Here is a 111,147-nt window from a genome sequence, read left to right as displayed (position 1 = left end):
CACCGTGCACGTCCTGCTGCCCGGCCGGGACAGCGGCTGTTGGTTCGACACCATCGCCCTGTCCGGCGCGCGCACCGCGCTCGTCGTGGGCGGCGTCGCGGGTGAGGGCCTCCAGTCGGCGATCGCCATGGGCCAGTTGCGTACGGTCATCCAGGCGCTGGCCGGTCTCGACCTGGAGCCGGAGGAGGTCCTCGCCCGGCTCAAGGACACCGCCGACCGCCTCGCCCACGAACGCGCCGCCCTGCCCCCGGCCGACGCCCTCCGGGGCGAACCCCTGAGCGCGGGCTGCGTGTACGGGGTCTACGACCCGTTCACCCGGACCTGCACCGTCGCGCGCGCCGGGCATCCCGCGCCGCTGATCGTCGGCGCCGACGGGCGGGCGGTCGCCCTCGACATGCCGGAGGGGCCCGGCCTCTTCTCCACCGACAGCGCTCTCTTCGCCCCCGCCACCGTCACCCTGGAGGTGGGCAGCCTCCTCGCGTTCTGCACCGCCGACCTGCTCTCCGGGGACCACGCCACCGAACGCATCACGGAGGCCCTCGCCCGGCCGGACCGGAGCCTCCAGCAACTGGGCGACGACATCGTGTACGCGCTGCCGGACGACACCCGCTCCGCCGGTGCGGCCCTGCTCCTGGCCCGTACGGGCACGGTCTCCGACCACCTGGTCGCCACCTGGGACCTGGCCCAGGACCCCACGACGCCCGGCGCCGCCCGGGGGTTCGTACGCGACCGGCTCCAGGGCTGGGGGCTGGACGAGGACACCGTCGAGGCGACGGAGCTGATCGTCAGCGAGCTGGTCACCAACGCCGTCCGCTACGGCACCCCGCCGCTGCGGCTGCGCCTCCTGCTGGACTCCGCGCTGACCTGCGAGGTCCACGACGGCTCCACGGCCGCCCCGCACCTGCGGCACGCCGGGACCGTCGACGAGGGCGGCCGGGGCCTGTTCATCGTCTCCCGGCTCGCCTCCCACTGGGGAGCCCGCCACGGGCCGGACGGCAAGGTGCTGTGGACCGAGCAGGAACTGCCGGATGACGAGCCGGACGACGCGGACGGCGAACCGGGCGAGGTGGGTGACGAGGCGGACGGCGAACCGGGCGACGTGGGTGACGCGCCGGACGACGCGGGCGGCGGGCGGTAGCGGCGAGGGGCGCCTGCGGTTTCGGAGGCCGGGTCCTCGGGTGCCCGGGGCCCTCGGCCGCCCCGGGGCTCTCGGCCCGCCCCCAGCCCTCCGCCTCGCCTACCGGAGGACGATGTTCCGGCCCGGGCCTCCGTCGACGCTGTCCTTGCCGGAGCCGCCGACGATCAGGTCGTCGCCGTCCTGGCCGTGCACCATGTCGTCGCCGGAGCCGCCGAACAGGATGTCGTCGCCCTCACCGCCCATGACGTGGTCGTCGCCCGGGCCCGCGTACACGAGGTCTCTGCCGTCGTACGCCTCGATCATGTCGTCGCCCCGGCCGCCCCACAGCCGCTGGTCGCCGTCGACGGCCATCAGGTGGTCCATGCCGTCGCCGCCGTCCAGGACCGCGCGGCCCATGACCATGTCGTTCCCCGCGTCGCCCCGCACCGTGTGCGCGGTGTGGGCGTGCAGCATGTCGTCGCCGGAGCCGCCGCTGACGGTGGCGACCCCGGGGTCGCTGGTGGCGATCTCGTCGTCGCCGTCCCCGAGGAAGACGTGGATCCGGTCCGGGCGGGGACTGTCGGTGGGCAGCTCGCAGACGACGTAGGTCTCGTCCCCGGGGGTGAGGTAGGCGCAGTGGTCGCCGGGTACGAGCGGGACCGCGTCGCGGAAGCCGATCCGCCGCACTCCGTCGCCCCGGTCCATGGGAACCACGTGGAGGTCGTTCACCTGTCCCGCGCCGGCGGTGAAAGTGATCGACTGCTTCGCCCAGTCGGCGCCGACGCGGGCCTTCGCCCCGGTGCCGGTGGGGGCGGCGAGCGCCGGGGAAGCGGCGAGGCCGGTGGCGAGCAGGGCCACGACGGCCGCGTGGGCGGTGAGTCGGTGTCGGTTCATGGGGGCCTCGTCTCGGTGGGGCGGCCGGTGGGTCGGCCTGCGGGCGGGGGCCTGCCCGGGGTGCCGGCGACCGCGGCGCGAGGGCGGCGTCCTCACGACCGCGACCGGCGCGCTCCGGGACCCCGGACAGGCTCTGTTCGTCCCGGCGGGGCCGGGCGGGTGCGGTACCGCGTCAGCTCACGTTCACGCGGTACCGGCGTCTCACGTTCACGCGGTACCGAGTCGGTTCACGTTCCCGCGATACCGAGTCGGCTCACGTGCACGCGGTACCGCTTCAGCTCACGTTCACGTCCACGCAGGCGTAGAACGCGTTGGCGGTGTCGGCGATGTTCCACACGGCCAGCACCTTCTGCTTGCCGGACAGGCCGCCGAAGCTGACCTGGTGGGTGACGGTCTCGCCGGGCCGTGCGCCGCCGTCGTTGAACTCGGCGATCTTCCGGCCGCCCGCGTAGTACTGCCAGGTGCTGGTGGCGTGCCGTGCCGTCAGCCGCCAGTTGAAGCTGGTCGTCCGGGAGACCGGGGTGACCTTCCAGCCCTTGCTGTCATTGTTGAGCTCGGCGAAGCCGGCGTTCCCTCCGCTGCAGCTCATCAGGCCCTTGGGGCCCTCGACGCTCTGCGGCTCGTACTGGATGGCGCCGCAGGGGATCGTGCGTGCGGCGCACTGGGCCTGCCGGCTGGGGGGTGACGAGATGTAGCCGTGCGCGCTCGCGCTGCTCGCGGGCAGCGTGACGGCCAGGAGCGGGGCGATTCCCGCGCCGATGGCGACGGCTAAGAGCCTCTTGCTTTTCATGACAACTCCTCTGTGGGGGTCCGTGCCCGCCCGCGCGACAGCGGGTCAGGCATGCGCATGTCAAGCAGCTACGCCGTGACGGTGGGGCTGTCGCGGTTAGCGACGGAAGCGTACCGCGCTTGGTCTAGACCAAGCTAGTGTCCGAGGTGACCTCTGTGCCCGGCTGCCGGGCTTCGGCCGCGCCGAACAGGCGCTCCAGGACCACCGCGACCCCGTCCTCCGCGTTCGACAGGGTCACCTCGTCGGCCGCCGCGCGCAGCTCCGGATGTGCGTTGCCCATGGCGACCCGGTGGCCCGAACCGGCGAACATCGGCAGGTCGTTGGGCATGTCCCCGAACGCGACGATCCGCTCCGCCGCGACCCCCAGCAGCTCGGCGGCCACCGCGAGACCCGTGCCCTTGTCCACCCCGCGCGGGGCCAGCTCCACCGTGCCGGGACCCGCCATGGTCACCGTCGCCAGATCTCCCACGGCCGCGCGTGCGGCCGCGGCCAGCGCGTCGTCGCCCAGGTCGGGGTGGCGCACCAGCACCTTGATCACGGGTCGCTCCCACAACGCGGCCCGGGAGCGGACGCGTTGGGCGGGAAGCGTCGGGTTCGGCATCCGGTAGCCGGCCTCGATCAGGGTCACCCCGTCCACGCCGTCCTGGTCCACGGCGGCGAACACGGCCCCGACCTCCGCCTCGATCTTCCCGAGCGCGGTGTCGGCGGCCTCCCGGTCCAGGGCGACGGACCGCACCAGCCGCCCGCCGCCCGCCCCGGCCTCGTAGAGCTGGGTGCCCTGCCCGCAGACGACGAGCCCGGTGTACGCCAGGTCCGCGAGCAACGCCCGAATCCCGGGCGCGGGCCGCCCGGTGACGACCAGGTGCCGGGCCCCGGCGGAGGCGGCGAGGGCGAGCGCGGCCCGGGACCGGGCGCTCACGGTGTCGTCCGGTCGCAGCAGGGTGCCGTCCAGGTCCGTGGCGACGAGGGCGTATGCGGGGGTGATGCCGGGGGCGTATGCGGGTGGCGTGGGCATGGGCCCCAGCCTAGAAGGGCCCGAACGGCCGCTTGCGTGCCAGGGGCGGATCGGGTAAGGCCCCGGCCGGGGACCGAAATGGCCCCGGCCGGGCGGTGAACCGCGGGGGTGTCAGCGGAAGATGCCGCTGTAGGCGTTGAGTGCGGGCTGGCCGCCGAGGTGTGCGTACAGGACGTTGGACCCCTTGGGGATCTCGCCGCCGCGCACCAGATCGATCAGCCCGGCCATGGACTTGCCCTCGTAGACCGGGTCGATGATCACGCCTTCGAGCCGGCCGGTGAGTTTGATGGCCTCCACCGTGGACGCCACGGGTACGCCGTAGAGGTCTCCGGCCCAGCCTTCCAGGACGGTGATTTCGTCATCCTTCAACTCGCGTCCCAGGCCGACGAGTTCTGCGGTGCTGCGGGCGATCTTCGCGACCTGGTCGCGGGTCTCGGTGGGCTTTGCCGACGCGTCGATGCCCAGGACCCGCCGCGGCCGGTCCTGGCCCGCGAATCCGGCGATCATGCCGGCCTGGGTGCTGCCGGTGACGCTGCACACCACGACGGTGTCGAAGAAGACGCCCAACTCCTGCTCCTGTAGCTGCACCTCGCGCGCCCAGTTCGCGAATCCGAGGCCACCCAGCGGATGGTCCGAGCCGCCCGCCGGAATGGCGTACGGTGTGCCGCCCGCCGCCCGTACGTCCTCCAGCGCCTGGCGCAAGCTGTCCTTGACGCCGATGCCGAAGCCCGCCTGCACCAGCCGCACGTCGGCGCCCATGATGCGGGACAGCAGGATGTTGCCGACCTTGTCGTTGACCGAGTCGGGCCAGTCCACCCAGCTCTCCTGGATCAGGACCGCCTTCAGACCGGCGCGTGCGGCGACGGCCGCCACCTGCCGCGTGTGGTTGGACTGCACGCCGCCGATGCTGACGAGGGTGTCCGCGCCCTGTCGGAGGGCGTCGGGGAGCAGGTACTCCAGCTTGCGGGTCTTGTTGCCGCCGTAAGCGAGACCGGCGTTGCAGTCCTCGCGCTTGGCCCAGACGCGCGCACCGCCTAGGTGGTCGCTGAGCCGGTCCAGCGGGTGCACCGGGCTGGGGCCGAACAGCAGGGGGTAACGCTCGAAGTCGTCAAGGGACATCGCGGGCTCCTCGTGGGTGTGGACGGGTCCGGCACGGTGGCGCTGCGGCGGGTCGCGTGGTGGAGGGCGTTCAGGGGGACGGGTCGAGCAACGGCAGCAGCGTCTGCCAGTTCGCCCGGGTGGCGTCCACCGCGCCCTCGACGTCCCCGGCCGCGCACAGTCCGATGATCCGGTCGTGCTGGGCCACCGACCCGCGTCCGCTCAGCGAGGAGAAGCGCAGCCGCTCCAGGCGCCGCAGCACGGGTGTGAACTGATCGAGGACGGTGGTGACGGCGGCGTTGGCACAGGCGGTCACGGCGACGCGGTGGAAGGCGTCGTCGGCCTCCAGCGCCGCCTCGGCGTCGTTGCGCCGCAAGGCGTCGGCGAATCGGGCGTTCGCCTCGCGCATGGCGTCGAGCTCGACCGCGTCCAGCTGCGGAACCGCCTCCCGTACGGCGAGTTCGTGCATGGCGGAGGTGACCGACTGCGCGGCCCGCACGGCGCGGACGTCGAGCGGGCTCACGATGGTGTACCGGCCGGGCTTCGTCTGCACCAGCCCCGCCTGCTCCAGCCTCGCCAGCGCCTCGCGCACCGGCGTACGGCTGACTCCGAGCCAGGCGACCAGGTCACCGTCGTTGAGGCGTTCGCCGGGTGCGAGCGTGCCGTCGACGATGGCGTCGCGGATGGCCCGGTAGGCGCTCTCGCGCAGGAGCGACCGGGAGACGAGACCTCGGTTCTGCGGAACTGGCATGCAATATATTGCATGCTGCGCCAGTGGGGCTGTCAAGACACGTGCTTGCGACGGCTGTTGGTCGTCGCGGCTACGGGCGGGCACGCCGCGTCGAGAAGGGGGTGCACCCCGACGGCGCTCGATGAAGTGGCTGTCGGTCGGACAGGAATGCCGAGTCGAGCGGGCGCGGACTCGCTGATCGGTGCGTTGCCGACGGACGAAAGGCGATTGCCGGCTTTTACAGTCTCCCCGGTGTTCTGTAAAAACTTGCTCCCGCCAACCACCTTGTTGGCACGCGGGCGTTGGGCCACAGTTCATCTCGCGGCGGGCATCGTTCCCACCGCCGGGCGAAAACCCACTCCCGGCGACACGCGCTGACGTATCGCCGAATCAACCCCCCTCGCGAGTTTTCGCCTGCCATCCGGAAGGAATCAGCGTGCGTAATTCCCGTAATTCCCGTAATTCCCGCAGTGCCGGCAGTTCCCGCAGTTCCGGCAAGGTCAGATTCGCTCTCGGCGCCGCCGCGCTCTCGGCCTCCGTGGTCATGGGAACCCAGGTCACCGCTCAGGCCCAGGGCGCCGCCCCCGCCGGAGACTCGTCCGCCCCGCTCTACCAGCCCGAGATGGTGCGGGCGCTCGCCGCGTCGCTCGGCGTGGACGAGAAGGCGGCGACCGACCGGCTGGACCGGCAGGACGCCCAGCAGAAGCGGCTCGCCGAGCTGCGCAAAGGCGGACTGGCCGAGAACGGGGCGTTCTTCGACGCCTCCGGCGACCTGACCGTCAACGCCGAGAAACGTGCTGACGTCGCCCGGTTCGAACAGGCCGGACTCGACGCCCGGCTGCCCGCCCGCGGCGAGAGCACCCTCGACCGGATCAAGGCCCAGCTCGACGCCGCCGCCGCGAAGAGCGCCCCGGCCGGAGTGGTGGCCTGGTCCGTGGACCTCGCTACCGACCAGGTTGTCGTCAAGGTGAACAGCGACCGCTCGGCCCCCGCCAAGGCGTTCCTCGCCGCAGCGGCCAAGCACGGCTCCGCCGTCAAGATCGTGCGCGGCGAGGAGAAGGTCGCACCCCAGGCCGCGATATACCCCGGCAGCAAGATGACGATCAACAACACCACCGGCTGGTGTTCCGTCGGCTACGGTGCCCGCGACCGGTCCGGCAACCAGTACCTGGTCACCGCAGGACACTGCGTCGCCAACCTCCCGACCCTCCGCTACGACGGCACCGCCTTCGCCAAGGGCACCAAGACCCGCTACGCCCTCGGCACCCGCAGCGTCGACATGGGCATCGCGTCCGTCAACTCCGGCCACTCCATCACCACCAGCGTCGGCACCTGGGGCAACACCAACCCGATCGCCGTCCGCGGCAGCAGCCGGGCCTACTCCGGGGCTTCGCTCTGCAAGTCCGGCGCCACCACCGGCTGGACCTGCGGGTCGGTCGGCTCCTACAACGTCTCGGTCACCTACGTCGACCTCAACGGCGGGCCCGACACCGTCGTGACCGGCCTCGCCACCTCCAGCGTCTGCACGGAGGGCGGCGACAGCGGCGGCGCGTACATCTCCGGGAACCAGGCCCAGGGCATGACCTCCGGCGGCCCCACCAACCAGCGCTGCACCGGCGGAGTCAACTCCCGGGGCTCCTCCTACTTCCAGCCGCTCGACGACACCCTCGCCTACTACGGGCTGACCCTCAACACCAACTGACCTGCGGCAGAAGGGCTGACCAGGGGCCGTCCACCGGGCTAAGGTGAGCGGCCCCGCGCCGCCGGTGCCCGCAGACCGTTGAGAGACGCCATGCCGCACATCTTCGATCTCGAAGACCTCGAAGGGACCGACGCGACGTTCGCGGCCGTGTTCCGGCACGCCCTGCGCCGACGCGGACTGCCGTTGGAACGCATCCGCGACCACCTGCGGGCCCAGCAGATATCCGTCAGCCTCGCCACCCTCAGCCACTGGCAGCGTGGTCGCAGCCAGCCCGAGAAGGCCCAGTCGCTGCGCGCCGTCGACGCCCTGGAGTCCCTGCTCGACCTGCCGAACGGCACTCTGCGCTCGCTGCTGGGACCGCACCGCCCCCGGGGCGGGGCCCGGCCGCCAGATCCGGCCGCGGCCCGAGGTGTCTTCGGTGAGGACTCCGACGTCGAGCAGGCCCTTGGCGACGCCTTCGTCCACTTCAACGCGGGTCTGCGCGCGCTGACCGTCCAGGAGACGGTCTGCCTGGACGACCGCCGGGCCATCCGCGAGACCTCGGTGACCACGGTGGTGCAGGCCGTTCACGACGGCGTCGACCACCTCACCGTCGTCCACTTCCTCGACTCCCCGAAAGCCGGGACGGCGGTCCTCACCGTCCCCGGACGCCCCGCACCGCGCATCCGCTTTCTGGAGGAGCTGGGCTGCGTGGCGGCCGACATTCCGCTCGGGCGCCGGCTGGCGCGGACGGAGACGGCGGTGGTCTCCTACACGCTGGCCGCGGAGGGCGAGGCCTCCTGGCAGCACGAGCGCCGCGTCACCGCTCCGCTGCGGGCGTACCTGCTCCACGTGCGCTTCGATCCCGGGGCGGTGCCCACCCACTGCTGGGGATACCGCCGCGAGCGGATCGGCGCCGACCCCAGCCACCGCCACCGCACGGCCCTGGACGACTTCCACACGACCCACCTCATGCCGACGCGGTGCGTACCGGGCGTGTACGGGATCGAGTGGACGTGGCCCGACTGAGCGACGCGAGGCCCACCGCGTGTCCGTACGCGGTGGGCCTCGCGGTATGGCCTTCGGGCCGCTCAGACGGTGCCGAGGTCTCCGGCCCGGACGCCCGCGACGAAGGCGGTGAACGCGCTCGCGGGGATGTCGAGGGCCGGGCCGCTCACGTTCTTGGAGTCGCGGACGGGGACGATGCCGTGCGGGGTGGCGAGGTTGGTGGCGACCTCGACGCACTGGCCGCCGTTTTCGCTGTACGAGGACGTGAACCAACGGGGGGTCTCGGTTGTCACGGGGTGCCCTTTCGCAACTGCCTGAACATGTCTACGGACGCGGCCTGGGAGGGCGCTACCGCCTGCATCTGATGGTAGGCCGTCAGATGCGGGACTACCGAGCCGCTTTCACGCTCCAGATAGCCCTGCTGCGCCGACTCCGCGTACGACATGAGCGAGCGGTCGGGCATCGTCAGAATGGTGATCGGCAGACTGAACGGGCGGTGCTCTCCCATGGTGAACGGCACCACCTGGAGCACCGTGTTGGGCTGCTCGGCGAACTCGATGAGCCGGTCCATCTGTGCCTTCATGACCTCCGGCCTGCCGACCGGCCTGCGGAGGCAGCTCTCGTCCAGCATCGCGAAGACCAGCGGCGGCTTCTCCCGGACCAGCGCCGCCTGACGCTCCGCGACCAGCGCGACCCGCTCCTGCGCCTGGTCGGCGGTGATCCCTTGTCGCCTGACGACACTGTCTGCCAGGACCGTCGCATACTCCGGTGTCTGGAGCAGGCCCGGGATGACGCCGACCTCGTACAGCCGGATCTCCGCCGCCCGGCGCTCGTAACCGAGGAACTCCGGGAAGCCCTCCAGCAGGCTGCCGTGCTTGATCTGGCCCAGTTCGCGCTCGAACGACGCCTCGGTCCCGGTGAGCCCCAGCACCCGGTCGGTACTGCGCGAAAAGCGCAAGGTCGCGAGTTTACGACCAGTTTCCACCGACGAGATGTGCGTGCTGGAGTAGCCGTTGCGGTTCCCCAGCTCCTCCTGTGTCCAGCACCGCTGCTCCCGTAACCCGCGCAGACGTGCACCGTAGGCCGCCTGCGCGGAGCTTTCCGGGTTCAACTCCTTGATGTTCACGGACCCCGTCCCGATCTTCCGTGCCGAATGGGCAAGTTGAATGGCTCTTCACGGTAGGTCACGCTGAATCGCCCCGGTAGTCATATGGCTACAGAGAGGAGCGATAGGTGTACGGCGAGAACGGTTGCCCGAATGCAGAGGAACCTCCCGACCCTCCGGCCCCCGGAACGCTTGTGGTGGACACCGGTCGTGGTGACCGGGTGGGGGAGTTCCGTGGGGTCGCCGGCCCCTACTGGTCGCTGCGACCGGTGGGTGGCGGGGCCGAGTGGGAGGCGGAGCCGCACCGGGTCCGGCCCGCGCTCCTGATAGAGCAGCTTCGGGCCAGGACCGCACGGCTGAATGCCCGCAGCCGGGGCGAGGTGCTGTGAACGCGGCCCGGGCGCAAGGGGGTTGGTACGTCGCCGAGAGCCACGGCGGTGACGCGGTGCGGTCCGTCCGGCTCGGCGGGGTCCTCGCGCCGACGCGACGGCTGGCCCTTCGCTGGCTGCGGCGGCAGGCCCGGCGCTTCGCGGACGCGCTCGACCCGGACCCGTACACCCTCTGGGCCCCGGCCCGTGTGCTGTACCCGGCCCCCGCAGGCGGCCGGCGCGACGCACCGGCCGAACTCCGGTCCTGGGCGGAGAGTTTCCGCGAGCACGACTACGCGCTGGGGCGGCTCGCGGAGGGGCTGCCGTACGAGTTCGTCGCCCGGGACGCGGCGGCCTGGTACGGGCTCGTCATGCGCCCCCTCGCCGCCGCCCGTCCCTCTGTTCCTCCCCCTCCTCACCGGCAAGGATGAGCGCCATGTTGCAGTGCACCGCCTTCAGCGAACTCCCCGAGATGGGTGCGCGCGTCGCGCTCATGGGCCTGGCGGACGGACCCGGCCAGGCGTCGGAAGCGCCCGACCTGGACGACTTCCTGCTCTGCGAACTCGGCGAGCACGACGAGGGGGCCGAGCACGCGGCCCAGCTCTGGTCGGCCTCGGCTCCCGCCGGGCGGGACCTGTGGATGTTCTGGACCGACACCGATGGGCGCCGGAAGTTCCGCTTCACGGAACTGCTGCCGTGCCCGGCCGTCATTCACCGGCTGTCCGTCAAGGAGGGGGACGCCTGCATGCTGTACGACCGGCACCCGGCCGCGCACTCCTGGGACGTGAGAGACCCGCTCGCCGACCTGATGGCGGAGCGGATCCGGGAGGACGTACGACGCGACCGCGACGGGGGCGGCGGGCTGGGAGCCCAGGCCGACAGGCCCTGACGGCGCTAACGGCGCTAACGGCGCTAACGGCGCTAACGGTGCTTGCGCCCGGCGGAGTGGTGTCGACCCCGGGCAGCCTGCTGACGCACGGGCTGGTCCCCGGATGGGGCGAGGTGTGGCCGCGCTGGGTGTGTCGGTCCACCGGCCCCCGCGTCAGCTGAGGCAGAACTCGTTGTCCTCGGGGTCCATCATGACGACCCAGCTCCCGCCCCGCTCGTCGAACGTGCGCACCACCCGCGCGCCCAGCTCCACCAGCCGTGCCTCCTCCCCGTCGCGCTGCCCCGGCGCGGAGTGCACGTCGATGTGGAGGCGGTTCTTCACGGTCTTCGGCTCCGGTACCCCGCTGCAAGAGCAGCCGCCGCCCCTGCCCCGTACCGCTGACCTCGTCGTACGGGTCGTCCGGATGCCGGGCGGCCGCGAGGTCCAGCCAGGCGCGGCGGCCGTGGGCCTGGGTCGTGATGGCCTCCGGTACGGCTCCGGCGGCGAGCAGTTGCTCGACCAGCGGGCTGTTGTCCTCGACGAGATAGCCCAGGGTCGCCGCCCAGAATCCGGCCTGTGCGTGCGGGTCGGCGCAGTCGATGACGAGCTTCCAGGACAGTGTCTGTGTCTGTCTCTGTGCCTGTGTCTGTGTCTGTGTCATGGAAACCGTTTATAGTGGTTACATGAGTGAAAAGGCAACGGACACGCCGGATCGGTCGGAACGGCGGGAGTCTTCCGGGCTGTTGCTGAGGCATCCGGACGGCAGTTCGTTCCGGTTCGATCCGGGCGCGCTGTGCCTGGAGCTCCTGCCGACCGGGGGTCCGGGCCCCTTGGTGTACTTCGAGGTGCTGCACGAGCCGGCCGACCTGGTGCGCTGGGCGCAGGAGAGCCGGCTGCCGGACGGGCTCGGCCCGGGCGGCGGGCCCGGTTACGGCCCGGGTCCCGCGCTCGTGGTGAGCGCGGGGGAGGTGGCGGAGGCGCGTGCTCTGCGCGACGCGCTGTGGCGGCTGGCGGAGGGCCATGTGGCGGGGGCGCCGCCCGGCCCGGACGACCTCGCCACCCTCAACGACGCCGCGGCGCGCCCGCCCCTGACGGCCCGGCTCGCCCCGGGCGGGAACCGGGAATGGGTCCCCGGGGGCACCGGGGCCGGGCTGCTGTCCACCGTCGCCCGCGATGCGGTCGACCTGTTCACCGGGGCGTACGCCCACCGGGTCCGCACGTGCGGCGCGCACGGCTGCCGCCTGCTGTTCGTCGACACCTCCCGCCCCGGCAAGCGTCGCTGGTGCTCGATGGAGCGCTGCGGCAACCGCCACAAGGTCCGGGCCCACCGCGCCCGGCGCACCGCCGACGGGGAGTGAAAGGGGCTCTGCCCCGGCCGGTCATGGCCGGCCGGGCGCCACCCTGTGGTCGATGCCGACTATCTCTGTGCATGGATCACGGAAATCTGTGCTCGTCGGAGTAGACATTGGATGGTGCGGTGGCTATGGTTTCTCTTGTAGCCCAGAGAGACAGAAGGGCCCGGCAGAGACGAACTGCCGGGCAGCAGTACAGAAGAAGTTGCCGTTCGCAGGACGGTGCGGTGGCGGAGTTTCGAAGCCAGGGTTGTTGCAAGACGGCGACGGGACTGGCGGCCGCACTGGGTGGCCCGCAGTGATCAGGGGCCGCCGTCAGCAGTACCGCGGTTCACGCGGAAGCAGTGCAGCAATACAGCAGTACAGAGCATTACCAGCAGTGCAGCACCACCAGCAGTAGGCAAGTGATTGATCCCAGAGGGAAGAACGGAGGAGCGAGGCGCCATCAGGATCGCCCGGGCGGAGCCGTGAGAGCCCGGGTACCGCAGGACATCGATAGTGAGGTGGTCTCCGGTCAAGCAACCGCGATCCCCGCAGCCCCGGCGCATTCCAGGCCGGGTCGGCGGAAACACAGGGCCGGCGCAGTAACAGGGCCGGCAGATGGTGTAGCAGTTCCTTCGGGGCCCGAGTGCCGTACGGCACTCGGGCCCCTCGACGCGTTCCACAGAGAGGTGCAAATGACAGCAGGCGACTCGTTCGGACGTCTCGATGACGACGACTATCCCGCCTACACCATGGGCCGGGCCGCCGAGATGCTCGGTACCACGCAGGGCTTCCTCCGAGCCATCGGAGAGGCCCGCCTGATCACCCCGCTGCGTTCCGAGGGCGGGCATCGCCGCTACTCCCGCTACCAGCTGCGTATGGCCGCACGGGCCCGGGAGCTCGTCGACCAGGGGACCCCCATCGAGGCTGCCTGCCGCATCGTCATCCTCGAAGACCAGCTTGAGGAAGCCCAGCGCATCAACGCCGAATACCGCAAAGCCGCCACGTCGGAGAACCCGACGACCGCAGGCTGAGGCGGCATCGCCCCCTGCCCGGCGGCCCGCTGTCGTGTCGTGCCACTCGTGGCCGAGCACGGCAGCGCCCGCCAGCAGGAAACGGTGCGGCCCGAGCGGCAGGCGCCGGTCGGGCCCTCGCCGCGGGCAGGGTTCCGTCAGAGCGCAGAGGCGTATTTCTAGTGGTCGGAGTAGCTGAAGTCGCCCATGGTCCAGGCGCTGACGTCCTCGATCGCCACGCGGTACATCCCGCCCGTGTCCGGGATCCCCACCGTTCCCTGCAGAATCCGCGCCACGTGGAAGTGGAGATGCGTGGGTGTCTTCTCCACAGGCGTCGGGGCGGTGAAGACGGCGGAGAATTCGCTCAGGCGGGCCGAGTCGGCCAGGACCTCCGACACGCGCTGCCTCCAGACCGCTTCGGGGGCCAGTCGCCCGGTGATGACAGCACCACCGGCGACCACGGTCAGAGTCATCTGATTGCTGTGCCCGGACTCCACCAGAGCAGCGATATCGACAAGCAGTTCGTCAGGCTTCGACATGGGGTCAACTCTATGCAACGCCGCCCGGCCGGTTCGAGGGGTGTGCCGTCACCGGCGTCCACGACGCCGGGTCAGCGCATCTGGGCCTCGCGCGGGCGGAGACCGGCGCAGGCCGGGCAGGTGTGCCGGTCGATCGCGGTCAGCAGACGCGTGGCAGCCGTGCGTACGGTCCGCGCCGGGGAAGGGCCCCCGGCCTCGGGTGTGTCGGGCGGGCTGGTCGCGGCAGGCGTGGCGGGCGCGGCGCCCAGCCGGGCCGCCGTGGCGCGGCCCGCCGCCACCGCGTGGTGCGCGGCGCGGGTCCACGCGGGGTGATCGGGGTTCCCGGCCGCCAGGATCGTGGCGAGCAGGTCCAGGACTCCCGCCCGGTCCCTGACCGTGTCCGTCGCCGCCAGCTCCCAGAGGAACGGCACCGTCGCCGCCGTCGAGTCGAAGACGGGCGGGGTGCCGATCCAGCGCTCCAGATCGCTCAGCGCCTCGTCCGAGGTCGGCGCGTCCCCCCAGGCGATCCGCGACAGCACACCGGGAACCTGGGACGCGGAGCCGTACGCGTGCTGCAGCTCGTGCCACCGCACGTTCCTCATGGCCCCCAGGACAGTCCCCATCCGGGCACTCAATCAGCCTTTACCGCACGGCGTCCACCATGTCGGGTGACCGTTCCGCGGACCGGCCCGTTCCGTGGAGCCGGCGCAGATACTCCCGTACGGAGCGGGCGTCGTCCGCCGGGGCGACGAGGCCCACGTGGTGGTCGGGGCGGACGACCACGACGGTGCCCGTACCGGTACGACCGGAGGCCTCCGTTCCGTACGCGGCGACCGCGTGGCCCGCGTCGTCGACCACCGCTCCCGGCTCCGCCCCTGCCCGGTCCTCGTGCGCCGCGTACACCCGGCAGATCCGCACCCCGGCGTCGCCGTACGCGTCCGCCGTCCCGCGCAGCACCGCCGTGCTCCCGGGGCCAAAACCGAGGACCGTGGTGCGGGGACCCGCGAAGACGCGGTGCAGCCGGGTCCGGGCCCCGGTCACGACATCGGCACAGGGGACGTCCGGGGCACGGTCCCCGGCGCGCGGGCCGGACTTGTCGGCCTCCGGCTCCCGGTCCCCGGCGGCCAGCGAGCTCCAGCGGTAGCCGACGTCCAGGCCGGTGGTGTCGGGGGTGATCGCCGCGTCCAGGCCGCCACCGGGGCGGCGGATCGCCTCCAGGGTGGCCCGCAGCCGCTCCGAGGTGAGGTCCAGGGTCCGGGCCGCCACCGGAAGCCGCTCCTCCTCATAGGTGTCCAGCAGCTGCGCGTCCGCGTGACCGGTGAGCACCAGCCCCAGCTTCCAGCCCAGGTTGAACGCGTCCTGGATGCCGGTGTTCATCCCGAGGCCGCCCGCGATGGCGTGCACGTGCGCCGCGTCGCCCGCGAGGAGGACCCGGCCCGCGCGGAACCGGTCCGCCATCCGTACGTTGACCCGGTACGTCGACAGCAGTTCCGCCCGCGTCAGCGCCGGGCCGGGCAGGGCGGTGTGGCGGGCCAGCAGCCGCCGGAACCCGTCGGCGGTGGGCGCGAGCGGCTGTCCCCGCCCGTCCCGCTCCGGCCCGGCCTGGAACCACCAGCCCGTCCGCGTGCCGGGGATCGGGCAGAGCATCACCGCGCCGTCCTCGTCGAACCACTGGTGCCAGCGGGTGCGGTCCAGGGCGCCCTCGGCCAGGTCGACATCGCCGCAGACCATCACCTGGTCGTCGTCGGTGGTCCCCTCGAACCCGATCCCGAGCAGCTTCCGTACGGAGCTGTGGGCGCCGTCGCAGCCGATGACGTACCGGGCCCGCCCGGCCGGCCCCTCGGCGTACGCGACGTCGACGTGGCCCCCGTTGCCCTCGAAACCCTCGTAACCCTTGCTGCCCTCGCTGCCCCCGACGTCCTTGATGTCCTCGTTGCCTCCGCCGTCGTCGTGACGTGCCTGCGTCAGCCCCACGACCTCGCGGCCCGGCTCGACGTGGACGCCGTAACCGGCCAGCCGGTCGCGGAGGATCCCCTCCAGCCGCCACTGGGCGATCAGCCACCCCCGGTCGTAGGGCACGCCCGGCGACGGCGTGGAGTCCGCCCACGGATCGGCCTCCGCGACCGGGAGGCGGTCGCGGTACTTGAGCATCGGCAGCGGGGCCGAACCGGCGGCGAGCACCTCCTCGACCACTCCCAGATCGTCCAGGATCTCCAGCGACCGGCTGTTGGGGCCCTTGGCACGCGAGGTGCGCGGCGGGGCGGGGGACCGGTCCACGATCCGTACGGTCGCGCCGCGCCGGGCCAGGTCGCAGGCCAGCACCAGCCCGGTGGGTCCCGCTCCCACGATGAGTACGTCGGTCATGCCCATGCTTCTCCCTCGGTCACACTCCCGATCCATCCAGGGACAGGAAAACGTAACTGAGTAAAAAAAGCAACTAGGTAACCTTTTGCTGGGCGGGGCTGCCCTGCGGCGTGGGCGTGGGGTCCGGGGTCATGGCTTCGGGGTCCTCGCTCGTGGCCGCGTGGTCCGGGGTGATGGCTGCCGGGCCCGGGGGCATGGCCGCGGGTGCGGCGGCCGCCGTCGCCAGCAGCTTCAGGGCGAGCGCCCGGTTGCGTCGGGCGGTCCGCAGCGCGTCCCAGGTCAGCAGCGACAGCGCCAGCCAGACCAGGGCGAACCCGGCCCACCGCTCGGGCGGCATCGACTCGTTGAAGTACAGGACGCCCAGCCCGAACTGGAAGACCGGCGCCAGGTACTGGAGCAGCCCCAGCGTGGACAGCGGCACCCGGACCGCCGCCGCGCCGAAGCAGATCAGCGGCACCGCCGTGACGATGCCCGTCGCGGCGAGCAGGAACCCGTGACCCGCGCCCCCGGTCGCGAACGTCGACCCGCCGGTGGCGGCGAGCCAGAGCAGGAAGCCGAGCGCGGGCACGAAGAGCACGGCGGTCTCCGCGGCCAGCGACTCCAGGCCGCCCATGTTGACCTTCTTCTTCACCAGGCCGTACGTGGCGAACGAGAACGCCAGCACCAGCGAGACCCAGGGCGGCTTGCCGTAGCCGATCGCCAGGACGAGGACGGCGACCAGCCCTGTGGCGACCGCGGCCCACTGGACCGGCCGCAGCCGTTCGCCCAGCAGCAGGACCCCCATGGCGATGGTGACCAGCGGATTGATGAAGTAGCCGAGCGAGGCCTCGACGACCTGGCCGTTGTTCACGGCCCAGATGTACAGGCCCCAGTTGACGGTGATGGTCGCCGCCGCGACCGATATCAGGCCCAGCTTGCGCCGGTCGCGGACCAGTGTGCCGATCCAGGCCCAGCGGCCTACGACCAGCAGGGCGACGGCGACGACGCCGAGCGACCAGACCATCCGGTGGGCGAGGATCTCGATCGCCCCGGACGGCTTGAGCAGCGGCCAGAACAGCGGGACCAGGCCCCACATCCCGTACGCGCCGATTCCGTACAGCAGGCCTGCCCGCTGTTCGTTCTTCCCCTCCACGTGCCCTCCCGGCCCGGCCGCGCCGACGGATCCGCCGACGGCACGACGGTAGCGCCCGAAGGGCTTGGTGTCATAGCCGTCTCACGGAAACACTCATGACACTCATGGCGCTCATGACGGGGTCCTGTGGGATGAGGTGGGGCGGGCGGCGCAGGGGGCGGTGGCGAGGCTCAGGCGGTGGGCAGGGCGGCGCGCACGGTCTCGGCGAGGGGTGTCGTCGGCCGGCCGATGAGCCGGGCGAGGTCGCCGCTCGTCCCCGCGAGCCGTCCCCGTCCGATCGCCTCGTCCACGTCCACGAGGATCGCGGCGAAGCCCTCGGGCAGTCCGGCGCCGACCAGGGCCTCCTGATGGGTGGCGGCCGGGACGTTCTTGTACGTGATCTCCTCGCCGGTCAGCTCGGACAGCAGCGCGGCGTACGAGGCGAGCGACCAGGCGGTGTCGCCGCTCAGCTCGTAGGCGGTGTTCAGGTGGCCGTCGCCGGTCAGCACGGCGGCCGCCGCGGCGGCGTAGTCGGCCCGGGAGGCGGAGGCGACACGGCCCTCGCCCGCGTTGGCGAGCACCGCGCGGTGCTCCAGGACGGGGGCCAGGTTGGCGGTGTAGTTCTCGGTGTACCAGCCGTTGCGCAGGAACGTGTACGGCAGCCCGGAGTCGAGGATCAGCTGCTCGGTGGCCTTGTGCTCGTCGGCCAGTGCGAAGTCCGCGTCCGGCCCGCCGAGCACGCCGGTGTACGCGAGCTGGGCGACGCCCGCCGCCTTCGCCGCGTCGACGACCGAGGCGTGCTGCGGCACCCGCTTACCCACCTCGCTGCCGGAGATCAGCAGGACCCGGTCGCCGGACCGGAAGACTCCGGCGAGGGACTCGGGGCGGTCGTAGTCCGCGATGCGCAGCTCCACGCCCCGGGCGGCGAGCGCGGCGGCCTTCTCCTTGTCGCGCACGACCGCGACGACCTCGCCGGCCGGGACCTCGGCCAGCAGGGCGTCGACGACGAGGCGGCCGAGTGCGCCAGTGGCTCCGGTGACAACGATGCTCATGAGGGGTCTCCGATTCGGTGGTTCGATGATGCGGTTTCGGTGGTTCGGTCCGTTTCTGCGCTTCGGTTACGACCCTACGGGCAGCGCTAACTGTAGGAAAGTACCCACTTTGAAGTAAGGTACCGGCATGGCAGAGAGTGCGGAGATTCCCCGTCCGAGTCATCCGAGTCATCCGAGTCATCTGAGTCATCCGGGTCGTCCGAGTGATCCGGATCGCCCGGGTCGTCCGGGTAATCCGAGTGAAGGCAGTGGTGGGGCCTTGTCCTCCCTCCTGGCCTGGGACGTCAACCAGCCCATGTGCCCGTCCCGGCTGATCCTGGAACACGTGACGAGCCGCTGGGGCGTCCTCGTACTGGCGGCACTGCTGGAGCGTTCGTACCGCTTCAGCGAACTGCGCCGCGCGGTGGGCGGGGTCAGCGAGAAGATGCTGGCCCAGACCCTCCGGACGCTGGAGCGCGACGGCTTCGTCCACCGGGACGCGAAGCCGGTGATCCCGCCGCGGGTCGACTACACGCTCACCCCTCTCGGCATCGAGGCCGCCGAGCAGGTCTGGGCGCTCGCCCGCTGGACCGAACGCCAGGTGGGCGCGGTGCAGGCGGCACGCGAGGCATACGACGAGGCCCGGGCCTGACCCCGTGAGGGATCGGGCCCGGGCCCCGGGGCAGTACGCGTACGGTCCTTCCCCGGCCTCAGCCGACGACGGTCCAGGTGTCGTTGCCGGCGAGGAGCGAGCCGAGGTCGCCCTTGCCGTTCTGCTCGACGGCGGCGTCGAGCTGGTCGGACATCAGCGTGTCGTAGACGGGTCGTTCGACGCTGCGCAGCACTCCGATGGGGGTGTGGTGCAGGGTGTCGGCGTCGGCGATCCGGGACAGCGCGAACGCTGTCGTCGGTGATTCCGCGTGGGCGTCGTGGACGAGGACCTGGGAGCGGTTCTCCTCCGTGACGGCCACCACCTTCAGATCGCCGGTGGCCGGATCGCGTACGACGCCCTTGGGCTCCTGGGAGCCGAAGAGGATCGGCTGACCGTGTTCGAGGCGGATGACGGCCTCGGCGGCCTGCTCCTTGTCCTTGAGGACCTCGAAAGCCCCGTCGTTGAAGATGTTGCAGTTCTGGTAGATCTCCACCAGCGCCGTGCCCGAGTGCTCGGCGGCGGCGCGCAGCACGCTGGTGAGGTGCTTGCGGTCGGAGTCGACCGTGCGCGCCACGAACGTCGCCTCCGCGCCGATGGCGAGGGACACCGGATTGAACGGCGCGTCGAGCGACCCCATCGGCGTCGATTTGGTGATCTTGCCCAGCTCGGACGTGGGGCTGTACTGGCCCTTCGTCAGCCCGTAGATCCGGTTGTTGAAGAGCAGGATCTTGAGGTTGACGTTGCGGCGCAGGGCGTGGATGAGGTGGTTGCCGCCGATGGAGAGGGCGTCGCCGTCGCCGGTGACGACCCAGACCGACAGGTCGCGTCGCGAGGTGGCGAGCCCGGTCGCGATGGAGGGGGCGCGGCCGTGGATGGAGTGCATCCCGTAGGTGTTCATGTAGTACGGGAAGCGGGAGGAGCAGCCGATTCCGGAGACGAAGGTGATGTTCTCCTTCGCGAGGCCCAGCTCCGGCATGAACCCCTGGACGGCGGCGAGCACCGCGTAGTCGCCGCAGCCGGGGCACCAGCGGACTTCCTGGTCGGACTTGAAGTCCTTCATGGACTGCTTCGCCTCGGCCTTGGGCACCAGCTGCAGCAGGTCGTTGTGGTGCAGTTCCTCGGTGTCAGGCATCGATGGCCTCCTTGAGGGCCGTGGCGAGCTGCTCGGCCTTGAACGGCATTCCGTTGACCTGGTTGTAGCTGTGGGCGTCCACCAGATACTTCGCCCTGAGCAGCAGGGCGAGCTGGCCGAGGTTCATCTCCGGGACGACGACCTTGTCGTAGCGCTTCAGCACCTCGCCGAGGTTCTTCGGGAAGGGGTTGAGATGGCGGAGGTGGGCCTGGGCGATGGGTTCCCCCGCGGCCCGCAGCCGGCGCACCGCCGCGGTGATCGGCCCGTACGTCGATCCCCAGCCGAGCACCAGAATGCGGGCCCCGGCGGGGTCGTCGACCTGGAGGTCGGGGACCTCGATGCCGTCGATCTTGGCCTGGCGGGTGCGGACCATGAAGTCGTGGTTGGCCGGGTCGTAGGAGATGTTGCCCGTGCCGTCCTGCTTCTCGATCCCGCCGATGCGGTGCTCCAGGCCGGCCGTCCCGGGGACCGCCCACGGGCGGGCCAGGGTCCCCGGGTCGCGCTTGTAGGGCCAGAAAACCTCCGTTCCGTCCGCCAGCGTGTGGTTCGGGCCGGTGGCGAAGGGGGTCTTCAGGTCGGGCAGGGTCGACGTCTCCGGGATCCGCCACGGCTCGGAGCCGTTGGCGAGGTAGCCGTCGGAGAGCAGGAAGACCGGGGTGCGGTAGGTCAGGGCGATCCGGGCCGCTTCGATCGCGGCGTCGAAGCAGTCGGCCGGAGTCCGCGGAGCCACGATCGGAACCGGGGCCTCACCGTTCCTGCCGAACATCGCCTGCAACAGATCGGCCTGCTCGGTCTTGGTCGGCAGCCCCGTCGACGGGCCGCCCCGCTGGATGTCGACGATCAGCAGCGGCAGCTCCAGGGAGACCGCGAGACCGATCGTCTCCGACTTCAGCGCCACCCCCGGGCCGGACGTCGTCGTGATGCCCAGCGCCCCGCCGAAGGCCGCGCCCAGCGCCGCACCGATCCCGGCGATCTCGTCCTCCGCCTGGAACGTCCGCACACCGAAGTTCTTGTGCCGCGACAGCTCATGCAGGATGTCCGACGCCGGAGTGATCGGATACGACCCCAGATACAACGGCAGCTCCGCCAGCTGCCCGGCCGCGATCAGCCCGTAGGACAGGGCGAGATTCCCGGAGATGTTGCGGTAGGTGCCGGTGGGGAAGGCCTGCGTGGCCGGGGCGACCTCGTAGGAGACCGCGAAGTCCTCGGTCGTCTCACCGAAATTCCACCCCGCCCGGAAGGCCGCCACGTTCGCCTCGGCGATCTGCGGCTTTTTCGCGAACTTCTGCCGCAGGAACGTCTCCGTGCCCTCGGTCGGCCGGTGATACATCCACGACAGCAGGCCCAGCGCGAACATGTTCTTGGACCGCTCGGCCTCCTTGCGGGGCAGCCCGAACTCCTTCAACGCCTCCAGCGTCAACGTCGTCAACGGCACCGGATGAACGTTGTAGGCCTCCAGCGAACCGTCCTCCAGCGGACTGGTCGCGTACCCCACCTTCGCCATCGGCCGCTTGGTGAACTCATCGGTGTTCACAATGATCTCCGCGCCGCGCGGAACGTCGTCGATGTTCGCCTTCAACGCGGCGGGGTTCATCGCGACCAGGACGTTGGGGGCGTCGCCCGGGGTCAGAATGTCATGATCGGCAAAGTGCAACTGGAAGGAAGAGACCCCCGGCAGAGTGCCTGCGGGGGCGCGGATCTCGGCCGGGAAGTTCGGCAGCGTGGAGAGATCGTTGCCGAAGGAAGCGGTCTCCGAGGTGAACCGGTCACCCGTGAGCTGCATACCGTCACCCGAGTCGCCCGCGAAACGGATGATCACCCGGTCCAGGCGACGGATCTCCTTCCCGCCGCCGCCCGTGGTTCCCGTCGTACCTGACAGGGGGGCTCGCTGACCCCCGAGGACGGCGTCGTTGGCCTCTTCGGCCTGTTCTGCCGCGCTACTGACCTGGCTCGTCACTGAACTGGACCTCCCTTGGGCGGCGGTTCGGAACCGTCCGGCCAGCCGGCGATCCCAGAGGCCACCCTACGTCCGCGTAGGTGGCCTCCCAGGGACCGATCATATGGTGGACGCTCTTTTGAGACACCCTTTGAGTCAGGTTTGTCACGTTTCGCAAGCCCCCCGATCGCGGGATGGAGGCGGCCGCTCCCTGGGTCTTTCGTCCTAGGCCCCCCTGAATCCCCATCCCCCATCCCCCATGCCCTCGGTCGCCCGGGCCTCCGTCGACCCTTCCTTGATCAGAGGTGCCCGCCCGGCGCCCGCCGGACACCCTCGGGCCCGCACGATGCCCGCAATGCCCCCGGGGCGCTCCCAGGGCGCTCCCGTAATGCTCCTGGGGCGCCCCGGGGCAGCCTCGGGGCATCGGTCGGCACTGGGGTGCGTGCGGCCCGGGCTCGCCCCCCCTCGTCCTCTCGTCATCATCTGACGATGCGTCAGATTGTCAGGGTGTCAGATGCCTAGGAATTCAGGTAGGTCAGCACGGCGAGGACGCGCCGGTGGTCCCCGTCGCTGGGCGAGAGCCCCAGCTTCTGGAAGATGTTGCTGACATGCTTCTCGACCGCCCCGTCGCTCACGACGAGCTGGCGGGCGACCGCGGAGTTCGTCCGGCCCTCGGCCATCAGCCCCAGGACCTCCCGCTCGCGCGGCGTCAGCCCGGCCAGCACGTCCTGCTTGCGGCTGCGGCCCAGCAGCTGCGCCACCACTTCCGGATCCAGCGCCGTCCCGCCCTGCGCCACCCGGACGACGGCGTCCACGAACTCGCGGACCTCGGCCACCCGGTCCTTCAGCAGATACCCCACCCCGCGGCTGCTGCCCGCCAGCAGCTCGGTGGCGTACTGCTCCTCCACGTACTGGGAGAGGACCAGCACCCCGATGTCCGGATAGTCCTTCCGCAGCCGCACCGCCGCGCGCACGCCCTCGTCGGTGTGCGTCGGCGGCATCCGCACATCGGCGACCACCACATCGGGAAGCGCCTGCTGGGCGTCGAGGTCCGCCACGGTCTTGAGGAGCGCCTCCGCGTCCCCGACCCCCGCCACCACGTCGTGCCCGAGATCGGTGAGCAGACGGGTGAGCCCCTCCCGGAGCAGGACCGAATCCTCGGCGATGACCACGCGCACCCTGTTCTCCACGTTCTCCACGACTGCGAGTCCCCCACTGTTCCGAATATGCCGCGTTCCCCGCGACCCCGCACGCACCACGCCCGACCACCGCACACCGCGCCCCGACCGCACAAGCATCCCAGGACCCGGAGACGGATGGGGCGCCCTGTGGATAACCCACGCGGCCCGGCAGCAGTGCCCCGCACGCCCCCGGGCGCGGGCGGCCGTATGCCCCGGGCACAGGCGGCGCGTGCCCGGGCCCGGGGTGGCCACGTGCCCCGGACGATCACGGCTGTGCGCCGCCGGACGAGCACGGTCGCAGCCCTGACGATCACGGCCGTACGCCGTCGCGGTCGCGGTCGTACGCCCCGTCGCCGGACCGGGAGGCCGGGCGAAGGGGCGTACGCGAGCCGGGAAGGACACGACGGGCGGGCGGGGAAGCCGGGAGGCGGGAGAGCAGGGAGGAGCGGCGCGGGGGAGCAGGAAGGAGCAGGTAGGAGCGGCGCGGAGGAGCAGGAAGGAGGGGTGAGAGGGCGCGGGAGACCGGGGGAGAGGTACGAGACGCCGCGCTCGGGGTCAGCCGCGCCAGGGCAGCTCGGCTGTGACCGTCGTCGGGCCGCCGGCCGGGGAGTCGACCACGAGGACCCCGTCCACGGCGTCCAGCCGCTCCGTCAGGCCCGCCAGGCCGCTGCCCGAGGCCGGTGACGCCCCACCCCGGCCGTTGTCGGTGACCTGGAGCATCAGCCGGTCGGCCGCTCGCCACACGTCGACCGTGGCCCGGGTCGCACGGGCGTGCTTGCTGATGTTCTGGAGCAGCTCGGAGACGGTGAAGTACGCGATGCCCTCGATCGCCTGCGCGGGCCGCGAGTCCAGGTCCACCTCGACCGTCACGGGCACGGTGCAGCGGGAGGCTATCGCGGAGAGCGCGGCGTCCAGGCCCCGGTCGGTGAGGACGGCGGGGTGGATGCCGCGGGCCAGGTCGCGCAGCTCCTGGAGGGCGACCTTCACCTCGCCGTGGGCCTCGTCGACCATGCGGGCCGCGGCCTCGGGGTCGTCGGTGAGCTTCTCCTTCGCCAGGCCGAGCCCCATGGCGAGGGCGACCAGGCGGGCCTGGGCGCCGTCGTGCAGGTCGCGCTCGATGCGGCGGAGGTCGGCGGCGGCGGTGTCCACGACCACGCCCCGGTCCGACTCCAGCTCGGACACCCGGGTGGCCAGCCGGGACGGGCCCAGCAGACCGGTGACCATCAACCGGTCCACCGACAGCAGCCCCCGCACGATCCACGGCGCGGCCAGCACGAGCGCCAGGCCCACCGCCCCGGTCACCGCCAGCTCGCCCGGCGAGTCCAGGTACTCCTGGTGGGTGCGGTCCCCGTACAGCTGGAGACCGTCCTGCCCCCCGAACACCGGGAAGAGCCAGAACCACAGCGGGTACGTCAGCGCCGCCAGGCCGTACGTCCAGAACGTGATCGCGACGACGAACGTGAACGTGGCCCACGGGAAGTGGAGCAGGGTGTACAGCAGGTGCCGCCAGGACACCCCGCTCTTGAGGACCGCACCCATCCAGGACAACGGGCCGCCGGTCTTCCCCCGCACCCGCTCCGGATCCGCGACCTCCACCCGCAGCAGCCCGCGCGCCCGGTGCCGCTCCAGCGCACCGAAGCCCCGGCAGACGGCCAGGCCGGCGGCGAGGACCGGTATCCCGATGAAGGTGACCAGCAGGCCCGCGCTCAGCGACGTCATGGTGACCGCGAAGACGAACGCCGCCGTGGCGAGCGGGAAGCTCAGCAGCGCGTAGAGCAGCTCGCGCCAGGCACGGGCCTCCAGCGGCGCACGCAGCGGTGCCGGGAGGAAATGCTGCGCCGGGGTCTTCGCCGGGGTCTTCGCCCCGAAGCCGGGGCCGGAACCCTGATGCTGCCGGTCCCGCGTGTCCGGTCCGTATGCCGTGGCCATGAGTCCCGTCCGTTCCGTCTCTGTCTGAAGTCTCTCAGTGGGCTGTGCGTGGGGCAGTGGGCTGTGCGTGGGGCCTGCGCCGCGATGGCGCCGGTGGCGGCCCGTCACCCCGGACCGTTCTCCCTCAAGGGTCCTGGCCGGCGGCCTTTCCCGCCATGAGGTCCCTCTCCGTATTCGCCCGGGGGTTTTCCCCACCCCGGGCGTCGGGCTGTCAGGCGGCCGGCCGCGCTGCGGCGCGGTCGCGCCAGGGCAGCTCGGCGGTGATGGTCGTCGGCCCGCCCTCCGGCGAGTCCAGGACGAACACCCCGTCGACCGCATCGAGCCGCTCGGCGAGCCCCGCGAGACCCGTACCGCCGCCCATCCGGGCCCCGCCCCCGCCGTCGTCCGTGACCTGGAGCATCAGCCGGTCCGCCGAACGCCACACGTCGACGGTGGCCGACCGTGCGCCGCTGTGCTTGCTGACGTTCTGCAGCAGCTCCGAGACGGTGAAGTACGCGATGCCCTCGATGGCCTCCGCCGGCCGCCCCCGAAGCCCCACCGACACCTTGACCGGAACCGTGCACCGGGAAGCGATGGCGGAGAGTGCGGCGTCCAGGCCCCGGTCGGTGAGGACGGCGGGGTGGATGCCGCGGGCCAGGTCGCGCAGCTCCTGGAGGGCGACCTTGATCTCGCCGTGGGCCTCGTCGACCATGCGGGCCGCGGCCTCGGGGTCGTCGGTGAGCTTCTCCTTCGCCAGGCCGAGCCCCATGGCGAGGGCGACCAGGCGGGCCTGGGCGCCGTCGTGCAGGTCGCGCTCGATGCGGCGGAGGTCGGCGGCGGCGGTGTCCACGACCACGCCCCGGTCCGACTCCAGCTCGGCGATACGCCGCTCCAGCTCGTCCGAGGGCGACAGCAGCCCGCGCGCCATCGCCCGGTCCACCGTCGTCAACCCCCGCGTGATGAAAGGCAGCACCGGCCACAGGACGAACAGGCTCGCCAGCGTCGCCGCGAACGTCAGCACTCCCCACGGCAGTCGGATGAACCCGTACAACAACGCCCGCCAGCCCACCGGATCCTTGAGCCCCGCCCACAGCCGGACGAAGAACCCCTGCCCCTGGTGGCCGCGCGCCAGCGGACTCGGCTCCTCGACCCGTACGCCGAGCATCCGCCGCGCCCGCCACCGCTCCATCCGGCCCAGCAGCCGCGACCCCTGGAGCCCGCCGACCAGCAGCGGCAACCCGACCACGGTGACGGAGAGCCCGGCGCCGACAGCGATCACGACCACCGTGTAGACGAACCCGACGACGGCCAACGGCAGGTTGGCGAGCAGATACGCGACCTCCCGCCAGGTCCACCGGTCAAGGGCGAAGCGGGCGGGCGGCAGCCGGTCGGGATCCGGCACGGAAGGGCTCATGGTCATACACACAGCCTGCCGGGCCGCACCCGCGCACACCATGGGGCTCATGGGTGGAGTGAAGTAGGGATAACCCCACCTGATGCCCGACGCGGCTGCTTACGCTCCGTTTATCAGGCCCTAGACTCCCGTGCGTACAGAACAGAAGCAGGTACCCGGGACAGATGCGGACGACGAGGGAGCGAGGGGCGGACGTGACCGACGTGACCGGCGTGGCGGACGTGACCGGCGTGGCGGACGCGGTGGGCCTGACCGGGGCATCCGGCGCGTCCCTGGTATCCGGAGTTCCGGTGAACGGACCTGCCGGACCTGCCGGACCCACCGGACCCACCGCACTCGCCGCGGAGTACTTCCAGAGCTATTCGGTCATCGGCCTGCTCGCCCTGGTCGGCGTCCTGTTCGTCGCCGTGGCCTTCGGGGCCGGACGACTGCTGCGCCCTGTCGTCCCCACCCCGGAGAAGCTCCTCACCTACGAATGCGGCGTTGACCCCGTCGGCGAGGGCTGGGCGCACACCCAGGTCCGCTACTACGTCTACGCGTTCCTGTACGTGATCTTCGCCGTCGACTCGATCTTCCTGTTCCCGTGGGCCACGGTGTTCGCGGCGCCCGGATACGGCGCGACAACCCTGGTCGAAATGTTCATCTTCCTCGGCTTCCTGGCCGTGGGACTGCTCTACGCATGGAAGAAGGGCGTCCTCGCATGGGCCTGACGAGCCGGCCGACCCCCGCGTCGCAGCAGCCCGCGTCCCCGCCGCCCCCGCCCCCGCCCCCGTCCGATCCGGTCCTCCTTCCCGAGCCGAAGCGCCTCGGCGTGCTCTCCCGGCTCGCACCGGAGCCGATGAAGGTCGTCCTCAACTGGGGCCGCCGCTACAGCCTCTGGGTCTTCAACTTCGGACTCGCCTGCTGCGCCATCGAGTTCATCGCCGCGTCCATGGCGCGCCACGACTTCATCCGGCTCGGCGTGATCCCGTTCGCCCCCGGCCCCCGCCAGGCCGACCTCATGATCGTGTCCGGCACGGTGACGGACAAGATGGCTCCGGCCGTGAAGCGGCTCTACGAGCAGATGCCCGAACCGAAGTACGTCATCTCCTTCGGCGCCTGCTCCAACTGCGGCGGCCCCTACTGGGACTCGTACTCCGTGACCAAGGGCGTCGACCAGATCATCCCCGTCGATGTGTACGTACCCGGCTGCCCGCCCCGGCCCGAGGCGCTGCTCCAGGGCATTCTCAAGCTCCAGGAGAAGATCGCGCGCGAATCCCTCGCCGAGCGGTACGCCACCGGGGCCACAGGGGCCAAGGGCGGGGGCCCGTCCACCGATGCCCTGCGCAGCGGCCTGGTGGCCGCGCCGTCGGCCCCGGCTCCGTCGGCCCCGGCTCCGACACAGGAAGAGGAGCGGCGATGAGCCCCAGCGACCAGCACACGGAATCCGCGGCCGACGCCTACGACCGGCTGCCGGACGCGGTCACCGACCTGTTCGGCGACGAGGCCACGGCGGAGTCCGCGTACGACCTGCTGACCGTCGACGTTCCCGCCGCCGCCTGGCTCACCGCGCTGCGGACGGCCCGCGACGAGCTTGGGTGCAGCTACTTCGACTGGCTCAGCGCCGTGGACGAACCGGGCACGGGCTTCCGTGTCTGCGCCCATGTAGCGGCCCTGGGCACGGGAACGGTGCGGCGGCTGATGGTCCGCACGACCGTGCCCCACGACGCGGCGGTCCTGCCCAGCGCCATCGACGTCTACGCGGGCGCCGCGTGGCACGAGCGCGAGACGCACGAGATGTTCGGCGTCGCGTTCGACGGTCACCCCCATCTCGTACCGCTGCTCCTGCCGGAAGGCTTCGAGGGCCATCCGCTGCGCAAGGACTTCGTCCTGGCCGCGCGCGTCGCCAAGGCCTGGCCCGGGGCGAAGGAACCGGGGGAGCCGGCGGAGGGCCACACCGGTCCCAAGCGCCGCGCGATGCTCCCGCCCGGGGTGCCCGACCCGAACGAATGGGGCCCCCTGAAGGGACAACTCCCCCCGGCCGCCGCCCGTCCGGGCCGAGCCGCCCGCCCCGCGACCGACCGCCCGCCCCGCCGCACCCGCACCGCGGGCGAGGGCTCGGCGGCACAACGCCCTGCGGCGAGCGGCGCGGAGACCCCTGCGGCTACCGGTGTGGAGGCCGCCCCCACGGTGGCCCGTACGGAGGTCCCCACGACGCCGGATGTATCCGCGCCCCCGGAGGTGACCCCGACGGCGACCCGCCCGCGCCGCTCCCGGTCGGCGTCCGAGGGCTCGGCAAGCCAGCAGCCGCCCATGGACGCCCCTGCTGCGCCCCCGCCCGCCCCGGCGCGCCGCTCCCGGTCGGTCTCGGAAGGTTCGGCCAGTCAGCGTCCGGCGTCGGACGCGCCCGGGGATGCCCCGGGGCCGCCGCCCCGGGTGCGCAGCACGGACGCCCCGTGGCACGACGCCCGACCGGCCTTCGACGAACCGGAGGGACCGGAGGCCGATTCTTCTCAGCCTCTCCGGCGTTCGAGGAGCGGGGGTACGGGGGCGGAGCCCCCGGTTCGGGAAGGGGCGGGCAGGGGAGAAGCCCCGCGCAGCGGCCCCACCCCCGGCGAACCCTCCACTCGCGGCGAGGCCGCCGAGGCCGAAGGTGAGCCCGCACCCACGAACGACCCCACGCCCACCCCGGACGAAGCCACCCCCGACAAGCCGGCCCCCGCCCCTGAGCGGCCTGCCCCAGACCAGCCCGCCGGAGGCGATCCCGAGTGAACGACGTTCTCGACGTCGCCCTCCGTCTGGCCATCGTCTTCGTCGTGTTCCTGGTCGCCCCCCTCCTCGTGGGCCAGACGGAACACAAGGTGATGGCCCACATGCAGGGCCGCCTGGGCCCCATGTACGCGGGCGGCTTCCACGGCTGGGCCCAGCTCGTCGCGGACGGTGTGAAGTTCGCGCAGAAGGAGGACGTGGTCCCGGCCGCCGCCGACCGCCGCGTCTTCCAGCTCGCCCCCGCCGTCGCCCTCCTCCCGTACCTCCTCGTCCTCGTGGTCATCCCCGTCGGTCCCGGCGACGGCGCGGTCGGCCAGGCCGTCGACGCGGGCATCTTCTTCGTGCTCGCCGTCATGGGCATCGGCGTCCTCGGCTCGCTCATGGCGGGCTGGGCCTCCGCCAACAAGTTCTCCCTCCTCGGCGGCCTCCGTACCGCCGCCCAGCTCCTCTCCTACGAGCTGCCGATGCTCCTGACCGCCGCCTCCGTGGCCATGGCGGCTGGGACGGTCTCGCTCACCGGCATCCTCGACGCCTTCGAGTGGTGGTGGCTGCCCTGGCAGATCGTCGGCGCGCTGGTCTTCTTCGTGGCCGGTCTCGCCGAACTCCAGCGCCCGCCGTTCGACATGCCGGTGGCCGACTCGGAGATCATCTTCGGCGCGTACACCGAGTACACCGGTCTGCGCTTCGCCTTGTTCCTCCTCGCCGAGTACGCGGGCATCGTCGTCCTGTGCGCGCTGACCACAGTCCTGTTCCTCGGCGGCTGGCACGGCCCGTTCGGCGCCGACGGACTCGGCTGGCTCTGGACCATCCTCAAGACCGCCCTTCTCGCGTTCGTCGTCATCTGGCTGCGCGTGAGCTACCCGCGCCTGCGTGAGGACCAGTTGCAGAAGCTCGCCTGGACCACCCTCGTCCCGCTCGCCCTCGCGCAGATCGCGCTCACCGGCATCGTGAAGGTGGCGATCAACTGATGTCCCCTATCCCCGGATCCGGCCTGGCCAAGGGCCTGGCCGTCACCCTGCGCACGATGACGAGGAAGACCGTCACCGCGCAGTACCCGGACACCCAGCCCGAACTCCCACCCCGCTCCCGCGGCGTCATCGGGCTGTTCGAGGAGAACTGCACGGTCTGCATGCTCTGCGCCCGTGAGTGCCCCGACTGGTGCATCTACATCGACTCCCACAAGGAGACGTCACCGCCCGTCGCCCCCGGCGGCCGTGAGCGCAGCCGGAACGTCCTCGACCGCTTCGCCATCGACTTCTCCCTCTGCATGTACTGCGGTATCTGCATCGAGGTGTGCCCCTTCGACGCACTGTTCTGGTCGCCCGAGTTCGAGTACGCGGAGACGGATATCCACGAACTCACCCACGAGCGCGACAAGCTCCGCGAGTGGATGTGGACCGTGCCGGAGCCGCCCGCCCTCGACCCCGGGGCCGAGGAACCGAAGGAGATCGCCGCAGCACGCAAGGGAGCGGACAAGCTAGCCGCCCAACGCGCCCAGGAGCAGCAGGAGCAGCGGAATCAGCGGGACCAGGCAGACGAGAAGGGAGGAAACCCGTGATGCTGCTCACCGCCACCGCCACCGCTACCGCGACCGTGGGCACCACCGCCTCCGCCGCCGGCGGCCACCCCGGCTTCCTCTCCCCGTCCGGCGTCGAGATCGCGTTCCTCCTCGTCGGCCTCGCCACCCTCGGAGCCGCCGTCGTCACCGTCACGACCAGGCAGCTGGTGCACGCCGCGCTCTGGCTCGTCGTGGCGCTCGGCGGACTGGCCGTCGAGTACCTCCTGCTCACCGCGGAGTTCATCGCCTGGGTCCAGGTACTGATCTACGTCGGTTCCGTCGTCGTCCTCCTCCTCTTCGGCCTGATGCTCACCAGGGCCCCCATCGGCCGCTCCCCGGACGCCGATTCGGGCAATCGGTGGGTCGCCCTCGGAGTGGCCGCCACTGCGGCGGCTGCCCTCGTCTGGGTCGTGGTCGACGCCTTCCGCACCACCTGGATCGACCTCGACGGGCCGGTCCAGGGCTCCACCGAGGTCACCGGCGCCTTCCTGTTCCGTAACTGGGTGCTGCCCTTCGAGGCGCTCTCCGTCCTGCTGCTCGCCGCCCTCGTCGGCTCGATCGTCCTGTCCCGCAAACGCGACACGGACACCACCGTCCGCCCCGGCACCAACGGGACGGCCAAGCCCAGGACCGTGAAGCCGCGCCCGCCCGCGTCGCCTGGCACACCCGGCACACCCGGTCACGAGGAGCAGAGCTGATGCACCTCGCCTATCCCGCCGTGCTCGCCGCCCTCCTCTTCTGCATCGGCCTCTACGGCGTCCTCGCCCGCCGCAACGCGATCCTGGTCCTGATGTCCGTCGAGCTGATGCTCAACGCCGTCAACCTCAACCTCGTCGCCTTCGACGTCTGGCTCCGCGACACCCTCCACTCCGGCCAGGCGCTCACCCTCTTCACCATCGCCATCGCCGCCGCCGAGATCGGCATCGGTCTCGCGATCGTCCTGGCCGTCTACCGCAACCGGGGCACCTCCGACATCGACCGGCTCCGCGACACCGCCGAGACCGACGCCGCCGAGACGCTCCCCGACACCGCCGGGACCGACAGCGCCGAAACCGCCGACACCGACGGCGCCGAGCCGACCTCCGGCCGGGCCGACGGAAGAACAGGGAAGACGAAGAAGGCAGAGGCCACCACGTGACCACCACGACCCTCGCCGCCCTCGTTCCCCTCCTCCCGTTCCTCGGGGCGCTCGCCGGGCTCGCCGTCGGCCGCACCGCCCCCGGATTCGTCCGCCCGCTGGCGATCCTCCCGACCCTCACCGCGGCCGTGCTCGCCGTTCTGGTCGCCGTCCGCCAGGGCGGCGGCCGGGCCATCGACGCCGCGACCCAGCTCACGCCCACCGGCTCGGTCCCGATCGACCTGGCACTGCACCTCGACGGCTTCGCCGTTCTGGTCGCCGTCCTCGTCACCGTCGTCGCCACCTGCGTACAGCTCTACTCCACCGCCTACCTCCGCGACGACGCCCGCTACCCCTCCTACGCGGCCCTCGTCTCCCTCTTCACCTCCGCGATGCTTCTGGTCGTCTACTCGGGCGACCTGATGGTGCTCCTGGTCGGCTGGGAGATCATGGGCATCTGCTCGTACTTCCTCGTCGGCCACTACTGGGAGACCCCCGAGGCCCGGGCCGCCTCCCTCAAGGCCTTCCTGGTCACCAAGCTCGGCGACGTCCCCTTCCTGATCGGTCTGTTCGCGCTAGCCGCCGACACCGGCAGCTTCCGGATCACCAAGATCCTCGCCGCCGTCGGCAACGGCGGACTCGACCACCCCACCGTCATCGCCCTGCTGCTCCTCGCGGGCGTCGCCGGCAAGTCGGCCCAATTCCCCCTGCACACCTGGCTGCCCGACGCGATGGCCGGGCCCACCCCCGTCTCCGCGCTCATCCACGCCGCGACGATGGTCGCCGCCGGCATCTACTTCGTCGCCCGCCTGCTGCCCGTCTTCGCGGCCTCCGGTGCGGCGCTCGTCGTCCTCGCCGTGATGGCAGCCGTCACGATGATCGGGTCCGGGCTCGCCGCCCTCGCCCAGGACGACATCAAACGCGTCCTCGCCTACTCGACCATCGGCCAGCTCGGCTACATGTCGGGCGCCCTGGCCGTCGGCGACCGGGGCGCGGCCGTCTTCCATCTGATCTCGCACGGTGCGTTCAAAGCGGTCCTCTTCCTCGCCGCGGGCGTCGTCATCCACGCCGCGGGCACCAACTCGCTCGCGGCCATGTCCCGGATGGGGGGCCTCGCCCGCCGTATCCCGGATGCCTTCTGGACGATGACCGTCGCGCTCCTCGCGCTGGCCGCCATCCCGCCGTTCGCCGGCTTCTTCTCCAAGGAAGCCGTCCTCGTCGCCGCCGAGCACACCGCCCTCGGGGACCGGAGCGTCGCCCCGGCCGCCGCCGGCTGGACGATCCTGGTCGCCGGACTCCTCGCCGCCGTCCTCACCGCCGCCTACGCCGTACGCCTCTGGCTCCTCGCCTTCCGCGGGCGCGGCGCCGAAGTCCCCGACCACGGCAAGCAGCCCGTCGCCATGACCTCCGTCCTGTGGATCCTGGCCGTCCCCACCATCGCCTTCGGCCTCACCGTCGGCACGATCGGCGACTGGTTCGACGGGCACGGCCTCACGCCGTCCCTCACCACCGCCGTCCTCTCCACCGGCGTCACGCTCGTCGGCGGTCTTGTCACCTACGGCGCGTGGCGGCACACCGCCGCCCTCGCCGCCCGCACCCCCATCGGCGCCGTCACCGCCCACCCCGGCGTCGAACCCGCCCTCGTCGAAGCCGAGGCCATGACGTCCCACACCGCCGTCTACGGCACCATCGCGGCCGCCCCCGACCCGGCCGACCCCGGCAGGCTCCTCCTCGGGCGGCTGCACCGCCACGCGGCCACCGGCTTCCACCTCGACGCCCTGTACACGGTGCTGTTCGTCCGGCCCGTCCAGGGAGCCGCCCGCCTCGTCCGCTTCCTGGACCGCGAGGTCGTCGACACCTACGTCAACGGATCGGGCGCCGTCACCCGCCTCCTCGGCACCGCCGTCCGCCGGACCCAGACCGGCAATGTGCAGACCTACGTCAGCGCCCTGCTCGCCGGGTCCCTCGTCCTGGCGATCGCCGCCGTCGTCTTCGCCAACGTCAACGCGGGGTCGTGACCGTGATCGATATCAGTGCGTCCGTGATGCAGTTCCTTCTGGCGTTCGTCGTCGTCGCCCCACTCCTCGGCGCCGTCGCGGCCCTGCTCCCCGCACCGCCCGGACTCAAGGGGAAGAATCCCGACCAGGCTGTGCTCCGCCACGGCGTGACCATCACCGGCGCCGTCCTCATCGCCGCGATCGTCCTGGCCGTCGGCTTCGACCACGACCACCCCGCCACGATGCAGGCGACCACCGACATCAGCTGGATCCCGGCGCTCGACGTCCGCATCCACCTCGGCATCGACGGCATCTCACTCCCCCTCCTGGTCCTGACCGCGCTGCTGACCTTCCTCTGCGCGCTGTACAGCTACTTCAAGCTGCCCGCGGGCCCCTCGCCGAAGGCCTTCGTCGCCCTCGTCCTCGTCCTGGAGTCCGGCACCCTCGCCACCTTCGCCGTCCTCGACCTGCTGCTCTTCTTCCTCGCCTTCGAGATGGTCCTCATCCCGATGTACTTCCTCATCGCCCGCTGGGGCAGCGGCCAACGGCAGGCGGCCGCCTGGAAGTTCATCCTCTACACGCTGCTCGGCTCGGTCGTCATGCTGCTCGGCATCCTCCTCATCGGGTTGAAGAGCGGCACCTTCGACATGGTGGCACTCGCCACTGACAACGGCCGGGGCCTCACCACATCCGTGCAGGTCATCGCCGTACTCGCGATCGCTCTCGGCCTCGCCGTGAAGACTCCGATGTGGCCCCTGCACAGCTGGCTCCCCGACGCGCACACCGCCGCCCCCACCGTCGGGTCGGTGCTCCTCGCGGGCGTCCTGCTGAAGATGGGAACGTACGGATTCGTCCGGATCCTGCTCCCCATCGCGCCCGACGGCATGCGGACCTTCGCGCCCTACCTCGCGGCGTTCGCCGTCGTCGGCATCGTCTACGGCTCGCTCGCCTGCCTGGCCCTGGCCCGCACCGGCGCCAAGGGCGACCTCAAGCGGCTCATCGCCTACTCGTCCGTCGGCCACATGGGCTTCGTCCTGCTCGGCATCGCCACCATGACCCCCACCGGAGTCAACGGCGCGCTCTTCGCCAACATCGCCCACGGCCTCATCACCGGCCTGCTGTTCTTCCTGGTCGGCGCCATCAAGGACCGCTACGGCACCGCCGACCTCGACACCCTCGCCGGAGCGACCGGGGCCGCCCTCTACGGCAGGGCGCCCCGCCTCGGCGCCCTGCTCGCCTTCGCCGCCGTCGCCTCGCTCGGCCTCCCCGGACTCGCCGGATTCTGGGGCGAGATGCTCACCCTGTTCGGCGCGTACAGCCCCGCCGAAGGCCTCAGCCGCCCCGCGTTCCGCACCTTCATGGCCATCGGCGCGTTCGGCACCCTGCTCACCGCCGCGTACATGCTCATCGTCGTCCGCCGCGTCTGCATGGGCGAGCACCCGCCCCACCCCCGGCTCTCACCCGACGACCGGGCCCCGCACGCGGCGGACGGCCCGCAAGCCACGGATGGCCCCCGCCCGGCCGAGGGCGCCGGCATCCGGCCCGCTGCCTCCACCACCCCGCAGCTCGCCGACATCCAGACGTACGAAGCCGCCACCTGGACCCCGCTCGCCGCGCTCACCGTCCTCGCCGGCCTCTGGCCCGCCGTCCTCCTCGGCCTCACCGACCCGGCCGTGCAGCAGCTCCTCGCAGGAGGCAAGTCGTGACCGCGGACCTCAGCACCGCCCCCGGCCCGACCCCCGGCACCGGCGACGCCGCCGGCATCCTCGTGGCGGCCGACGCCCCCAGCCTCGTCCAGTCCATCGACTGGCTCGCCATCGCACCCCCCACCCTCACGGCGCTGGCCGCCCTGGCCGTCCTGGTCGCCGACCTGTTCCTGCCCGCGCACCGCAAGCGGCTCCTCGGCTACGGCGCCCTCACCGCCCTCGCCGCCGCCCTGGCGCTCCTGATCCCCCTGCGCGCCGGGGACCGGGCCACCTTCTGCGTCACCACCGGCACCCAGGCCTGCAGCTACACCGCCGACCACTTCACCCTCGTCATCCAGGCCCTCGTCCTCGGCGGCGCGTTCCTCACCGTCCTGCTCTCGCTCGACGACACCCGGAAACTGCCGGCGGGGGAGTACTGGTTCCTGCTCCTGGCCTCCGCCGCCGGGGCCGCCCTGCTGCCCGCCTCGCGCGACCTCGCCACGCTCGTCGTCGCCCTCGAAGTCGCCTCGCTGCCCGCGTTCGCGCTCGTCGGCATCGTGCGCGGCGACCGGCGCTCCTCCGAGGCGGCCTGGAAGTTCTTCCTCTCCTCCGTCGTCGCCACCGCCGTCATGCTGCTCGGCGTCAGCTTCGTGTACGCGACCACCGGCACCCTGCACCTCACCGAGATCGCCACCCGCCTCGACGACGTGCCCCCGGTACTCGACACCCTCGCCAAGACCGGCGTCGCCCTCACCCTCGTCGGCTTCGCCTTCAAGACCGCCGCCGCGCCCTTCCACTTCTGGGTCCCCGACACCTACGTCGGCGCGCCCCTCCCGATCGCCGCGTATCTCTCCGTCGTGGGGAAGGCCGTCGGGTTCTCGGGGCTCATTCTGGTCACCGTCGTCGCGTTCCCCTCCTACGCCGACGTCTGGGGGCCCGCACTCGCCGTCCTCGCCGCCCTCACCATGACCGTCGGCAACGTCGCGGCCCTCCGCCAGAACACCGCCCGCGCCCGCAGCGCCGTCCGCCTCCTCGCCTGGTCCTCGGTCGCCCAGGCCGGCTACCTCCTGGTCCCGATCGCCGCCGCCGCGTACTCCAGCGACGACCAGATCGGCTCCACCGTGGCGTACGCCCTCATGTACGCCGTCGTGAACCTGGGCGCGTTCGCGGTCGCCGCCGTCGTCGCCCGTACCCACCCCGGCAACCGGCTCTCCGACTACCGGGGCCTGTACGCCACCCGTCCGCTCGCGGCCCTGGCCCTCGGGTTCTTCCTGCTCTGCCTGGCCGGACTGCCGCCCGGCATCATCGGGCTCTTCGCGAAGGTCACCGTCTTCTCCGCGGCCGTCGACGCGGGCCTCGGCTGGCTCGCCGTCGTCATGGCCGTCAACGTGGTGATCGCTCTCTACTACTACCTTCAGTGGACCGCGATCCTCTTCCGGGCGCCCGAGGACGCCCCGGAAACCACCGGGACCGCCACCGGATCCACGGCCTTCGTTCCACCGCGCCGCCACCGGCCCCCCGCCCCGCTCACCACGGCGATCGTGCTCACCGCCACCGCCGGAATCCTGCTCTCCGGGGCCCCGCAGACCGTCCTGCGCTTCGCCTCCGTCAGCCTTTTCTGAGCCTCCCGACCTCCGAAGATCGGTTTGCCCGGGGCCCCCGCCGCAGGGCATGGTCTTGGCTGCATACGTCACGTAATCGGCGTGGACGTGTCGGGAGCAAGAGGAAAGAGAGAGCAGTGCTGAACGGGTTCAAGGACTTCATCCTGCGCGGGAACGTCATCTCGATGGCGATCGGTCTCGCTGTCGGGGCCGCCTTCACCGCCGTCGTCACGGGCTTCAGCAATGCCTTCATCACGCCGCTGATCGGCCTCGCCACGCGGGGCACGGGAGACTTCAGCAAGGCCTCCTACGAAGTCGACGGTGTCGTGTTCCCGTACGGCCTCTTCATCGCCGCCGCGATCGCCTTCCTCATCACCGCCGCGGTGCTGTACTTCTGCGTCGTGGTCCCCATGGCCAAGGTGCAGAACCGCTTCACCAACGAAGAAGAGGAGGAGGCCGTCAACATCAAGGCAGCCCTCCGCGACTGCCCCCGCTGCTTCAGCGAGATCCCCGCCGTCGCCTCCCGCTGCGGCCACTGCACCAGCGAGGTCGAGCCCGACCCCGAAGCGCTCTCCCTCGCCAAGCTCCCCGCGCAGCAGCACTGACCCCACAGCAGCACGGACCCGCACAGCAGCACGGACCCGCACAGCAGCACGGACCCGCACAGCAGCACGGACCCGCACAGCGGCATCGCGTGCACGGCGGCTCCTGACGCCCAGCGGCACCGACCTCCGCCCAGCAGCACCGACCTCCGGCAGCTACCGACCGCCCAGCGACGCACGAAGACCCGTAGGACCATCGCACCACGAGGGACCCCGCCACCCGTACGGCCCAGCGCCACTCCGTACGGGGCCGGGCGCCCGACCGGCGCGAACACGCGGCACCGCCCTCGCCCGCCGGCCGCACGCACAAGGGAACTAGCTCCTCTCGCCTGGCGTTGACCAGTACAGGAGGCTCCACTGGGGAGTGGAGCACCACCATGCAAAGGGTTCCCCTGCTGCACCACTTGGAGGGCGTACCGTGCACCGCCGGCACAACGGGCTGAAGACCGCCGTACTCCTCGGGGGACTGTCCGCACTCATCATCGTCATCGGCAGTCTCTTCGGACGCACGGGCCTCGTCGTCGCGCTCCTGGTAGCCGTCGGCACCAACGCCTACGCCTACTGGAACAGCGACAAGCTCGCCCTGCGGGCCATGCGCGCCCGACCCGTCAGCGAGTTCGAGGCACCCCAGCTCTACCGCATCGTCCGCGAGCTCTCCACGGCGGCCCGCCAGCCCATGCCGCGCCTCTACATCTCCCCGACGCAGGCGCCCAACGCGTTCGCCACCGGCCGCAACCCGCGCAACGCCGCAGTCTGCTGCACCGAGGGCATCCTCCAGATCCTCGACGAACGCGAGCTGCGCGGCGTCCTCGGCCACGAGCTGAGCCACGTCTACAACCGGGACATCCTCATCTCGTCCGTCGCCGGAGCCCTCGCCTCCGTCGTGATGTTCCTGGTCAACTTCGCCTGGCTCATCCCGGTGGGCCGCTCCAACGACGACGAGGGGCCCGGTCTCCTCGGCATGCTCCTGATCATGATCCTGGGACCGCTCGCCGCCTCCGTCATCCAGCTCGCCGTCAGCCGCTCCCGGGAGTACGAGGCCGACGCCTCCGGGGCCCAGCTCACCGGCGACCCCCTGGCCCTCGCCAGTGCCCTGCGCAAGCTCGACGCGGGGACGAAACAGCTCCCGCTGCCGCCCGAGCCCAGGATCGAGACCGCGAGCCACATGATGATCGCGAACCCGTTCCGTCCCGGCCAGGGAATGGCGAAGATGTTCTCCACCCACCCGCCGATGGCGGAGCGGATCGCCCGACTAGAACAGATGGCAGGTCATCGCCCGTGAAAACCATCCTGAACGTCATCTGGCTGATCCTCTGCGGATTCTGGATGTTCCTCGGCTACCTGCTCGCGGGCCTCCTGCTCTGCATCACCATCATCGGCATCCCCTTCGGGCTCGCCGCCTTCAGGATCGGCGTCTACGCCCTCTGGCCGTTCGGCTACACCGTCGTCGACCGCCGGGACGCGGGCTCGCCCTCCTGCGTGGGCAACGTCCTGTGGCTGATCCTCGCCGGATGGTGGCTCGCCCTCGGCCACATCACCACCGGCATCGCGCTGTGCATCACGATCATCGGCATCCCCCTGGGCATCGCCAACTTCAAGCTGATCCCCGTCTCCCTCATGCCCTTCGGCAAGGAGATCGTCCGCACGGACCAGCCCTTCGCCGCCCGGTAGCCCGACAAGGCCCCCGACCCGGCCCCGGTCGGCCCCGGGGCAACCGAACACCTGCCCGCGACGTCTTGGATTCCAGGACGAGGCAAGGGGTAGGTGCAGCGACATGGGCATCATCAGTTGGATCATTCTCGGGCTGCTCGCCGGAGTCATAGCGAAAATCCTCCTCCCGGGACGTGACCCGGGCGGCATCATCGGCACCACGCTGATCGGCATCGCCGGGGCCTTCGTCGGAGGCTGGCTCTCCAGCAAGTTCCTCGACCGCCCCATCAGCAACGACTTCTACGACACCCCGACCTGGATCGCCGCCGTCGCCGGCTCACTGGTCCTGCTCATCGCCTACCGGCTGCTGTTCGGCAACTCCCGCGAACGGCGCTGACCCGGCGCGCGGACGCGGACGCAGGGAACCGTGAACGGCAGGCGCACCGCGCCCTACCGCACGTTCCGTGACGTCATCCCGGTCTCCCGCAACGTCAGGTTCAACCGGCCGGCCCGCAGCCCCGCGGCCGGGTCGGCCGGTCCCGCGTACACCTTCGGCACCCCGTGGAACGCGAAACGCGACGGCCCGCCGAAGACGAACAGATCCCCGGACGCCAACTCCACATCCGTGTAGGGCTGCCCGCGTCCCTCCGTGTTCCCGAAGCGGAACACACACCTCGCCCCGATGCTCAACGACACCACAGGAGCGCTCGACCGCTCCTCCTTGTCCTGATGCATCCCCATCCGCGCGGCGTCGTCGTAGAAGTTGATCAGCGCGGTATCCGGTGCGAACGCCTCCGCCGCATCCTCGTCCCCATACGCCTCGGCCACCGCCGCCCGCCCCAGGTCGCCGAGCCAGTCCGGGAACGCGGCCACCCGGGCGCCGTTCACGTCGTCAGCCGTACGCGCGTACCGGTACGGCTGCCAGTGCCACCCCAGGCACACCGTCCGCACCGACATCACCCCACCGCCCGGCAGCACTGTGTGCCGCAACGGGACCGGCCCCGACGCCCACTGACGGCACGCTGCGACCAGCTCCGCCCGCCGCTCCACCGGCAGCCACTCCGGGACGTGGACGGCCCCCGGCGCGAGCACCCTCCGCTCCCGCCGGAACAGGCCGTCCGAGGACGGCGGAAGCCCTGGCGCCACGGCTCAGCCCGCCCCGCCCTCGATCCCCAACAGCAGCTTCTTCCGATCCAGCCCGCCCGCGTACCCCCGCAACGCCCCGTCCGCCCCGATCACCCGGTGACACGGCCGCACGACCAGCAACGGATTGCGCCCGATCGCCGTGCCCACCGCCCGCACCCCCGCACCCGAGGCCCCGACCAGCGCCGCGACCTCCCCGTACGACACCGTGCTCCCGTAGGGGATCGACTCCAGCACCGCCCAGACCCGCCGCTGGAACTCCGTGCCCGTTCCCTCCGTCAGCGGCACGTCGAACCGCGTCGAGCGCCCCGCGAAGTACGCCTCCAACTGCCGGACGACCTCCGCGAACGGCTCTGGGGCGTGGAGCCAGCCGTCCTGGACGACCGTGCCGCCCTTCTGACCGGGCATCGACAATGAGCGCAGCCGGACACCGGCCACCCCGGCTGCCCCAGCCGCATCCGGCCCGTCCGCCACCGTCTCGCCGACCAGCAGCAGCTCGCCCAGCGGACTCTCGACCCGCGTGTACACCGTCGTCGTCATGCCTTCTCACTTCCCCGGTCGGTACAGCCAGTCTGCGCCCGCTCACTCCGCCCCCACCGGCGGTATTCGGACATCGCGCCCGCGCCCCGGGCCCCGGCACGCGAAGAGGCACGCCGTCGAGGTCGGCCTCGGCGGTGTGCCCCCGTTGTGCTCAGCTCGGCTCGGCTCGGTTCGGCTCAAGCGATCCGGCAACGCCCGTACGGATCGACGCGGTTGATCACCGGTAGTTCACGAACTGCACCGCGAAGTCGAAGTCCTGCCCCTTCAGCAGCGCCTGCACGGCCTGAAGGTCGTCCCGGCTCTTCGAGCTGACCCGCAGCTCGTCACCCTGGACCTGCGCCTTGACGCCCTTGGGCCCCTCGTCGCGGATGATCTTCGCCACCTTCTTGGCGTTGTCCTGGGAGATGCCTTCCTCGATCGTGGCGAAGATCTTGTACTCCTTGCCGGAGAGCTGCGGCTCACCGGCGTCCAGCGACTTCAGCGAGATACCGCGCTTGATCAGCTTGGACTGGAAGATGTCGAGGATGGCCTTGACGCGCTCCTCGCCGTTCGCCTCCATCAGAATCTTCTCGCTCGACCACGAGATCGAGGCGCCCGTGCCCTTGAAGTCGTAACGCTGGGAGATCTCCTTGGCGGCCTGGTTGAGGGCGTTGTCGACCTCCTGCCGCTCGACCTTCGAGACGATGTCGAAACTGGAGTCGGCCATGACGTGTGGCTCCTTGCGTCGAATGCTGGGGATACAGCGCAAGCCTAGCCACCACCGCCCCCGGGGGCCGCTGATCAATCAGGTGGCGGAGCACCCCTGGCCATCAGGTATCGTTTACGTCGTCGCCAAGGAGCTCACCACGAGATCCAACGCGTCGTTCGAGGCGGTGTGCCCGAGTGGCCAAAGGGAGCAGACTGTAAATCTGCCGGCTCAGCCTACCCAGGTTCGAACCCTGGCGCCGCCACGCGAACGAAGCCCCCGACCGGTTCTTCCGGTCGGGGGCTTCCTCGTGTCCGGACGTGCGGTTCCCGCCAGGAGTCCCGCCGCTGATCAGTTGCCCGCGACGTCCTTCACGGCCACCGTCACCGGCACGTTCCCGGAGATCGCTTCGAGGGTGAGGCCCGCCGTCGCCGGGGTGTCCAGCAGCTCCAGCAGCGTGGCCGCCACGTCGTCGCGGGGGATCGGGCCGCGGCCCGTCGAGGCGGCCAGGACGACCTGCCCGGTGCCCGCGTCGTTGGTCAGCATGCCGGGGCGCAGAATCGTCCAGTCCAGTGCGGTGCGGGAGCGTACGTCGGCGTCGGCGGCGCCCTTGGCCCGCAGATACACGTCGAAGACCTCGTCGCCGGGGTGGTCCGGGTCGGCGCCCATCGAGGAGACGACGAGATAGCGGCGGACGCCCGCCGCCTCGGCCGCGTCGGCGAACAGCACGGCAGCGTCGCGGTCGACGGTGTCCTTCCGGGAGACACCGCTGTTCGGCCCCGCGCCCGCGGCGAAGACGGCCGCGTCCGCGCCGCGCAGCACCTCCGCGGTCTGCTCCACGGTGGCCGATTCGAGGTCCAGCACGGCGGGTTGGGCGCCGGCTTCGGTCAGGTCCTGACTCTGTTGGGGGTTGCGGATGATCCCTACGGCTTCATCCCCGCGTGCGGCGAGCAGCCGCTCCAGCCGCAGTGCGATCTGTCCGTGTCCACCTGCGATGACAATGCGCATACCACCGACCGTACGCCCGGGGGCCGGGTGGCGCTCAGTTCCTCGGCCCCGCGCCGGAGTCGGGCCTGCCCTGGCGCGGGAGCCCGCCGAGGCCCGTGGCGGCGTCTCCGTCGGAGTCGCAGTACTCGCGTACGGCGCTGGTGCGGGCGACGACCCGGCCGCCGTGGATGACGATGCGGCTGTAGGCGAGGGAGAGCACCGCGGAGAGCCGTTCGCCGCGTACGGCGAGGAGTTCGGCGGGGAAGCCCGCCTCGACGCGCACGTCGGGCAGGCCGAGGGCCGCGCGGGCGGTCGTGGAGACCAGGGCGTACGCCTGTTCGGTGCGGAGCCCCGACTGTGAGGCGAGGAGGTAGGCGGCTTCGAGCGGATCGCCGCGACCGACCGGGTTGGCCGTGTCCCGCAGCGCACCGCTGCCCGCCGCGACGCGCACGCCGGCGGAGCGCAGCAGGCGTACGGGGGCGGTCGTACGGCGCTCGGCGCCGGCGCAGCCGCCCTGCGGCAGGCAGACCACGGTGATCCCGGCGGCGGCGAGCTGGTCGGCGGCACGGGAAGCGGCGTCCAGGGGCAGATGGGCCAGGCCGCCGCAGGGTCCGAGGGTGACGCCGGGGCGCAGGCCCGCGGCCATCGCGGCGAGCCGGGCCAGGCGGGCGGGGTCGTCGCCGTCGGTGTGCAGGTCCACGGGGCAGCCGTGCTCCGCCGCGATCTCCAGGACGGCCTCGGTGTAGCCCGTGGGGTCCGGGTCGAGGTCGGGGCAGCCGCCGACGACGGCCGCGCCCATCTTCACCGCGTCCCGGAGCATCGCGAGGCTGTCGGCCCCGGCGACCCCGGTGAGGAGCCGGGGGACCGCGACGGGCATGACGTCGGCGAGGCCGCGCAGGGCGCGCCGGGTCCCCAGGACGGCTTCGAGCGGGGCGAGGCCCTGGACGTCGCCGACGCGGACGTGGGTGCGCAGGGCGGTGGCGCCGTGGCCGAGCTGGAGGAGGGCGGCCTCGGTGGCGCGGCGCTGGATGTCCTCGGCGCGGTGGGAGGCGGGGCCGGGACTGCCGGGGCCCGCGCTGTCGGCGGTGAGGGCGGTGTCGCTGTGGGCGTGGGGTTCGGCCGGGGCGGGGAGCAGGAGGTAGCCGCGGAGGTCGATGCGGGGGCCGCGGGCGGTGAGGCTGCCCGCGGTGCCGACGGCCTCGATCCGGCTGCCGCTCAGGCGTACGTCGACGGCCCGTCCGTCGACGAGGCGGGCGGCGCCGAGGACGAGGGCGGGGCTGTCGGCGGTGGCGGCCGCGTCGGCGCTGTCGGGCGCGTTGTCGTCGGGCCGCCGTGGCTGGCTGTCAGGCATCGCGCTCCTGGGAGGGGTGCAAGGTCACACGGAGTGACCACACCCTAGGGGCGTGCGGGGGCGGCGTCCGGGAGGAGCGGAATAGTCGTACTGGTGCGCCTGCGCCGGCCGCCGACGGGACCCGTTCCCGAGGTGGACGCGGCCTGGATCAAGGCCTGATCAGGGGGTGTGGGCGGCCCCGGACGGAGGGCCGGAGAGAGCGGCACAAACGGATTTGGGCAACCGCGGAGGACCGTGTAATGTCTTCATCGCTCGCCCCAATAGCTCAGTCGGTAGAGCGTCTCCATGGTAAGGAGAAGGTCTGCGGTTCGATTCCGCATTGGGGCTCTGGTGATCGGGAAACCCCGCTTCGGCGGGGGGACCCATCATCAAAGCGGTGTAGCTCAGTCGGTAGAGCAAGCGGCTCATAATCGCTGTGTCACCGGTTCAAGTCCGGTCACCGCTACTAACGGTAGCCGATTGCTGGGTCGGTCCTTCGATCGGCTACCCTTTTATGCGTTCATCCGTCCACCGTCCGTCCAAGGAGCACTCACGTGGCTGCCACCGACGTCCGCCCGAAGATCACGCTGGCCTGCGTGGAGTGCAAGGAGCGGAACTACATCACCAAGAAGAACCGGCGTAACAACCCGGACCGTCTTGAGATGAAGAAGCACTGCCCGCGCTGCAACTCGCACACCGCGCACCGCGAAACGCGCTGAATCAGGCTCGTACACGAGGCCGTCCCCTTTGGGGGCGGCCTCGTGTCGTTGTACGGGGTCGTTCCCGCACAGGGGCGTGCCCTTATCCGTCTTTCACCAGGTTTCTCCGTCTTTCACCAGGTTTCTCAGGAGGTAGCGAGCTCATGGCGCTCGACCAGTCCTTCGTGGGGCGGACCTATCCGCCCACTCCGGCGTACGAGGTCGGCCGGGAGAAGATCCGCGAGTTCGCCGAGGCGGTGGGCGACACCCATCCGGCGTACGTCGACGCGGAGGCCGCCCGTGCGCTGGGTCACGCCGATGTGATCGCGCCGCCCACGTTCGTCTTCTCGATCACCTACCGGGCCGCCGGAGAGGTGGTGCAGGACCCGCAGCTGGGCCTGGACTACAGCCGGGTCGTCCACGGCGACCAGAAGTTCAGTTACGTGCGTCCGGTGCGGGCGGGGGACCGGCTGACGGTCACGTCCACGATCGAGGCCATCAAGTCCCTCGCGGGCAACGACATCCTGGACGTCCGCGGGGATGTGCACGACGAGGCCGGCGAACTGGTGGTCTCGACGTTGATGAAGCTGGTGGCGCGCGCCGCCGAGGAGGCGTGATGACGGCGAAGGTCTCTTACGGTTCGGTCGAGGTCGGTACGGAGCTGCCGGCGCAGTCGTTCCCGGTGACGCGGGCCACGCTCGTGCAGTACGCGGGCGCCTCGGGCGACTTCAACCCGATCCACTGGAACGAGAAGTTCGCGCTCGAGGTCGGACTGCCGGACGTGATCGCGCACGGCATGTTCACGATGGCCGAGGCGATCCGGGTGGTCACGGACTGGGCCGGCGACCCGGGCGCGGTCGTCGACTACGGGGTGCGTTTCACGAAGCCGGTCGTCGTGCCCAACGACGACAAGGGTGCGGTGATCGAGGTCAGCGGCAAGGTCGCGGCGAAGCTGGACGACAACCTCGTCCGGGTGGACCTGGTCGCCCTGTGTGACGGCAAGAAGGTGCTGGGGATGTCCCGGGCCGTGGTCCGGCTCGCCTGAGACGTACCGGCGCGCGGTGGTCGGAGGTGAGGGGCGTTCCTCCTGCGGAGGGGCGCCCCTCACTTGTGCTGGTTCCCCCGAGGCCTTGCCAGGTTGATTATTGAGCAATAACTTACTTTCATGGCAAGGATGAGTGCGGAGGAGCGGCGCGAGAGCGTCGTCCGGGCGGCGATCACCGAGTTCGCCCGCGGTGGCTACAACGGGACGTCCACCGAGGTGATCGCCCGGCGGGTCGGCGTCTCGCAGCCCTATCTCTTCCGGCTCTTCCCCAACAAGCAGGCCATCTTCATCGCCGCCGCCGAACGCTGTCTGGAGGACACCCGCGAGGTCTTGGTGACGGCCTCCGAGGGGCTGGAGGGCCAGGAGGCGCTGCACGCCATGGCCATGGCGTACCAGCGGCTGATCGTCCACGACGGCGAGAAGCTGATGATGCAGATGCAGACGTACGCGGCCGTCGCCGCCGCGGAGGCCGCCGGGAACCACGAGTTCGGCGAAACCCTGCGGGCGGCCTGGGCGCGGATGAGGGACGACATCCACATCGTGGTCGGGGCCGACGAGAACGAGACGGCGACGTTTCTGGCGTTCGGCATGCTCGTCAATACCCTCGCCTCGCTGGGCTTCCCGCCCGGCCATCGTGCCTGGTCGGGAGTGTACGACCCGGCCATGCCCGTCGAGTGAACAAGCGCGCCGGGCCCGGCCCGGCTTTCTGTCCGCAGAAGTTAGTCATCAATAACTAATCAGCAGGGGGAGAAGTGGACGCACAGCACGGCGCGACCGGCCGCGGGGGAGCGGTCTGGGTCCTGGTCATCACGAGCGTCGCCGGATTCATGGCGGCCCTCGACAACCTCGTCGTCACGACGGCCCTCCCCTCCATCCGCGCGAGCCTCGGCGGCGGGCTGGAGGAGCTGGAGTGGACGGTGAACGCGTACACCCTGACCTTCGCCGTGCTGCTGATGCTCGGGGCCGCGCTCGGGGACCGGTTCGGCAGACGGCGGCTGTTCATGGCCGGACTCGCCGTCTTCACGGCCGCCTCCGCCGCGGCCGCGCTCTCCCCGGGCATCGGGGAACTCATCGCCTTCCGGGCGGTCCAGGGCGTGGGGGCGGCGATCATGATGCCGTTGACGCTCACCCTGATCGGCGCCGCCGTCCCGCCCGAGCGGCGGGGAGCGGCGCTGGGCGTCTTCGGGGCGGTGACCGGGGTCGCCGTCGCCAGCGGTCCGCTGATCGGCGGCGCGCTCACCGAGCACATCTCCTGGCAGTGGATCTTCTGGCTGAACGTGCCGATAGGCCTGGCGCTGCTGCCGCTGGCCCGGCTGCGGCTCACCGAGTCCCACGCGCCGAAGGCGCCCCTGGACATCCGCGGCACGGTCCTGGTCAGCGCGGGCCTCTTCGGCATCGTCTACGCCCTGGTCAACACCGCGAGCCACGGATGGACCGACCCCGTCGTCCTGACCGGGCTGATCGCGGGCACGGCGCTGCTCGCCCTGTTCGTCCGCCACGGCATCCGGGGGGAGAACCCCATGCTGCCGATGCGGCTGTTCCGCAGCCGGGCCTTCCTCGGGATCAACGCCGCGAGCCTGCTGATGTTCCTCGGGATGTTCGGATCGATCTTCCTGCTCAGCCAGTTCCTGCAGAACGGCCTCGGACACTCGCCCACCGAGGCCGGGTTGCGGATGCTGCCCTGGACGGGGATGCCGATCCTCGTGGCGCCCTTCGCCGGATATCTCTCCGACCGCTTCGGGGGCCGCCCGGTGGTGGTCACCGGGCTCGCGCTCCAGGCCGTCGGGCTCTCCCTGTTCGCCCTGATCATCGAGCCCGGGGTCAGCTACACCGCCCAGCTCCCCGCCCTGATCCTCGGCGGGGTCGGCATGGCCCTGTACTTCGCGCCCGCCGCCAGCCTCGTGCTCTCCAGCGTCCGGCCCGGGGAACACGGCATCGCCTCCGGAGCCAACAGCGCGCTGCGGGAGGTCGGCGGGGCGCTCGGGGTCGCGGTGCTCGCCGCCGTCTTCGCCGCGCAGGGCGGTTACGGCTCACCGCGGCTGTTCGCGGACGGGACGGCGCCCGCCCTCTGGATCGGGGCGGGCGCGGTGGCCCTGGGCGCACTCGTCGCGCTCATGATCCCGGGCCGCCGCAGCGCCGGCATCACCGGCCGCCCCGCCCCGGAGCCGGTGGACCGGAGCGCCGCGGAGCCGGAGCCGGTGGCCGCCTGACCCGCCGCGACTGTGCCCGGCGGATCCTGACCCGCCCTGGGTGTGCCCGCCGGATCCTGACCCGCCCGCCCCGGGTGTGTCCGGCGGACCCTGACCGGGTCCGCCGGAGACGCCCCGGCCCCCGGGTACGGTCCGTGGCCCCGCACGAACGGCGGGGGCCGGACCGTACTCTTGACCCCGTGCAGGAACTCCACGACGCCCCCCTCGCCCCCCTGACCACCTTCCGGCTCGGCGGCCCCGCCGCCCGGCTGCTGACCGCCACCACCGACGCCGAGGTGATCGCCGCCGTGCGCGAGGCCGACGCGAGCGGCACCCCGCTGCTGGTGATCGGCGGCGGCTCCAACCTGGTCATCGGGGACAAGGGCTTCGACGGCACCGCCCTGCGGATCGCCACGAAGGGCTTCGCGTTCTCGGGGACGTCCCTGGAGCTGGCGGCCGGCGAGGTGTGGACCGACGCCGTCGCCCGGACCGTCGAGGCGGGCCTCGCGGGCATCGAGTGCCTGGCTGGCATCCCCGGATCCGCGGGCGCGACGCCCATCCAGAACGTCGGCGCGTACGGACAGGAGGTGTCCACCACCATCACGGAGGTCGTCGCCTACGACCGGCGCACCGAGGAGACGGTGACGATTCCGAACGCCGAGTGCGCGTTCTCGTACCGCCACAGCCGCTTCAAGGCCGAACCCGACCGCTTCGTGGTGCTGCGTGTCCGATTCGAGCTGGAAGAGGCGGCCGGGCTCTCCGCGCCCCTGAAGTACCCCGAAACGGCCAGGGCCATGGGCGTCGAGCAGGGCGACCGCGTCCCGCTGACGGCCGCCCGCGAGACCGTGCTGCGGCTGCGGGCAGGCAAGGGCATGGTGCTGGACCCGGAGGACCACGACACCTGGTCGGCGGGGTCCTTCTTCACCAACCCGATCCTCGAACCGGCCGCGTTCCAGGACTTCCTCACCCAGGTCGGCGAGCGCCTCGGCCCGGACGTGACACCTCCGGCCTTCCCCGCCGAGGACGGACGCACCAAGACCTCGGCGGCCTGGCTCATCGACCGGGCCGGATTCACCAAGGGCTACGGCAGCGGCCCCGCCCGGATCTCCACCAAGCACACCCTCGCCCTCACCAACCGGGGCGCGGCCACCACCGAGGACCTGCTCGCCCTGGCCCGCGAGGTCGTCGCCGGGGTACACGCGGCCTTCGGCGTCACCCTGGTCAACGAACCGGTGACGGTCGGCGTCAGCCTGTAGGAGACGTCGGCCGTAGGAGAAGGCGTCGGCCCGCAGGGAACGTACGGGGTCAGTACGCGACGCCCACGCCCTGCCTCACGGCCGCCGGGTCCTCGGCCAACGCGAGCATCGCGTGTGCCACATCGGCCCGGGAGATGGACCGGCTGCTGCGCGGCGTACCGCCCACGACCTGCCGGTAGACGCCCGTGAGCGGCCCGTCCGTCAGCTTCGGCGGCCGTACCGCGGTCCAGTCCGTCGCACTGCGGGCCAATGCCGCCTCCATCCGGGCGAGATCGGCGTACAGCTCCGCCAGGACCGCCCCGACCGCCTTGCGCACCAGCCGGTCCACCAGGGGATCGCCCTCCGGCTCCGGCCCGACGGGCACCGCGCTCACCACCAGCAGCCGCCGCACCCGCTCGGCCTCCATCGCCGCCAGGATCTGCCCGGTCAGCCGTTCGGCGACGCCGTTCGCCTTCCGGCCGCGCGAGCCCAGCCCCGACAGGACCGCGTCCCGCCCCGCCAGCGCCGCCCGCACCGCCGCCGGATCGTCCAGCCGGACGACAGCGTGCGGCGCCGCGCGATCCAGCCGCTCCGGGAGCCGGTCCGGGTCGCGGACCACGACCGTCACCTCGTGGCCCGCCGCGCGCGCCTGCCCGACGATCTCCTGACCGACGCCGCCGGTCGCCCCGAACACGGTGATTCTCATAGCGCCCCCTGGTGGGTGAGTGTTCACTAACCTCTAGAGTGGGTGGCTCCCCACCCGGACGTCAAGATCTTCGGGTCACGGCCTGTTGGAGCACACATGGACCAGAAGCCCGCCCGCGTCCGGATCGTCGACGCGGCGCACGAGCTGATGCTCTCCATCGGCCTCGCCCGGACCACCACCAAGGAGATCGCCCGGGCGGCCGGCTGCTCGGAGGCCGCGCTCTACAAGTACTTCTCCGGCAAGGAGGAGCTGTTCGTCACCGTGCTCGCGGAGCGGCTGCCCCGCCTCGGGAACCTCCTCGGAGACCTGCGCGCGGGCGAGGGCAGCGTCGAGGGCAACCTCACCGAGATCGCCCGGGTGGCCGCGCTGTTCTACGAGCAGACCTTCCCCATGGCCGCGTCCCTGTACGCCGAACCTCAGCTCAAGCGCCGTCACGAGGAGGGCGTGGGAGGGCTCGAGGCCGGGCCCCACCTGCCGATCCGGCAGCTCGACGCCTATCTGCGCGCCGAACAGGGCGCGGGCCGGATCCGGGCCGAAGCGGACAGTTACGCCGCCGCCTCGCTGCTGCTGGGCGCCTGTGCCCAGCGGGCCTTCGCCTACGCCGCGCTCCCCGGCGGCACGCCCCCGCAGCCCCTGGACGCATTCGCCGCCTCCCTGGCCCGCACGCTGCTGGGCGGGATCAGCTAGCGAGCCAGTCGTCGACCCCGGAGAGCAGCTTCTCCCGTACGTCCACGGGGGCCGCCGATCCGCGCACCGACTGGCGGGCCAGCTCGGCCAGCTCCTCGTCGGTGAAGCCGTGGTGGCGGCGCACCAGCTCGTACTGGGCAGCCAGCCGGGAACCGAACAGCAGCGGGTCGTCCGCCCCCAGCGCCATCGGCACGCCCGCGTCGAACAGAGTGCGCAGGGGGACGTCGGCGGGCTTCTCGTAGACGCCGAGCGCCACATTGGACGACGGGCAGACCTCGCAGGTGACCCCGCGCTCGGCGAGCTTGCGCAGCAGCCGGGGGTCCTCGGCGGCCCGGACCCCGTGTCCGATGCGCGAGGCGTCCAGGTCGTCGAGGCAGTCGCGCACGCTGGAGGGCCCGGCGAGCTCCCCGCCGTGCGGAGCCGCCAGCAGGCCGCCCTCGCGGGCGATCGCGAAGGCCCGGTCGAAGTCGCGGGCCATTCCGCGCCGCTCGTCGTTGGAGAGCCCGAAGCCGACGACGCCCCGGTCCGCGTATCGGACGGCGAGCCGGGCCAGGGTGCGGGCGTCCAGCGGATGCTTCATCCGGTTGGCGGCGATCACCACGCGCATGCCCAGACCGGTGTCCCGGGCGGCGCTGTCCACGGCGTCGAGGATGATCTCGATGGCCGGGATCAGCCCGCCGAGCAGCGGGGCGTACGAGGTGGGGTCGACCTGGATCTCCAGCCAGCCGGAGCCGTCCGCGACGTCCTCCTGGGCGCTCTCGCGCACCAGGCGGTGAATGTCCTCGGGGGACCGCAGACACGACCGGGCGATGTCGTAGAGCCGCTGGAAACGGAACCAGCCGCGCTCGTCGGTCGCCCGCAGCTTGGGCGGCTCACCGCCGGTCAGGGCGTCGGGGAGATGGACCCCGTACTTGTCGGCGAGTTCGAGCAGGGTGGTTGGCCGCATCGACCCGGTGAAGTGCAGGTGCAGGTGGGCCTTGGGCAACAGACGTACATCACGCTCCATTCGAAGATCCTGCCGCACGGGCGGGCCGGAGCGGTAGCCGCTTTCCCTTTCCGGGGGGCCGCTCGAACAAAAAGCGCCCCCGGCCGGTGGAGGATTCCAGCGGCCCGGGGCGCTTTCCGTTTCGAGCGGTTACGTGACCGGTCAGGCCTTGGCCTCGCCCAGCAGCTTCTGCATCCGCGAGACGCCCTCGATCAGGTCCTCGTCGCCCAGGGCGTAGGACAGGCGCAGGTAGCCCGGGGTGCCGAAGGCCTCGCCGGGCACGACGGCGACCTCGGCCTCGTCCAGGATGAGCGCGGCCAGCTCGACGGTGGTGGCCGGACGCTTGCCGCGGATCTCCTTGCCGAGCAGGTCCTTCACCGCCGGGTAGGCGTAGAAGGCGCCCTCGGGCTCCGGGCAGAACACGCCGTCGATCTCGTTGAGCATCCGCACGACGATCCCCCGGCGGCGGTCGAAGGCGGTCCGCATCTCGGCGACGGCGTCCAGCGGGCCGGAGACGGCCGCGAGCGCGGCGACCTGGGCGACGTTGGAGACGTTGGAGGTGGCGTGCGACTGGAGGTTGGTCGCGGCCTTCACCACGTCCCGCGGGCCGATGATCCAGCCCACCCGCCAGCCGGTCATCGCGTACGTCTTGGCGACGCCGTTGACGACGATGCACTTGTCGCGCAGCTCGGGGACGATCGCCGGCAGCGAGGTGAAGGTGGCGTCGCCGTAGACGAGGTGCTCGTAGATCTCGTCGGTCATGACCCACAGGCCGTGCTCGACGGCCCAGCGGCCGATGGCCTCGGCGTCGGCCTCGCTGTAGACGGCGCCGGTCGGGTTGGACGGCGAGACGAACAGGACGACCTTGGTCTTCTCGGTGCGCGCGGCCTCCAGCTGCTCGACGGAGACCCGGTAGCCCGTGGTCTCGTCGGCCACGACCTCGACCGGGACACCCCCGGCGAGCCGGATCGACTCGGGGTAGGTGGTCCAGTACGGGGCGGGGACGATGACCTCGTCGCCCGGGTCGAGGATCGCGGCGAAGGCCTCGTAGATGGCCTGCTTGCCACCGTTGGTCACCAGGATCTGGCTGGCGTCGACCTCGTAGCCGGAGTCGCGCAGGGTCTTCTCCGCGATGGCGGCCTTGAGCTCGGGGAGCCCGCCGGCCGGGGTGTAGCGGTGGTACTTCGGGTTGCGGCAGGCCTCTACCGCGGCGTCGACGATGTAGTCGGGCGTCGGGAAGTCGGGCTCGCCGGCCCCGAAGCCGATCACCGGACGCCCGGCGGCCTTGAGGGCCTTGGCCTTGGCGTCGACGGCGAGGGTCGCGGACTCGGAGATCGCACCGATGCGGGCCGAAACCCGGCGCTCGGACGGTGAAGTTGCAGCGCTCATGGCCCCATGCTCCCAGACCGCGAAAGCCGTCGGCACAGGGGTTTCAGGGACCGGACAGGACCCGGACAGCATGCGGACAGGCCCGGTCGGTTGTGGTCTGTTCGACGCGGCGGCTCCGAACCCGTACACTCACCTGTCGTTGGCCTTCACCAGCCACACCGTTCCTGCACCCGGTCACCGGGGAAGATGCGGTAGGTTGGTGGAAACCACAAAGGGTCGTAGCTCAATTGGTAGAGCACTGGTCTCCAAAACCAGCGGTTGGGGGTTCAAGTCCCTCCGGCCCTGCTACACACTCCTTCGCCAGGATGTGTGCGCATGTACGTACTTCATTGCACAGCCGTGCGCGGCTCCACCGGGCGCGGCACGGCCACGACCCGGAATCAGGTGAGTAGCGTGACGGACGCCGTGGGCTCCATCGACATGCCTGATGCTGAGGATGAAGCTCCCGAGTCGAAGAAGAAGGCTCGGAAGGGCGGCAAGCGCGGCAAGAAGGGCCCTCTGGGTCGGCTCGCGCTGTTCTACCGCCAGATCGTCGCCGAACTCCGTAAGGTTGTCTGGCCGACCCGCAGCCAGCTCACGACGTACACCTCCGTGGTGATCGTGTTCGTCGTCGTCATGATCGGTCTTGTTACCGTTCTCGACATGGGCTTCGCCCGGGTCATCAAGTACGTCTTCGGCTGATCTCGCGGAAGGCGTCCGACCGGGCGCCCCTTTCGCACGTTCCACCCTTTGTATCCAGGAAGAAGCAGCCATCGTGTCTGACCCGAACCTGAACGACGCCGTCGAGCCCGAGGCTGGCGCCTTCGAGTCCGCCAAGGACGAGCTCGACATCGTTGAGGCTGCTGACTCCGTGGACCCGGACCAGGCCGAGGCCGCCGACGCCGCTGCGGGCGAGCCCGCAGAGCAGGCCGCCGTGAACGTCGATGCCGAGGAGTCCGAGGATTCCGACGAGGACGCCGCCGAAGCAGCCGAGTCCGTCGAGGACGAGGCCGCTGAGGAAGAGGCCGTCGAGGCCGACGACGAGAGCGCCGACGAGGAAGAGGCCGAGCCGGCCGCCCCCGTCGACCCCGTCGCCGCCCTGCGCGAAGAGCTCCGCACGCTCCCCGGCGAGTGGTACGTCATCCACACGTACGCCGGTTACGAGAAGCGCGTGAAGGCCAACCTCGAGCAGCGTGCCGTCTCGCTGAACGTGGAGGAGTTCGTCTATCAGGCCGAGGTGCCCGAAGAGGAAATCGTCCAGATCAAGAACGGCGAGCGCAAGAACGTCCGGCAGAACAAGCTCCCCGGCTACGTGCTGGTGCGCATGGACCTGACGAACGAGTCCTGGGGCGTCGTGCGGAACACGCCGGGCGTCACCGGCTTCGTGGGCAACGCCTACGACCCGTACCCGCTGACCCTGGACGAGATCGTCAAGATGCTCGCCCCGGAGGCCGAGGAGAAGGCCGCCCGCGAGGCCGCCGAGGCCGAGGGCAAGCCGGCTCCGTCCCGCAAGGTCGAAGTCCAGGTGCTGGACTTCGAGGTCGGCGACTCGGTCACCGTCACGGACGGCCCCTTCGCCACCCTGCAGGCCACGATCAACGAGATCAACGCCGACTCGAAGAAGGTCAAGGGCCTCGTCGAGATCTTCGGCCGCGAGACCCCGGTCGAGCTCAGCTTCGATCAGATCCAGAAGAACTAGCTCTTCCCGCCGGTTTCTGGACACATGCCTACCCAGCAGGTCAGAGGGGCTTCGCAGCCGCTCTGACCTGCTGGGTTTTTGGTCGCGCAGCTATACCCGTTATCGTTGTGCGGTATGCCTCCATCCGGATGACCGGAATCGGCGGCGAAACACTCTCATAGGACCCGGAGAGAGCAATGCCTCCCAAGAAGAAGAAGATCACGGGGCTTATCAAGCTTCAGATCAACGCCGGTGCGGCGAACCCGGCCCCGCCGGTCGGCCCCGCGCTCGGTCAGCACGGCGTCAACATCATGGAGTTCTGCAAGGCCTACAACGCCGCGACCGAGTCGCAGCGTGGCATGGTCGTGCCGGTGGAGATCACGGTCTACGACGACCGTTCCTTCACCTTCATCACGAAGACTCCGCCGGCCGCCAAGCTGATCCTCAAGGCCGCGGGTGTGGACAAGGGCTCCGGCGAGCCGCACAAGACCAAGGTCGCCAAGCTGACGGCCGCCCAGGTCCGCGAGATCGCCACGACGAAGCTCCCCGACCTGAACGCCAATGACCTCGACGCCGCGTCGAAGATCATTGCCGGCACCGCCCGTTCCATGGGCATCACGGTCGAAGGCTGATTCAGCCCCGTAACCCCCAGTGGTAGGACCAAGCGCTGGTCCGCACCACGACTCCACACTCTGAAACCACAGGAGTAGAAGTGAAGCGCAGCAAGAACCTCCGCGCTGCGGACGCCAAGATCGACCGGGAGCGCAACTACGCCCCGCTCGAGGCCGTCCGTATCGCCAAGGACACCGCCTCCACGAAGTTCGACAGCACCGTCGAGGTCGCCTTCGCCCTGGGTGTCGACCCGCGCAAGGCCGACCAGATGGTCCGTGGCACCGTGAACCTCCCGCACGGCACCGGCAAGACCGCCCGGGTCCTGGTCTTCGCGACCGGTGACCGTGCTGCGGCCGCGGAAGCCGCTGGAGCCGACATCGTCGGCGCCGACGAGCTCATCGACGAGGTGGCGAAGGGCCGTCTGGACTTCGACGCCGTCGTCGCGACCCCGGACCTCATGGGCAAGGTCGGCCGCCTGGGCCGCGTGCTCGGTCCGCGTGGTCTGATGCCGAACCCGAAGACCGGCACCGTCACCCCCGATGTCGTGAAGGCTGTCAACGACATCAAGGGCGGCAAGATCGAGTTCCGCGTCGACAAGCACTCGAACCTGCACTTCATCATCGGCAAGACCTCGTTCGACGAGACCAAGCTGGTGGAGAACTACGCAGCGGCGCTGGACGAGATCCTCCGTCTGAAGCCGTCCGCCGCCAAGGGCCGCTACATCAAGAAGGCCACGCTGGCCACCACGATGGGCCCCGGCATCCCGCTGGACGCCAACCGCACCCGCAACCTCCTCGTCGAGGAGGACCCGGCCTCCGTCTGAGCCTTTCGTGCTCACCCGGTAGCCGCGTCGTACGCGTGCACTGTGTGAACGGGCCCCGCAACCTTTCGAGGTGCGGGGCCCGTCCTCGTATCCGTAAGAAGACATGTCTGTCAGTGCCCTGTGCCACTGTTGTGCGGGAGACGACGGACGATACGAGGGGTGGACGGTACATGAGGACGAGCACGGCACGGCGCATGGGCACGGCTCTGGCCACCGCGGCGGCACTGACGTCGATAGCGGCCTGCGGTGGATCCGACGGCTCCGACGGCTCCAAGGGCGCCGACGGCTCCAAGGGCGCCGACGGCGCCGGTAAGGACAAGGCGGGCGCCGTCTCCAAGGTGAGCCCCGTGGCCGCGCTGAAGCAGGTGCGACAGAAGACCGGAGGCGCCCAGTCGGCGAAGGTCGAGGGCACCACGGAGATAGGCAGCGTCATGTCCATGAAGCAGTCCGGGGCCATCGGCTGGGCCGACGGGCTCTCGGGCGAGCTGGCCATCACGTACACCGGCGGCACCATGGGCGACGCCCTGAAGCAGACCGGCGGCGACGGAACGGTCCGGGCGCGCTACTTCAAGGACGAGTACTACGCCAACATGGGCGACGCCATGGCGGCCAACACCGGCGGGAAGCACTGGATCCGCTATTCCTACAAGGACCTCGCCGAGCTGGGCGGCGCCTCCGGCGACGTCATGAAGGACCAGATCCAGAACAGCACGCCCGAGCAGGGCGTGAAGGCGCTCCTGGCCTCCGGCGACGTGAAGAAGGTCGGCCAGGAGGACGTCCGCGGGGTCCCCGCGACGCACTACTCCGGCACGGTCGACGTGGCCGGCCTGACCGCGAAGAACAGCGACCTGGACGCGAAGCAGCTGGCCGCGTTCAAGGAGCAGCTCGCCCTGGCCGGGGTGACCACCCAGACCGTCGACATTTGGGTCGACAAGAACGACCTGCTCGTGAAGAAGACGGAACGCGGCGAGATGAAGACCGGTGCGTTCAACTCGACGCTCTTCTACAGCGACTACGGCACCGAGGTCCCCTCCGAGAAGCCGGCGGCCTCGGACACCGTGGACTTCAAGGAGATGCTGAAGCAGGGCGGCGCTACCCCGGGCGGCGCCTCCTGACACCTTCCGCAAGGGACGAACGGGGACGGATTTGCTCGTCCCGCATCCGGTCGCGTAGTCTCACCAAGAAGCCAAAGACCGCTGGTCGTCACTGTGCCTCGTCAGAGGGACGGTGACCGAAGGTTCCGCTAGATCGGACGACCTGCGCAGGTGACTGTGGAACGCTCCCGGACTCTGTTCGGTCGAGCCGCGCCCTGGCACTTGTGCTGGGGCGTTTCGTCTTTCCCGGCCCCTTCTGAGCGGTCCTCATCACCCGGAAGGAGGCCGACGCTCATGGCAAGGCCCGACAAGGCTGCCGCGGTAGCCGAGCTGACGGACCAGTTCCGCAGCTCGAACGCCGCCGTGCTGACCGAGTACCGGGGTCTCACCGTGGCACAGCTCAAGGAGCTGCGCCGTTCGCTCGGTGAGAACGCCCAGTACGCCGTGGTGAAGAACACGCTGACCAAGATTGCGGCCAACGAGGCCGGGATCGACACGCTGGACGACCTGTTCTCGGGTCCGACGGCGGTTGCCTTCGTCACCGGTGACCCGGTGGAGTCGGCGAAGGGTCTTCGTGACTTCGCCAAGGACAACCCCAACCTCATCATCAAGGGCGGTGTCCTTGACGGTAAGGCGCTGTCCGCCGATGAGATCAAGAAGCTCGCGGACCTCGAGTCCCGCGAGGTTCTGCTCTCCAAGCTGGCCGGTGCCTTCAAGGGCAAGCAGACTCAGGCTGCGCAGCTCTTCCAGGCACTGCCGTCGAAGTTCGTCCGCACCGCGGAAGCGCTTCGCGCCAAGAAGGAAGAGCAGGGCGGTGCCGGTACTCCGGCTCCCGCCGAGGCCGCCGAGTAATTTCGCTCAGCGGTCCAGCGGGCTCCACGTACGCCCGCCGACATATACATCCGGCACCTGCCGAATAGTGGAAGGACGCCTATCATGGCGAAGCTGTCCCAGGACGACCTGCTCGCGCAGTTCGAAGGCATGACCCTCATCGAGCTCTCCGAGTTCGTCAAGGCCTTCGAGGAGAAGTTCGACGTCACCGCCGCTGCGGCCGTCGCCGTCGCCGGCCCCGCCGCTGGTGGCGCCCCGGCCGAGGCCGAGGCCGAGCAGGACGAGTTCGACGTCATCCTCACCGGTGCCGGCGAGAAGAAGATCCAGGTCATCAAGACCGTGCGTGAGCTGACCTCGCTCGGTCTCAAGGAGGCCAAGGACCTCGTCGACGGCACCCCGAAGCCGGTCCTCGAGAAGGTCGCCAAGGACGTCGCGGAGAAGGCTGCCGAGTCCCTCAAGGCCGCCGGCGCCTCCGTCGAGGTCAAGTAACACCTCGGGAGTCCTCCGGACTCCCTGGGCACCTCAGGTGCCCGCGCCAAGGGCGATCACCCATTCGGGTGGTCGCCCTTCGGCGTGCCCGTGGCGGGTGCCTTGCTCTTCCGCCGACGACGAGTAGGGTGATCTTCGCCGTGCGCCTCTCGCGGGCCCCTCAGGGGCGTCCTGCGGGCATCCCGGGGGTGGCCGGTGAAGGCTCCTGGAGGTCCGATCGGACCGGCGGGCCTTGACGAACCGGACGCGGCGCGCAATTCTCAGGACGCGTCATCACTTCGATCCGTATCCGAGGCATGGATCGAGAGTGAAGAGGGCAGTAAAGAAGAGCGCACCCCGCGCGAGGGCTAGGGCTAGACATAGGTGTTGAGAACAGCTGTTGAGAGCAACGTGGGTCTCTGAGAACCCCGACTGGACATCAGTGTGCCGCTTGGCTACACTGACCCTTTGCGCTGCCTGTTAGCTGCCTCCTGCCCGTCACCAGAGGCATGCCCACGCTGAAGCACCGATGGCCGACCCCCTCCGACCTGGTCGTTTTGCGACCGATTCGGAACGGTTTGTCTCTGTGGCCAGGGTGGGACCGGTACGCGCGTAGTGAGTCCGAGCCCTCGGAAGGACCCCCTCTTGGCCGCCTCGCGCAACGCCTCGACCGCGAATACGAACAACGGTGCCAGCACCGCCCCGCTGCGCATCTCCTTTGCAAAAATCAAGGAGCCCCTCGAGGTTCCGAACCTCCTCGCGCTGCAGACCGAGAGCTTTGACTGGCTCCTGGGCAACGCCGCCTGGAAGGCTCGCGTCGAGGCTGCTCTGGACAGTGGACAAGACGTCCCCACCAAGTCCGGCCTGGAGGAGATCTTCGAGGAGATCTCACCGATCGAGGACTTCTCCGGGTCGATGTCGCTTACGTTCCGCGACCACCGCTTCGAGCCCCCGAAGAACTCGATCGACGAGTGCAAGGAGCGCGACTTCACGTTCGCCGCGCCGCTCTTCGTCACGGCCGAGTTCACCAACAACGAGACCGGCGAGATCAAGTCCCAGACGGTCTTCATGGGCGACTTCCCGCTCATGACCAACAAGGGCACCTTCGTCATCAACGGCACCGAGCGTGTCGTCGTGTCGCAGCTGGTCCGCTCGCCGGGTGTCTACTTCGACTCCTCCATCGACAAGACGTCCGACAAGGACATCTTCTCCTCCAAGATCATCCCGTCCCGGGGTGCCTGGCTGGAGATGGAGATCGACAAGCGCGACATGGTCGGTGTCCGCATCGACCGCAAGCGCAAGCAGTCCGTCACCGTTCTCCTGAAGGCTCTCGGTTGGACCACCGAGCAGATCCTGGAGGAGTTCGGCGAGTACGAGTCGATGCGCGCCACCCTGGAGAAGGACCACACCCAGGGCCAGGACGACGCGCTGCTCGACATCTACCGCAAGCTGCGCCCCGGCGAGCCGCCGACGCGCGAGGCCGCTCAGACGCTGCTCGAGAACCTCTACTTCAACCCGAAGCGCTACGACCTCGCGAAGGTCGGCCGCTACAAGGTGAACAAGAAGCTCGGCGCCGATGAGCCGCTGGACGCCGGTGTCCTCACCAGCGACGACATCATCGCGACCATCAAGTACCTGGTGAAGCTGCACGCCGGTGAGACCGAGACGACCGGTGAGTCGGGCCGCGAGATCGTCGTCGAGACCGACGACATCGACCACTTCGGCAACCGTCGTCTGCGCAACGTCGGCGAGCTCATCCAGAACCAGGTCCGTACGGGCCTGGCGCGGATGGAGCGCGTCGTGCGTGAGCGCATGACCACCCAGGACGTCGAGGCGATCACGCCGCAGACCCTGATCAACATCCGGCCGGTCGTCGCCTCCATCAAGGAGTTCTTCGGCACCAGCCAGCTGTCGCAGTTCATGGACCAGAACAACCCGCTGTCGGGTCTCACCCACAAGCGCCGCCTGTCGGCTCTTGGCCCGGGTGGTCTCTCCCGTGAGCGGGCCGGCTTCGAGGTCCGCGACGTGCACCCGTCCCACTACGGACGCATGTGCCCGATCGAGACCCCCGAAGGCCCGAACATCGGTCTGATCGGTTCGCTCGCCTCGTACGGCCGCGTCAACGCGTTCGGCTTCATCGAGACGCCGTACCGCAAGGTCGTCGACGGCCAGGTCACCGATGACGTCGACTACATCACGGCCGACGAGGAGGACCGCTTCGTCATCGCCCAGGCGAACGCGACCCTCTCCGAGGAGCTGCGCTTCACCGAGCCCCGCGTCCTGGTCCGCCGTCGTGGCGGAGAGGTCGACTACGTGCCCGGCACGGACGTCGACTACATGGACGTCTCGCCGCGCCAGATGGTGTCCGTCGCCACCGCGATGATCCCCTTCCTGGAGCACGACGACGCCAACCGTGCCCTCATGGGCGCGAACATGATGCGTCAGGCGGTGCCGCTCATCAAGTCGGAGGCGCCGCTCGTCGGCACCGGCATGGAGTACCGCTGCGCCACCGACGCCGGTGACGTCCTCAAGGCGGAGAAGGACGGTGTGGTCCAGGAGGTCTCCGCGGACTACATCACCGTCACGAACGACGACGGCACGTACACCACGTACCGCATCGCCAAGTTCATGCGCTCCAACCAGGGCACCTCGGTCAACCAGAAGGTCGTCGTCTCCGAGGGCGACCGGATCGTGGCCGACCAGGTGCTCGCCGACGGACCGGCCACCGAGAACGGTGAGATGGCCCTCGGCAAGAACCTGCTCGTGGCGTTCATGCCGTGGGAGGGTCACAACTACGAGGACGCGATCATCCTGTCGCAGCGCCTCGTGCAGGACGACGTCCTCTCCTCGATCCACATCGAGGAGCACGAGGTCGACGCCCGTGACACCAAGCTCGGCCCGGAGGAGATCACCCGGGACATCCCGAACGTCTCCGAAGAGGTCCTCGCCGACCTCGACGAGCGCGGCATCATCCGGATCGGTGCCGAGGTCGTCGCCGGCGACATCCTCGTCGGCAAGGTCACGCCCAAGGGCGAGACCGAGCTGACCCCCGAGGAGCGCCTGCTCCGCGCGATCTTCGGTGAGAAGGCGCGCGAGGTGCGCGACACCTCGCTGAAGGTGCCGCACGGTGAGATCGGCAAGGTCATCGGCGTCCGCGTCTTCGACCGCGAAGAGGGCGACGAGCTGCCGCCGGGCGTGAACCAGCTGGTCCGCGTCTACGTCGCGCAGAAGCGCAAGATCACCGATGGTGACAAGCTCGCCGGCCGTCACGGCAACAAGGGCGTCATCTCCAAGATCCTGCCGATCGAGGACATGCCGTTCCTGGAGGACGGCACCCCGGTCGACATCATCCTCAACCCGCTGGGTGTCCCGTCCCGAATGAACCCGGGACAGGTCCTGGAGATCCACCTCGGCTGGCTCGCCAGCCGCGGCTGGGACGTCTCCGGCCTCGGTGACGAGTGGGCCCAGCGCCTGCGGGACATCGGCGCCGACCAGGTCGCACCCGGCACCAACGTCGCCACGCCCGTCTTCGACGGTGCGCGCGAGGACGAGATCACCGGCCTCTTCCAGGCCACGATCCCCAACCGCGACGGCGACCGCCTGGTCCAGCCCTCCGGAAAGGCCCAGCTCTACGACGGCCGCTCCGGCGAGCCGTTCCCGGAGCCGGTCTCGGTCGGGTTCATGTACATCCTCAAGCTGCACCACCTGGTCGACGACAAGCTGCACGCCCGTTCGACCGGCCCGTACTCCATGATCACCCAGCAGCCGCTGGGTGGTAAGGCACAGTTCGGTGGTCAGCGCTTCGGTGAGATGGAGGTGTGGGCCCTTGAGGCTTACGGCGCCGCATACGCCCTCCAGGAGCTCCTGACGATCAAGTCCGACGACGTGACCGGCCGCGTGAAGGTATACGAGGCCATCGTCAAGGGCGAGAACATCCCCGAGCCCGGCATTCCCGAGTCCTTCAAGGTGCTCATCAAGGAAATGCAGTCGCTCTGCCTCAACGTGGAGGTGCTGTCCTCGGACGGCATGTCCATCGAGATGCGCGACACGGACGAGGACGTCTTCCGCGCGGCGGAGGAACTCGGTATCGACCTGTCCCGGCGCGAGCCGAGCAGCGTCGAAGAGGTCTGACGGGCCGGCCGGCCGCCTCGTCCCGAGGCGGCCGGCCCTCCCCGGACCCGTTCAGACCATTGATTTGACGAGACCCCGAAAGAGGGATTGACGACAAGTGCTCGACGTCAACTTCTTCGACGAGCTGCGGATCGGCCTTGCCACCGCGGACGACATCCGGACCTGGTCGCACGGCGAAGTGAAGAAGCCGGAGACCATCAACTACCGCACGCTCAAGCCCGAGAAGGACGGACTCTTCTGCGAGAAGATCTTCGGTCCGACCCGGGACTGGGAGTGCTACTGCGGCAAGTACAAGCGTGTCCGCTTCAAGGGCATCATCTGTGAGCGCTGCGGCGTCGAGGTCACTCGCGCCAAGGTGCGTCGTGAGCGGATGGGCCACATCGAGCTTGCCGCTCCCGTCACCCACATCTGGTACTTCAAGGGCGTTCCCTCGCGCCTCGGATACCTGCTGGACCTCGCGCCGAAGGACCTGGAAAAGGTCATCTACTTCGCCGCGTACATGATCACGTTCGTGGACGAGGAGCGTCGTACCCGCGACCTGCCGTCCCTGGAGGCGCACGTCTCCGTCGAGCGCCAGCAGACCGAGAACCGCCGCGACTCCGACCTGGAGGCCCGCGCCAAGAAGCTCGAGACCGACTTGGCCGAGCTGGAGGCCGAGGGCGCCAAGGCGGACGTGCGCCGCAAGGTGCGCGAAGGCGCCGAGCGTGAGATGAAGCAGCTGCGCGACCGTGCGCAGCGCGAGATCGACCGCCTCGACGAGGTGTGGAGCCGCTTCAAGAACCTCAAGGTCCAGGACCTGGAGGGCGACGAGCTGCTCTACCGCGAGCTGCGTGACCGCTTCGGCACGTACTTCGACGGCTGCATGGGCGCCGCGGCGCTCCAGAAGCGCCTGGAGTCCTTCGACCTCGACGAGGAGGCCGAGCGCCTCCGCGAGATCATCCGCACCGGCAAGGGCCAGAAGAAGACCCGTGCGCTCAAGCGCCTCAAGGTCGTCTCCGCGTTCCTGCAGACCAGCAACAAGCCCAAGGGCATGGTGCTCGACTGCGTGCCGGTCATCCCGCCGGACCTGCGTCCGATGGTGCAGCTGGACGGTGGCCGCTTCGCGACCTCCGACCTGAACGACCTGTACCGCCGTGTGATCAACCGCAACAACCGCCTCAAGCGTCTCCTTGACCTCGGCGCCCCCGAGATCATCGTGAACAACGAGAAGCGGATGCTGCAGGAGGCCGTCGACGCACTGTTCGACAACGGCCGCCGCGGTCGCCCGGTCACCGGTCCCGGCAACCGGCCCCTGAAGTCCCTGAGCGACATGCTCAAGGGCAAGCAGGGCCGTTTCCGCCAGAACCTCCTCGGCAAGCGCGTGGACTACTCCGCGCGATCCGTGATCGTCGTCGGTCCGCAGCTCAAGCTGCACCAGTGCGGTCTGCCGAAGGCGATGGCACTGGAGCTCTTCAAGCCGTTCGTGATGAAGCGCCTGGTGGACCTGAACCACGCGCAGAACATCAAGTCGGCCAAGCGCATGGTCGAGCGTGGCCGCACCGTCGTGTACGACGTCCTCGAAGAGGTCATCGCCGAGCACCCGGTGCTGCTGAACCGTGCCCCCACCCTGCACCGCCTGGGCATCCAGGCCTTCGAGCCGCAGCTGGTCGAGGGCAAGGCCATCCAGATCCACCCGCTCGTCTGCACCGCGTTCAACGCGGACTTCGACGGTGACCAGATGGCCGTGCACCTGCCGCTCTCCGCGGAGGCGCAGGCCGAGGCCCGCATCCTGATGCTGTCCTCGAACAACATCCTGAAGCCGGCCGACGGTCGTCCCGTCACCATGCCGACCCAGGACATGGTGCTGGGTCTCTTCTTCCTCACCACGGACGAAGAGGGCCGCAACGTCAAGGGCACGGACCGCGCGTTCGGCTCCACGGCCGAGGCCACCATGGCCTTCGACGCCCGCGAGCTGTCGCTCCAGGCGCAGGTCGACATCCGCTTCCCGGTCGGCACCATGCCGCCGCGTGGCTGGGTGCCGCCGGTCGCCGAGGAGGGTGAGCCGGAGTACCAGCCCGGCGACACCTTCCGGCTGCGGACCAGCCTGGGCCGCGCGCTCTTCAACGAGCTGCTGCCCGAGGACTACCCGTTCGTCGACTACTCGGTGGGCAAGAAGCAGCTCTCCGAGATCGTCAACGACCTGGCCGAGCGCTACCCCAAGGTCATCGTGGCGGCGACGCTCGACAACCTGAAGGCGGCGGGCTTCCACTGGGCGACCCGTTCGGGCGTCACCGTGGCCGTCTCCGACATCGTCGTGCCCGAGGCCAAGAAGGCCATCGTCAGGGGCTACGAGGAGCAGGACGAGAAGGTCCAGAAGCAGTACGAGCGCGGTCTGATCACCAAGGACGAGCGCACGCAGGAGCTCATCGCGATCTGGACCAAGGCGACCAACGAGGTTGCCGAGGCGATGAACGCGAACTTCCCGAAGACGAACCCCATCTTCATGATGGTCGACTCGGGCGCCCGAGGAAACATGATGCAGATGCGTCAGATCGCGGGTATGCGTGGTCTGGTGTCGAACGCCAAGAACGAGACGATCCCCCGTCCCATCAAGGCGTCCTTCCGCGAGGGCCTCACCGTTCTGGAGTACTTCATCTCCACGCACGGTGCCCGTAAGGGTCTGGCGGACACCGCCCTGCGTACCGCCGACTCGGGTTACCTGACCCGTCGTCTGGTGGACGTCTCGCAGGACGTGATCATTCGCGAGGAGGACTGCGGCACCGACCGCGGCCTCAAGCTGAAGATCGCGGTCAAGGGCGCCGACGGCGTGCTCCGCAAGACGGAGGACGTCGAGACCTCGGTCTACGCCCGCATGCTCGCCGAGGACGTCGTCATCGACGGCAAGGTCATCGCGCCTGCCAACGTCGACCTCGGTGACGTCCTGATCGACGCCCTGGTGGGCGCCGGCGTCGAGGAGGTCAAGACCCGCTCGGTCCTGACCTGTGAGTCCGCGGTCGGCACCTGTGCCTTCTGCTACGGACGCTCGCTCGCCACCGGCAAGCTGGTCGACATCGGTGAGGCGGTCGGCATCATCGCCGCCCAGTCCATCGGTGAGCCCGGCACCCAGCTGACGATGCGTACCTTCCACACCGGTGGTGTGGCCGGTGACGACATCACCCAGGGTCTGCCCCGAGTCGTCGAGCTCTTCGAAGCCCGTACGCCCAAGGGTGTCGCCCCGATCTCCGAGGCCAAGGGCCGCGTGCGGATCGAGGAGACCGAGAAGACCAAGAAGCTCGTCGTCACCCCGGACGACGGCAGCGACGAGACGCCGTTCCCGATCTCGAAGCGTGCCCGTCTGCTCGTGGGCGAGGGCGACCCGGTCGAGGTGGGCCAGAAGCTCACCGTCGGTGCGACCAACCCGCACGACGTGCTGCGCATCCTCGGCCAGCGTGCGGTCCAGGTCCACCTGGTCGGCGAAGTCCAGAAGGTCTACAACTCGCAGGGCGTGTCGATCCACGACAAGCACATCGAGATCATCATCCGGCAGATGCTCCGCCGCGTGACGATCATCGAGTCCGGCGACGCGGAGCTGCTTCCGGGCGAGCTGGTCGAGCGGTCGAAGTTCGAGACCGAGAACCGTCGTGTGGTCACCGAGGGCGGTCACCCCGCCTCCGGCCGTCCGCAGCTGATGGGTATCACCAAGGCCTCGCTCGCCACCGAGTCGTGGCTGTCGGCGGCGTCCTTCCAGGAGACGACCAGGGTCCTCACCGACGCGGCGATCAACGCCAAGTCGGACTCCCTGATCGGCCTCAAGGAGAACGTCATCATCGGTAAGCTCATCCCGGCCGGTACGGGCCTGTCCCGCTACCGCAACATCCGGGTCGAGCCGACCGAGGAAGCCAAGGCCGCGATGTACTCGGCCGTCGGCTACGACGACATCGACTACTCGCCGTTCGGCACCGGCTCCGGCCAGGCCGTCCCGCTGGAGGACTACGACTACGGTCCGTACAACCAGTAGGCGAGTGCTTGCCGCTTGAAACGACCGGAGGGCGGTCACCCCGTACGTCACGGGGTGGCCGCCCTCCGGCGTGTGCGGAGGACGGCCTTCCCGTGCCCTGGGGGGCCCGGACAGGGCCGGGCGGCGGATGCCGGGCCCCTGGGGTGCGGACCTGCGCGTACGGAGCGGACGAGGGTGGTTACCGGCTTCGGCCGGAGGGCTCCGACGCCCCGGCGTGTCGGCGTGGACCGCATTTGTTTTGACCCAGCTCCGTGAGGTAGGTACGCTCAAGCCTTGTGCCTGGGGTGTGCCTGGGCTCGGGTGCGTGTCCTCAACCGCACCGCGAGTCCGTCAGTAGCCACCGCAATCTGTGCCGACCGACGCCCTTGGGGTGGAGGTCCGCAGTATTCGACACACCCGACCGCGTGGGTCGGCGATGTTCCAGGTTAGTTTCACGAACGGCACACAGAAACCGGAGAAGTAGTGCCTACGATCCAGCAGCTGGTCCGGAAGGGCCGGCAGGACAAGGTCGAGAAGAACAAGACGCCCGCGCTCGAGGGTTCGCCCCAGCGGCGTGGCGTCTGCACGCGTGTGTTCACGACCACCCCGAAGAAGCCGAACTCGGCGCTCCGTAAGGTCGCGCGTGTGCGTCTGACCTCCGGCATCGAGGTCACGGCCTACATCCCGGGTGAGGGACACAACCTGCAGGAGCACTCCATCGTGCTCGTGCGTGGTGGCCGTGTGAAGGACCTGCCGGGTGTTCGTTACAAGATCATCCGCGGCTCCCTTGACACCCAGGGTGTCAAGAACCGCAAGCAGGCCCGCAGCCGCTACGGCGCCAAGAAGGAGAAGTAAGAATGCCTCGTAAGGGCCCCGCCCCGAAGCGCCCGGTCATCATCGACCCGGTCTACAGCTCTCCTCTTGTCACCTCGCTGATCAACAAGATCCTCCTCGACGGCAAGCGTTCCACCGCCGAGCGGATCGTGTACGGCGCCATGGAAGGCCTCCGCGAGAAGACCGGCAACGACCCGGTCATCACGCTGAAGCGCGCGCTTGAGAACGTCAAGCCCTCGCTCGAGGTCAAGTCCCGCCGTGTCGGTGGCGCCACCTACCAGGTGCCGATCGAGGTCAAGCCCGGTCGCGCCTCCACCCTCGCTCTGCGCTGGCTCGTCGGTTACTCCCGCGCCCGCCGCGAGAAGACCATGACCGAGCGCCTCATGAACGAACTGCTCGACGCCTCCAACGGCCTCGGCGCAGCGGTCAAGAAGCGCGAGGACACCCACAAGATGGCCGAGTCCAACAAGGCCTTCGCGCACTACCGCTGGTAGTCGCTACCCCCATCGAGACCGAGAGAAGATTGAGCCTTATGGCCACCACTTCGCTTGACCTGGCCAAGGTCCGCAACATTGGGATCATGGCCCACATCGACGCGGGGAAGACGACCACCACTGAGCGGATCCTCTTCTACACCGGTGTGAGCTACAAGATCGGTGAAGTCCACGACGGCGCTGCCACGATGGACTGGATGGAGCAGGAGCAGGAGCGCGGCATCACGATCACGTCTGCCGCGACGACCTGCCACTGGCCGCTCAACGATGTTGACCACACCATCAACATCATCGACACCCCGGGTCACGTCGACTTCACCGTCGAGGTGGAGCGTTCGCTCCGCGTCCTCGACGGCGCCGTCACCGTGTTCGACGGTGTGGCCGGCGTCGAGCCGCAGTCCGAGACCGTCTGGCGTCAGGCGGACCGCTACGGCGTGCCGCGTATCTGCTTCGTCAACAAGCTCGACCGCACCGGTGCCGACTTCTTCCGTTGCGTCCAGATGATCGTGGACCGCCTCGGCGCGACCCCGATCGTCATGCAGCTCCCCATTGGCGCCGAAGCGGACTTCACCGGCGTCGTCGACCTCGTGTCGATGAAGGCCTTCGTGTACCCCGAAGAGGCCGCCAAGGGCGAGATGTACAACACCGTCGAGATCCCGGACAACCTCAAGGAGTCGGCCGCCGAGTGGCGCGGCAAGCTCCTGGAGGCCGTGGCCGAGAACGACGACGACATGATGGAGCTGTACCTGGAGGGCACCGAGCCCACCGAGGAGCAGCTGCACGAGGCGATCCGTCGCATCACGCTGGCGTCGAAGGGCACCGCCGACTCCGTCACCGTCACCCCGGTGTTCTGTGGCACCGCGTTCAAGAACAAGGGCGTCCAGCCCCTGCTCGACGCGGTCGTGCGCTACCTGCCTTCCCCCCTGGACGTCGAGGCCATCGAGGGCCACGACGTGAAGGACCCGGAGAAGGTCATCCAGCGCAAGCCCTCGGACGACGAGCCGTTCTCCGGCCTGGCGTTCAAGATCGCGAGCGACCCGCACCTGGGCAAGCTCACCTTCGTCCGGATCTACTCCGGTCGCCTGGAGGCCGGCACCGCGGTGCTGAACTCCGTCAAGGGCAAGAAGGAGCGCATCGGCAAGATCTACCGCATGCACGCGAACAAGCGTGAGGAGATCGCATCGGTGGGCGCCGGCGACATCATCGCCGTCATGGGTCTCAAGCAGACCACCACCGGTGAGACGCTGTGCGACGACAAGAACCCGGTCATCCTGGAGTCCATGGACTTCCCGGCGCCGGTCATTCAGGTCGCCATCGAGCCGAAGTCCAAGGGCGACCAGGAGAAGCTGGGTGTCGCCATCCAGCGCCTCTCGGAGGAGGACCCCTCCTTCCAGGTGCACTCCGACGAGGAGACCGGCCAGACCATCATCGGTGGTATGGGCGAGCTTCACCTCGAGGTGCTCGTCGACCGCATGAAGCGCGAGTTCCGCGTCGAGGCGAACGTCGGCAAGCCCCAGGTCGCGTACCGCGAGACGATCCGCAAGGCCGTCGAGCGCATCGACTTCACGCACAAGAAGCAGACTGGTGGTACCGGCCAGTTCGCGAAGGTGCAGATCGCCCTCGAGCCCATCGAGGGTGGCGACGCCTCCTACGAGTTCGTCAACAAGGTCACCGGTGGCCGCATCCCCCGTGAGTACATTCCCTCGGTGGACGCGGGTGCTCAGGAAGCCATGCAGTTCGGCATCCTGGCCGGTTACGAGATGGTCGGCGTCCGCGTCACCCTTCTCGACGGTGGTTACCACGAGGTCGACTCCTCGGAGCTCGCCTTCAAGATCGCCGGTTCGCAGGCGTTCAAGGAGGGTGCCCGCAAGGCCTCTCCCGTGCTCCTCGAGCCGATGATGGCCGTCGAGGTCACCACGCCCGAGGACTACATGGGCGATGTCATCGGCGACCTCAACTCCCGCCGTGGCCAGATTCAGGCCATGGAGGAGCGCAGCGGCGCTCGCGTCGTGAAGGGCCTCGTGCCCCTCTCGGAGATGTTCGGCTACGTCGGAGACCTCCGCAGCAAGACCTCGGGTCGCGCAAGCTACTCGATGCAGTTCGACTCCTACGCCGAGGTTCCGCGGAACGTCGCCGAGGAGATCATCGCGAAGGCCAAGGGCGAGTAACTCTCCCGAGCTCACGCTTTAGGCTTGTCACCGGAGCCGGGCGGGCATTGCGCACAGCGCGTCAGCACTGTGCGCAATGCCCCCGGCGCCGGCACCCCAGCAAAGATCACCTGGCGCCGATGAAGCAAGGCGTACAGAACCACTCAGGAGGACCCCAGTGGCGAAGGCAAAGTTCGAGCGGACTAAGCCGCACGTCAACATCGGCACCATCGGTCACATCGACCACGGTAAGACGACCCTCACGGCCGCCATTACCAAGGTGCTGCACGACGCGTACCCGGACCTGAACGAGGCCTCGGCCTTTGACCAGATCGACAAGGCTCCCGAAGAGCGCCAGCGCGGTATCACCATCTCCATCGCGCACGTCGAGTACCAGACGGAGTCGCGTCACTACGCGCACGTCGACTGCCCCGGTCACGCGGACTACATCAAGAACATGATCACGGGTGCCGCGCAGATGGACGGCGCCATCCTCGTGGTCGCGGCCACCGACGGCCCGATGCCGCAGACGAAGGAGCACGTCCTCCTGGCCCGCCAGGTCGGCGTCCCCTACATCGTCGTCGCGCTGAACAAGGCCGACATGGTGGACGACGAGGAGATCCTGGAGCTCGTCGAGCTCGAGGTCCGTGAGCTCCTCTCCGAGTACGAGTTCCCGGGCGACGACCTTCCGGTCGTCAAGGTCTCGGCGCTCAAGGCTCTTGAGGGCGACAAGGAGTGGGGCCAGACCGTCCTCGACCTGATGAAGGCCGTCGACGAGTCCATCCCGCAGCCCGAGCGTGACGTCGAGAAGCCGTTCCTCATGCCGATCGAGGACGTCTTCACGATCACCGGTCGCGGTACGGTCGTCACCGGCCGCATCGAGCGTGGTGTCCTGAAGGTCAACGAGACCGTCGACATCGTCGGTATCAAGACCGAGAAGACCACCACCACGGTCACCGGCATCGAGATGTTCCGCAAGCTGCTCGACGAGGGCCAGGCCGGTGAGAACGTCGGTCTGCTCCTCCGTGGCATCAAGCGCGAGGACGTCGAGCGCGGCCAGGTCATCATCAAGCCCGGCTCGGTCACGCCGCACACCGAGTTCCAGGCGCAGTCCTACATCCTGTCGAAGGACGAGGGTGGCCGTCACACCCCGTTCTTCAACAACTACCGCCCGCAGTTCTACTTCCGTACCACGGACGTGACGGGCGTTGTGACCCTTCCCGAGGGCACCGAGATGGTCATGCCGGGTGACAACACCCTCATGGACGTCTCGCTGATCCAGCCCGTCGCCATGGAAGAGGGCCTGAAGTTCGCCATCCGTGAGGGTGGCCGGACCGTGGGCGCCGGCCAGGTCACCAAGATCATCAAGTAGTTTCTGCTTGGTCCTTGGACCTGGTGGCTCACTGAGCTGCAAGAAGGGCCCCGCACCTCGAAAGAGGTGCGGGGCCCTTCGTCATGGTCGGATGGGCGGGAACCGAACGGGCCGGGGGGAGGAATGGGCATGACCGCAGAGGTGCGTGGAGCGCGGCTCGCCCATCGGGTGGCCCACGCGGCCGTCACCGCCTGGGTCGTGTGGGTGGTGAACGCCAGTGCCGCGGCCGTCAGGGGCATCGGCCCCGCCGAGCAGTTCACCGAACATGTCGCCTGGTGGCAGTACGCGCTGTTCGCCGGGCTCGTCGTGGTCCACCCGGTTGCGGCGCGCAGCCTGACGCCCGTACTCGTCGGACCGGACCGCGACCTGCGGCCCGCCGGGGCGGCGGCACGGCCGGCCGCCCTGCTGGCGGTGCTGGCGGCTACCGTCGTCGCCGTCGGCCTCCAGGCGCGGTACGCGGTGACGCGACGGGCGGCGAGGGCCGGCAGGGAGCGGTATCCCCGCGGACCAAAAATGGGTGTAGGGCCCCGGTACCTCAGGGCGGTGAGGTAGGGGGGCCCTACGGTTCACGGGGCGGCGGGTCCGTCAGGTGCCCGCCGCCCCAGGTGGTGGGGTCGGTCAGACGCCCGCGATCGACTGGATCCAGGACCGGTACGCGGTGACGTTCGTGTACGCGGTCGTGGTCTGCCGGTCGCTGGTGGAGGCGACGCCGACCTGGATGCCGTTCGCCGTCATCGGGCCGCCGGAGTCGCCGCCGGCGGTGATGCCGTTGCCTCGGCGGGCGCAGATCGCCGAGCCGCCGTACGCGTCACCGCAGCCGCCGGTGACCGTCACGTTGGCGACCTTCAGGTAGCGGGACTGGCAGTTGGCCTCGGAGCCGCACTGCGAGGTGGCGCCCCAGCCCCAGACCTGCACGCCCTGCCCGACCCGCACCGAGCCGGGCTGGCCGAGGCGGGAGTAGGTGGCCTGCACCGAGCGGTCCAGCCGGACGAGGGCCAGGTCCGAGCTGTGGGTGTAGGTCTGGGCGCCGTTCGCGACCACACCGCCGCTGTGCTGGTCGAGGCTGCCGATGCGGAACGACAGGCCGCCGCCGGTGACGCAGTGCTTGGCGGTGAGGATCCAGGTCGGCGCGATGATCGTCGCCGAACAGGTCTCCCTGCCGTTCGAGAAGAGGCGGGCGGCCCAGGGCGCGTTCTGGGCGTAGCCGCCGCCGATGATCTGGGTGGTCGGGGGCGGGGCGTCCTGGAGCGGGGCCTCGGGAGCGGCCGAGGCGGACGGTGCGAAGAGGGCGAGGACACAGGCCGCTGCGGCGGCGGCAGCGGGCACGAGCCTGGATATACGCATGATTCCTCGTTTCGCGCGACACGCTGGGGTGTGCGTGTCCGTGGGGGATGGTGGGCAACAGGGTGCCGGAGCGCGACGAGGACGGGGTACTAACGTTTGGGCATAACACGGCGTTATGGAGCGGGAGTTGGGCCGAGCGCGTCCGCTTCTACGGACGCCACACCCAGGGCGCCGCGTCCGGCCCGAACCCCACGACGGCGGGCCGTCCGCCCGCCGCGCCGAGGTGCAGGGCGACGCCGTCCAGGGCGACCGGCCCCCGGGATCGTACGGAGGTGCCCCCGGCTGTACGCAGCTGGATCCGGCCCGCCGCGGAACGGCCGAGCAGGACCGGGCCGCTCGGTGAGGCGGCGGCGGTCACCGGACCGTACCCGCCGAAGCGGGGCGCGGGTGCGCGGTCGGCCCGCACGGCGACGAGCCGCTCCCGCGCGGCAGGCCGGTAGTACAGCTCCACGGACCCGTCGGGCGCCGGGAGTGCGCCGGGCGCGTGTGCGGGAATGGGGGAGTCGCTGAGCTGGGTACGGGCGGTGACGTCCGTGTCCGGGGCGTCCTGGGTCCAGTGGTGCACGGCATGGTGCCCGGCCGCGTACACGTGGACGCGCCCGGCCGCGTCCAGGACCGCCGTCAGCCCGTCCTGCACCTCGCCACCGCCGAGGTCCCGCCACCCGCTCCAGCGTCCGGTGGCCGCCTCTCGGACCCGGGTGCTCAGTCCCTTCTCCGCGTTCCGTACGAAGAGGTGGACGCGGCCGTCCGGAGCGGTCACCGCGACGGGCACGCCGACGCGGCGTCCGTGGTCGCTGCCGGTGGCCGGGTTGCCCAGCCCCCGCCAGGCACGGAAGGGGCCGCCCGGCGAGCGCTGCTCCAGCAGCACGATCTCGCGGTCGTTGTCCGAACCGTGCCCGGCGAGCGCCGCGAACCGCAGCCCGAACAACAGGTGCCGTCCGTCCGCCGTCGCCGCCGAGCCCAGCACCGGGGCGAGCGGACCGCCGCCGAGGTCGTCCGGCACGCCCAGGACTCCGCTGCCGGGCGTGCTCTCCCGCCACCGGACGGCGCGCAACCCCAGCACCCCGTAGACGGTGAGCCGGCCGTCGGTCCCGGAGGCGACCTGAGCCCTGGGGCCCGGGTAGCGGTGGTGGGTGGAGCGCACCCAGCCCTTGCGGCTGGCCAGTGGCCGGTCGCCGCCGATGTTGTAGTCGCCGCAGCCCGACGGGTGGCCGCACTCCCAGTCGGGCGCGCCGCCGTACGGGACGAGGTGGGCGGCCTTGCGCTCCAGCACCTCCGGCGGCAGGTTCTTGGGCCAGTGGTGGTTGTAGTACCCCCGGAACGCCGCGACGGCGAACCCGGGCACCGGCTCCCCGCGCCCCGTCGTCTCCGCCACCCAGCGGATCAGGGCCGCCCAGGCGAAGCACCCGGCCGGGGTGTGGTCCGCGTGGTCGGAGTACCCGCGCTGCTCACTGTCCCGGAGGCGTTCGTACTCGCTGCTGGTCCGGAGGTCGGGGTCCGGGTCGAGGGTGTGCACGACAGTCGGCCGGTACTCCTCCAGCAACCCGGCGAGGACGTCGATCAGGGATTCGTACGTATACGAACCGGCCTTCTGCAGAGGGGAGTCGTCGGCGACGACGGTACGCAGCACGAGCCGCCGGTCCTCCCAGAGGCCGGGCAGTCCGAGGCGACCGCGCCCGGTGTGCATCGCGGTGTTGAGGAAGACCAGCTCGACCCGGCGGGCCCCGTCGGCCAGGACGTCCCGCTCGGCCCGGTGGCCGCCGCGCAGGGTGAGCACCGACCTCTGCCACGGGGTGAACCGGTCGAGCCCGAGCAGCTCGGCGTAGGCCTGGCGCAGGCCCTGCTGCCGGGCGGAGACGTACGCGGCGTGGTCGGGTTTCGGCCGCGGGGCCCTGGGGACCTTGTTGAGCCCGTCGGCGTCGCCCGCGGTGAGGTAGACGCAGACCACGGGGGTCCCGGAGTCGAGGGCCTCGCGGGTGTCCGGGTTCATCAGGTACAGGTCGTCGTCGGGGTGGGCCAGCACCTGCATCAGCAGCGCCCGCCGGCCGCTCGCCAGGGCCAGTCCGGGGGCCGGGTCCGGCACCGGACCGTGCCGCCGTGGAGCCGGTACGGCGCATCCGGCGGTGGCGGCGGTCGCGGTGGCCGCGAGGAGGAGGGCGCGCCGGGGCATCCGTATCCGGGACAGGTCAGACCGATCCACCATGCCGCGCACTCCGTCCGCTCCCGCTTCCCCCGCAGCGGGCGAACGGTCGCCCTGTCCTGCGTACTCCCTGGCTCTGTCGCGGACCATCGGCCGGTCGAGCCGTGCCCGCGGGGGAGTAGACGGGGATCGGGGCGGAAGGGTTGCGCGGTCAGGGCGCGGGCTCGCGCACCGGGAACACGTCGACGGAACTCCGGCTCCGGCGCCGCCGGATGCGCGCCCGCGTTTGAGCATTCGCTCGCTCGGGGTAGGATTCCCGACTCGATTGGCCAGGCCCGCGCCCCGTATGGCACACTGACCAGGTTGCTCGGTTGAGTGTCAATGCTGCGCGCCTCCCGCCGGGAGGACCGGAAGCGAGTCTCACAGTACTCGTCGGCCCCCAGGGCCGGACGTACGGGAATCTTTCGGGAAGCAACGCAGGGCGCCGGCCAGGCACCCGGTGGGTGTTCCGCCCCCGGTTCCGCGGTCTCAGGGTCCGCACCCCCTTGGTTGGGATCTCCTTCGGGAGATTTTCGTAGAGGGGATGCGACACGCCCGACCGCGTGGGTCGGAGGAGGAGTCCAGAGAACCCCCGGGTTCCAGAGCGTTACGAGAGACAGGACTACTAGTAGCCATGGCGGGACAGAAGATCCGCATCCGGCTCAAGGCCTACGACCACGAGGTCATCGACTCCTCGGCGAAGAAGATCGTCGAGACGGTGACCCGCACTGGTGCGTCGGTCGCGGGCCCGGTGCCGCTGCCCACTGAGAAGAACGTGTACTGCGTCATCAAGTCGCCGCACAAGTACAAGGACTCTCGCGAGCACTTCGAGATGCGCACCCACAAGCGCCTCATCGACATCCTCGACCCCACGCCGAAGACGGTTGACTCGCTGATGCGCCTCGACCTTCCGGCGGGCGTCGACATCGAGATCAAGCTCTGAGGGGACGGGCCGAGATGAGCAAGAACATCAAGGGCGTCCTGGGCGAGAAGCTCGGCATGACCCAGGTCTGGGACGAGAACAACCGGGTTGTCCCGGTGACCGTCGTCAAGGCCGGGCCGTGCGTCGTGACGCAGGTTCGCACCAACGACAGCGACGGCTACGAAGCGGTCCAGATCGCCTTCGGCGAGATCGACCCGCGCAAGGTGAACAAGCCCCTCAAGGGTCACTTCGCCAAGGCCGACGTCACCCCGCGCCGCCACCTGGTGGAGCTCCGCACCCCTGACGCCAGCGAGTACACGCTGGGCCAGGAGGTCACTGCCGAGGTGTTCGAGTCCGGCGTCAAGGTCGACGTCACGGGCAAGAGCAAGGGCAAGGGCTTCGCCGGTGTCATGAAGCGTCACAACTTCAAGGGCCTCGGCGCCGGCCACGGCGTCCAGCGTAAGCACCGTTCCCCCGGTTCGATCGGTGGCTGCGCCACCCCTGGGCGTGTCTTCAAGGGCATGCGCATGGCGGGCCGTATGGGTAACGAGCGCGTCACCACCCAGAACCTGACCATCCACGCGGTTGACGCGGAGAAGGGTCTGCTCCTCATCAAGGGCGCGGTCCCCGGTCCGAACGGCGGCCTCGTCCTGGTCCGTACCGCGGCCAAGGGGGCTTGAGGTAATGAGCACCATTGACATCCTTTCGCCGGCAGGCGACAAGGCCGGTACCGTCGACCTCCCTGCGGAGATCTTCGACGCCAAGACCAGCGTTCCGCTGATCCACCAGGTCGTTGTCGCTCAGCTGGCAGCTGCCCGTCAGGGCACGCACAAGACCAAGCGTCGCGGTGAAGTCCGTGGCGGTGGCCGCAAGCCGTACCGCCAGAAGGGCACCGGCCGCGCCCGTCAGGGTTCGACCCGCGCCCCGCAGTTCGCCGGTGGTGGCGTCGTCCACGGCCCGCAGCCGCGTGACTACTCGCAGCGGACCCCGAAGAAGATGAAGGCCGCCGCTCTGCGCGGTGCCCTCTCGGACCGGGCGCGTCACTCCCGTATCCACGTCGTCACCGGCGTGGTCGAGGGTGGAATCTCCACGAAGGCCGCCAAGACGCTGCTCGGCAAGATCTCGGAGCGCCAGAACCTGCTCCTGGTCGTCGACCGCGCCGACGAGGCCGCGTGGCTGTCCGCACGCAACCTGCCCCAGGTGCACATCCTGGAGCCGGGCCAGCTGAACACGTACGACGTGATCGTCTCTGACGACGTGGTCTTCACCCAGGCCGCTTTCGAGTCCTTCGTGTCTGGCCCCCAGACCGCTGAGACCGAAGGGAGCGACGCCTGATGAGCGAGGCGACCGTTACCAGCAAGACGTACTCGGACCCGCGTGACGTTCTCGTCAAGCCCGTGGTCTCCGAGAAGAGCTACGCGTTGCTCGACGAGAACAAGTACACGTTCATCGTCGCGCCCGGCTCCAACAAGACCCAGATCAAGCAGGCTGTGGAAGCGGTCTTCTCGGTCAAGGTCACCGGGGTCAACACGATCAACCGGCAGGGTAAGCGCAAGCGCACCAAGACCGGTTTCGGCAAGCGCTCCGACACGAAGCGCGCCATCGTGACCCTCGCTGAGGGCGACCGAATCGACATCTTCGGCGGCCCGACCTCCTAGCGGAGGTCGAGTCGTCCGGAATCGGACGAGGACTGAGAAATGGGTATCCGCAAGTACAAGCCGACGACCCCGGGCCGTCGTGGCTCCAGCGTCGCCGACTTTGTCGAGATCACGCGGTCCACGCCGGAGAAGTCGCTGGTCCGCCCCCTGCACAGCAAGGGCGGCCGTAACAACACCGGCCGGATCACCGTTCGCCACCAGGGTGGCGGACACAAGCGCGCCTACCGCGTGATCGACTTCCGTCGTCACGACAAGGACGGCGTGCCGGCCAAGGTCGCGCACATCGAGTACGACCCGAACCGCACCGCGCGCATCGCGCTGCTCCACTACGCGGACGGCGAGAAGCGTTACATCGTCGCCCCGCGTGGCCTGGCGCAGGGTGACCGCGTCGAGAACGGTCCGGCCGCAGACATCAAGCCGGGCAACAACCTGGCGCTGCGCAACATCCCGGTCGGTACGACCATCCACGCCATCGAGCTGCGGCCCGGCGGCGGCGCGAAGTTCGCCCGTTCCGCGGGTGCCTCCGTGCAGCTGCTGGCGAAGGAGGGCACCATGGCCCACCTTCGTATGCCGTCCGGTGAGATCCGGCTGGTCGACGCCCGCTGCCGCGCCACGATCGGTGAGGTCGGCAACGCCGAGCAGTCGAACATCAACTGGGGCAAGGCCGGCCGTATGCGCTGGAAGGGCGTTCGTCCTTCCGTCCGCGGTGTCGCGATGAACCCGGTTGACCACCCGCACGGTGGTGGTGAAGGCAAGACCTCCGGTGGTCGTCACCCGGTCTCGCCGTGGGGTCAGAAGGAGGGTCGTACTCGCTCGCCGAAGAAGGCTTCGAGCAAGTACATCGTCCGCCGCCGCAAGACGAACAAGAAGCGCTAGGAGCGGGTTTAGATGCCGCGCAGTCTCAAGAAGGGGCCCTTCGTCGACGGCCACCTCGTCAAGAAGGTGGACGTACAGAACGAAGCTGGCACCAAGAACGTCATCAAGACCTGGTCCCGTCGCTCGATGATCATCCCGGCCATGCTGGGGCACACCATCGCGGTGCACAACGGCAAGATCCACGTCCCGGTGTTCGTCACCGAGTCGATGGTCGGCCACAAGCTCGGCGAGTTCTCGCCGACTCGCACCTTCCGCGGCCACGTCAAGGACGACCGGAAGTCGAAGCGCCGCTAGCGCGGGGTGGAAACGACTATGACTCACACCGAAGGGACAACCATGGAAGCCAGGGCCCAGGCGCGGTACATCCGCGTCACGCCCATGAAGGCCCGCCGAGTGGTGGACCTCATCCGTGGCATGGATGCCACGGAGGCTCAGGCGGTCCTGCGTTTCGCCCCGCAGGCCGCGAGCGTGCCGGTTGGCAAGGTGCTGGACAGCGCCATCGCCAACGCTGCACACAACTACGACCACCCCGACGCCTCTTCGCTGGTCATCAGCGAGGCGTACGTGGACGAGGGCCCGACCCTGAAGCGGTTCCGTCCGCGTGCTCAGGGCCGTGCCTACCGGATCCGTAAGCGGACCAGCCACATCACCGTGGTCGTCAGCAGCAAGGAAGGAACCCGGTAATGGGCCAGAAGGTAAACCCGCACGGGTTCCGGCTCGGCATCACCACGGACTTCAAGTCCCGCTGGTACGCCGACAAGCTGTACAAGGACTACGTCAAGGAAGACGTCGCCATTCGTCGCATGATGACGAAGGGCATGGAGCGGGCCGGCATCTCGAAGGTCGAGATCGAGCGCACCCGCGACCGCGTCCGCGTTGACATCCACACCGCCCGTCCGGGCATCGTCATCGGTCGCCGTGGCGCCGAGGCCGATCGCATCCGCGGCGAGCTGGAGAAGCTGACCGGCAAGCAGGTCCAGCTGAACATCCTCGAGGTCAAGAACCCCGAGGTGGACGCTCAGCTGGTGGCCCAGGCCGTCGCCGAGCAGCTCTCCTCCCGCGTCTCCTTCCGTCGTGCCATGCGCAAGAGCATGCAGAGCTCGATGAAGGCCGGCGCCAAGGGCATCAAGATCCAGTGCGGCGGTCGCCTCGGCGGCGCCGAGATGTCCCGCTCGGAGTTCTACCGCGAGGGCCGCGTGCCCCTGCACACCCTCCGGGCCAACGTGGACTACGGCTTCTTCGAGGCCAAGACGACCTTCGGCCGCATCGGCGTGAAGGTCTGGATCTACAAGGGCGACGTCAAGAACATCGCCGAGGTTCGCGCCGAGAACGCCGCGGCCCGCGCCGGCAACCGTCCGGCTCGTGGCGGCACCGACCGCCCGGCCGGCCGTGGTGGCGGCCGTGGTGGCGAGCGTGGCGGTCGCGGCCGTAAGCCGCAGCAGTCGCCGGCAGCCGAGGCCCCCAAGGCCGACGCCCCCGCCGCCGCTGCTCCGGCTGCTGAGAGCACCGGAACGGAGGCCTGACCGAAATGCTGATCCCCCGTAGGGTCAAGCACCGCAAGCAGCACCACCCGAAGCGCAGCGGTATGTCCAAGGGTGGCACGCAGGTTGCGTTCGGCGAGTACGGCATCCAGGCGCTGACCCCGGCGTACGTGACGAACCGTCAGATCGAGTCCGCTCGTATCGCGATGACCCGTCACATCAAGCGTGGCGGCAAGGTCTGGATCAACATCTACCCGGACCGTCCCCTGACGAAGAAGCCTGCCGAGACCCGCATGGGTTCCGGTAAGGGTTCTCCCGAGTGGTGGATCGCGAACGTCAAGCCGGGTCGGGTGATGTTCGAGCTGTCCTACCCGAACGAGAAGATTGCTCGTGAGGCGCTCACCCGCGCTGCTCACAAGCTTCCGATGAAGTGCCGGATCGTTCGGCGCGAGGCAGGTGAGTCGTGATGTCGGCCGGTACCAAGGCGTCCGAGCTGCGCGAGCTGGGCGACGAGGAGCTCCTTAACAAGCTCCGCGAAGCCAAGGAAGAGCTGTTCAACCTCCGCTTCCAGGCGGCGACGGGCCAGCTCGAGAACCACGGTCGGCTCAAGTCCGTCCGTAAGGACATCGCCCGGATCTACACCCTGATGCGTGAGCGCGAGCTGGGCATCGAGACGGTGGAGAGCGCCTGATGAGCGAGAAGACTGTGACTGAGACCAACACCGACCGCGGTTTCCGCAAGACCCGTGAGGGTCTGGTCGTCAGCGACAAGATGGACAAGACCGTCGTCGTCGCTGTCGAGGACCGCGTCAAGCACGCGCTGTACGGCAAGGTCATCCGCCGTACGAACAAGCTCAAGGCCCACGACGAGCAGAACAGTGCCGGCGTCGGCGACCGCGTCATCATCATGGAGACGCGTCCGCTGTCCGCCTCGAAGCGCTGGCGCATCGTCGAGATCCTCGAGAAGGCCAAGTAATTCCTGAGGGATTCTCCCCTCGGGTCAGTTCCGCCAGGCTCGGTGGGGTGCCTCCCCGGTAACGGAGAGGCACCCGCCGGGAACCGGCAGACGATCAGGAGATAGACGTGATCCAGCAGGAGTCGCGACTGCGCGTCGCCGACAACACGGGTGCGAAGGAAATTCTCACCATTCGTGTTCTCGGTGGCTCGGGTCGCCGCTACGCGGGTATCGGTGACGTCATCGTCGCCACCGTCAAGGACGCGATCCCCGGTGGCAACGTGAAGAAGGGTGACGTCGTCAAGGCCGTCATCGTTCGCACCGTCAAGGAGCGTCGTCGTCAGGATGGCTCGTACATCCGCTTCGACGAGAACGCCGCCGTCATTCTGAAGAACGACGGCGACCCCCGCGGCACCCGCATCTTCGGCCCGGTGGGCCGGGAGCTGCGCGAGAAGAAGTTCATGAAGATCATCTCGCTCGCGCCGGAGGTGCTGTAAGCATGAAGATCAAGAAGGGCGACCTGGTTCAGGTCATCACCGGTAAGGACAAGGGCAAGCAGGGCAAGGTCATTGTGGCCTATCCCACGCAGGACCGCGTCCTCGTCGAGGGTGTCAACCGGGTCAAGAAGCACACCAAGGCCGGTCAGACGGCTCGCGGTTCGCAGACGGGTGGCATTGTCACCACCGAGGCCCCGATCCACATCAGCAACGTGCAGCTGGTCGTGGAGAAGGACGGCAACAAGGTTGTCACCCGCGTCGGCTACCGCTTTGACGACGAGGGCAACAAGATCCGCGTTGCCAAGCGGACCGGTGAGGACATCTGATGACTGCCACCACTGCGCCGCGTCTCAAGACGCGCTACCGCGAGGAAATCGCCGGCAAGCTGCGTGAGGAGTTCTCGTACGAGAACGTCATGCAGGTTCCCGGTCTGGTCAAGATCGTGGTCAACATGGGTGTGGGCGACGCCGCCCGCGACTCCAAGCTGATCGACGGTGCCGTCAAGGACCTCACCACGATCACGGGCCAGAAGCCGGCCGTCACGAAGGCCCGCAAGTCCATCGCGCAGTTCAAGCTGCGCGAGGGCCAGCCGATCGGCTGCCACGTCACCCTCCGTGGTGACCGGATGTGGGAGTTCCTGGACCGTACGCTGTCGCTCGCGCTTCCGCGTATCCGTGACTTCCGTGGCCTGTCGCCGAAGCAGTTCGACGGCCGTGGCAACTACACCTTCGGTCTCACGGAGCAGGTCATGTTCCACGAGATCGACCAGGACAAGATCGACCGGGTCCGGGGCATGGACATCACCGTGGTCACCACGGCGACCAACGACGACGAGGGTCGTGCCCTCCTTCGTCACCTCGGCTTCCCGTTCAAGGAGAACTGACCGTGGCGAAGAAGGCTCTGATCGCTAAGGCCGCCCGTAAGCCGAAGTTCGGCGTGCGCGGGTACACCCGCTGCCAGCGCTGCGGCCGGCCCCACTCCGTCTACCGCAAGTTCGGCCTGTGCCGCGTGTGCCTTCGTGAGATGGCTCACCGTGGCGAGCTGCCGGGCGTGACCAAGAGCTCCTGGTAACTCCCCTCTGCCCTCGGGCACAGGGAAGTTCCGGAGACTCTCGGTAAGTATCTGGGTCGGCAGGAGCCCGTCCTTTCATGCCGTAGGCTTGAAGGGTTGGGCGCCTGCCGCCCACGACCGACTTACTACGCCGTAGGTCCCCGCACCGCACCCGTCCCGCCACTGAGTGGGGAGAGGGATGGCGCATACAGGAAACCCCGGCGAGAGAGGCCGAAGGCCAACTCATGACCATGACTGATCCCATCGCAGACATGCTCACGCGTCTGCGTAACGCGAACTCGGCATATCACGACGATGTCTCGATGCCGCACAGCAAGATCAAGTCGCACATCGCGGAGATCCTCCAGCAGGAGGGCTTCATCACCGGCTGGAAGGTCGAGGACGCCGAGGTCGGCAAGAACCTCGTCCTCGAGCTGAAGTTCGGCCCGAACCGCGAGCGCTCGATCGCCGGCATCAAGCGGATTTCGAAGCCGGGTCTGCGTGTATACGCAAAGTCCACCAACCTGCCGAAGGTCCTCGGCGGTCTGGGCGTGGCGATCATCTCCACGTCCCACGGCCTCCTGACCGGCCAGCAGGCAGGCAAGAAGGGCGTAGGTGGGGAAGTCCTCGCCTACGTCTGGTAGTCGGGAAAGGAAGGAAAGCTCATGTCGCGAATCGGCAAGCTCCCCATCCAGGTTCCCGCCGGTGTGGACGTCACCATCGATGGCCGTACGGTCGCCGTGAAGGGCCCCAAGGGTTCCCTCACGCACACCGTCGCCGCGCCGATCGAGGTCTCCAAGGGTGAGGACGGCGTGCTCAACGTCTCCCGCCCGAACGACGAGCGTCAGAACAAGGCCCTCCACGGCCTGTCCCGCACGCTGGTGGCGAACATGATCACCGGCGTGACCGCGGGTTACTCCAAGGCGCTCGAGATCAGCGGTGTCGGTTACCGCGTCCAGGCGAAGGGCTCCAACCTGGAGTTCGCCCTGGGCTACAGCCACCCGATCCTCATCGAGGCTCCGGATGGCATCACCTTCAAGGTCGAGTCGCCCACGAAGCTCAGCGTCGAGGGCATCGACAAGCAGAAGGTCGGCGAGGTAGCCGCCAACATCCGCAAGCTGCGGAAGCCCGACCCGTACAAGGCCAAGGGCGTCAAGTACGCGGGCGAGGTCATCCGCCGCAAGGTCGGAAAGGCTGGTAAGTAGCCATGGCATACGGTGTGAAGATCGCCAAGGGCGACGCGTACAAGCGTGCCGCCCTCAAGCGCCGCCATATCCGCGTCCGCAAGCACATCTCCGGTTCGCCGGAGCGTCCTCGCTTGGTCGTGACGCGTTCCAACCGCCACATCGTGGCCCAGGTCATCGACGACATCGCGGGCCACACGCTCGCGTCGGCATCGACCCTGGACACCTCGATCCGTGGTGGCGAGGGTGACAAGAGCGCCCAGGCACAGCAGGTCGGCGCCCTGGTCGCCGAGCGTGCCAAGGCCGCAGGCGTCGAGGCCGTCGTGTTCGACCGCGGTGGCAACCAGTACGCCGGGCGGATTGCCGCTCTGGCTGACGCCGCCCGTGAAGCCGGGCTGAAGTTCTAAGCCCCGGTTCCTACGCACAGCGTCCGTAACAGAGAGAGGTAATTCCCATGGCTGGACCCCAGCGCCGCGGAAGCGGTGCCGGTGGCGGCGAGCGGCGGGACCGGAAGGGCCGTGACGGTGGCGCCAGCGCCGCCGAGAAGACCGCGTACGTCGAGCGCGTCGTCGCGATCAACCGCGTCGCCAAGGTTGTGAAGGGTGGTCGTCGCTTCAGCTTCACTGCGCTGGTCGTAGTGGGCGATGGTGACGGCACCGTCGGTGTCGGATACGGCAAGGCCAAGGAAGTTCCCGCGGCCATCGCCAAGGGTGTCGAAGAGGCCAAGAAGAACTTCTTCAAGGTCCCGCGCATCCAGGGCACCATCCCTCACCCGATCACGGGCGAGAAGGCTGCGGGCGTCGTCCTGCTCAAGCCGGCGTCCCCCGGTACCGGCGTTATCGCCGGTGGCCCGGTGCGTGCCGTGCTCGAGTGCGCCGGCGTTCACGACATCCTGTCGAAGTCGCTTGGCTCGTCCAACGCGATCAACATCGTGCACGCGACCGTGGCGGCCCTCCAGGGCCTGCAGCGTCCCGAGGAGATCGCGGCCCGCCGCGGTCTGCCCCTCGAGGACGTCGCCCCCGCGGCTCTGCTCCGTGCACGTGCGGGAGCGGGTGCGTAATGGCTCGCCTCAAGATCACGCAGACGAAGTCCTACATCGGCAGCAAGCAGAACCACCGCGACACCCTGCGTTCGCTCGGGCTCAAGCGCCTGAACGACTCGGTTGTCAAGGAGGACCGCCCCGAGTTCCGCGGAATGGTGCAGACCGTCCGCCACCTCGTGACGGTTGAGGAGGTTGACTGACATGGCGGAGAACAGCCCGCTGAAGGCCCACAACCTCCGGCCTGCCCCGGGTGCCAAGACCGCCAAGACCCGTGTGGGTCGTGGTGAGGCGTCCAAGGGTAAGACCGCAGGCCGTGGTACCAAGGGTACGAAGGCTCGTTACCAGGTTCCGGAGCGCTTCGAGGGTGGCCAGATGCCCCTCCACATGCGTCTCCCGAAGCTCAAGGGCTTCAAGAACCCGTTCCGCACGGAGTACCAGGTCGTGAACCTGGACAAGCTCGCGACGCTCTACCCCGAGGGTGGAGAGGTCACGGTGGCCGACCTGGTCGCCAAGGGCGCTGTGCGCAACAACCACCTCGTCAAGGTCCTCGGACAGGGCGAGATCTCCGTGGCACTGCAGGTTTCGGTTGACGCCGTCTCCGGCTCCGCCAAGGAGAAGATCACCGCCGTCGGCGGTACGGTCACCGAGCTCGTCTGAGCCGCGGGACAGAACTGAGCCTGGCCGGCTGCCTCTTCGGAGGTGGCCGGCCAGGCTTTTCTGCGTTTGTGCCGCTGTACGGGAACCGTAAAGGCTCGGGAAAGGTTGAACGGGTGTCCACCGCACCGGCGGTGGGGGAGCGGAGGGGCGTTCACGTCCCAAATGGTGCGGCTTGGCCGGTCTTTCGCGGCGCGGGCCGGGAAGCGGACCGTACACCGGTGTGCGGCACGTGTTTCCCGCTCAGTCCTGGGCCGGGTAGGGTGGCGCCGTTAATCTTTTGTGGCCTCCTTACGATGTAGGGCTGCCTTGTATCCGATCCCATCCAGTCCCATCCAGACCCGTCGCCTCTGACGCATAGCGCGGGGGTCGCAGGAGGCACCGTGTTCACCGCGTTCGCCCGAGCGTTCCAGACGCCCGACCTGCGCAAGAAGCTGCTCTTCACGCTCGGCATCATCGTGATCTATCGGCTCGGGGCGCACGTCCCGGCCCCTGGCGTCGACTACACGAAGGTGCAGCAGTGCATCGACCAGGCCGACTCGGGTGGTCTCCTCGGTCTGATGCAGATGTTCAGCGGTGGCGCCCTGCTGCAGATCACCATCTTCGCGCTCGGCATCATGCCGTACATCACGGCGAGCATCATTCTCCAGCTGCTGACCGTCGTGATCCCGCGCCTGGAAGCCCTGAAGAAGGAGGGGCAGTCCGGCACAGCGAAGATCACGCAGTACACGCGTTATCTGACGGTCGCGCTCGCCATCCTCCAGGGCACCGGCCTCGTGGCCACCGCACGCAGCGGCGCGCTCTTCCAGAACTGTTCCGTGGGTAGCCAGATCGTCGCGGACAAGTCGGTCTTCACCACGGTCATCATGGTCCTCACGATGACCGCCGGTACGGCCGCCGTCATGTGGCTCGGTGAGCTGATCACCGACCGCGGCATCGGCAACGGCATGTCGATCCTCATGTTCATCTCGATCGCGGCCACGTTCCCCGGCGCCCTGTGGGCCATCAAGGAGAGCGGCAAGCTGGCCGACGGCTGGATCGAGTTCGGCACGGTCATCCTCATCGGCTTCGTGATGGTCGGCCTCGTGGTCTTCGTCGAGCAGGCCCAGCGCCGCATTCCGGTGCAGTACGCGAAGCGCATGATCGGACGCCGGTCCTACGGCGGTACGTCCACGTACATCCCGCTGAAGGTGAACCAGGCGGGTGTGATCCCGGTCATCTTCGCCTCGTCGCTGCTCTACATCCCGGCGCTGATCGTGCAGTTCTCCGGCTCGCAGGCGGGCTGGGCCACCTGGATCACGGACAACTTCGTCGAGCAGAACGCGCCGTACTACATGGTGGCGTACTTCCTGCTGATCGTCTTCTTCGCCTTCTTCTATGTGGCCATCTCGTTCAACCCCGACGAGGTCGCCGACAACATGAAGAAGTATGGTGGCTTCATCCCGGGTATCCGCGCAGGTCGTCCTACTGCCGAATACCTGAGCTACGTACTCAACAGGATCACTTGGCCGGGCTCGCTGTACCTGGCCCTGATCGCTCTTGTGCCGACGATGGCGTTGGCGGGCTTCGGCGGTGCGAACGCGAACTTCCCGTTCGGCGGGACGAGCATCCTCATCATCGTGGGTGTGGGTCTGGAAACCGTGAAGCAGATCGAGAGTCAGCTCCAGCAGCGCAATTACGAAGGGTTCCTCCGCTGATGCGAATCGTCCTCGTCGGGCCTCCGGGTGCCGGCAAGGGAACGCAGGCTGCGTACCTTGCTCAGAACCTCTCGATTCCGCACATCGCCACGGGCGACCTCTTCCGCGCCAACATCAGCCAGGGCACCGACCTTGGCAAGCAGGCCCGCGCCTACATGGACGAAGGCCAGCTGGTGCCGGACGAGGTCACCATCGGGATGGCCAAGGACCGCATGGCCCAGTCGGACGCCGTCGGCGGCTTCCTGCTGGACGGCTTCCCGCGGAACGTCGGACAGGCCGAAGCCCTTGACGTGATGCTCAAGGACGAGGGCGTAAAACTGGACGCGGTACTCGACCTGGAAGTCCCCGAGGACGAGGTCGTGAAGCGGATCGCGGGTCGCCGCGTCTGCCGCAACGACAGCGCGCACGTCTTCCACCTGACGTACAACCCGCCGAAGACCGAGGGCGTCTGCGACGCCTGCGGCGGCGAGCTGTACCAGCGGGACGACGACAGCGAGGAGACGGTCCGTACCCGGCTGGAGGTCTACCACACGCAGACCGAGCCGATCATCGACTACTACCGGGCCCAGGGCCTCGTGGTGACCATCTCCGCGCTGGGCAAGGTCGCGGACGTGACCGCCCGCGCCATGGAGGCGCTGGAGACCTCCGACGAGGGCTGAGCGTCACCACCGCACCACCCGTAGTGCAAGCCGGCCGCGGCGCCCCAGGGCGCCGCGGCCGACTGCTTGCGCCCGTATCGTTGAACACGCCGAGCCGTACCCGTCACCGTCGATGCAGAGAGGCGCCGAGCAATGGTGCAGATCAAGACCCCCGAGCAGATCGCGAAGATGCGCGAGGCGGGCCTGGTGGTCGCTGCCATTCACGCCGCCACCCGCAAGGCGGCCGTGCCCGGGGCCACCACGCACGACCTGGACCAGGTCGCCCGCAAGGTGATCGCCGACCATGGCGCGAAGTCGAACTTCCTCGGCTACGGCGGGTTCCCCGCGACCATCTGCACTTCGGTCAACGAGGTCGTCGTCCACGGCATCCCGGACGAGAAGACGGTCCTGAAGGACGGCGACATCATCTCGATCGACGCCGGCGCGATCGTCGACGGCTGGCACGGCGACGCCGCCTACACCGCCTTCGTGGGCACCGGTCACGCTCCGGAGCTCGTCGAGCTCTCCCGGGTGACCGAGGAGTCCATGTGGGCCGGGATCGCCGCGATGAAGGTGAACAACCGCCTCGTCGACATCTCCCGGGCGATCGAGTCCTACATCCGCCGCCAGCCCCGCCCGGCGACCGGGAAGTACGGCATCATCGAGGACTTCGGCGGCCACGGCATCGGCACCGAGATGCACATGGACCCGCACCTGCTGAACTACGTCTCCCGCAAGCGCGGCAAGGGCATCAAGCTGGTCCCGGGCGTCTGCCTGGCGATCGAGCCCATGGTCTCGCTCGGCACGGCGCGGACGGAGACCCTGAGCGACGACTGGACGGTCATCACGACGGACGGCACCTGGTCCTCGCACTGGGAGCACTCCATCGCGCTGACCGAGCAGGGCCCGCTGGTCCTGACCGCCCCGGACTGCGGCAGGGCGAAGCTCGCGGAGTACGGGGTCGAGGCGGCTCCCGACCCTCTCGGGTGACGTGACCCGACGGACGGAGTCCGGCGCGGCGGCCCGAAGCATGTGAGACGCCCTCGGCGCCGAGCCCGCGAGGGCTGCGTGGAGGAGGGGCCGGGGTCGAGGCGGCTCCCGGCCCTCTCGGGTGACGTGACCTCCCGGGGAGGTCTAACGATCACCCCGGCTGGGCAAACTTGACGGATTCGTCTTTTGGAGTCCGCTGACGTAGACTGACTCGTCGGCTCTCGTGCATCAGTGTGCCCGCATATCAGCACACCGATAAGCAAGAGCCGATCAAGGTAGCCGATTCGAAAGGCGAAGCGTGGCCAAGAAGCAAGGTGCCATCGAGATTGAGGGCACCGTGATCGAGTCCCTCCCGAACGCAATGTTCAAGGTGGAGCTCCAGAACGGTCACAAGGTCCTGGCGCACATCAGCGGCAAGATGCGGATGCACTACATCCGCATCCTCCCGGATGACCGGGTCGTGGTGGAGCTCTCTCCGTACGACCTGACGCGTGGCCGGATCGTCTACCGGTACAAGTAGATCTTGCCCGCACCCCGTTTCGGCGGGTGATGGCACTGACCCGGAGAACCTGACATCCCATGAAGGTCAAGCCGAGCGTCAAGAAGATCTGCGACAAGTGCAAGGTGATCCGCCGTCACGGTCGGGTCATGGTCATCTGCGACAACCTGCGCCACAAGCAGCGCCAGGGCTGACGCACGACCGCCTGCATCTCGCAGTTCTTCGCGCGACGCACGTAATTCGTACATACGCAGAGCCCGTCCAAGCCACGGCTGACGACACCTCCGGCGGGGGCCGGGGACCCGGACGTACCACCGCTCCACGTGAGCGGTCGGCGGCCGGGAGTGGCACTGCGGAAGACCCCCGATCTAACAACTGGAGCCATTGAATGGCACGCGTTTCAGGTGTTGACATCCCGCGCGAAAAGCGCGTGGAGGTTGCCCTCACCTACGTCTTCGGTATCGGGCGCACCCGGTCCAAGGAGATCCTCGCCTCCACCGGCGTGAACCCGGACGCCCGCGTCCGCGACCTTGCCGAGGAAGACCTCGTCAAGATCCGCGAGTACGTGGACGCCAACCTCCGCACCGAGGGTGACCTCCGCCGCGAGGTCCAGGGCGACATTCGCCGCAAGATCGAGATCGGCTGCTACCAGGGCATTCGTCACCGCCGTGGTCTGCCGGTCCACGGTCAGCGCACCAGCACGAACGCGCGTACCCGCAAGGGCCCGCGTCGCGCCATCGCCGGTAAGAAGAAGCCGGGCAAGAAGTAGTCCTCAGCGGACGCACTGCGGATCTCCGGTTCTCCGGGAACCCGCAGCAACCAGCGGTCTTCGCTGTAGGACCGATCACCTCCCCTCTCCATCTGGAGTAAAGACATGCCCCCCAAGGGTCGTCAGGGCGCAGCCAAGAAGGTGCGTCGCAAGGAAAAGAAGAACGTCGCTCACGGCCACGCGCACATCAAGAGCACGTTCAACAACACCATCGTCTCGATCACGGACCCCTCGGGCAACGTGATCTCCTGGGCCTCCGCCGGCCACGTCGGCTTCAAGGGCTCGCGCAAGTCCACCCCCTTCGCCGCGCAGATGGCCGCCGAGTCGGCCGCCCGCCGCGCGCAGGAGCACGGCATGCGCAAGGTCGATGTCTTCGTCAAGGGTCCCGGCTCCGGCCGTGAGACCGCGATCCGTTCCCTCCAGGCCACGGGCCTCGAGGTCGGTTCGATCCAGGACGTCACCCCGACGCCGCACAACGGCTGCCGTCCGCCGAAGCGTCGCCGCGTCTGATGCGTCGCGGCCGGTGACGGCCGTGCGTCAGTAGCGTTCGGTCCGGGCGGTACACCTCTTACGGGGCGTACCGCCCGTACCCTTGTTACATCTGTCGGGCATCAAATAGTGGGTGCCCACGACTGAAGGATCACCGCATGCTTATCGCTCAGCGTCCGTCGCTGACCGAAGAGGTCGTCGACGAGTTCCGCTCCCGGTTCGTGATCGAGCCGCTGGAGCCGGGCTTCGGTTACACCCTCGGCAACTCCCTCCGCCGCACCCTCCTCTCCTCGATCCCCGGTGCCGCTGTCACCAGCATCCGGATCGACGGGGTCCTGCACGAGTTCACCACCGTGCCGGGCGTCAAGGAGGACGTCACCGACCTCATCCTCAACATCAAGCAGCTGGTCGTCTCCTCGGAGCACGACGAGCCCGTCGTGATGTACCTGCGCAAGCAGGGCCCGGGTCTGGTCACCGCCGCCGACATCGCGCCCCCGGCCGGTGTCGAGGTGCACAACCCCGACCTCGTTCTCGCCACGCTCAACGGCAAGGGCAAGCTGGAGATGGAGCTGACCGTCGAGCGCGGTCGCGGCTACGTCTCCGCCGTCCAGAACAAGCAGGTCGGCCAGGAGATCGGCCGGATCCCGGTCGACTCCATCTACTCGCCGGTGCTCAAGGTCACGTACAAGGTCGAGGCGACCCGTGTCGAGCAGCGCACCGACTTCGACAAGCTGATCGTCGACGTCGAGACCAAGCAGGCCATGCGTCCCCGTGACGCCATGGCGTCGGCCGGTAAGACCCTGGTCGAGCTGTTCGGTCTGGCGCGCGAGCTCAACATCGACGCCGAGGGCATCGACATGGGCCCGTCCCCGACGGACGCCGCGCTCGCCGCCGATCTCGCCCTGCCGATCGAGGAGCTGGAGCTCACCGTTCGGTCGTACAACTGCCTCAAGCGCGAGGGCATCCACTCCGTGGGTGAGCTCGTGGCCCGTTCCGAGGCGGACCTGCTCGACATCCGCAACTTCGGCGCCAAGTCGATCGACGAGGTCAAGGCGAAGCTGGCCGGTATGGGCCTCGCGCTCAAGGACTCGCCTCCCGGCTTCGACCCGACCGCCGCCGCCGACGCCTTCGGCGCCGACGACGACGCGGACGCCGGTTTCGTGGAGACCGAGCAGTACTGATCGCCTCCGGCGGGGGTGCCCGGTTTTGAGGGTGCCCCGGGCCGGGGTCGAGGCTTTGTCCTCAATCGCCGGACGGGCTTGAATTTGGCTGATGACCGGCGAACGTCGGGCGGGCTTGAATTTGGCTGTAGTCCGGCGAACGTCGGATGGGCTTGATTTTGGCTGTAGTCCGGCGAACGTCGGACGGGCTGGAGTGTGGCTGATGCCGGACTCCGGGCCCGAACGGCAGCTATGACTTCCGGGAGGCGTCCGCCTCGCGGGAACTGACACCGGTACCTGATACGGCCGGTGCAGCACACTAGGAGAATCACCATGCCGCGTCCCGCAAAGGGTGCCCGTCTGGGCGGCAGCGCCGCGCACGAGCGTCTGCTCCTCGCCAACCTGGCGAAGTCGCTGTTCGAGCACGGCCGCATCACGACGACCGAGGCGAAGGCCCGTCGCCTGCGTCCGGTCGCCGAGCGCCTCGTCACCAAGGCGAAGAAGGGCGACATCCACAACCGTCGCCTGGTGCTCCAGACGATCACGGACAAGAGCATCGTCCACACGCTCTTCACCGAGATCGCTCCCCGATACGAGAACCGCCCCGGTGGTTACACCCGTATCACCAAGATCGGCAACCGTCGTGGCGACAACGCCCCGATGGCGGTCATCGAGCTGGTCGAGGCGCTGACCGTGGCCCAGCAGGCCACTGGTGAGGCCGAGGCCGCGACAAAGCGTGCGGTCAAGGAAGACGGCCTCAAGAAGGACGAGGCCCCCGCGGCCGAGTCCGCCGAGGACGCCAAGCCGGCCGACGACGCGGAGTCGAAGGACGCCTGAGCGTTCTGAGACGGACCACGGGACGGGCCCGCACCACCCTTCGGGGCGGTGCGGGCCCGTTCTGCTGACCAGGGGAGTGGAGAGGATGACGCGGTGAGTGACGAGGCGGAGCCCGGTTTCGTACGGGTGCGGCTGGACCTGGCCTACGACGGCAAGGACTTCTCCGGCTGGGCGAAGCAGACCAGCCGGCGCACGGTGCAGGGTGAGATCGAGGACGCGCTGCGGACCGTGACCCGCTCCGCCGTGACGTACGACCTGACGGTGGCCGGCCGGACGGACGCCGGGGTGCACGCGCGTGGCCAGGTGGCCCACGTGGACCTGCCGGAGGCGGTCTGGGCCGAGCACGAGGAGAAGCTGCTGCGACGGCTGGCGGGGCGGCTGCCGCTGGACGTACGGATCTGGCGCGCGGCCCCCGCACCCGCCGGGTTCAACGCCCGGTTCTCCGCGCTGTGGCGGCGGTACGCGTACCGGGTGGGGGACCGGCCCGGCGGCGTCGATCCGCTGAACCGGGGCCATGTGCTGTGGCACGACCGGCCGTTGGACGTGGACGCGATGAACGAGGCGGCCGCGTTGATGGTGGGGGAGCACGACTTCGCCGCGTACTGCAAGAAGCGAGAGGGCGCGACGACCATCCGTACGCTCCAGAAGCTGAGTTGGGTACGGGATCCGGCGTCCGGGGTGCTGACCGCGACCGTGCAGGCGGACGCGTTCTGCCACAACATGGTGCGGGCGCTGATCGGGGCCGCGCTGTTCGTCGGCGACGGGCGGCGGCCGGCCGGCTGGCCCGCCGAGGTGCTCGCCGCGAAGGTGCGCGACCCCGGGGTGCACGTGGTGCGCCCGCACGGGCTGACGCTGGAGGAAGTGGCCTACCCGGCCGACGCGTTGCTGGCGGCCCGTGCCGTGGAGGCGCGGAACGTGCGGACGTTGCCGGGGGCGGGGTGCTGTTAGGGCCTTGGGCCTTCATCGGCTGCGGCTGCTGCGGGCCTCGTTCCTGAAGTGGCGTGCGAAGGCGATGACGCCCCACACGACCAGGATGTTGACCAGGGCCCCGGCCCCGCGGAGCAGAGGGGTCAGGAGGCTGAACGTGACCTCCTCGTCGACCGTGTTGTCGCCGACCAGGATGGCCAGCGGGTAGATGAGGGTGACCAGTACCACGGTGTCGCCTGGGAAGGCGACCAGAGTCATCGTCGCGTCGAGGGCCGAAGGATGACCGGCGATCTCATTGACGAGGGCGACGGCCAGGACCAGGCCGATATAGCCGACGGCGATGCGGCGGGCCGTGCTCCAGATCCCGGGCCTGCTCCACGATCTGGCCTCGGGCGAGTCTGTCGGCTTGCTCATGGGGTCGTCCTTCGCACGGTGGTCTCGACGTGCGGAGGGCCCGCGCCCCCCGGCGGGGCACGGGCCCTCGCGTGTCCAGTATTGAACACGTTCAGCTTTCTGTATTCCCTTGTCGCTCGAGGCCGCTCGGCTACGAACCGGCCTGTGCCGCCTGGGAGGCCTGGATCTGGCCCCGGCGGTGGATCTGACGGAAGGTGAAGTTCGTCAGGTCCTTGTTGACCGCGTAGACGTCCTTGTCGGCGGTGGTGACCCGCTGGCCGTTCAGGAAGCCGCCGACGGTGAAGTAGGCGTACCGGCCGTAGGAGTTGGCCGTGCGCAGGCAGACCGTGCCGCCCCGGCAGAAGGTGTCGACGCCGTCGCCGCTGAGGGAGGCCAGGCCGCCCGAGCTCTGCTCGACGGCCTTCTTCGCGCGGGCCTCCGACGCGAAGACGGCGATGCCGACGGTGACCGCCACCCCGTCCTTGCGGTAGGTGGCCCGGAGGAGCTGCCCACAGCCGTTGTTCGTGAGGACCGAGCCGAGGGCGCCCTGGGTACCCGTCGTGCACTTCGCGGAGCCGCTCGTCGCGCCCTTGAGGTGGACGCGGTCGCCCATGGTGAGCTTCTTGCCGGGGAAGAACCCCTCCACGGTGATCGGCGCCTTGTCCTTCTCGGCGCCGGAGATGTAGTCCTTGGGGTCCGGCGGGGGCGGCGGTGCGACCGAGGAGAACGAGGGCGCGGGTGCCGAGGTGTCCTCGGGGAGTTCGGCGGGTGCGGGCAACTGGCTCGCGTTCTTGTCCGCCTTGCCCGTGCCGCCGCCGCTCGACGTGACCACGGCCGTGGTCACGATCGCGCCTATCGCCACGGTGGCCAGCGCGCCACCGCCGATCACCATCAGCTTCTTCCGGCGGGCGCGCGCCGCGGATTCCTCCGCCAGCGCCGCCCAGTCCGGAGTCCCGTCGCCCCCGGGCCCCCAGGAGGCCCCCCCTTGCCCAAAGCTCATGCGCGCAGTTTAGGGGGTGACGTAAACCGGTTGGGCCTGGAGTTCGCGGACCGACGTAAACCGGTTGGGCCTGGAGTTCGCGGACCGTGACAATGCTCTGTATGGGACATCTCGAAGCAGGCCACCTGGAGTACTACCTACCGGACGGGCGGGTGCTGCTCGGTGACGCCTCGTTCCGGGTGGCCGACGGGGCCGTCGTCGCGCTCGTCGGGGCGAACGGGGCGGGCAAGACGACCTTGCTGCGGCTGCTCGCCGGTGAGCTCCAGCCGCACGGCGGCACGGTGTCGGTGAGTGGCGGGCTCGGCGTGATGCCGCAGTTCGTGGGCTCGGTGCGGGACGAGCGGACGGTGCGGGACCTGTTGGTCTCCGTGGCCCAGCCTCGGATCAGAGAGGCAGCCAAGGCCGTCGACGCGGCCGAGGAACGCATTCTCACCGTCGACGACGAGGCCGCGCAGATGGCGTACGCGCAGGCGCTGAGCGACTGGGCGGAGGCGCGGGGTTACGAGGCCGAGACGGTCTGGGACATGTGCACCATGGCCGCGCTGGGCGTCCCGTACGAGAAGGCGCAGTGGCGCGAGGTCCGCACGCTCAGCGGCGGTGAGCAGAAGCGGCTGGTCCTTGAGGCGCTGCTGCGCGGGCCCGATGAGGTCCTGCTGCTCGATGAACCGGACAACTACCTGGACGTGCCGGGCAAGCGGTGGCTGGAGGGGAAGCTGAAGGAGACCCGTAAGACGGTTCTCTTCGTCTCCCACGACCGGGAGCTGCTGTCCCGCGCCGCCGAGAAAATCGTCAGCGTCGAGCCGAGTCCGGCGGGCAGCGACGTATGGGTGCACGGCGGTGGCTTCGCCACGTACCACGACGCGCGCAAGGAGCGCTTCGCCCGGTTCGAGGAGCTGCTGCGGCGCTGGCAGGAGGAGCACGCCCGGCTGAAGGCGCTCGTCCTGCGGATGCGGCAGCAGGCGGCGAACAGCCCCGACATGGCGAACCGCTACCACGCGATGCAGACGCGCTTCAAGAAGTTCGAAGAGGCCGGCCCTCCGCCGGAGCCGCCGCGCGAGCAGGACATCAGGATGCGGCTGCGCGGCGGGCGGACCGGGGTCCGGGCGGTGACCTGCAAGGGCCTGGAGCTGACCGGGCTGATGAAGCCGTTCGACCTGGAGATCTATTACGGGGAGCGGGTCGCGGTCCTCGGCTCCAACGGGTCGGGCAAGTCGCACTTCCTGCGGCTGCTGGCCGGTGAGCCGGTGGCGCACACGGGGGAGTGGAAGCTCGGGGCGCGGGTCGTGCCCGGGCACTTCGCCCAGACGCACGCGCACCCGGAGCTGCTCGGCAAGACGCTGGTGGAGATCCTCTGGTCCGAGCACGCCAAGGACCGGGGCGGGGCGATGTCGGTGCTGCGGCGCTACGAGCTGGAGCGGCAGGGGGACCAGCCGTTCGAGAAGCTGTCCGGCGGGCAGCAGGCGCGGTTCCAGATCCTGCTCCTGGAGCTGGCCGGCACGACGGCGCTGCTGCTGGACGAGCCCACGGACAACCTGGACCTGGAGTCGGCGGAGGCGTTGCAGGACGGTCTCGAGGTGTACGACGGCACGGTGATGGCCGTGACGCACGACCGGTGGTTCGCGAAGTCCTTCGACCGGTATCTGGTCTTCGGGTCGGACGGGGTCGTGCGGGAGACGACGGAGCCGGTGTGGGACGAGCGGAGGGTTCAGCGGGTGCGGTGACCTTGGGCGGTCGGCGGCGGGGTGGGGGTGAGCCGGGCGGCGCCAGGGGGTGCGTGCGGGGTACGGGGGCGGTGCGGGGGCCGTGCGGCGCCGTTGCGGGGGCGCTGCCCCCGGGCCCCGCGCCTCAAACGCCGGCGGGGCTGGGAAGGGTCGCCTCAAGCGCCGGCGGGGCTGGGGTGGTGCGGCGGGGCCGGGAAGGGTCGCCTCAAGCGCCGGCGGGGCTGGGGTGATGCGGCGGGACGGGGCGGTGTGACGGGGCTGGAAAGGTCGCATCGAGCGCCGGAGTGGTGTGGCGGGGGCGGGGTGGTGTGACAGGGGCGTTTTGACCCGCGCGGGGGGTCCCGGGTAGGCTCTCGGTTTGTTATACGTATTGGCTTCGTCGTTCTCACGCGAAGGGCCTTACGTAGGTTCCCTGGAGCAGTTACCAGTGGCTCGCATACGGGCAGCGTCCCCGGCGATTGTGAGCCCCAGCTGCATATCGCTTCAGAGGTGCCGTGTGTCTGGATCCCATCCACTGAAGAAGCGAAGGCTGCGAAGTGCGTACGTACAGCCCCAAGCCCGGCGATGTCACGCGCCAGTGGCACATCATTGACGCTCAGGACATCGTCCTGGGACGTCTGGCCACCACGGCTGCGAACCTCCTCCGAGGCAAGCACAAGGCGATCTACGCCCCCCACATGGACATGGGCGACTTCGTCATCATCATCAACGCCGACAAGGTTCACCTGTCCGGCAACAAGAAGACCCAGAAGATGGCGTACCGCCACTCGGGCTTCCCGGGCGGTCTCCGTTCGGTGCGCTACGACGAGCTTCTCGCGAAGAACCCCGAGAAGGCCGTCGAGAAGGCCATCAAGGGCATGATCCCCAAGAACACCCTGGGTCGTCAGATGATCTCGAAGCTCAAGGTCTACGCGGGCGACCAGCACCCGCACGCTGCTCAGCAGCCGGTCCCGTTCGAGATCACCCAGGTCGCGCAGTAGTTCCGGCCACCCCCTAAGACATACAGAAAGATCTGAGGAGCATCGTGGCCGACACCACTGTTGAGACGACCGCCGACGACACGGCGGGCACCGAGGGCGAAGAGACCTTCGCCGAGGTGACCACCTTCGAGTCCGAGGTCCCCGTCGAGGGTGAGTACACCTCTGAGTCGCTCGCGGGCCGCTTCGGCGACCCGCAGCCCGCGGCCGGCCTCGGCCGTCGCAAGAACGCCATCGCCCGCGTCCGGATCATCCCGGGCACCGGCAAGTGGAAGATCAACGGTCGCACCCTTGAGGACTACTTCCCCAACAAGGTGCACCAGCAGGAAGTCAACGAGCCCTTCAAGGTTCTTGAGCTCGACGGTCGTTACGACGTCGTGGCCCGCATCTCGGGTGGCGGTGTCTCCGGTCAGGCCGGTGCCCTGCGCCTCGGTGTGGCCCGCTCGCTGAACGAGGCGGACGTGGACAACAACCGCGCCATTCTGAAGAAGAACGGCTTCCTCTCCCGCGACGACCGTGCGGTCGAGCGCAAGAAGGCCGGTCTCAAGAAGGCCCGTAAGGCCCCGCAGTACAGCAAGCGCTAAATATCGCCTGCTCGACTGTCACGTTCGCCCCGGCGGCACACTCCGTGCTGCTGGGGCGTTCGTTTATCAGCGCTCGCGGGCGTATAACGGCATAAGACGTTCATCGGACCAGGTGGGATCGTGGCCCGGTGGGCGCCGTCGCGCATCCGGCAGGTCGGCCGCGCCATGCCGCCCGACGTGCGTTTTTGCGCTTCTTCCTTGCTTTCGTTGTTTGGTTGCTCAGTTCGTTTCGTTTGCTGTGCAGTGGTTGTTTGTGGTTTCGGAGCACTTCGGAGGACACCAGTGGGACGACTCTTCGGTACGGACGGAGTACGCGGTGTCGCCAACGCCGACCTGACGGCCGAGCTCGCGCTCGGCCTCTCGGTCGCGGCGGCGCACGTACTCGCCGAGGCCGGCACCTTCGCGGGCCATCGCCCGACCGCCGTGGTCGGACGTGATCCGCGAGCCTCCGGAGAGTTCCTGGAGGCCGCCGTCGTGGCGGGCCTGGCCAGCGCCGGCGTGGACGTGCTGCGCGTCGGTGTCCTTCCGACGCCCGCCGTGGCGTATCTGACCGGCTCGCTCGGCGCGGACATCGGTGTGATGCTCTCCGCCAGTCACAACGCGATGCCCGACAACGGCGTCAAGTTCTTCGCGCGCGGCGGCCACAAGCTCGCCGACGAGCTGGAGGACCGGATCGAGACGGTCTACGAGCAGCACCGCACCGGTGAGCCGTGGAGCCGTCCGACCGGCGCCGGAGTCGGCCGGGTCACCGACTACACGGAGGGCTTCGACCGGTACGTCGCCCACCTCATCGGCGTCCTGCCCAACCGGCTCGACGGGCTCAAGGTCGTCCTGGACGAGGCGCACGGCGCCGCCGCTCGGGTCTCGCCCGAGGCGTTCGCGCGGGCCGGGGCCGAGGTCGTCACCATCGGGGCGGACCCGGACGGCCTGAACATCAACGACGGCTGCGGCTCCACCCACCTGGAGCTGCTGCGCGCCGCCGTCGTCGAGCACGGGGCCGACCTCGGCATCGCGCACGACGGCGACGCCGACCGCTGCCTCGCCGTGGACGCGGCGGGCGAGGAGGTCGACGGCGACCAGATCCTCGCCGTACTGGCCCTCGCGATGCGGGACGCCGGCTCGCTGCGCAAGGACACCGTCGTCGGCACCGTGATGTCGAACCTCGGCTTCAAGCTGGCCATGGAGCGCGAGAACATCCGGCTGGTCCAGACGGGGGTCGGCGACCGGTACGTCCTGGAGTCGATGAAGGCCGAGGGCTTCGCGCTCGGCGGTGAGCAGTCCGGGCACGTCATCGTCCTGGACCACGCCACGACCGGCGACGGCACGCTGACCGGCCTGATGCTGGCGGCCCGCGTCGCCGCCACCGGCCGGAGTCTCGCCGAGCTGGCCGGGGTCATGCAGCGCCTGCCGCAGGTCCTCATCAACGTCCCCGACGTCGACAAGACCCGGGTGAACACCTCCTCCGAGCTGGCCACCGCGGTCGTCGAGGCGGAGCGCGAGCTGGGCGAGACCGGGCGCGTACTGCTGCGCCAGTCGGGCACGGAGCCGCTGGTGCGGGTCATGGTCGAGGCCGCCGACATCGAGCAGGCGCGGGCGGTCGCGGGCCGGCTGGCCGATGTGGTGAAGTCCGCGCTGGGCTGAGGCCCGGAGCCGTACGCGTACGGGTGCGTCCGCGCCGTACGCGTACGGCGAATCTTGCAGGTCGTCGCCGACGGCCTGGGTTTCGCGTCTCCAGGGTCGTCGTCGACGGCCAGCATTCATGCCGGTTTCCGGGCCGGTGCGACCGGTCTCCGGTCGTCCCGGGCCCGTCCGGCGGCGTCTGCGGGCGCGGTGCGACCGGTCAGGGCCGGTGCCCGCGGACGAACACCGCGACGCCGTCGGCGATCCAGGCGGCGCGCTCGTCCGCGCCGACCGCTGACGCCGGCGGTCCGGGGGTGGCCGAGACGAGCCGGGAGAAGTGGACCGCGGCACGGTCGGCGTCGGCGATGTGCAGCAGCCCGTCCTCGGCCCACCGGCGAAAGACTGCGGCCAGCTCCGCGCGGACCCGCCCCGGGCCGGCCTGCCACCACTGGGTGATGACCTCGGTGCCGAGATGGGCGGCCTCGGCCTGGACCTGACCGATCAACGCCCGGTGCGCCGCCGAGTGTGCCATGCCGGCCAGCCACTCTCCCGTGTCGTCGAGCCAGTCGGTGGCGAACGCGCGCAGAACGGTCTCGACCTCTCCCGCGTTCGTGGCGGTCGAGAGATGACGTTCGATCAGGGCGACCTCGACCTCGGCGACCTGCGTGGCGGAGTCGACGATCACGGTGGCGAACAGCGCGCGCTTGTCCGGGAAGTGCTTGTAGATCGTGCGCGTCGAGGTTTCCGAGGCCGTGGCGATGGCGTCGATGCTCGCCCGCGCGTATCCGTCGCGAGCGAAGACCTCACGGCCGCCGGTCATGATCGCCTCGTGCTTGGCCGGCCGCAGTCGCCGGCCCGGCCCGCTGTGCCCGGCCGACCGCCCGGGCGTCTCTGCCTCTGGGCTCACGATGACTCCTTGCCTCTCGATCGAATCTGGTGCACGCTCGACCGTAACAGGTAAAGTCTGCGTTGTACTTTACATCTTACCCAAGGAGAACGTCATGACGCGTCTCGCGATCGTCACCGGCAGCACCCGCGCCCACCGAAGGGGCGAGGCCGTGGCCGACTGGGTCCTGGCCACCGCCCGGAAGGCCGCCCCCGAGGGGGTGGAGGTGGAGCTGGTCGACCTGGCCGACTTCGCGCTGCCGGTCCTCGACGAACCGGCCTCGGCCGCCTGGGGCGTCTACGCCCACGAACACACCAAGCGGTGGTCGGAGGCGATCGCCGCCTTCGACGGCTACGTGTTCGTGACACCGGAGTACAACCACGGCGTCCCCGGCCCGTTGAAGAACGCCATCGACTACCTCTACGCCGAGTGGAATCACAAGGCCGTCGGGTTCGTCAGCTACGGGGTCAACGGCGGTGTGCGCGCCGTCGAGCAGCTCCGCCAGATCGCCGCCGAGCTCAAACTCGCCGATGTCGCCGCCCAGGTGGCCCTGAACACCTTCACCGACTTCGACTACACCGGCATCGACATCACCGACCCCACGGTCACCGGCGTCTTCGCCCCGGACGGGCGCCACGTCGACGACCTGACGACACTGCTGGACGAGGTCACCGTGTGGAGCCGTGCGCTGGCCCCGGTCCGCGCCCGGACGACCGAAGAACTGACGGCGAGCCGGAGCTGACGGCGAGCCGGAGCTGAACACGGCCGAGAACTGACGCCACCACGGAGGGGCTGACGCTCATGTACGCGACACCGGACGACCCTCGGAGCCGAGGCGCGGGCGATCCCGGTCCGGCGGGCAGGCCCTCCCCGTCGGCGCCGGCCACCTTGCCGGTGATCCTGGCCGGGTTCCTCGCGCTGCCGATGTCCATGTCCGGTGCCGGGGTGGCCGTTCCGCGCATCGGTGCCGACCTGGGCGCCGGCGGCGCGGCCGCCCAGTGGGTGGTGACCGGCTACTTCCTGACCGCCTCGGCGCTCATGCTCGTGGCGGGCTCCCTGGCCGACGTGCTCGGGCGGCGTCGCGTCTACCGTCTCGGCGCTCTCGTGTACGCCGGGGGCAGCCTCGCCGCGGCCCTCGCGCCGACCATCGAGGTCCTGCTGGCCGCCCGGGTGCTCACCGGCCTGGGCGCGGCCGGAGTCATGGCCTCCGGGGGAGCGCTCCTGGCCGCGGCTTTCACCGGGCCCGCCCGCTCCCGGGCCTTCGCCGCCATGGGCGCCACCGCGGGCCTCGGCCTGGCGCTGGGGCCATCGGCGGCGGGCTGGATGGTCGACGCCCTCGGATGGCGGCTGGGCTTCGGGATCTTCACCGGCGCCGGACTGGTCCTGCTGACCGGCACCCTGGCGATGCGCGAGTCCCGCGCCACCACCCGGCCGCGCGTCGACATCGCCGGGGCCTCGGTGCTGGCGGTGGGCCTGGCCGGTCTCATGCTCGCCGTTTCCCAGGGGCCCTCCCGGGGCTGGGCCGATCCACTCGTGCTTGCCGCCGCGGGCGCGGGTGTCGTGGGACTCGTCGCGCTGGTCCCGGTGGAGCGCCGTGCGGTCAACCCGGTCCTGGACCTTGCGCTGCTGCGGCGTCGCAGGTTCATGGGGTGGCTGCTGGCCGCGGCCGCCATGGCCTTCGGCTACGGCGGGGTGCTCGCCTTCCTGCCCAGCTATCTGCAGTCGCCGGTCGGCCACACCGCGAGCAGCACCGGGTTGATCATGTTGCTGCCCACCGTGCCCATGATGCTTCTGCCCACTCTCGCCGCCCGGCTGGTCAACCGCGGCGTCGGCCCCGCCGCCCTCATCGCCACGGCGCTGCTGGTGCTCTCCGCGGGCAACGCATGGCTCAGCGTGCTCCGCCCCGATGTCGGCATCGCGACGCTCATCGGGCCGCTGCTGACCGTCGGCGTCGGCGTGGGCCTGGCCGCTGGCATCATCGACGCCCAGGCGATGAACCAGATCGACTCCGACCACGCGGGCATGGCCGCCGGCATGCTCAACACTGTCCGCGGCGGAGCCAACGCCCTCGTCCTCGCCCTCTTCGGCGCGGCCCTGGTCGGCCTGCTCACCCTCTCTCTCGGTGAGGCGGGCCTGGCCGGGCGGGTGGCCACCGGCAACATCCCCACGACCGGCGCGGGCACCCTCGCCGGCCACCTCACCGACGCCTGGCGGGTCGCCCTGCTCGCCCTGGCCGCCCTGTGCGCGCTCGCAGCCGTCATCACCGGGCTGCTCGTACGGACCACCGGCTCCCGGACCGGTGCGGCGGGTGCGCGTCGCCCGGTCCCGGCACGTGCCGGGACCGCCCGACCCGGATCCGGTCCCGGGTCGCGTCCCGCCGACAGGTGAATCGCGCGGAGGGGCACGGACGTGCGGGAGCGGTCACACCCCCACCGAGGCCCCCGGTGTGCTCGCCGGGGGCTTCCGCGCGCGCCGGAACCTCAGCAGGGCCTTCTGGAGCAACATCGTGAGCATGCCCGCGAGGATGATCCCGCCGAGGTTGGCGAGCAGTTGCTGCCCGGAGCCGATGGTCTGCTGGTAGTCGGAGTAGCTGAACGCGACGGCCGCGTTGGCGGCGGCCGGGACGGTCGTCACCGAGATCGCCACCCCGATCAGCGCCCCGGACTTCGCGGAGGTGAGCGAGAGCGTCCCGGCGACGCCCGCGAGGAACGCCACCACGAACGACATCCAGTCCGGGTGCCAGATGAACCCGGTGTTGGGCCGGGGCTTGTCGATCATCCCGCTGTTGAAGAGGCCGAAGGCGTCCATCAGCCAGGCGAAGCCCGCGGTGATCAGCATCGCCAGCGCGAACCCGCCGATCAGCGCCCACAGCGACCGTGCGACCAGGCGCGGGGCACGTTGCACCACGGCCGTGGAGATCCCGGCCAGGGGCCCGAACTCCGGGCCGACCGCCATCGCGCCCACGATCAGCACCGCGTTGTCGAGCATCACCCCGCAGGCGGCGAGCATCGTGGCGAGGGCGAGGAAGGAGACGTAGGTGATGGAGAACGTCGACTCCTCGTGCGTCGCCTCCGTCAGCTCCTCCCACAGCACGGCGTCGGCGCCGTCGCCCGGGGCCTCCTGCTCCGCCCGGTCGGCGTGGTCGGAGAGCGTCAGCTCCATGTTCTCCATGGTGATCGACCCGGACCGGTCGATGCCGAGCCGGCGCAGCGCACCGATCAGCTCGTCGCCGGCCTCGCGCGCCACGTCGCACATCACCACGTCACCGGCGGGGGAGCGGGCGGCGCCCGGCAGGACCACCAGGTGGGCGGTGCCGACGGTCGACTCCAGCAGGGCGACGACCTCGTCCGTGGTGTCGGCGGGCACGATCAGACGCAGGTGCAGCACGCGGCGGCCGCCCTTCCGGGTCGGAGTGGTCGAAGAGGGCGGAGCGGTCGGAGAGAGCGGAGCGGTCAGAGCTTGCGCAGGGACAGCTTCTGGACCTTGTGGTCCGGCCCCTTGCGGAGCACCAGGGTGGCACGGCCGCGCGTCGGAGCCACGTTCTCCAGCAGATTCGGCTTGTTGATGGTCCGCCACATGGTGCGCGCGTAGTCCAGCGCCTCCTCCTCGGAGACCTGGGTGTACTTGCGGAAGTACGAGGACGGGTCCTGGAACGCGGTGGCGCGCAGCTTGCGGAAACGGTTCAGGTACCAGGTCTCGATGTCCTCGGCCCGTGCGTCCACGTACACGCTGAAGTCGAAGTAGTCGGCGAGCCCGACCCTGGTGCGGCCGTCGCTGCCGGGCAGTGCGGGCTGGAGGACGTTGAGGCCCTCGACGATGAGGATGTCGGGGCGGCGCACGGTGAGCCGTTCGCCGGGGACGATGTCGTAGATCAGGTGCGAGTAGACGGGTGCGGTCACCTCGTCCTTGCCCGCCTTGATGTCGGCGACGAAGCGGGTCAGGGCGCGCCGGTCGTAGGACTCCGGGAACCCCTTGCGGGAGGTCAGCCCGCGCGCCTTGAGCTCCTTCATCGGCAGCAGGAAGCCGTCCGTGGTCACCAGCTCGACGCGCGGGTGCTCGGGCCAGCGGGCCAGCAGCGCCTGGAGGATACGGGCGCTGGTGGACTTCCCGACGGCGACGCTGCCCGCGACCCCTATGACGAACGGGGTGCCGCGCTGCGCCCCGTGCCCGTTCCCGGCGTCCCCGAGGAAGGTGTTCAGCGCGCCGCGCAGCCCGGAGGTGGCCTGGACGTACAGGTTGAGCAGCCGGGAGAGCGGCAGATAGACGTCCCGCACCTCGTCCAGGTCGATGACGTCCCCGAGCCCCCGCAGCCGCTCCACCTCTTCGGCGGTCAGTGGCAGCGGGGTCTTGTCCCGCAGCGCGCTCCACTCGTCGCGCGAGAGGTCGACGTAGGGGGTCGGCGCGTGCTCGGTGCGACGGTGGGGGCTCCGTGCGGGTGAGGTGATCACCTGTTCATTGTTGCGGGAGTTCGAACGGAGTGGGGGGTGGGGTCGGTCACGTGGGTGGCGACCGAACACCAGACGCCGGACTACCGTGCATCATCTTGCAGCGCAATACACCGAGCGGTACGGTGGGGGCAAGCTGGTCGCCGCGGGCGGCTGGAAGTGGAGCCAGGTGACCTGGGGCAGACCGGGAGCCTGGCTCGGCGTCTTTTCTGAGCTCCCTCCCTTTTCAGCAGTCGGTGGACACGTCGAAGTCGATCAGTGTCTCGCCCAGTAGATCCGTGTAGCGGCTGTCACCCAGCCGCTCGGTGCGTACGGCTCCCGCGACGATGTCCGAGATCCACAGCAAAGGCTCCTTGGCGCCGGGAACGTGTTCTGCTCGCATGACGGTGCCCCTGGGGAGCACGGTCTGCCGGACTGCGGCTACGGTGCGAACGTCCCGGGCGTTGAGTTCCTCCTGTCGCGCCTCCAGACAGAGATGAGAGATGCCGAAGCCGTGAAGCTCCACGGCGAGGGCGCTCAGACACTTGCTGCGAGCTCTCTCCTGCCTGCGCTGGGGAACGGGTGCGCCGATCGACACGACGTGCAGCCCTTTCTGGGCAGCCACGATCCGAGTGGCGTCCTTGCGCTCGGCGCGGTCCATCTCGGTCCAGTGCAGCTTCGCCGTGTGACGCGGTCCCTTCAGACTCCGCATGGCCCGTCGGGCGTCGGCTTCGGAGGCAGGATCGAGAATCGTGCCGGCGATGATGTAGAAGCCGTCGGACTCGTGCTCGCGGAAAGACTCGTCCAGCCAGGCGGTTTTCACCTCATCGTTGCCGGTGTGGGTACGCGGACGTTCCCCCCTGAAGGTGCCGATGAGGTCACCTCCCCCGCCGGGTGGCCGCAGCAGCAGATTCCTCGGGACCGTTGCAACCCGCCCTTTCGCTCGCGCTGCCGGCGAGGCCCATGACAGCCGGCTTACGGGGCTTTCGGGGCTTGCGGGGACGCATGATGGCAGCACGCTGGTACTGGTAGGCCATCGTGAAGCCGCTGGGCGCCAGCGGGGCTTTCCTGAACTCTTTTCGGCGCTCGACGAGACCGAGTTCAAGCAGCCCCTTCACACCGCGCTCGTGGGTGTCGGCCGACCATCCGTACCACTTCGGAGCCATCTCGGCGGGGAACTTCGACCAGTTCTTCTCGCGCAGAATCACCAGGAGCAACGCAAGGGACGGGAGGTCGACCCGCTCGTCGTAGCCCTTGGTCCAAAAGACGGAGGGCATCTGCAGGTACAGGTCCTCCTCCGTCTTGCCCAGCGGCCGCTCGTAGGGGGAGCCGCTCCCGTCCTCGCGCAGCAGAGTGACGGTGATCGTCGTGCCGGAACGGCTGCAGCTGATCAGCTTTCGCTGCTGGAGCCGACGCAGAGCTCGCCAGGCGCCCGTGCGGGCGGCCTGCTCGGTGGCGGTTCGGTCGATGTCCATCATTCGTGCCCACACGGCGCTGTCGTGCCTGGTCGTCCAGCCGGCAGTGCCGTTGCTGCATGCGGCCACGATGAGGAGGTACGCCTTCAGCCCGCGCAGGTCCCGCCCGGTGACGAACTCGCTGAGCGGTCCGTGCCGGCTTGTAGCGGTTCTGGGGGCCTGTACGAATGTCTTGCGCAGGGGCACGTTGGCGCGGATCGAGCGGCGGAGGATTTCCGTGCGGGTGTCACGGCCAGTCGCCTTCACCGCCTGTACGTCCCGCTCGGTCAGCGAAGTCGTCTTCATGCCGCCGAAGTTAGACGAACTGCCGTCGGTAGAACAACCAGTTCAGCCCCTCGCCACCCGTCCGCGTGAGCGGGTACTTGAGAGAGCACATGTTGAGAGATCAAGGTGGAAGGACAACCTGTAACCACTGTGTGAGTACTGCTTGGGATCGAGTACGTTCCAGCCTCCGACTCTGTACGTGCGGCACCGCTGGCATCGGCGGTACAGCGCTCATTCCCGACCACTTGGTCTTGTTGCTCCGTTATCCACATCGAGATACCGAGACCACCTCACCGGGCCAGGCGAGATGTCATGCTGTGCACCTCATCGCCCTCACGTTGCGCAGGTCCGGAAGGCCTACCGACGGGAGGTACGGCCACGGGCCCGGTGTCCGCTCCCCTGTGCCGGACACCGGGCCCGCGCCCGAGCCCTCTGCGAGCCGTACGGTCAGGGCTTCTGGCCCTTGGCGTCGACGACGGCCGCCTTGGTCCTCGCGATGTCCATCAGGACGTCGCCGCGCTTGTAGACCATGGGATCGAGGTCACCGGGGCCGGAGATCTCGTGTGTCCTGGTGACGACGTAGCGTTGTCCCGCGTAGCTGTAGTCCACCGGGTCGATGAGGATCTCGCTCCGGGTGGCGCTCTCGTCGTGGTCGCGGGTCACTGCGATGACCTCGCGACCGGAGGCGTCCCGGATCAGGTGGTCGGTCACCTCGACGCCCCCGACCATGGCCATCGCCCGGTAGATGCGGGCCAGCGCGTCGGGCGGGATGGGGTACGACTCCAGCAGGACGGTCAGGGCGCGGAAGCTGTGCTCGTCCTTGGACTCGCGGGGACTCTCGGCCCCGCTGCCGGTGGGGAAGACCTTCCGCAGTTTCGCGAGGAGCGCCTCGGGGTTCTCCGGCAGTGCCGCAGCGAGCCGGTAGGACTCGCGGGCGGTGCGGTAGTCGGTGTCGGACGCGTCGTTCTCCGCGGCCTTGTCGTCGTACGGGATCCAGGAGTCGGGATCCGACTCCCCCACGGAGCCCGTCATCCCGGGGTCCGACCCGTCCTTCCTGGTCGGCTGGGCAGGCTCTCCGCCGACCGCCCGGAGGTAGATCCACTGGTCGGGGCGCGGCTCCGGCGGCACCTCCTGCCGGTCCAGGAAGTCGGCGGCCCGTCCCAGGGCGGCCTCCGGTCCGGACAGGTCGAGGTCGCCCGCCACTGTCGCCGGGGCCGGGGGCCGGGGCGCGGGGGCGTCCACGATCTGGGTGATGAACAGCGCCGCCGCGGTGATCGCCACCACCGCGCCGAGCGAGGCGATCCGCCAGTCGGCCCGCAGCCCGCGGGCGCGGCGGTTCCGGCCCGCGATGGCGTCGGTCAGGCGTTCGCGGCCGGGGGCGAGGCCTGCGCGGTCGGGTACGGGGGCGTCGGCGCGCAGCTCCCGCAGCTGGGTCAGTTCGTCCATGACGGGTTCAGCTCCTGTTCGGCCGAGGTGAACGCCGGGTCGGTGTTCAGGGACTCGCGGACCTTGCGGCGGGCCCGGTTCAGCCGGGACCTGACCGTGCCCAGCGGTATCCGCAGCGCGTCGGCCACCTCCTGGTAGCCGAGGTCCGCCCAGGCGACGAGCAGCAGGACGTGCCGGTCGCCGGGGGAGAGTGAGGCCAGCGCGCCCGCCAGCGGGGCCTGGACGGTGAGCCGGTCGTCCGAGCGGTCGCTCCAGGACGCGGCCACCGGGTCGTGGCCGGTCCGGGCCAGCGCCTTCAGCGCGCGGACCTCCGTACGGCGGTGCTTGCCGATCAGGTTGGCCGCGATGCCGTACAGCCAGGGCCGGGCCAGCCGGTGGGCGGTGTCGTAGCGGCCCCGGGTGCGGAACGCGATGAGGAACGTCTCCGCCGTGATGTCGTCCGCCGCGCCCTCCCCGAGGCGGCGGGCGGCGTAGCGGTGGATGTCCGGCGCGTGCCGGTCGTACAGCCCGGCGAACAGTTCGGGCTCGTCGAGAGACTGAGTGATGACGTCGGCGTCGTCTCTGCCGTCGCTCGCTGCGCCGGGGCGTGCCGGAGGTGGTCCGGTCACTGCGCCTCCAGGGGTGCGTCGGTCGGTGTGGCTGTCACCCCTGTTGCCCGCAGCGGCCGGAAAGGTTCACGGGCCCTGCGCTAGCTCTGCGTGGGTTCCTGCGGTGAAGCGACGCCGGACCGGGCGGGAAGAACAGCCGGTGATCGGGCACGTCGGCGGCCGGAAGCCTTTCGCCAGTGGGCCCGGATCACTGCGCCCCGGGGCTGGCTGCCTACGGTGGCAGCACAGGCCTCTGTGCGTCTGGTCGGCCTGAGGGATCGGCCGGCAGAGTCTCTGCCGGACAGGCCGGGTGGCGTTGCCCGCTCGACGGGGTGGTGCGTGCTCAGAGAGCAGGAGCAACGTGCGTGTGACGCACTGGTCCTCGGATCGTTGGAGAGAGCGTTGGACCCCGACGTCGGACTGCTCCCACTGCGCACCTCCTACAGGACGTGCACCACCAGCACGATAATGAGGGCGACACCCAGCAGACCCGCCATGTCGTAGTGCTGCCAAAGTGGCTTGCGGGAAACGAGCGCCGTCTCCGCGCGCCCAGGGGACATCGGGTCGTAGAGGACTGTCACGCTGTCCCCTTCTCGGGTGCCGACGGGGACGTGGCCTTCGTCTGCACTGTGGGTCCGCTTGACACCATCTGGCGTCGTGTAGCTCAGAAGGAACTGCGGGCCGCCCTTCCCTCGCCAATCACGATCGAAGCACCGAGCGGTGGCCTCGACGCCCCGGAACCGAAGCGTCAGCCGGCGTCGCATCTGCCAGACCGCTGTCAGCAAAAGCAAGGCTGCGACGCAGTCGTAGGCGATCGTGTCCTGCAATCTCAAAATTCCCCCAGCTTCGCAGCGGCACTGATGAGCATTCAACCAGCCGTCGTTGCGCTCGGGAACTGCGTTGTCGGCTCGCGTAGCCAGAGGATGAGTTGGGTGAGGCGGAGTCCGGCGCGGTTACGAGCGGCGAGCGTTCGACGACGTTGTGAGTCTTGTGGAGCTCGCGGTCGAAGGTGTGTGGTCTGCCGCCGACGCTTCACCCGTCCGATCGCTGGGCCTCCAGGGGGCGTCGGTCGGTGTGGCTGTCAGGCTGTCACCCTTGTTGCCCTCGCAGCGGCCGGAATGGTTCACGGGCGGTGAGGCGTCCCGTGAGACGCTTCACCGCCCATCCGTGCCGTGCGTGGATCGGCCCGCCCTCACGCGTCCTGCGGATACCAGCGCAGCTCGACCGTGTTGCCGTCCGGGTCGAGTACGTAGACCGAGGTGGCCGAGCCCCGGGCCCCGAAGCGGGGGACCGGGCCCTCCTTCACCGTGAACACCCCGGAGTCGATGACCTCCTGCCAGTCGAGCGGGTCGACGACGAGGCAGATGTGGTCCACGTTCGACTCGCCGCGCGGACGGTCCAGCAGGTCGATGATCGTGGTCGGGCTGACCCGGACCGAGGGGAACGGGACCTTCCCCGCCCGCCACTCCTCGACCCGTACGGGCTCCAGGCCCAGCGGCCCGCAGTAGAACGCGATGGCCCGCTCGACGTCCCCGACGTTGAGGACGAGGTGGTCGAAGGCCTTGACCCGCACGGTCGGCGGTACGGACATGGCTCAGACCTCCGACGCGTACGTGACGAAGTCCGCCCAGGCGGCGGGGGCGAAGCCGAGGTGCGGGCCGCCGGCGGGGAGTTGCTTGCTGTCGCGTACGTGGATGGTGGCGGGGGCAGCCGCGACCTCGACGCATGACGGGCCGTCGTTGGTGCTGTAGCTGCTCTTGAACCAGGTCAGCTCCGTGGTGCTCATGTCTCTCCCAGTAGTTTCTCGATAAATTCCCGTGACAGACGGGGCGTAAGGGCCTGCGATCGAATCAGGTTGTACCGCATCTCCAGGATCTGCACCTGCCTCGGATCCGTGATCAGCCCACTGATGAGCTGAACCTCGTTGAGCCCGACGGTTTTACCGTCCTTGAGTTTAAGGATGCGGTGCGAACCGCCCAGGCCCGCGTGCTCCTCTGCCTCCAACGGCATGACCTGGATCTCGACATGCCGCAACTGGCTCAGCTCAAGTAGGTGTTCGAGCTGGCGACGCAGAACCATTCTGCCTCCGGTCCGCCTGCGCAGGGTCGCCTCCTCCTGGACGAAGGTCAGCAGCGGCGCGGGCCGTCGGTCGAATACCACCTGCCGGGCCATGCGGGCCGTCACCAGACGCTCGATGTCTTCCTCGCTGTACGCGGGGCGTCGCTCGCGGTACAGGGCTCGTGCGTATTCCTCGGTCTGGAGAAGCCCGTCGATCACTCCATTCGCGTACGAGCCGATCTCGACAGCCTCCGCCTCCAGCTTCGTCAGGTCGCGGACCTTCTTCGGATACCGCGCCTCCTCCACGTCCTTCTTCATCGCTGAGATCTTGCCGCCCGCGCCCACGGCGTCATCGGTCCGGTCCAGGAACTCCGGCTTCGGGATGCGCCGGCCGCCCTCGACCTTGAAGACCAGGTTCTCGCTGTACCCGATGGCCGTGCCCAGCTCGGCGGCGCGCAGTCCGGCCGACTCTCGCCAGAGCTTGATCTGTCGGCCGACCGCCGCGATGACCGCGCCGGAGTCGTCCTCCAGGCCGAAATCCTGGTCCTCGTCGTCCCCGTCGAGCGCCGTGCGGTCGTCGT

122 protein-coding genes, 4 tRNA genes and 1 pseudogene (2 of these 127 cut by a window edge) are annotated in these 111,147 nt (G+C 69.7%); 85 read left to right on the top strand and 42 right to left on the bottom strand.

The window, feature by feature from the left end:
* Window positions 1-1,138, top strand: partial view of a SpoIIE family protein phosphatase gene (locus N7925_RS13880; protein ID WP_274344006.1) — the 3' portion only. It extends 1,079 nt beyond the left edge of the window; only the last 1,138 of its 2,217 coding nucleotides appear in the window; the start codon falls outside the window, past its left edge; the stop codon is at window positions 1,136-1,138.
* 99 nt (window positions 1,139-1,237) lie between these two features.
* Here the strand turns inward: N7925_RS13880 and N7925_RS13875 are convergent, their stop codons facing one another.
* The 5 genes from N7925_RS13875 to N7925_RS13855 form a co-directional block, all read right to left on the bottom strand.
* Window positions 1,238-2,011 (bottom strand): calcium-binding protein, encoded by a 774-nt coding sequence (locus N7925_RS13875; protein WP_274344005.1) that lies wholly within the window; start codon window positions 2,009-2,011, stop codon window positions 1,238-1,240.
* A gap of 274 nt (window positions 2,012-2,285) precedes the next feature.
* Window positions 2,286-2,801 carry a lytic polysaccharide monooxygenase auxiliary activity family 9 protein gene (locus N7925_RS13870; protein WP_265599928.1) on the bottom strand — a complete coding sequence of 172 codons (516 nt, stop codon included), beginning with the start codon at window positions 2,799-2,801 and terminating at the stop codon, window positions 2,286-2,288.
* 124 nt (window positions 2,802-2,925) lie between these two features.
* The gene (locus N7925_RS13865) at window positions 2,926-3,816 is read right to left on the bottom strand and encodes an HAD family hydrolase (protein WP_274344004.1); all 891 of its coding nucleotides are present in this window, start codon (window positions 3,814-3,816) and stop codon (window positions 2,926-2,928) included.
* A 111-nt stretch (window positions 3,817-3,927) separates the two neighbouring features.
* On the bottom strand, window positions 3,928-4,935 hold the full coding sequence (locus tag N7925_RS13860) for a 1-aminocyclopropane-1-carboxylate deaminase (protein ID WP_274344003.1): 1,008 nt from the start codon (window positions 4,933-4,935) through the stop codon (window positions 3,928-3,930).
* Between the two features lie 70 nt (window positions 4,936-5,005).
* Window positions 5,006-5,665, bottom strand: a complete 660-nt coding sequence (locus N7925_RS13855) for a GntR family transcriptional regulator (protein ID WP_274344002.1) — start codon at window positions 5,663-5,665, stop codon at window positions 5,006-5,008.
* Between the two features lie 523 nt (window positions 5,666-6,188).
* On the opposite strand from N7925_RS13855, the gene N7925_RS13850 reads away from it, so the two are divergent.
* Together N7925_RS13850 and N7925_RS13845 are read left to right on the top strand one after the other, a co-directional pair.
* A complete protein-coding gene (locus tag N7925_RS13850; protein ID WP_274346463.1) occupies window positions 6,189-7,346 on the top strand; it encodes a S1 family peptidase in 1,158 nt (385 codons plus the stop codon).
* A gap of 90 nt (window positions 7,347-7,436) precedes the next feature.
* The gene (locus N7925_RS13845) at window positions 7,437-8,354 is read left to right on the top strand and encodes a hypothetical protein (RefSeq protein ID WP_265599924.1); all 918 of its coding nucleotides are present in this window, start codon (window positions 7,437-7,439) and stop codon (window positions 8,352-8,354) included.
* A gap of 62 nt (window positions 8,355-8,416) precedes the next feature.
* Here the strand turns inward: N7925_RS13845 and N7925_RS13840 are convergent, their stop codons facing one another.
* Window positions 8,417-8,626, bottom strand: a complete 210-nt coding sequence (locus N7925_RS13840; RefSeq protein WP_274344001.1) for a DUF397 domain-containing protein — start codon at window positions 8,624-8,626, stop codon at window positions 8,417-8,419.
* Window positions 8,623-9,459, bottom strand: a complete 837-nt coding sequence (locus tag N7925_RS13835) for a helix-turn-helix domain-containing protein (protein ID WP_274344000.1) — start codon at window positions 9,457-9,459, stop codon at window positions 8,623-8,625. The genes N7925_RS13840 and N7925_RS13835 overlap by 4 nt, the downstream gene beginning before the upstream one ends.
* 107 nt (window positions 9,460-9,566) lie before the next feature.
* Between N7925_RS13835 and N7925_RS13830 the strand changes: the two genes are divergently transcribed.
* The 3 genes from N7925_RS13830 to N7925_RS13820 are packed head-to-tail and all read left to right on the top strand — an operon-like array spanning window position 9,567 to window position 10,695.
* Entirely contained in the window at window positions 9,567-9,827 is a 261-nt protein-coding gene (locus N7925_RS13830; protein WP_265599921.1) for a hypothetical protein, read from the top strand.
* Window positions 9,824-10,237: a hypothetical protein gene (locus N7925_RS13825; protein WP_265599920.1), complete on the top strand. Its 414-nt coding sequence runs from the start codon at window positions 9,824-9,826 to the stop codon at window positions 10,235-10,237. Before N7925_RS13830 ends, N7925_RS13825 begins: the two co-directional genes overlap by 4 nt.
* A 5-nt stretch (window positions 10,238-10,242) precedes the next feature.
* A complete protein-coding gene (locus N7925_RS13820) occupies window positions 10,243-10,695 on the top strand; it encodes a hypothetical protein (RefSeq protein WP_265599919.1) in 453 nt (150 codons plus the stop codon).
* Window positions 10,696-10,848: 153 nt separating this feature from the next.
* Here the strand turns inward: N7925_RS13820 and N7925_RS13815 are convergent, their stop codons facing one another.
* Both N7925_RS13815 and N7925_RS13810 read right to left on the bottom strand, forming a co-directional pair.
* Window positions 10,849-11,100 (bottom strand): VOC family protein, encoded by a 252-nt coding sequence (locus N7925_RS13815; protein WP_274346462.1) that lies wholly within the window; start codon window positions 11,098-11,100, stop codon window positions 10,849-10,851.
* 118 nt (window positions 11,101-11,218) lie between these two features.
* Window positions 11,219-11,335: pseudogene (locus tag N7925_RS13810) on the bottom strand (VOC family protein); the annotation flags it as partial.
* A gap of 22 nt (window positions 11,336-11,357) precedes the next feature.
* Between N7925_RS13810 and N7925_RS13805 the strand changes: the two are divergent.
* Both N7925_RS13805 and N7925_RS13800 read left to right on the top strand, forming a co-directional pair.
* Window positions 11,358-12,032, top strand: a complete 675-nt coding sequence (locus N7925_RS13805; protein WP_274343999.1) for a CGNR zinc finger domain-containing protein — start codon at window positions 11,358-11,360, stop codon at window positions 12,030-12,032.
* Between the two features lie 671 nt (window positions 12,033-12,703).
* Entirely contained in the window at window positions 12,704-13,042 is a 339-nt protein-coding gene (locus N7925_RS13800) for a MerR family transcriptional regulator (protein WP_265599916.1), read from the top strand.
* 158 nt (window positions 13,043-13,200) lie between these two features.
* Here the strand turns inward: N7925_RS13800 and N7925_RS13795 are convergent, their stop codons facing one another.
* From N7925_RS13795 to N7925_RS13775, 5 genes are all read right to left on the bottom strand, one after another.
* On the bottom strand, window positions 13,201-13,560 hold the full coding sequence (locus tag N7925_RS13795) for a hypothetical protein (protein ID WP_265599915.1): 360 nt from the start codon (window positions 13,558-13,560) through the stop codon (window positions 13,201-13,203).
* Window positions 13,561-13,631: 71 nt separating this feature from the next.
* A complete protein-coding gene (locus N7925_RS13790; protein WP_265599914.1) occupies window positions 13,632-14,162 on the bottom strand; it encodes a hypothetical protein in 531 nt (176 codons plus the stop codon).
* 19 nt (window positions 14,163-14,181) lie between these two features.
* A complete protein-coding gene (locus tag N7925_RS13785) occupies window positions 14,182-15,909 on the bottom strand; it encodes an FAD-dependent monooxygenase (RefSeq protein WP_274343998.1) in 1,728 nt (575 codons plus the stop codon).
* Between the two features lie 67 nt (window positions 15,910-15,976).
* On the bottom strand, window positions 15,977-17,035 hold the full coding sequence (rarD, locus tag N7925_RS13780) for an EamA family transporter RarD (RefSeq protein WP_274343997.1): 1,059 nt from the start codon (window positions 17,033-17,035) through the stop codon (window positions 15,977-15,979).
* 170 nt (window positions 17,036-17,205) lie between these two features.
* Window positions 17,206-18,066, bottom strand: a complete 861-nt coding sequence (locus tag N7925_RS13775; RefSeq protein WP_274343996.1) for an SDR family oxidoreductase — start codon at window positions 18,064-18,066, stop codon at window positions 17,206-17,208.
* 295 nt (window positions 18,067-18,361) lie between these two features.
* Between N7925_RS13775 and N7925_RS13770 the strand changes: the two genes are divergently transcribed.
* Window positions 18,362-18,697, top strand: coding sequence for a winged helix-turn-helix transcriptional regulator (locus N7925_RS13770; protein WP_274346461.1), 336 nt, complete (start codon window positions 18,362-18,364; stop codon window positions 18,695-18,697).
* Between the two features lie 58 nt (window positions 18,698-18,755).
* On the opposite strand, the gene N7925_RS13765 is transcribed toward N7925_RS13770, so the two are convergent.
* From N7925_RS13765 to N7925_RS13745, 5 genes are all read right to left on the bottom strand, one after another.
* A complete protein-coding gene (locus N7925_RS13765) occupies window positions 18,756-19,829 on the bottom strand; it encodes a 2-oxoacid:ferredoxin oxidoreductase subunit beta (RefSeq protein WP_265599910.1) in 1,074 nt (357 codons plus the stop codon).
* On the bottom strand, window positions 19,822-21,786 hold the full coding sequence (locus N7925_RS13760; protein WP_274343995.1) for a 2-oxoacid:acceptor oxidoreductase subunit alpha: 1,965 nt from the start codon (window positions 21,784-21,786) through the stop codon (window positions 19,822-19,824). The genes N7925_RS13765 and N7925_RS13760 overlap by 8 nt, the downstream gene beginning before the upstream one ends.
* 497 nt (window positions 21,787-22,283) lie before the next feature.
* On the bottom strand, window positions 22,284-22,943 hold the full coding sequence (locus N7925_RS13755; RefSeq protein WP_265603865.1) for a response regulator transcription factor: 660 nt from the start codon (window positions 22,941-22,943) through the stop codon (window positions 22,284-22,286).
* Between the two features lie 558 nt (window positions 22,944-23,501).
* Window positions 23,502-24,875, bottom strand: coding sequence for a sensor histidine kinase (locus tag N7925_RS13750; RefSeq protein WP_265599908.1), 1,374 nt, complete (start codon window positions 24,873-24,875; stop codon window positions 23,502-23,504).
* Between the two features lie 211 nt (window positions 24,876-25,086).
* Window positions 25,087-26,274: a sensor histidine kinase gene (locus N7925_RS13745; protein WP_274343994.1), complete on the bottom strand. Its 1,188-nt coding sequence runs from the start codon at window positions 26,272-26,274 to the stop codon at window positions 25,087-25,089.
* A 284-nt stretch (window positions 26,275-26,558) separates the two neighbouring features.
* Here N7925_RS13745 and N7925_RS13740 point away from each other — a divergent pair, with 284 nt between their 5' ends.
* The 14 genes from N7925_RS13740 (at window position 26,559) to N7925_RS13675 (ending at window position 39,623) form a co-directional block, all read left to right on the top strand.
* Window positions 26,559-26,978 (top strand): NADH-quinone oxidoreductase subunit A, encoded by a 420-nt coding sequence (locus N7925_RS13740; RefSeq protein WP_331618200.1) that lies wholly within the window; start codon window positions 26,559-26,561, stop codon window positions 26,976-26,978.
* Complete coding sequence (locus N7925_RS13735) at window positions 26,969-27,670, top strand: NADH-quinone oxidoreductase subunit B (protein WP_274343993.1); 702 nt, start codon at window positions 26,969-26,971, stop codon at window positions 27,668-27,670. Before N7925_RS13740 ends, N7925_RS13735 begins: the two co-directional genes overlap by 10 nt.
* A complete protein-coding gene (locus tag N7925_RS13730) occupies window positions 27,667-29,019 on the top strand; it encodes an NADH-quinone oxidoreductase subunit C (RefSeq protein ID WP_274343992.1) in 1,353 nt (450 codons plus the stop codon). The genes N7925_RS13735 and N7925_RS13730 overlap by 4 nt, the downstream gene beginning before the upstream one ends.
* On the top strand, window positions 29,016-29,984 hold the full coding sequence (locus N7925_RS13725; protein ID WP_265599905.1) for a complex I subunit 1/NuoH family protein: 969 nt from the start codon (window positions 29,016-29,018) through the stop codon (window positions 29,982-29,984). Before N7925_RS13730 ends, N7925_RS13725 begins: the two co-directional genes overlap by 4 nt.
* Window positions 29,984-30,574 (top strand): NuoI/complex I 23 kDa subunit family protein, encoded by a 591-nt coding sequence (locus N7925_RS13720; RefSeq protein ID WP_265599904.1) that lies wholly within the window; start codon window positions 29,984-29,986, stop codon window positions 30,572-30,574. The genes N7925_RS13725 and N7925_RS13720 overlap by 1 nt, the downstream gene beginning before the upstream one ends.
* Window positions 30,574-31,272, top strand: coding sequence for an NADH-quinone oxidoreductase subunit J family protein (locus tag N7925_RS13715; protein WP_274346459.1), 699 nt, complete (start codon window positions 30,574-30,576; stop codon window positions 31,270-31,272). Before N7925_RS13720 ends, N7925_RS13715 begins: the two co-directional genes overlap by 1 nt.
* Window positions 31,272-31,712 carry an NADH-quinone oxidoreductase subunit NuoK gene (gene nuoK / locus N7925_RS13710; protein ID WP_274343991.1) on the top strand — a complete coding sequence of 147 codons (441 nt, stop codon included), beginning with the start codon at window positions 31,272-31,274 and terminating at the stop codon, window positions 31,710-31,712. The genes N7925_RS13715 and nuoK overlap by 1 nt, the downstream gene beginning before the upstream one ends.
* Window positions 31,709-33,709, top strand: a complete 2,001-nt coding sequence (locus N7925_RS13705; RefSeq protein WP_274343990.1) for an NADH-quinone oxidoreductase subunit 5 family protein — start codon at window positions 31,709-31,711, stop codon at window positions 33,707-33,709. Before nuoK ends, N7925_RS13705 begins: the two co-directional genes overlap by 4 nt.
* Before the next feature lie 26 nt (window positions 33,710-33,735).
* A complete protein-coding gene (locus tag N7925_RS13700) occupies window positions 33,736-35,394 on the top strand; it encodes a complex I subunit 4 family protein (RefSeq protein ID WP_274346458.1) in 1,659 nt (552 codons plus the stop codon).
* Complete coding sequence (locus N7925_RS13695; RefSeq protein ID WP_443032148.1) at window positions 35,391-36,995, top strand: NADH-quinone oxidoreductase subunit N; 1,605 nt, start codon at window positions 35,391-35,393, stop codon at window positions 36,993-36,995. The genes N7925_RS13700 and N7925_RS13695 overlap by 4 nt, the downstream gene beginning before the upstream one ends.
* 116 nt (window positions 36,996-37,111) lie before the next feature.
* Window positions 37,112-37,579: a large conductance mechanosensitive channel protein MscL gene (mscL, locus tag N7925_RS13690; protein ID WP_274343989.1), complete on the top strand. Its 468-nt coding sequence runs from the start codon at window positions 37,112-37,114 to the stop codon at window positions 37,577-37,579.
* Between the two features lie 415 nt (window positions 37,580-37,994).
* Window positions 37,995-38,858: a zinc metalloprotease HtpX gene (gene htpX, locus N7925_RS13685; RefSeq protein WP_265599900.1), complete on the top strand. Its 864-nt coding sequence runs from the start codon at window positions 37,995-37,997 to the stop codon at window positions 38,856-38,858.
* The gene (locus N7925_RS13680; RefSeq protein WP_265599899.1) at window positions 38,855-39,247 is read left to right on the top strand and encodes a YccF domain-containing protein; all 393 of its coding nucleotides are present in this window, start codon (window positions 38,855-38,857) and stop codon (window positions 39,245-39,247) included. The genes htpX and N7925_RS13680 overlap by 4 nt, the downstream gene beginning before the upstream one ends.
* Window positions 39,248-39,350: 103 nt before the next feature.
* The gene (locus tag N7925_RS13675; protein WP_265599898.1) at window positions 39,351-39,623 is read left to right on the top strand and encodes a GlsB/YeaQ/YmgE family stress response membrane protein; all 273 of its coding nucleotides are present in this window, start codon (window positions 39,351-39,353) and stop codon (window positions 39,621-39,623) included.
* Between the two features lie 53 nt (window positions 39,624-39,676).
* Here the strand turns inward: N7925_RS13675 and N7925_RS13670 are convergent, their stop codons facing one another.
* The 3 genes from N7925_RS13670 to N7925_RS13660 form a co-directional block, all read right to left on the bottom strand.
* Complete coding sequence (locus tag N7925_RS13670) at window positions 39,677-40,318, bottom strand: alpha-ketoglutarate-dependent dioxygenase AlkB family protein (RefSeq protein WP_274343988.1); 642 nt, start codon at window positions 40,316-40,318, stop codon at window positions 39,677-39,679.
* Between the two features lie 57 nt (window positions 40,319-40,375).
* Entirely contained in the window at window positions 40,376-40,909 is a 534-nt protein-coding gene (locus N7925_RS13665) for a methylated-DNA--[protein]-cysteine S-methyltransferase (RefSeq protein WP_265599896.1), read from the bottom strand.
* Between the two features lie 217 nt (window positions 40,910-41,126).
* Window positions 41,127-41,615, bottom strand: coding sequence for a YajQ family cyclic di-GMP-binding protein (locus N7925_RS13660; protein ID WP_265599895.1), 489 nt, complete (start codon window positions 41,613-41,615; stop codon window positions 41,127-41,129).
* Window positions 41,616-41,777: 162 nt separating this feature from the next.
* Here N7925_RS13660 and N7925_RS13655 point away from each other — a divergent pair.
* Window positions 41,778-41,859, top strand: a tRNA-Tyr gene (locus tag N7925_RS13655).
* 86 nt (window positions 41,860-41,945) lie between these two features.
* Here N7925_RS13655 and N7925_RS13650 read toward each other — a convergent pair.
* Together N7925_RS13650 and N7925_RS13645 are read right to left on the bottom strand one after the other, a co-directional pair.
* Window positions 41,946-42,602, bottom strand: coding sequence for an SDR family oxidoreductase (locus N7925_RS13650; RefSeq protein ID WP_265599894.1), 657 nt, complete (start codon window positions 42,600-42,602; stop codon window positions 41,946-41,948).
* Between the two features lie 34 nt (window positions 42,603-42,636).
* Window positions 42,637-43,932, bottom strand: a complete 1,296-nt coding sequence (locus N7925_RS13645; protein ID WP_274343987.1) for an amidohydrolase family protein — start codon at window positions 43,930-43,932, stop codon at window positions 42,637-42,639.
* Window positions 43,933-44,186: 254 nt separating this feature from the next.
* Here N7925_RS13645 and N7925_RS13640 point away from each other — a divergent pair.
* The 8 genes from N7925_RS13640 (at window position 44,187) to N7925_RS13605 (ending at window position 49,099) form a co-directional block, all read left to right on the top strand.
* Window positions 44,187-44,259, top strand: a tRNA-Thr gene (locus N7925_RS13640).
* A gap of 45 nt (window positions 44,260-44,304) precedes the next feature.
* Window positions 44,305-44,377, top strand: a tRNA-Met gene (locus tag N7925_RS13635).
* A gap of 88 nt (window positions 44,378-44,465) precedes the next feature.
* On the top strand, window positions 44,466-44,630 hold the full coding sequence (rpmG, locus tag N7925_RS13630) for a 50S ribosomal protein L33 (protein WP_003956487.1): 165 nt from the start codon (window positions 44,466-44,468) through the stop codon (window positions 44,628-44,630).
* Between the two features lie 143 nt (window positions 44,631-44,773).
* Window positions 44,774-45,226 (top strand): MaoC family dehydratase N-terminal domain-containing protein, encoded by a 453-nt coding sequence (locus N7925_RS13625; protein ID WP_265599892.1) that lies wholly within the window; start codon window positions 44,774-44,776, stop codon window positions 45,224-45,226.
* Window positions 45,226-45,654 (top strand): MaoC family dehydratase, encoded by a 429-nt coding sequence (locus tag N7925_RS13620; RefSeq protein ID WP_274343986.1) that lies wholly within the window; start codon window positions 45,226-45,228, stop codon window positions 45,652-45,654. The genes N7925_RS13625 and N7925_RS13620 overlap by 1 nt, the downstream gene beginning before the upstream one ends.
* A gap of 129 nt (window positions 45,655-45,783) precedes the next feature.
* Entirely contained in the window at window positions 45,784-46,332 is a 549-nt protein-coding gene (locus N7925_RS13615) for a TetR/AcrR family transcriptional regulator (RefSeq protein ID WP_274346455.1), read from the top strand.
* A gap of 74 nt (window positions 46,333-46,406) precedes the next feature.
* Window positions 46,407-47,864, top strand: a complete 1,458-nt coding sequence (locus N7925_RS13610; protein ID WP_274343985.1) for a DHA2 family efflux MFS transporter permease subunit — start codon at window positions 46,407-46,409, stop codon at window positions 47,862-47,864.
* A gap of 179 nt (window positions 47,865-48,043) precedes the next feature.
* A complete protein-coding gene (locus N7925_RS13605) occupies window positions 48,044-49,099 on the top strand; it encodes a UDP-N-acetylmuramate dehydrogenase (RefSeq protein ID WP_274343984.1) in 1,056 nt (351 codons plus the stop codon).
* 49 nt (window positions 49,100-49,148) lie between these two features.
* Here the strand turns inward: N7925_RS13605 and N7925_RS13600 are convergent, their stop codons facing one another.
* Window positions 49,149-49,784, bottom strand: a complete 636-nt coding sequence (locus N7925_RS13600) for an NAD(P)-dependent oxidoreductase (protein WP_274343983.1) — start codon at window positions 49,782-49,784, stop codon at window positions 49,149-49,151.
* Between the two features lie 96 nt (window positions 49,785-49,880).
* Between N7925_RS13600 and N7925_RS13595 the strand changes: the two genes are divergently transcribed.
* Entirely contained in the window at window positions 49,881-50,471 is a 591-nt protein-coding gene (locus N7925_RS13595) for a TetR/AcrR family transcriptional regulator (protein ID WP_265599888.1), read from the top strand.
* Here N7925_RS13595 and N7925_RS13590 read toward each other — a convergent pair.
* The gene (locus N7925_RS13590; protein ID WP_265599887.1) at window positions 50,464-51,477 is read right to left on the bottom strand and encodes an adenosine deaminase; all 1,014 of its coding nucleotides are present in this window, start codon (window positions 51,475-51,477) and stop codon (window positions 50,464-50,466) included. The two genes, N7925_RS13595 and N7925_RS13590, sit on opposite strands and share 8 nt — an antisense overlap.
* A gap of 141 nt (window positions 51,478-51,618) precedes the next feature.
* A complete protein-coding gene (locus tag N7925_RS13585; protein ID WP_265599886.1) occupies window positions 51,619-52,845 on the bottom strand; it encodes a pyridoxal phosphate-dependent aminotransferase in 1,227 nt (408 codons plus the stop codon).
* 212 nt (window positions 52,846-53,057) lie between these two features.
* Here N7925_RS13585 and N7925_RS13580 point away from each other — a divergent pair.
* The 15 genes from N7925_RS13580 (at window position 53,058) to N7925_RS13510 (ending at window position 71,836) form a co-directional block, all read left to right on the top strand.
* A tRNA-Trp gene (locus N7925_RS13580) sits at window positions 53,058-53,130 on the top strand.
* 108 nt (window positions 53,131-53,238) lie between these two features.
* Entirely contained in the window at window positions 53,239-53,526 is a 288-nt protein-coding gene (secE, locus tag N7925_RS13575; RefSeq protein WP_215107274.1) for a preprotein translocase subunit SecE, read from the top strand.
* A 73-nt stretch (window positions 53,527-53,599) separates the two neighbouring features.
* Entirely contained in the window at window positions 53,600-54,523 is a 924-nt protein-coding gene (gene nusG, locus N7925_RS13570; RefSeq protein ID WP_274343982.1) for a transcription termination/antitermination protein NusG, read from the top strand.
* 176 nt (window positions 54,524-54,699) lie between these two features.
* Complete coding sequence (gene rplK, locus N7925_RS13565) at window positions 54,700-55,134, top strand: 50S ribosomal protein L11 (protein ID WP_073740413.1); 435 nt, start codon at window positions 54,700-54,702, stop codon at window positions 55,132-55,134.
* An 80-nt stretch (window positions 55,135-55,214) separates the two neighbouring features.
* Window positions 55,215-55,937, top strand: a complete 723-nt coding sequence (gene rplA, locus N7925_RS13560; protein ID WP_007445923.1) for a 50S ribosomal protein L1 — start codon at window positions 55,215-55,217, stop codon at window positions 55,935-55,937.
* Between the two features lie 170 nt (window positions 55,938-56,107).
* Window positions 56,108-57,052 carry a hypothetical protein gene (locus tag N7925_RS13555; protein ID WP_274343981.1) on the top strand — a complete coding sequence of 315 codons (945 nt, stop codon included), beginning with the start codon at window positions 56,108-56,110 and terminating at the stop codon, window positions 57,050-57,052.
* A gap of 273 nt (window positions 57,053-57,325) precedes the next feature.
* Window positions 57,326-57,883, top strand: a complete 558-nt coding sequence (rplJ, locus tag N7925_RS13550; RefSeq protein WP_007445921.1) for a 50S ribosomal protein L10 — start codon at window positions 57,326-57,328, stop codon at window positions 57,881-57,883.
* A gap of 84 nt (window positions 57,884-57,967) precedes the next feature.
* The gene (gene rplL / locus N7925_RS13545) at window positions 57,968-58,351 is read left to right on the top strand and encodes a 50S ribosomal protein L7/L12 (RefSeq protein ID WP_265599883.1); all 384 of its coding nucleotides are present in this window, start codon (window positions 57,968-57,970) and stop codon (window positions 58,349-58,351) included.
* A gap of 624 nt (window positions 58,352-58,975) precedes the next feature.
* Window positions 58,976-62,461: a DNA-directed RNA polymerase subunit beta gene (gene rpoB, locus N7925_RS13540; RefSeq protein WP_265599882.1), complete on the top strand. Its 3,486-nt coding sequence runs from the start codon at window positions 58,976-58,978 to the stop codon at window positions 62,459-62,461.
* 97 nt (window positions 62,462-62,558) lie between these two features.
* Window positions 62,559-66,458: a DNA-directed RNA polymerase subunit beta' gene (locus N7925_RS13535; RefSeq protein WP_265599881.1), complete on the top strand. Its 3,900-nt coding sequence runs from the start codon at window positions 62,559-62,561 to the stop codon at window positions 66,456-66,458.
* A 462-nt stretch (window positions 66,459-66,920) separates the two neighbouring features.
* Entirely contained in the window at window positions 66,921-67,292 is a 372-nt protein-coding gene (rpsL, locus tag N7925_RS13530; protein ID WP_003948652.1) for a 30S ribosomal protein S12, read from the top strand.
* Between the two features lie 2 nt (window positions 67,293-67,294).
* Window positions 67,295-67,765: a 30S ribosomal protein S7 gene (gene rpsG, locus N7925_RS13525; protein WP_007445917.1), complete on the top strand. Its 471-nt coding sequence runs from the start codon at window positions 67,295-67,297 to the stop codon at window positions 67,763-67,765.
* A 38-nt stretch (window positions 67,766-67,803) separates the two neighbouring features.
* Window positions 67,804-69,933, top strand: a complete 2,130-nt coding sequence (gene fusA, locus N7925_RS13520) for an elongation factor G (RefSeq protein WP_265599880.1) — start codon at window positions 67,804-67,806, stop codon at window positions 69,931-69,933.
* A 157-nt stretch (window positions 69,934-70,090) separates the two neighbouring features.
* A complete protein-coding gene (gene tuf / locus N7925_RS13515) occupies window positions 70,091-71,284 on the top strand; it encodes an elongation factor Tu (RefSeq protein WP_007445914.1) in 1,194 nt (397 codons plus the stop codon).
* A gap of 129 nt (window positions 71,285-71,413) precedes the next feature.
* Window positions 71,414-71,836: a hypothetical protein gene (locus tag N7925_RS13510; RefSeq protein ID WP_274343980.1), complete on the top strand. Its 423-nt coding sequence runs from the start codon at window positions 71,414-71,416 to the stop codon at window positions 71,834-71,836.
* A gap of 66 nt (window positions 71,837-71,902) precedes the next feature.
* Here the strand turns inward: N7925_RS13510 and N7925_RS13505 are convergent, their stop codons facing one another.
* Together N7925_RS13505 and N7925_RS13500 are read right to left on the bottom strand one after the other, a co-directional pair.
* Window positions 71,903-72,628, bottom strand: coding sequence for a S1 family peptidase (locus tag N7925_RS13505; RefSeq protein ID WP_265599878.1), 726 nt, complete (start codon window positions 72,626-72,628; stop codon window positions 71,903-71,905).
* 148 nt (window positions 72,629-72,776) lie between these two features.
* Window positions 72,777-74,798 (bottom strand): PIG-L family deacetylase, encoded by a 2,022-nt coding sequence (locus N7925_RS13500; protein ID WP_274346454.1) that lies wholly within the window; start codon window positions 74,796-74,798, stop codon window positions 72,777-72,779.
* Window positions 74,799-75,441: 643 nt separating this feature from the next.
* Here N7925_RS13500 and rpsJ point away from each other — a divergent pair.
* From rpsJ to truA, 31 genes are all read left to right on the top strand, one after another.
* Entirely contained in the window at window positions 75,442-75,750 is a 309-nt protein-coding gene (gene rpsJ, locus N7925_RS13495) for a 30S ribosomal protein S10 (protein ID WP_003948644.1), read from the top strand.
* A 14-nt stretch (window positions 75,751-75,764) separates the two neighbouring features.
* Window positions 75,765-76,409, top strand: coding sequence for a 50S ribosomal protein L3 (gene rplC, locus N7925_RS13490; protein WP_015610723.1), 645 nt, complete (start codon window positions 75,765-75,767; stop codon window positions 76,407-76,409).
* A gap of 4 nt (window positions 76,410-76,413) precedes the next feature.
* Window positions 76,414-77,064: a 50S ribosomal protein L4 gene (gene rplD / locus N7925_RS13485; RefSeq protein WP_031127484.1), complete on the top strand. Its 651-nt coding sequence runs from the start codon at window positions 76,414-76,416 to the stop codon at window positions 77,062-77,064.
* A complete protein-coding gene (gene rplW / locus N7925_RS13480; protein WP_007446738.1) occupies window positions 77,064-77,387 on the top strand; it encodes a 50S ribosomal protein L23 in 324 nt (107 codons plus the stop codon). Before rplD ends, rplW begins: the two co-directional genes overlap by 1 nt.
* Before the next feature lie 39 nt (window positions 77,388-77,426).
* A complete protein-coding gene (gene rplB, locus N7925_RS13475; protein ID WP_015610725.1) occupies window positions 77,427-78,263 on the top strand; it encodes a 50S ribosomal protein L2 in 837 nt (278 codons plus the stop codon).
* 12 nt (window positions 78,264-78,275) lie between these two features.
* Complete coding sequence (gene rpsS, locus N7925_RS13470; RefSeq protein WP_015610726.1) at window positions 78,276-78,557, top strand: 30S ribosomal protein S19; 282 nt, start codon at window positions 78,276-78,278, stop codon at window positions 78,555-78,557.
* 42 nt (window positions 78,558-78,599) lie between these two features.
* Window positions 78,600-78,947, top strand: coding sequence for a 50S ribosomal protein L22 (rplV, locus tag N7925_RS13465; protein ID WP_026290933.1), 348 nt, complete (start codon window positions 78,600-78,602; stop codon window positions 78,945-78,947).
* Window positions 78,947-79,786: a 30S ribosomal protein S3 gene (rpsC, locus tag N7925_RS13460; RefSeq protein ID WP_018510593.1), complete on the top strand. Its 840-nt coding sequence runs from the start codon at window positions 78,947-78,949 to the stop codon at window positions 79,784-79,786. Before rplV ends, rpsC begins: the two co-directional genes overlap by 1 nt.
* Window positions 79,787-79,791: 5 nt before the next feature.
* Window positions 79,792-80,211, top strand: coding sequence for a 50S ribosomal protein L16 (gene rplP / locus N7925_RS13455; RefSeq protein ID WP_003966953.1), 420 nt, complete (start codon window positions 79,792-79,794; stop codon window positions 80,209-80,211).
* Complete coding sequence (gene rpmC / locus N7925_RS13450; protein WP_003966952.1) at window positions 80,211-80,435, top strand: 50S ribosomal protein L29; 225 nt, start codon at window positions 80,211-80,213, stop codon at window positions 80,433-80,435. The genes rplP and rpmC overlap by 1 nt, the downstream gene beginning before the upstream one ends.
* A complete protein-coding gene (gene rpsQ, locus N7925_RS13445) occupies window positions 80,435-80,719 on the top strand; it encodes a 30S ribosomal protein S17 (RefSeq protein ID WP_018960204.1) in 285 nt (94 codons plus the stop codon). The genes rpmC and rpsQ overlap by 1 nt, the downstream gene beginning before the upstream one ends.
* 107 nt (window positions 80,720-80,826) lie before the next feature.
* Window positions 80,827-81,195, top strand: a complete 369-nt coding sequence (rplN, locus tag N7925_RS13440) for a 50S ribosomal protein L14 (RefSeq protein WP_003966950.1) — start codon at window positions 80,827-80,829, stop codon at window positions 81,193-81,195.
* A 2-nt stretch (window positions 81,196-81,197) separates the two neighbouring features.
* Complete coding sequence (rplX, locus tag N7925_RS13435) at window positions 81,198-81,521, top strand: 50S ribosomal protein L24 (RefSeq protein ID WP_018960205.1); 324 nt, start codon at window positions 81,198-81,200, stop codon at window positions 81,519-81,521.
* Entirely contained in the window at window positions 81,521-82,078 is a 558-nt protein-coding gene (gene rplE, locus N7925_RS13430) for a 50S ribosomal protein L5 (protein ID WP_003966948.1), read from the top strand. Before rplX ends, rplE begins: the two co-directional genes overlap by 1 nt.
* A gap of 2 nt (window positions 82,079-82,080) precedes the next feature.
* Entirely contained in the window at window positions 82,081-82,266 is a 186-nt protein-coding gene (locus N7925_RS13425) for a type Z 30S ribosomal protein S14 (RefSeq protein ID WP_003948630.1), read from the top strand.
* Between the two features lie 224 nt (window positions 82,267-82,490).
* A complete protein-coding gene (rpsH, locus tag N7925_RS13420; protein WP_007446728.1) occupies window positions 82,491-82,889 on the top strand; it encodes a 30S ribosomal protein S8 in 399 nt (132 codons plus the stop codon).
* A gap of 21 nt (window positions 82,890-82,910) precedes the next feature.
* Window positions 82,911-83,450: a 50S ribosomal protein L6 gene (gene rplF, locus N7925_RS13415; RefSeq protein WP_018960206.1), complete on the top strand. Its 540-nt coding sequence runs from the start codon at window positions 82,911-82,913 to the stop codon at window positions 83,448-83,450.
* A 2-nt stretch (window positions 83,451-83,452) separates the two neighbouring features.
* Window positions 83,453-83,836, top strand: coding sequence for a 50S ribosomal protein L18 (gene rplR, locus N7925_RS13410; protein WP_015610732.1), 384 nt, complete (start codon window positions 83,453-83,455; stop codon window positions 83,834-83,836).
* Between the two features lie 47 nt (window positions 83,837-83,883).
* Window positions 83,884-84,489, top strand: a complete 606-nt coding sequence (gene rpsE, locus N7925_RS13405) for a 30S ribosomal protein S5 (protein ID WP_003966944.1) — start codon at window positions 83,884-83,886, stop codon at window positions 84,487-84,489.
* Window positions 84,489-84,671, top strand: a complete 183-nt coding sequence (rpmD, locus tag N7925_RS13400; RefSeq protein WP_006126892.1) for a 50S ribosomal protein L30 — start codon at window positions 84,489-84,491, stop codon at window positions 84,669-84,671. The genes rpsE and rpmD overlap by 1 nt, the downstream gene beginning before the upstream one ends.
* A 1-nt stretch (window position 84,672) precedes the next feature.
* Window positions 84,673-85,128, top strand: a complete 456-nt coding sequence (rplO, locus tag N7925_RS13395; protein ID WP_265599877.1) for a 50S ribosomal protein L15 — start codon at window positions 84,673-84,675, stop codon at window positions 85,126-85,128.
* Window positions 85,129-85,508: 380 nt separating this feature from the next.
* Window positions 85,509-86,822 carry a preprotein translocase subunit SecY gene (gene secY / locus N7925_RS13390; protein WP_265599876.1) on the top strand — a complete coding sequence of 438 codons (1,314 nt, stop codon included), beginning with the start codon at window positions 85,509-85,511 and terminating at the stop codon, window positions 86,820-86,822.
* Entirely contained in the window at window positions 86,822-87,481 is a 660-nt protein-coding gene (locus N7925_RS13385) for an adenylate kinase (RefSeq protein ID WP_274343979.1), read from the top strand. The genes secY and N7925_RS13385 overlap by 1 nt, the downstream gene beginning before the upstream one ends.
* A 132-nt stretch (window positions 87,482-87,613) precedes the next feature.
* On the top strand, window positions 87,614-88,450 hold the full coding sequence (gene map / locus N7925_RS13380) for a type I methionyl aminopeptidase (RefSeq protein ID WP_274343978.1): 837 nt from the start codon (window positions 87,614-87,616) through the stop codon (window positions 88,448-88,450).
* A 298-nt stretch (window positions 88,451-88,748) separates the two neighbouring features.
* Window positions 88,749-88,970, top strand: coding sequence for a translation initiation factor IF-1 (infA, locus tag N7925_RS13375; protein WP_003956442.1), 222 nt, complete (start codon window positions 88,749-88,751; stop codon window positions 88,968-88,970).
* A gap of 59 nt (window positions 88,971-89,029) precedes the next feature.
* Window positions 89,030-89,143 carry a 50S ribosomal protein L36 gene (rpmJ, locus tag N7925_RS13370; RefSeq protein ID WP_003956441.1) on the top strand — a complete coding sequence of 38 codons (114 nt, stop codon included), beginning with the start codon at window positions 89,030-89,032 and terminating at the stop codon, window positions 89,141-89,143.
* A gap of 194 nt (window positions 89,144-89,337) precedes the next feature.
* Entirely contained in the window at window positions 89,338-89,718 is a 381-nt protein-coding gene (gene rpsM, locus N7925_RS13365) for a 30S ribosomal protein S13 (protein ID WP_007446719.1), read from the top strand.
* Between the two features lie 105 nt (window positions 89,719-89,823).
* Window positions 89,824-90,228, top strand: a complete 405-nt coding sequence (rpsK, locus tag N7925_RS13360; RefSeq protein ID WP_003956432.1) for a 30S ribosomal protein S11 — start codon at window positions 89,824-89,826, stop codon at window positions 90,226-90,228.
* A 137-nt stretch (window positions 90,229-90,365) separates the two neighbouring features.
* Window positions 90,366-91,388, top strand: coding sequence for a DNA-directed RNA polymerase subunit alpha (locus tag N7925_RS13355; RefSeq protein WP_003966937.1), 1,023 nt, complete (start codon window positions 90,366-90,368; stop codon window positions 91,386-91,388).
* Between the two features lie 312 nt (window positions 91,389-91,700).
* On the top strand, window positions 91,701-92,204 hold the full coding sequence (gene rplQ, locus N7925_RS13350) for a 50S ribosomal protein L17 (RefSeq protein ID WP_265599873.1): 504 nt from the start codon (window positions 91,701-91,703) through the stop codon (window positions 92,202-92,204).
* Between the two features lie 93 nt (window positions 92,205-92,297).
* Window positions 92,298-93,152, top strand: coding sequence for a tRNA pseudouridine(38-40) synthase TruA (gene truA, locus N7925_RS13345; protein WP_265599872.1), 855 nt, complete (start codon window positions 92,298-92,300; stop codon window positions 93,150-93,152).
* Window positions 93,153-93,164: 12 nt separating this feature from the next.
* On the opposite strand, the gene N7925_RS13340 is transcribed toward truA, so the two are convergent.
* Both N7925_RS13340 and N7925_RS13335 read right to left on the bottom strand, forming a co-directional pair.
* A complete protein-coding gene (locus tag N7925_RS13340) occupies window positions 93,165-93,545 on the bottom strand; it encodes a hypothetical protein (protein ID WP_274343977.1) in 381 nt (126 codons plus the stop codon).
* Window positions 93,546-93,675: 130 nt separating this feature from the next.
* On the bottom strand, window positions 93,676-94,524 hold the full coding sequence (locus N7925_RS13335) for a hypothetical protein (RefSeq protein ID WP_274343976.1): 849 nt from the start codon (window positions 94,522-94,524) through the stop codon (window positions 93,676-93,678).
* Window positions 94,525-94,625: 101 nt separating this feature from the next.
* On the opposite strand from N7925_RS13335, the gene N7925_RS13330 reads away from it, so the two are divergent.
* From N7925_RS13330 to glmM, 4 genes are all read left to right on the top strand, one after another.
* Complete coding sequence (locus tag N7925_RS13330; RefSeq protein WP_265599869.1) at window positions 94,626-96,245, top strand: ABC-F family ATP-binding cassette domain-containing protein; 1,620 nt, start codon at window positions 94,626-94,628, stop codon at window positions 96,243-96,245.
* A gap of 536 nt (window positions 96,246-96,781) precedes the next feature.
* Entirely contained in the window at window positions 96,782-97,225 is a 444-nt protein-coding gene (rplM, locus tag N7925_RS13325; RefSeq protein ID WP_007453147.1) for a 50S ribosomal protein L13, read from the top strand.
* Between the two features lie 44 nt (window positions 97,226-97,269).
* Complete coding sequence (gene rpsI / locus N7925_RS13320; protein ID WP_416222889.1) at window positions 97,270-97,806, top strand: 30S ribosomal protein S9; 537 nt, start codon at window positions 97,270-97,272, stop codon at window positions 97,804-97,806.
* A gap of 282 nt (window positions 97,807-98,088) precedes the next feature.
* Window positions 98,089-99,447 (top strand): phosphoglucosamine mutase, encoded by a 1,359-nt coding sequence (gene glmM, locus N7925_RS13315; RefSeq protein ID WP_265599868.1) that lies wholly within the window; start codon window positions 98,089-98,091, stop codon window positions 99,445-99,447.
* A 199-nt stretch (window positions 99,448-99,646) separates the two neighbouring features.
* Here the strand turns inward: glmM and N7925_RS13310 are convergent, their stop codons facing one another.
* On the bottom strand, window positions 99,647-100,333 hold the full coding sequence (locus tag N7925_RS13310) for a TetR/AcrR family transcriptional regulator (RefSeq protein ID WP_274343975.1): 687 nt from the start codon (window positions 100,331-100,333) through the stop codon (window positions 99,647-99,649).
* Window positions 100,334-100,427: 94 nt separating this feature from the next.
* Here N7925_RS13310 and N7925_RS13305 point away from each other — a divergent pair, with 94 nt between their 5' ends.
* Both N7925_RS13305 and N7925_RS13300 read left to right on the top strand, forming a co-directional pair.
* Window positions 100,428-101,054 carry an NADPH-dependent FMN reductase gene (locus N7925_RS13305; RefSeq protein ID WP_265599866.1) on the top strand — a complete coding sequence of 209 codons (627 nt, stop codon included), beginning with the start codon at window positions 100,428-100,430 and terminating at the stop codon, window positions 101,052-101,054.
* A 59-nt stretch (window positions 101,055-101,113) separates the two neighbouring features.
* Window positions 101,114-102,700, top strand: a complete 1,587-nt coding sequence (locus N7925_RS13300) for an MFS transporter (protein ID WP_274343974.1) — start codon at window positions 101,114-101,116, stop codon at window positions 102,698-102,700.
* Between the two features lie 33 nt (window positions 102,701-102,733).
* On the opposite strand, the gene N7925_RS13295 is transcribed toward N7925_RS13300, so the two are convergent.
* The 10 genes from N7925_RS13295 to N7925_RS13250 form a co-directional block, all read right to left on the bottom strand.
* Window positions 102,734-103,699 carry a DUF389 domain-containing protein gene (locus N7925_RS13295; RefSeq protein WP_265599864.1) on the bottom strand — a complete coding sequence of 322 codons (966 nt, stop codon included), beginning with the start codon at window positions 103,697-103,699 and terminating at the stop codon, window positions 102,734-102,736.
* A 65-nt stretch (window positions 103,700-103,764) separates the two neighbouring features.
* Window positions 103,765-104,760: a type I pantothenate kinase gene (gene coaA / locus N7925_RS13290; RefSeq protein WP_274343973.1), complete on the bottom strand. Its 996-nt coding sequence runs from the start codon at window positions 104,758-104,760 to the stop codon at window positions 103,765-103,767.
* Between the two features lie 223 nt (window positions 104,761-104,983).
* Window positions 104,984-105,559 (bottom strand): hypothetical protein, encoded by a 576-nt coding sequence (locus N7925_RS13285; protein WP_274343972.1) that lies wholly within the window; start codon window positions 105,557-105,559, stop codon window positions 104,984-104,986.
* Window positions 105,560-105,614: 55 nt separating this feature from the next.
* Window positions 105,615-106,496 carry a hypothetical protein gene (locus N7925_RS13280; RefSeq protein WP_274343971.1) on the bottom strand — a complete coding sequence of 294 codons (882 nt, stop codon included), beginning with the start codon at window positions 106,494-106,496 and terminating at the stop codon, window positions 105,615-105,617.
* Between the two features lie 426 nt (window positions 106,497-106,922).
* The gene (locus tag N7925_RS13275; protein WP_274343970.1) at window positions 106,923-107,921 is read right to left on the bottom strand and encodes a CU044_5270 family protein; all 999 of its coding nucleotides are present in this window, start codon (window positions 107,919-107,921) and stop codon (window positions 106,923-106,925) included.
* Window positions 107,909-108,529 carry an RNA polymerase sigma factor gene (locus tag N7925_RS13270; RefSeq protein ID WP_274343969.1) on the bottom strand — a complete coding sequence of 207 codons (621 nt, stop codon included), beginning with the start codon at window positions 108,527-108,529 and terminating at the stop codon, window positions 107,909-107,911. The genes N7925_RS13275 and N7925_RS13270 overlap by 13 nt, the downstream gene beginning before the upstream one ends.
* A 419-nt stretch (window positions 108,530-108,948) precedes the next feature.
* A complete protein-coding gene (locus N7925_RS13265) occupies window positions 108,949-109,335 on the bottom strand; it encodes a DUF3592 domain-containing protein (RefSeq protein ID WP_274343968.1) in 387 nt (128 codons plus the stop codon).
* A gap of 365 nt (window positions 109,336-109,700) precedes the next feature.
* Window positions 109,701-110,099 carry a VOC family protein gene (locus N7925_RS13260; RefSeq protein WP_007453133.1) on the bottom strand — a complete coding sequence of 133 codons (399 nt, stop codon included), beginning with the start codon at window positions 110,097-110,099 and terminating at the stop codon, window positions 109,701-109,703.
* A gap of 3 nt (window positions 110,100-110,102) precedes the next feature.
* Window positions 110,103-110,294, bottom strand: coding sequence for a DUF397 domain-containing protein (locus N7925_RS13255; RefSeq protein WP_274343967.1), 192 nt, complete (start codon window positions 110,292-110,294; stop codon window positions 110,103-110,105).
* A protein-coding gene (locus N7925_RS13250; protein ID WP_274343966.1) for a helix-turn-helix domain-containing protein crosses the window boundary here: on the bottom strand, window positions 110,291-111,147 show its 3' portion. 25 nt of this gene lie beyond the right edge of the window; the window shows 857 of its 882 coding nt (coding positions 26-882); the start codon falls outside the window, past its right edge; it ends in the stop codon at window positions 110,291-110,293. The genes N7925_RS13255 and N7925_RS13250 overlap by 4 nt, the downstream gene beginning before the upstream one ends.

It is taken from the genome of Streptomyces sp. CA-278952, from assembly GCF_028747205.1.
Classification (GTDB): domain Bacteria; phylum Actinomycetota; class Actinomycetes; order Streptomycetales; family Streptomycetaceae; genus Streptomyces.
This window is presented reverse-complemented; position numbering and strand designations above follow the sequence as displayed.

Bases quoted from the DNA above. Each gene is read 5' to 3' on its own strand.
- N7925_RS13875 (WP_274344005.1), bottom strand. From the start codon at position 2,011: ATGAACCGACACCGACTCACCGCCCACGCGGCCGTCGTGGCCCTGCTC.
- N7925_RS13870 (WP_265599928.1), bottom strand. From the start codon at position 2,801: ATGAAAAGCAAGAGGCTCTTAGCCGTCGCCATCGGCGCGGGAATCGCC.
- N7925_RS13865 (WP_274344004.1), bottom strand. From the start codon at position 3,816: ATGCCCACGCCACCCGCATACGCCCCCGGCATCACCCCCGCATACGCC.
- N7925_RS13860 (WP_274344003.1), bottom strand. From the start codon at position 4,935: ATGTCCCTTGACGACTTCGAGCGTTACCCCCTGCTGTTCGGCCCCAGC.
- N7925_RS13855 (WP_274344002.1), bottom strand. From the start codon at position 5,665: ATGCCAGTTCCGCAGAACCGAGGTCTCGTCTCCCGGTCGCTCCTGCGC.
- N7925_RS13850 (WP_274346463.1), top strand. From the start codon at position 6,189: ATGGGAACCCAGGTCACCGCTCAGGCCCAGGGCGCCGCCCCCGCCGGA.
- N7925_RS13845 (WP_265599924.1), top strand. From the start codon at position 7,437: ATGCCGCACATCTTCGATCTCGAAGACCTCGAAGGGACCGACGCGACG.
- N7925_RS13820 (WP_265599919.1), top strand. From the start codon at position 10,243: ATGTTGCAGTGCACCGCCTTCAGCGAACTCCCCGAGATGGGTGCGCGC.
- N7925_RS13805 (WP_274343999.1), top strand. From the start codon at position 11,358: ATGAGTGAAAAGGCAACGGACACGCCGGATCGGTCGGAACGGCGGGAG.
- N7925_RS13800 (WP_265599916.1), top strand. From the start codon at position 12,704: ATGACAGCAGGCGACTCGTTCGGACGTCTCGATGACGACGACTATCCC.
- N7925_RS13795 (WP_265599915.1), bottom strand. From the start codon at position 13,560: ATGTCGAAGCCTGACGAACTGCTTGTCGATATCGCTGCTCTGGTGGAG.
- N7925_RS13790 (WP_265599914.1), bottom strand. From the start codon at position 14,162: ATGGGGACTGTCCTGGGGGCCATGAGGAACGTGCGGTGGCACGAGCTG.
- N7925_RS13785 (WP_274343998.1), bottom strand. From the start codon at position 15,909: ATGGGCATGACCGACGTACTCATCGTGGGAGCGGGACCCACCGGGCTG.
- N7925_RS13775 (WP_274343996.1), bottom strand. From the start codon at position 18,066: ATGAGCATCGTTGTCACCGGAGCCACTGGCGCACTCGGCCGCCTCGTC.
- N7925_RS13770 (WP_274346461.1), top strand. From the start codon at position 18,362: ATGTGCCCGTCCCGGCTGATCCTGGAACACGTGACGAGCCGCTGGGGC.
- N7925_RS13765 (WP_265599910.1), bottom strand. From the start codon at position 19,829: ATGCCTGACACCGAGGAACTGCACCACAACGACCTGCTGCAGCTGGTG.
- N7925_RS13750 (WP_265599908.1), bottom strand. From the start codon at position 24,875: ATGGCCACGGCATACGGACCGGACACGCGGGACCGGCAGCATCAGGGT.
- N7925_RS13745 (WP_274343994.1), bottom strand. From the start codon at position 26,274: ATGACCATGAGCCCTTCCGTGCCGGATCCCGACCGGCTGCCGCCCGCC.
- N7925_RS13735 (WP_274343993.1), top strand. From the start codon at position 26,969: ATGGGCCTGACGAGCCGGCCGACCCCCGCGTCGCAGCAGCCCGCGTCC.
- N7925_RS13730 (WP_274343992.1), top strand. From the start codon at position 27,667: ATGAGCCCCAGCGACCAGCACACGGAATCCGCGGCCGACGCCTACGAC.
- N7925_RS13720 (WP_265599904.1), top strand. From the start codon at position 29,984: ATGTCCCCTATCCCCGGATCCGGCCTGGCCAAGGGCCTGGCCGTCACC.
- N7925_RS13715 (WP_274346459.1), top strand. From the start codon at position 30,574: ATGCTGCTCACCGCCACCGCCACCGCTACCGCGACCGTGGGCACCACC.
- nuoK (WP_274343991.1), top strand. From the start codon at position 31,272: ATGCACCTCGCCTATCCCGCCGTGCTCGCCGCCCTCCTCTTCTGCATC.
- N7925_RS13700 (WP_274346458.1), top strand. From the start codon at position 33,736: ATGCAGTTCCTTCTGGCGTTCGTCGTCGTCGCCCCACTCCTCGGCGCC.
- N7925_RS13675 (WP_265599898.1), top strand. From the start codon at position 39,351: ATGGGCATCATCAGTTGGATCATTCTCGGGCTGCTCGCCGGAGTCATA.
- N7925_RS13665 (WP_265599896.1), bottom strand. From the start codon at position 40,909: ATGACGACGACGGTGTACACGCGGGTCGAGAGTCCGCTGGGCGAGCTG.
- N7925_RS13660 (WP_265599895.1), bottom strand. From the start codon at position 41,615: ATGGCCGACTCCAGTTTCGACATCGTCTCGAAGGTCGAGCGGCAGGAG.
- N7925_RS13650 (WP_265599894.1), bottom strand. From the start codon at position 42,602: ATGCGCATTGTCATCGCAGGTGGACACGGACAGATCGCACTGCGGCTG.
- N7925_RS13645 (WP_274343987.1), bottom strand. From the start codon at position 43,932: ATGCCTGACAGCCAGCCACGGCGGCCCGACGACAACGCGCCCGACAGC.
- N7925_RS13625 (WP_265599892.1), top strand. From the start codon at position 44,774: ATGGCGCTCGACCAGTCCTTCGTGGGGCGGACCTATCCGCCCACTCCG.
- N7925_RS13620 (WP_274343986.1), top strand. From the start codon at position 45,226: ATGACGGCGAAGGTCTCTTACGGTTCGGTCGAGGTCGGTACGGAGCTG.
- N7925_RS13615 (WP_274346455.1), top strand. From the start codon at position 45,784: ATGAGTGCGGAGGAGCGGCGCGAGAGCGTCGTCCGGGCGGCGATCACC.
- N7925_RS13600 (WP_274343983.1), bottom strand. From the start codon at position 49,784: ATGAGAATCACCGTGTTCGGGGCGACCGGCGGCGTCGGTCAGGAGATC.
- N7925_RS13595 (WP_265599888.1), top strand. From the start codon at position 49,881: ATGGACCAGAAGCCCGCCCGCGTCCGGATCGTCGACGCGGCGCACGAG.
- N7925_RS13590 (WP_265599887.1), bottom strand. From the start codon at position 51,477: ATGGAGCGTGATGTACGTCTGTTGCCCAAGGCCCACCTGCACCTGCAC.
- N7925_RS13585 (WP_265599886.1), bottom strand. From the start codon at position 52,845: ATGAGCGCTGCAACTTCACCGTCCGAGCGCCGGGTTTCGGCCCGCATC.
- rplK (WP_073740413.1), top strand. From the start codon at position 54,700: ATGCCTCCCAAGAAGAAGAAGATCACGGGGCTTATCAAGCTTCAGATC.
- N7925_RS13555 (WP_274343981.1), top strand. From the start codon at position 56,108: ATGAGGACGAGCACGGCACGGCGCATGGGCACGGCTCTGGCCACCGCG.
- rplJ (WP_007445921.1), top strand. From the start codon at position 57,326: ATGGCAAGGCCCGACAAGGCTGCCGCGGTAGCCGAGCTGACGGACCAG.
- rplL (WP_265599883.1), top strand. From the start codon at position 57,968: ATGGCGAAGCTGTCCCAGGACGACCTGCTCGCGCAGTTCGAAGGCATG.
- rpsG (WP_007445917.1), top strand. From the start codon at position 67,295: ATGCCTCGTAAGGGCCCCGCCCCGAAGCGCCCGGTCATCATCGACCCG.
- fusA (WP_265599880.1), top strand. From the start codon at position 67,804: ATGGCCACCACTTCGCTTGACCTGGCCAAGGTCCGCAACATTGGGATC.
- N7925_RS13510 (WP_274343980.1), top strand. From the start codon at position 71,414: ATGACCGCAGAGGTGCGTGGAGCGCGGCTCGCCCATCGGGTGGCCCAC.
- N7925_RS13505 (WP_265599878.1), bottom strand. From the start codon at position 72,628: ATGCGTATATCCAGGCTCGTGCCCGCTGCCGCCGCCGCAGCGGCCTGT.
- N7925_RS13500 (WP_274346454.1), bottom strand. From the start codon at position 74,798: ATGCCCCGGCGCGCCCTCCTCCTCGCGGCCACCGCGACCGCCGCCACC.
- rpsJ (WP_003948644.1), top strand. From the start codon at position 75,442: ATGGCGGGACAGAAGATCCGCATCCGGCTCAAGGCCTACGACCACGAG.
- rplC (WP_015610723.1), top strand. From the start codon at position 75,765: ATGAGCAAGAACATCAAGGGCGTCCTGGGCGAGAAGCTCGGCATGACC.
- rplD (WP_031127484.1), top strand. From the start codon at position 76,414: ATGAGCACCATTGACATCCTTTCGCCGGCAGGCGACAAGGCCGGTACC.
- rplW (WP_007446738.1), top strand. From the start codon at position 77,064: ATGAGCGAGGCGACCGTTACCAGCAAGACGTACTCGGACCCGCGTGAC.
- rplB (WP_015610725.1), top strand. From the start codon at position 77,427: ATGGGTATCCGCAAGTACAAGCCGACGACCCCGGGCCGTCGTGGCTCC.
- rpsS (WP_015610726.1), top strand. From the start codon at position 78,276: ATGCCGCGCAGTCTCAAGAAGGGGCCCTTCGTCGACGGCCACCTCGTC.
- rplV (WP_026290933.1), top strand. From the start codon at position 78,600: ATGGAAGCCAGGGCCCAGGCGCGGTACATCCGCGTCACGCCCATGAAG.
- rpsC (WP_018510593.1), top strand. From the start codon at position 78,947: ATGGGCCAGAAGGTAAACCCGCACGGGTTCCGGCTCGGCATCACCACG.
- rplP (WP_003966953.1), top strand. From the start codon at position 79,792: ATGCTGATCCCCCGTAGGGTCAAGCACCGCAAGCAGCACCACCCGAAG.
- rpmC (WP_003966952.1), top strand. From the start codon at position 80,211: ATGTCGGCCGGTACCAAGGCGTCCGAGCTGCGCGAGCTGGGCGACGAG.
- rpsQ (WP_018960204.1), top strand. From the start codon at position 80,435: ATGAGCGAGAAGACTGTGACTGAGACCAACACCGACCGCGGTTTCCGC.
- rplX (WP_018960205.1), top strand. From the start codon at position 81,198: ATGAAGATCAAGAAGGGCGACCTGGTTCAGGTCATCACCGGTAAGGAC.
- rplE (WP_003966948.1), top strand. From the start codon at position 81,521: ATGACTGCCACCACTGCGCCGCGTCTCAAGACGCGCTACCGCGAGGAA.
- rpsH (WP_007446728.1), top strand. From the start codon at position 82,491: ATGACCATGACTGATCCCATCGCAGACATGCTCACGCGTCTGCGTAAC.
- rplF (WP_018960206.1), top strand. From the start codon at position 82,911: ATGTCGCGAATCGGCAAGCTCCCCATCCAGGTTCCCGCCGGTGTGGAC.
- rplR (WP_015610732.1), top strand. From the start codon at position 83,453: ATGGCATACGGTGTGAAGATCGCCAAGGGCGACGCGTACAAGCGTGCC.
- rpsE (WP_003966944.1), top strand. From the start codon at position 83,884: ATGGCTGGACCCCAGCGCCGCGGAAGCGGTGCCGGTGGCGGCGAGCGG.
- rpmD (WP_006126892.1), top strand. From the start codon at position 84,489: ATGGCTCGCCTCAAGATCACGCAGACGAAGTCCTACATCGGCAGCAAG.
- rplO (WP_265599877.1), top strand. From the start codon at position 84,673: ATGGCGGAGAACAGCCCGCTGAAGGCCCACAACCTCCGGCCTGCCCCG.
- N7925_RS13385 (WP_274343979.1), top strand. From the start codon at position 86,822: ATGCGAATCGTCCTCGTCGGGCCTCCGGGTGCCGGCAAGGGAACGCAG.
- map (WP_274343978.1), top strand. From the start codon at position 87,614: ATGGTGCAGATCAAGACCCCCGAGCAGATCGCGAAGATGCGCGAGGCG.
- rpmJ (WP_003956441.1), top strand. From the start codon at position 89,030: ATGAAGGTCAAGCCGAGCGTCAAGAAGATCTGCGACAAGTGCAAGGTG.
- rpsM (WP_007446719.1), top strand. From the start codon at position 89,338: ATGGCACGCGTTTCAGGTGTTGACATCCCGCGCGAAAAGCGCGTGGAG.
- rpsK (WP_003956432.1), top strand. From the start codon at position 89,824: ATGCCCCCCAAGGGTCGTCAGGGCGCAGCCAAGAAGGTGCGTCGCAAG.
- N7925_RS13355 (WP_003966937.1), top strand. From the start codon at position 90,366: ATGCTTATCGCTCAGCGTCCGTCGCTGACCGAAGAGGTCGTCGACGAG.
- rplQ (WP_265599873.1), top strand. From the start codon at position 91,701: ATGCCGCGTCCCGCAAAGGGTGCCCGTCTGGGCGGCAGCGCCGCGCAC.
- N7925_RS13340 (WP_274343977.1), bottom strand. From the start codon at position 93,545: ATGAGCAAGCCGACAGACTCGCCCGAGGCCAGATCGTGGAGCAGGCCC.
- N7925_RS13335 (WP_274343976.1), bottom strand. From the start codon at position 94,524: ATGAGCTTTGGGCAAGGGGGGGCCTCCTGGGGGCCCGGGGGCGACGGG.
- N7925_RS13330 (WP_265599869.1), top strand. From the start codon at position 94,626: ATGGGACATCTCGAAGCAGGCCACCTGGAGTACTACCTACCGGACGGG.
- N7925_RS13305 (WP_265599866.1), top strand. From the start codon at position 100,428: ATGACGCGTCTCGCGATCGTCACCGGCAGCACCCGCGCCCACCGAAGG.
- N7925_RS13300 (WP_274343974.1), top strand. From the start codon at position 101,114: ATGTACGCGACACCGGACGACCCTCGGAGCCGAGGCGCGGGCGATCCC.
- N7925_RS13280 (WP_274343971.1), bottom strand. From the start codon at position 106,496: ATGAAGACGACTTCGCTGACCGAGCGGGACGTACAGGCGGTGAAGGCG.
- N7925_RS13275 (WP_274343970.1), bottom strand. From the start codon at position 107,921: ATGGACGAACTGACCCAGCTGCGGGAGCTGCGCGCCGACGCCCCCGTA.
- N7925_RS13260 (WP_007453133.1), bottom strand. From the start codon at position 110,099: ATGTCCGTACCGCCGACCGTGCGGGTCAAGGCCTTCGACCACCTCGTC.
- N7925_RS13255 (WP_274343967.1), bottom strand. From the start codon at position 110,294: ATGAGCACCACGGAGCTGACCTGGTTCAAGAGCAGCTACAGCACCAAC.